This window comes from Palleronia pelagia (assembly GCF_900110115.1).
Lineage (GTDB): Bacteria > Pseudomonadota > Alphaproteobacteria > Rhodobacterales > Rhodobacteraceae > Palleronia > Palleronia pelagia.
Genome location: NZ_FOCM01000003.1, coordinates 383,658 through 476,309 on the forward strand (window position 1 = coordinate 383,658; position 92,652 = coordinate 476,309).

Annotated in this window: 94 protein-coding genes and 1 pseudogene (1 of these 95 cut by a window edge); 57 read left to right on the forward strand and 38 right to left on the reverse strand. The window is 67.8% G+C overall.

Annotation, left to right across the window (positions count from 1 at the left end; genetic code table 11):
• The 3 genes in view from trxA to BMX96_RS08935 are tightly spaced (at most 26 nt apart) and all read left to right on the forward strand, a layout consistent with a single transcriptional unit that may run on beyond the window.
• Window positions 1–284 carry the final stretch of a thioredoxin gene (gene trxA / locus BMX96_RS08925; RefSeq protein ID WP_091845260.1) on the forward strand. 643 nt of this gene lie to the left of the window's left edge, so only the last 284 of its 927 coding nucleotides appear in the window; the start codon falls outside the window, past its left edge; the stop codon is at window positions 282–284.
• Window positions 285–310: 26 nt separating this feature from the next.
• Entirely contained in the window at window positions 311–955 is a 645-nt protein-coding gene (locus tag BMX96_RS08930) for an LON peptidase substrate-binding domain-containing protein (protein ID WP_073127316.1), read from the forward strand.
• A complete protein-coding gene (locus BMX96_RS08935) occupies window positions 952–1,134 on the forward strand; it encodes a Trm112 family protein (RefSeq protein ID WP_091845167.1) in 183 nt (60 codons plus the stop codon). Before BMX96_RS08930 ends, BMX96_RS08935 begins: the two co-directional genes overlap by 4 nt.
• Before the next feature lie 10 nt (window positions 1,135–1,144).
• On the opposite strand, the gene BMX96_RS08940 is transcribed toward BMX96_RS08935, so the two are convergent.
• Window positions 1,145–2,401 (reverse strand): FAD-dependent monooxygenase, encoded by a 1,257-nt coding sequence (locus tag BMX96_RS08940; protein WP_091845168.1) that lies wholly within the window; start codon window positions 2,399–2,401, stop codon window positions 1,145–1,147.
• A 46-nt stretch (window positions 2,402–2,447) separates the two neighbouring features.
• Between BMX96_RS08940 and BMX96_RS08945 the strand changes: the two genes are divergently transcribed.
• From BMX96_RS08945 to BMX96_RS08955, 3 genes are all read left to right on the forward strand, one after another.
• Complete coding sequence (locus BMX96_RS08945) at window positions 2,448–3,773, forward strand: amidase (RefSeq protein ID WP_091845261.1); 1,326 nt, start codon at window positions 2,448–2,450, stop codon at window positions 3,771–3,773.
• Between the two features lie 117 nt (window positions 3,774–3,890).
• On the forward strand, window positions 3,891–5,075 hold the full coding sequence (locus BMX96_RS08950; RefSeq protein ID WP_091845169.1) for an aminotransferase class I/II-fold pyridoxal phosphate-dependent enzyme: 1,185 nt from the start codon (window positions 3,891–3,893) through the stop codon (window positions 5,073–5,075).
• A 20-nt stretch (window positions 5,076–5,095) separates the two neighbouring features.
• Window positions 5,096–7,975 carry a DNA translocase FtsK gene (locus tag BMX96_RS08955; RefSeq protein ID WP_091845170.1) on the forward strand — a complete coding sequence of 960 codons (2,880 nt, stop codon included), beginning with the start codon at window positions 5,096–5,098 and terminating at the stop codon, window positions 7,973–7,975.
• A gap of 335 nt (window positions 7,976–8,310) precedes the next feature.
• Here the strand turns inward: BMX96_RS08955 and dps are convergent, their stop codons facing one another.
• A complete protein-coding gene (gene dps / locus BMX96_RS08960) occupies window positions 8,311–8,790 on the reverse strand; it encodes a DNA starvation/stationary phase protection protein Dps (RefSeq protein WP_091845171.1) in 480 nt (159 codons plus the stop codon).
• 190 nt (window positions 8,791–8,980) lie between these two features.
• Here dps and BMX96_RS08965 point away from each other — a divergent pair, with 190 nt between their 5' ends.
• From BMX96_RS08965 to BMX96_RS08975, 3 genes are all read left to right on the forward strand, one after another.
• A complete protein-coding gene (locus BMX96_RS08965; protein ID WP_091845172.1) occupies window positions 8,981–9,583 on the forward strand; it encodes a LolA family protein in 603 nt (200 codons plus the stop codon).
• A gap of 45 nt (window positions 9,584–9,628) precedes the next feature.
• Entirely contained in the window at window positions 9,629–10,546 is a 918-nt protein-coding gene (locus BMX96_RS08970) for a DMT family transporter (protein ID WP_073127329.1), read from the forward strand.
• A 113-nt stretch (window positions 10,547–10,659) separates the two neighbouring features.
• Window positions 10,660–10,854: a hypothetical protein gene (locus BMX96_RS08975; RefSeq protein ID WP_073127331.1), complete on the forward strand. Its 195-nt coding sequence runs from the start codon at window positions 10,660–10,662 to the stop codon at window positions 10,852–10,854.
• 6 nt (window positions 10,855–10,860) lie between these two features.
• Here BMX96_RS08975 and BMX96_RS08980 read toward each other — a convergent pair whose 3' ends face one another.
• Window positions 10,861–11,730 (reverse strand): branched-chain amino acid aminotransferase, encoded by an 870-nt coding sequence (locus BMX96_RS08980; RefSeq protein WP_091845173.1) that lies wholly within the window; start codon window positions 11,728–11,730, stop codon window positions 10,861–10,863.
• 153 nt (window positions 11,731–11,883) lie between these two features.
• On the opposite strand from BMX96_RS08980, the gene BMX96_RS08985 reads away from it, so the two are divergent.
• The 7 genes from BMX96_RS08985 (at window position 11,884) to BMX96_RS09015 (ending at window position 18,048) form a co-directional block, all read left to right on the forward strand.
• Window positions 11,884–12,387 carry a MarR family winged helix-turn-helix transcriptional regulator gene (locus BMX96_RS08985; protein ID WP_091845174.1) on the forward strand — a complete coding sequence of 168 codons (504 nt, stop codon included), beginning with the start codon at window positions 11,884–11,886 and terminating at the stop codon, window positions 12,385–12,387.
• Window positions 12,384–13,094, forward strand: a complete 711-nt coding sequence (locus tag BMX96_RS08990; protein ID WP_073127337.1) for a response regulator — start codon at window positions 12,384–12,386, stop codon at window positions 13,092–13,094. Before BMX96_RS08985 ends, BMX96_RS08990 begins: the two co-directional genes overlap by 4 nt.
• A 41-nt stretch (window positions 13,095–13,135) precedes the next feature.
• Window positions 13,136–14,062, forward strand: a complete 927-nt coding sequence (locus tag BMX96_RS08995; RefSeq protein ID WP_236737013.1) for a histone deacetylase family protein — start codon at window positions 13,136–13,138, stop codon at window positions 14,060–14,062.
• Window positions 14,059–14,301 carry an exodeoxyribonuclease VII small subunit gene (locus BMX96_RS09000; RefSeq protein WP_091845176.1) on the forward strand — a complete coding sequence of 81 codons (243 nt, stop codon included), beginning with the start codon at window positions 14,059–14,061 and terminating at the stop codon, window positions 14,299–14,301. The genes BMX96_RS08995 and BMX96_RS09000 overlap by 4 nt, the downstream gene beginning before the upstream one ends.
• On the forward strand, window positions 14,298–15,164 hold the full coding sequence (locus tag BMX96_RS09005) for a polyprenyl synthetase family protein (protein ID WP_091845177.1): 867 nt from the start codon (window positions 14,298–14,300) through the stop codon (window positions 15,162–15,164). Before BMX96_RS09000 ends, BMX96_RS09005 begins: the two co-directional genes overlap by 4 nt.
• Window positions 15,165–15,263: 99 nt before the next feature.
• Entirely contained in the window at window positions 15,264–17,189 is a 1,926-nt protein-coding gene (dxs, locus tag BMX96_RS09010) for a 1-deoxy-D-xylulose-5-phosphate synthase (protein ID WP_091845178.1), read from the forward strand.
• Window positions 17,190–17,316: 127 nt separating this feature from the next.
• Complete coding sequence (locus BMX96_RS09015) at window positions 17,317–18,048, forward strand: redoxin domain-containing protein (RefSeq protein ID WP_091845179.1); 732 nt, start codon at window positions 17,317–17,319, stop codon at window positions 18,046–18,048.
• Window position 18,049: 1 nt separating this feature from the next.
• On the opposite strand, the gene BMX96_RS09020 is transcribed toward BMX96_RS09015, so the two are convergent.
• The 5 genes and pseudogenes from BMX96_RS09020 to BMX96_RS20130 all read right to left on the reverse strand — a co-directional run.
• Complete coding sequence (locus BMX96_RS09020; RefSeq protein WP_091845180.1) at window positions 18,050–19,384, reverse strand: TrkH family potassium uptake protein; 1,335 nt, start codon at window positions 19,382–19,384, stop codon at window positions 18,050–18,052.
• Window positions 19,381–20,040, reverse strand: a complete 660-nt coding sequence (locus tag BMX96_RS09025) for a potassium channel family protein (RefSeq protein ID WP_073127346.1) — start codon at window positions 20,038–20,040, stop codon at window positions 19,381–19,383. Before BMX96_RS09025 ends, BMX96_RS09020 begins: the two co-directional genes overlap by 4 nt.
• 93 nt (window positions 20,041–20,133) lie before the next feature.
• The gene (locus tag BMX96_RS09030) at window positions 20,134–20,991 is read right to left on the reverse strand and encodes an SDR family oxidoreductase (protein ID WP_091845181.1); all 858 of its coding nucleotides are present in this window, start codon (window positions 20,989–20,991) and stop codon (window positions 20,134–20,136) included.
• Between the two features lie 167 nt (window positions 20,992–21,158).
• Window positions 21,159–21,956, reverse strand: a complete 798-nt coding sequence (locus tag BMX96_RS09035; RefSeq protein WP_330220636.1) for a DNA topoisomerase IB — start codon at window positions 21,954–21,956, stop codon at window positions 21,159–21,161.
• 7 nt (window positions 21,957–21,963) lie between these two features.
• Window positions 21,964–22,254: pseudogene (locus tag BMX96_RS20130) on the reverse strand (hypothetical protein); the annotation flags it as partial.
• On the opposite strand from BMX96_RS20130, the gene BMX96_RS09040 reads away from it, so the two are divergent.
• From BMX96_RS09040 to BMX96_RS09075, 8 genes are all read left to right on the forward strand, one after another.
• Window positions 22,229–23,710, forward strand: coding sequence for an AMP nucleosidase (locus BMX96_RS09040; protein WP_091845182.1), 1,482 nt, complete (start codon window positions 22,229–22,231; stop codon window positions 23,708–23,710). The pseudogene BMX96_RS20130 and the gene BMX96_RS09040 overlap by 26 nt on opposite strands.
• A complete protein-coding gene (locus BMX96_RS09045; RefSeq protein WP_091845183.1) occupies window positions 23,707–24,588 on the forward strand; it encodes a DMT family transporter in 882 nt (293 codons plus the stop codon). Before BMX96_RS09040 ends, BMX96_RS09045 begins: the two co-directional genes overlap by 4 nt.
• Before the next feature lie 136 nt (window positions 24,589–24,724).
• On the forward strand, window positions 24,725–25,015 hold the full coding sequence (locus tag BMX96_RS09050) for an HU family DNA-binding protein (RefSeq protein ID WP_073127354.1): 291 nt from the start codon (window positions 24,725–24,727) through the stop codon (window positions 25,013–25,015).
• 216 nt (window positions 25,016–25,231) lie between these two features.
• Entirely contained in the window at window positions 25,232–25,525 is a 294-nt protein-coding gene (locus BMX96_RS19620) for a DUF1330 domain-containing protein (protein ID WP_175481696.1), read from the forward strand.
• A 189-nt stretch (window positions 25,526–25,714) separates the two neighbouring features.
• Entirely contained in the window at window positions 25,715–26,470 is a 756-nt protein-coding gene (mtgA, locus tag BMX96_RS09060; protein WP_091845185.1) for a monofunctional biosynthetic peptidoglycan transglycosylase, read from the forward strand.
• A gap of 71 nt (window positions 26,471–26,541) precedes the next feature.
• Window positions 26,542–27,207: an FtsZ-binding protein FzlA gene (fzlA, locus tag BMX96_RS09065; RefSeq protein WP_091845186.1), complete on the forward strand. Its 666-nt coding sequence runs from the start codon at window positions 26,542–26,544 to the stop codon at window positions 27,205–27,207.
• Between the two features lie 50 nt (window positions 27,208–27,257).
• Complete coding sequence (gene queG / locus BMX96_RS09070) at window positions 27,258–28,289, forward strand: tRNA epoxyqueuosine(34) reductase QueG (protein ID WP_091845262.1); 1,032 nt, start codon at window positions 27,258–27,260, stop codon at window positions 28,287–28,289.
• Window positions 28,290–28,302: 13 nt separating this feature from the next.
• A complete protein-coding gene (locus BMX96_RS09075) occupies window positions 28,303–29,319 on the forward strand; it encodes an App1 family protein phosphatidate phosphatase (RefSeq protein ID WP_175481697.1) in 1,017 nt (338 codons plus the stop codon).
• 6 nt (window positions 29,320–29,325) lie between these two features.
• On the opposite strand, the gene BMX96_RS09080 is transcribed toward BMX96_RS09075, so the two are convergent.
• Entirely contained in the window at window positions 29,326–30,438 is a 1,113-nt protein-coding gene (locus BMX96_RS09080; RefSeq protein WP_214606838.1) for a zinc-ribbon domain-containing protein, read from the reverse strand.
• Between the two features lie 131 nt (window positions 30,439–30,569).
• On the opposite strand from BMX96_RS09080, the gene BMX96_RS09085 reads away from it, so the two are divergent.
• The 4 genes from BMX96_RS09085 (at window position 30,570) to BMX96_RS09100 (ending at window position 33,905) form a co-directional block, all read left to right on the forward strand.
• Complete coding sequence (locus BMX96_RS09085) at window positions 30,570–31,247, forward strand: cell division ATP-binding protein FtsE (RefSeq protein WP_091845188.1); 678 nt, start codon at window positions 30,570–30,572, stop codon at window positions 31,245–31,247.
• A 5-nt stretch (window positions 31,248–31,252) separates the two neighbouring features.
• Window positions 31,253–32,146, forward strand: coding sequence for a cell division protein FtsX (locus tag BMX96_RS09090; protein ID WP_091845189.1), 894 nt, complete (start codon window positions 31,253–31,255; stop codon window positions 32,144–32,146).
• Window positions 32,143–32,889 (forward strand): lysophospholipid acyltransferase family protein, encoded by a 747-nt coding sequence (locus BMX96_RS09095; RefSeq protein WP_236737014.1) that lies wholly within the window; start codon window positions 32,143–32,145, stop codon window positions 32,887–32,889. Before BMX96_RS09090 ends, BMX96_RS09095 begins: the two co-directional genes overlap by 4 nt.
• 74 nt (window positions 32,890–32,963) lie before the next feature.
• A complete protein-coding gene (locus BMX96_RS09100) occupies window positions 32,964–33,905 on the forward strand; it encodes a 2-hydroxyacid dehydrogenase (RefSeq protein ID WP_091845190.1) in 942 nt (313 codons plus the stop codon).
• Here BMX96_RS09100 and BMX96_RS09105 read toward each other — a convergent pair.
• From BMX96_RS09105 to BMX96_RS09135, 7 genes are all read right to left on the reverse strand, one after another.
• On the reverse strand, window positions 33,902–34,840 hold the full coding sequence (locus BMX96_RS09105) for a DMT family transporter (protein WP_091845265.1): 939 nt from the start codon (window positions 34,838–34,840) through the stop codon (window positions 33,902–33,904). The two genes, BMX96_RS09100 and BMX96_RS09105, sit on opposite strands and share 4 nt — an antisense overlap.
• Window positions 34,840–35,565: an SDR family oxidoreductase gene (locus BMX96_RS09110; protein ID WP_091845191.1), complete on the reverse strand. Its 726-nt coding sequence runs from the start codon at window positions 35,563–35,565 to the stop codon at window positions 34,840–34,842. The genes BMX96_RS09105 and BMX96_RS09110 overlap by 1 nt, the downstream gene beginning before the upstream one ends.
• Window position 35,566: 1 nt before the next feature.
• Window positions 35,567–36,454: an NAD(P)-dependent oxidoreductase gene (locus BMX96_RS09115; protein WP_091845192.1), complete on the reverse strand. Its 888-nt coding sequence runs from the start codon at window positions 36,452–36,454 to the stop codon at window positions 35,567–35,569.
• Window positions 36,455–36,475: 21 nt separating this feature from the next.
• A complete protein-coding gene (locus tag BMX96_RS09120; protein WP_091845193.1) occupies window positions 36,476–37,426 on the reverse strand; it encodes a phytanoyl-CoA dioxygenase family protein in 951 nt (316 codons plus the stop codon).
• A 70-nt stretch (window positions 37,427–37,496) separates the two neighbouring features.
• Window positions 37,497–39,092: a TRAP transporter large permease gene (locus BMX96_RS09125; RefSeq protein ID WP_091845194.1), complete on the reverse strand. Its 1,596-nt coding sequence runs from the start codon at window positions 39,090–39,092 to the stop codon at window positions 37,497–37,499.
• A 7-nt stretch (window positions 39,093–39,099) separates the two neighbouring features.
• Window positions 39,100–39,903, reverse strand: a complete 804-nt coding sequence (locus tag BMX96_RS09130) for a TRAP transporter small permease subunit (RefSeq protein ID WP_091845195.1) — start codon at window positions 39,901–39,903, stop codon at window positions 39,100–39,102.
• A gap of 89 nt (window positions 39,904–39,992) precedes the next feature.
• Window positions 39,993–41,012, reverse strand: a complete 1,020-nt coding sequence (locus tag BMX96_RS09135) for a TRAP transporter substrate-binding protein (RefSeq protein ID WP_091845196.1) — start codon at window positions 41,010–41,012, stop codon at window positions 39,993–39,995.
• Window positions 41,013–41,237: 225 nt separating this feature from the next.
• Between BMX96_RS09135 and BMX96_RS09140 the strand changes: the two genes are divergently transcribed.
• Both BMX96_RS09140 and BMX96_RS09145 read left to right on the forward strand, forming a co-directional pair.
• Window positions 41,238–41,888, forward strand: a complete 651-nt coding sequence (locus BMX96_RS09140; RefSeq protein WP_091845197.1) for a GntR family transcriptional regulator — start codon at window positions 41,238–41,240, stop codon at window positions 41,886–41,888.
• A 69-nt stretch (window positions 41,889–41,957) separates the two neighbouring features.
• Complete coding sequence (locus tag BMX96_RS09145) at window positions 41,958–42,803, forward strand: fumarylacetoacetate hydrolase family protein (protein WP_091845198.1); 846 nt, start codon at window positions 41,958–41,960, stop codon at window positions 42,801–42,803.
• Between the two features lie 81 nt (window positions 42,804–42,884).
• Here BMX96_RS09145 and BMX96_RS09150 read toward each other — a convergent pair whose 3' ends face one another.
• The 12 genes from BMX96_RS09150 to BMX96_RS09205 form a co-directional block, all read right to left on the reverse strand.
• Complete coding sequence (locus BMX96_RS09150) at window positions 42,885–43,292, reverse strand: hypothetical protein (RefSeq protein WP_091845199.1); 408 nt, start codon at window positions 43,290–43,292, stop codon at window positions 42,885–42,887.
• A 179-nt stretch (window positions 43,293–43,471) separates the two neighbouring features.
• Window positions 43,472–44,059, reverse strand: a complete 588-nt coding sequence (locus tag BMX96_RS09155) for a flavodoxin domain-containing protein (protein WP_091845200.1) — start codon at window positions 44,057–44,059, stop codon at window positions 43,472–43,474.
• A 106-nt stretch (window positions 44,060–44,165) separates the two neighbouring features.
• A complete protein-coding gene (locus tag BMX96_RS09160; RefSeq protein WP_091845201.1) occupies window positions 44,166–45,203 on the reverse strand; it encodes a transketolase family protein in 1,038 nt (345 codons plus the stop codon).
• Window positions 45,200–46,045 (reverse strand): transketolase, encoded by an 846-nt coding sequence (locus tag BMX96_RS09165; RefSeq protein ID WP_091845202.1) that lies wholly within the window; start codon window positions 46,043–46,045, stop codon window positions 45,200–45,202. The genes BMX96_RS09160 and BMX96_RS09165 overlap by 4 nt, the downstream gene beginning before the upstream one ends.
• Window positions 46,042–46,809, reverse strand: coding sequence for a hydroxypyruvate isomerase family protein (locus BMX96_RS09170; RefSeq protein ID WP_091845203.1), 768 nt, complete (start codon window positions 46,807–46,809; stop codon window positions 46,042–46,044). The genes BMX96_RS09165 and BMX96_RS09170 overlap by 4 nt, the downstream gene beginning before the upstream one ends.
• Window positions 46,810–46,855: 46 nt before the next feature.
• On the reverse strand, window positions 46,856–48,346 hold the full coding sequence (locus tag BMX96_RS09175) for a UxaA family hydrolase (RefSeq protein ID WP_091845204.1): 1,491 nt from the start codon (window positions 48,344–48,346) through the stop codon (window positions 46,856–46,858).
• A gap of 4 nt (window positions 48,347–48,350) precedes the next feature.
• The gene (otnC, locus tag BMX96_RS09180; RefSeq protein ID WP_091845205.1) at window positions 48,351–48,998 is read right to left on the reverse strand and encodes a 3-oxo-tetronate 4-phosphate decarboxylase; all 648 of its coding nucleotides are present in this window, start codon (window positions 48,996–48,998) and stop codon (window positions 48,351–48,353) included.
• Window positions 48,995–50,236 (reverse strand): 3-oxo-tetronate kinase, encoded by a 1,242-nt coding sequence (gene otnK, locus BMX96_RS09185; protein WP_091845206.1) that lies wholly within the window; start codon window positions 50,234–50,236, stop codon window positions 48,995–48,997. The genes otnC and otnK overlap by 4 nt, the downstream gene beginning before the upstream one ends.
• Complete coding sequence (gene ltnD, locus BMX96_RS09190; RefSeq protein WP_091845207.1) at window positions 50,230–51,129, reverse strand: L-threonate dehydrogenase; 900 nt, start codon at window positions 51,127–51,129, stop codon at window positions 50,230–50,232. The genes otnK and ltnD overlap by 7 nt, the downstream gene beginning before the upstream one ends.
• A gap of 12 nt (window positions 51,130–51,141) precedes the next feature.
• Window positions 51,142–52,110 carry a D-erythronate dehydrogenase gene (denD, locus tag BMX96_RS09195; RefSeq protein ID WP_091845208.1) on the reverse strand — a complete coding sequence of 323 codons (969 nt, stop codon included), beginning with the start codon at window positions 52,108–52,110 and terminating at the stop codon, window positions 51,142–51,144.
• The gene (locus tag BMX96_RS09200) at window positions 52,107–53,024 is read right to left on the reverse strand and encodes a sugar kinase (RefSeq protein ID WP_091845209.1); all 918 of its coding nucleotides are present in this window, start codon (window positions 53,022–53,024) and stop codon (window positions 52,107–52,109) included. Before BMX96_RS09200 ends, denD begins: the two co-directional genes overlap by 4 nt.
• Window positions 53,021–53,620 carry a LysE family translocator gene (locus BMX96_RS09205; protein WP_091845210.1) on the reverse strand — a complete coding sequence of 200 codons (600 nt, stop codon included), beginning with the start codon at window positions 53,618–53,620 and terminating at the stop codon, window positions 53,021–53,023. The genes BMX96_RS09200 and BMX96_RS09205 overlap by 4 nt, the downstream gene beginning before the upstream one ends.
• Before the next feature lie 149 nt (window positions 53,621–53,769).
• On the opposite strand from BMX96_RS09205, the gene BMX96_RS09210 reads away from it, so the two are divergent.
• The 3 genes from BMX96_RS09210 (at window position 53,770) to BMX96_RS09220 (ending at window position 57,450) form a co-directional block, all read left to right on the forward strand.
• The gene (locus BMX96_RS09210; protein WP_091845211.1) at window positions 53,770–54,660 is read left to right on the forward strand and encodes a phytanoyl-CoA dioxygenase family protein; all 891 of its coding nucleotides are present in this window, start codon (window positions 53,770–53,772) and stop codon (window positions 54,658–54,660) included.
• Between the two features lie 257 nt (window positions 54,661–54,917).
• On the forward strand, window positions 54,918–56,699 hold the full coding sequence (locus BMX96_RS09215) for an IlvD/Edd family dehydratase (RefSeq protein WP_091845212.1): 1,782 nt from the start codon (window positions 54,918–54,920) through the stop codon (window positions 56,697–56,699).
• A 10-nt stretch (window positions 56,700–56,709) separates the two neighbouring features.
• Window positions 56,710–57,450: an SDR family oxidoreductase gene (locus BMX96_RS09220; RefSeq protein ID WP_073127418.1), complete on the forward strand. Its 741-nt coding sequence runs from the start codon at window positions 56,710–56,712 to the stop codon at window positions 57,448–57,450.
• Between the two features lie 214 nt (window positions 57,451–57,664).
• Here BMX96_RS09220 and pheT read toward each other — a convergent pair whose 3' ends face one another.
• From pheT to pheS, 4 genes are all read right to left on the reverse strand, one after another.
• Window positions 57,665–60,061 (reverse strand): phenylalanine--tRNA ligase subunit beta, encoded by a 2,397-nt coding sequence (pheT, locus tag BMX96_RS09225; protein ID WP_091845213.1) that lies wholly within the window; start codon window positions 60,059–60,061, stop codon window positions 57,665–57,667.
• Window positions 60,062–60,366: 305 nt separating this feature from the next.
• Window positions 60,367–60,612 carry a hypothetical protein gene (locus BMX96_RS09235; protein ID WP_091845215.1) on the reverse strand — a complete coding sequence of 82 codons (246 nt, stop codon included), beginning with the start codon at window positions 60,610–60,612 and terminating at the stop codon, window positions 60,367–60,369.
• A 67-nt stretch (window positions 60,613–60,679) separates the two neighbouring features.
• Complete coding sequence (locus BMX96_RS09240; RefSeq protein WP_091845216.1) at window positions 60,680–60,976, reverse strand: YrhK family protein; 297 nt, start codon at window positions 60,974–60,976, stop codon at window positions 60,680–60,682.
• Window positions 60,976–62,052, reverse strand: coding sequence for a phenylalanine--tRNA ligase subunit alpha (pheS, locus tag BMX96_RS09245; RefSeq protein ID WP_091845217.1), 1,077 nt, complete (start codon window positions 62,050–62,052; stop codon window positions 60,976–60,978). Before pheS ends, BMX96_RS09240 begins: the two co-directional genes overlap by 1 nt.
• Before the next feature lie 124 nt (window positions 62,053–62,176).
• On the opposite strand from pheS, the gene BMX96_RS09250 reads away from it, so the two are divergent.
• Complete coding sequence (locus tag BMX96_RS09250; protein ID WP_236737015.1) at window positions 62,177–62,911, forward strand: dienelactone hydrolase family protein; 735 nt, start codon at window positions 62,177–62,179, stop codon at window positions 62,909–62,911.
• A 355-nt stretch (window positions 62,912–63,266) separates the two neighbouring features.
• Window positions 63,267–64,205, forward strand: a complete 939-nt coding sequence (locus tag BMX96_RS09255) for a pirin family protein (RefSeq protein WP_091845218.1) — start codon at window positions 63,267–63,269, stop codon at window positions 64,203–64,205.
• Window positions 64,206–64,309: 104 nt separating this feature from the next.
• Here BMX96_RS09255 and rplT read toward each other — a convergent pair whose 3' ends face one another.
• The 4 genes from rplT to pyk all read right to left on the reverse strand — a co-directional run bounded on the left by rplT (window position 64,310) and on the right by pyk (window position 66,717).
• Window positions 64,310–64,675, reverse strand: a complete 366-nt coding sequence (rplT, locus tag BMX96_RS09260; RefSeq protein WP_073127434.1) for a 50S ribosomal protein L20 — start codon at window positions 64,673–64,675, stop codon at window positions 64,310–64,312.
• 16 nt (window positions 64,676–64,691) lie between these two features.
• On the reverse strand, window positions 64,692–64,892 hold the full coding sequence (gene rpmI / locus BMX96_RS09265; protein WP_073127436.1) for a 50S ribosomal protein L35: 201 nt from the start codon (window positions 64,890–64,892) through the stop codon (window positions 64,692–64,694).
• Window positions 64,893–65,009: 117 nt separating this feature from the next.
• A complete protein-coding gene (locus BMX96_RS09270; protein ID WP_073127438.1) occupies window positions 65,010–65,252 on the reverse strand; it encodes a hypothetical protein in 243 nt (80 codons plus the stop codon).
• Between the two features lie 16 nt (window positions 65,253–65,268).
• The gene (gene pyk / locus BMX96_RS09275) at window positions 65,269–66,717 is read right to left on the reverse strand and encodes a pyruvate kinase (protein WP_073127440.1); all 1,449 of its coding nucleotides are present in this window, start codon (window positions 66,715–66,717) and stop codon (window positions 65,269–65,271) included.
• Between the two features lie 148 nt (window positions 66,718–66,865).
• On the opposite strand from pyk, the gene BMX96_RS09280 reads away from it, so the two are divergent.
• The 3 genes from BMX96_RS09280 to BMX96_RS09290 are packed head-to-tail and all read left to right on the forward strand — an operon-like array spanning window position 66,866 to window position 68,027.
• Window positions 66,866–67,162 carry a DUF1244 domain-containing protein gene (locus tag BMX96_RS09280; RefSeq protein WP_073127442.1) on the forward strand — a complete coding sequence of 99 codons (297 nt, stop codon included), beginning with the start codon at window positions 66,866–66,868 and terminating at the stop codon, window positions 67,160–67,162.
• On the forward strand, window positions 67,162–67,773 hold the full coding sequence (locus BMX96_RS09285) for a DUF5671 domain-containing protein (RefSeq protein ID WP_091845219.1): 612 nt from the start codon (window positions 67,162–67,164) through the stop codon (window positions 67,771–67,773). The genes BMX96_RS09280 and BMX96_RS09285 overlap by 1 nt, the downstream gene beginning before the upstream one ends.
• Window positions 67,770–68,027: a hypothetical protein gene (locus BMX96_RS09290; protein ID WP_139210029.1), complete on the forward strand. Its 258-nt coding sequence runs from the start codon at window positions 67,770–67,772 to the stop codon at window positions 68,025–68,027. Before BMX96_RS09285 ends, BMX96_RS09290 begins: the two co-directional genes overlap by 4 nt.
• Window positions 68,028–68,051: 24 nt before the next feature.
• Here BMX96_RS09290 and BMX96_RS09295 read toward each other — a convergent pair whose 3' ends face one another.
• On the reverse strand, window positions 68,052–68,909 hold the full coding sequence (locus tag BMX96_RS09295) for a D-amino-acid transaminase (RefSeq protein ID WP_091845221.1): 858 nt from the start codon (window positions 68,907–68,909) through the stop codon (window positions 68,052–68,054).
• 143 nt (window positions 68,910–69,052) lie between these two features.
• Here BMX96_RS09295 and BMX96_RS09300 point away from each other — a divergent pair, with 143 nt between their 5' ends.
• The 5 genes from BMX96_RS09300 (at window position 69,053) to BMX96_RS09320 (ending at window position 72,492) form a co-directional block, all read left to right on the forward strand.
• On the forward strand, window positions 69,053–70,009 hold the full coding sequence (locus BMX96_RS09300; protein ID WP_091845222.1) for an L-malyl-CoA/beta-methylmalyl-CoA lyase: 957 nt from the start codon (window positions 69,053–69,055) through the stop codon (window positions 70,007–70,009).
• Window positions 70,006–70,383, forward strand: a complete 378-nt coding sequence (locus BMX96_RS09305; protein ID WP_407944661.1) for a VOC family protein — start codon at window positions 70,006–70,008, stop codon at window positions 70,381–70,383. Before BMX96_RS09300 ends, BMX96_RS09305 begins: the two co-directional genes overlap by 4 nt.
• A gap of 74 nt (window positions 70,384–70,457) precedes the next feature.
• Complete coding sequence (locus tag BMX96_RS09310; protein ID WP_091845223.1) at window positions 70,458–71,420, forward strand: acetyl-CoA carboxylase carboxyltransferase subunit alpha; 963 nt, start codon at window positions 70,458–70,460, stop codon at window positions 71,418–71,420.
• Window positions 71,417–71,860: a YtoQ family protein gene (locus tag BMX96_RS09315; protein WP_091845224.1), complete on the forward strand. Its 444-nt coding sequence runs from the start codon at window positions 71,417–71,419 to the stop codon at window positions 71,858–71,860. Before BMX96_RS09310 ends, BMX96_RS09315 begins: the two co-directional genes overlap by 4 nt.
• A 197-nt stretch (window positions 71,861–72,057) precedes the next feature.
• Window positions 72,058–72,492, forward strand: a complete 435-nt coding sequence (locus tag BMX96_RS09320; RefSeq protein ID WP_091845225.1) for a hypothetical protein — start codon at window positions 72,058–72,060, stop codon at window positions 72,490–72,492.
• Here the strand turns inward: BMX96_RS09320 and BMX96_RS09325 are convergent.
• On the reverse strand, window positions 72,489–72,848 hold the full coding sequence (locus BMX96_RS09325; protein ID WP_091845226.1) for a nuclear transport factor 2 family protein: 360 nt from the start codon (window positions 72,846–72,848) through the stop codon (window positions 72,489–72,491). The genes BMX96_RS09320 and BMX96_RS09325 overlap by 4 nt on opposite strands.
• Window positions 72,849–72,982: 134 nt before the next feature.
• On the opposite strand from BMX96_RS09325, the gene secE reads away from it, so the two are divergent.
• From secE to BMX96_RS09395, 14 genes are all read left to right on the forward strand, one after another.
• Window positions 72,983–73,183 carry a preprotein translocase subunit SecE gene (secE, locus tag BMX96_RS09330; RefSeq protein ID WP_073127461.1) on the forward strand — a complete coding sequence of 67 codons (201 nt, stop codon included), beginning with the start codon at window positions 72,983–72,985 and terminating at the stop codon, window positions 73,181–73,183.
• A gap of 169 nt (window positions 73,184–73,352) precedes the next feature.
• Complete coding sequence (nusG, locus tag BMX96_RS09335; RefSeq protein WP_073127462.1) at window positions 73,353–73,886, forward strand: transcription termination/antitermination protein NusG; 534 nt, start codon at window positions 73,353–73,355, stop codon at window positions 73,884–73,886.
• A gap of 137 nt (window positions 73,887–74,023) precedes the next feature.
• On the forward strand, window positions 74,024–74,449 hold the full coding sequence (rplK, locus tag BMX96_RS09340) for a 50S ribosomal protein L11 (RefSeq protein WP_073127465.1): 426 nt from the start codon (window positions 74,024–74,026) through the stop codon (window positions 74,447–74,449).
• On the forward strand, window positions 74,449–75,150 hold the full coding sequence (gene rplA, locus BMX96_RS09345) for a 50S ribosomal protein L1 (protein ID WP_091845227.1): 702 nt from the start codon (window positions 74,449–74,451) through the stop codon (window positions 75,148–75,150). The genes rplK and rplA overlap by 1 nt, the downstream gene beginning before the upstream one ends.
• A 204-nt stretch (window positions 75,151–75,354) precedes the next feature.
• Entirely contained in the window at window positions 75,355–76,881 is a 1,527-nt protein-coding gene (locus BMX96_RS09350; protein WP_175481699.1) for an FAD-dependent oxidoreductase, read from the forward strand.
• A 291-nt stretch (window positions 76,882–77,172) separates the two neighbouring features.
• Complete coding sequence (rplJ, locus tag BMX96_RS09355; protein WP_073127473.1) at window positions 77,173–77,691, forward strand: 50S ribosomal protein L10; 519 nt, start codon at window positions 77,173–77,175, stop codon at window positions 77,689–77,691.
• Between the two features lie 60 nt (window positions 77,692–77,751).
• Window positions 77,752–78,132 (forward strand): 50S ribosomal protein L7/L12, encoded by a 381-nt coding sequence (gene rplL, locus BMX96_RS09360; RefSeq protein WP_073127475.1) that lies wholly within the window; start codon window positions 77,752–77,754, stop codon window positions 78,130–78,132.
• A 330-nt stretch (window positions 78,133–78,462) separates the two neighbouring features.
• Window positions 78,463–82,614, forward strand: a complete 4,152-nt coding sequence (gene rpoB / locus BMX96_RS09365; RefSeq protein ID WP_091845229.1) for a DNA-directed RNA polymerase subunit beta — start codon at window positions 78,463–78,465, stop codon at window positions 82,612–82,614.
• A gap of 79 nt (window positions 82,615–82,693) precedes the next feature.
• Window positions 82,694–86,938: a DNA-directed RNA polymerase subunit beta' gene (rpoC, locus tag BMX96_RS09370; RefSeq protein WP_091845230.1), complete on the forward strand. Its 4,245-nt coding sequence runs from the start codon at window positions 82,694–82,696 to the stop codon at window positions 86,936–86,938.
• Window positions 86,939–87,157: 219 nt separating this feature from the next.
• Window positions 87,158–88,627 carry a Na+/H+ antiporter NhaC gene (gene nhaC, locus BMX96_RS09375; RefSeq protein ID WP_091845231.1) on the forward strand — a complete coding sequence of 490 codons (1,470 nt, stop codon included), beginning with the start codon at window positions 87,158–87,160 and terminating at the stop codon, window positions 88,625–88,627.
• 334 nt (window positions 88,628–88,961) lie between these two features.
• Complete coding sequence (gene rpsL, locus BMX96_RS09380) at window positions 88,962–89,333, forward strand: 30S ribosomal protein S12 (protein WP_036175706.1); 372 nt, start codon at window positions 88,962–88,964, stop codon at window positions 89,331–89,333.
• A 12-nt stretch (window positions 89,334–89,345) separates the two neighbouring features.
• Window positions 89,346–89,816: a 30S ribosomal protein S7 gene (gene rpsG / locus BMX96_RS09385; RefSeq protein ID WP_073127484.1), complete on the forward strand. Its 471-nt coding sequence runs from the start codon at window positions 89,346–89,348 to the stop codon at window positions 89,814–89,816.
• A 60-nt stretch (window positions 89,817–89,876) separates the two neighbouring features.
• Entirely contained in the window at window positions 89,877–92,018 is a 2,142-nt protein-coding gene (fusA, locus tag BMX96_RS09390) for an elongation factor G (protein ID WP_091845232.1), read from the forward strand.
• Between the two features lie 92 nt (window positions 92,019–92,110).
• A partial coding sequence (locus BMX96_RS09395) for a GTP-binding protein (protein WP_139209967.1) occupies window positions 92,111–92,652 on the forward strand: 542 nt, incomplete at its 3' end.

The following is a 92,652-nucleotide window of genomic DNA, read 5'->3' on the forward strand; positions in this document are numbered from 1 at the left end:
TGGCGCGCCAGGCCGCCGATGCCGGCCCCGTGGATGACTTGCGTGCCCGGGTCGAGGCCGACCCCGACGACCACCAGGCCCGGATCGATCTGGCCAAGGCCCTGCACGCCACGGGCAACACCGAGGAGGCGGTCGATCAGTTGCTCGAATCCTTCCGCCGCGACCGCGAGTGGAATGACGGTGCGGCCCGCGCGCAGCTCTTCACCCTGTTCGAAGCCTTGCCGCCGCAGGACCCGGTCGCGTTGAAGGGTCGCCGAAGATTGTCGTCGATGATCTTTGCTTGAGGGTCTGCCAGCCTAGGTAGAGGGGCATGGCAAAGAAGTTCGATCTTCCGCAAACGATCCCCGTCTTTCCGCTGCCCGGCGCGCTGCTTCTGCCGCGCGGGAAATTGCCGCTGCATATCTTCGAGCCGCGCTACCTTGCGATGATCGAGGACACCATGCGCACCGATCACCGCCTGATCGGCATGGTGCAGCCGCGCGAGGTGCCCGGCGGCGCCGAAAAACGGCTGCACAGCATCGGCTGCGCGGGGCGCCTGACCCAGTGGTCCGAGACCGACGACGGGCGCTACATGATCACTCTCACGGGCGTGTCGCGCTACCGTATCACCAGCGAACAGGAAGGGTTCGAGCCCTATCGCCGCTGCGACGTGACCTGGGACGCGTTTACCCGCGACCTGGGCCAGCCGGAAAAGGATCCGGGCTTCGACCGCGACGCGTTCCTGGATCTGCTCAGCCGCTATTTCGAGGCGCAGGAGCTGAAGACCGATTGGGAGTCGCTGTCGGGGGCCGAGGACGAGCTTCTGATCAACGCCCTCTCGATGCTGTGCCCCTTCGACCCCGAGGACAAGCAAGCCCTGCTCGAGGCACCTGACCTGACCACCCGCCGCGAAACGCTGGTCACCCTGATCGAGTTCGCCCTGCGCGGCGGCGACGACGAAGGCGTGCTGCAATGAGCGAGCAGACCTACGACCGCAAGATGCTCGAGGCGCTGGTCTGCCCGCAGACGCAGGCGCCGCTGCATTACGACGCCGACCGGCAGGAGCTGGTCTCGAAGGCGGCACACTTGGCCTACCCGATCCGCGGCGGGATCCCGATCATGCTGATCGACGAAGCGCGCAAGATCGACGACTAGAGCTAGCCGACTAGATCGGGCGGCCCTGTAGAAGGCGCGGCCGGTCCCCGGTGAGGCCGGCCGCCTCGCGGATGGCGCTGCGGCGCAGGCCGGGCAAATGCCCGACCAACCCAAGCCCCGCGTCACGGACCGCCCGCAGGATCGGGTTGTCGTTCGAGAACAGGCGATTGAACCCGTCGGTCGCCAGGGCCAGGGCCGAGACGTCGAAACGCCGCCATTGCTCGTAGCGGCGCAGCACGTCGATGCGGCCGATATCCTCGCCCCGACGATGCGCGTCCACCACGACCTCGGCCAGGCTGCCCACGTCCTTCAGCCCCGCGTTCAGGCCCTGACCGGCGATCGGGTGCACCGCGTGGGCCGCGTCGCCCACCAGCGCCACGCGCGGCGCGGCAAAGCTGTTGGCGATGCTCAGCGCAAGCGGGTAGGTATAGCGCCGCCCGGCCAGCGAAATCTCCCCCAGGAAATTGCCGAACCGGGGCCGCAACACGTTGAGGTAGGCGTCGTCCGGCAGGTCGGTGAGGGCGCGCGCCCGCTCGCGTCGCTCGGTCCAGACGATCGAGCAGCGGTTGCCCTTCAGCGGCAGGATGGCCAGGGGCCCCTCGGGCATGAAGAACTGGTGCGCGACGCCGTCATGGGGTCGCTCGTGGCCGATGGCGGCGACCAGCGCGTTCTGCGGATACTCCCACCCGGTGCGGCGGATGCCCGCGCGCTGCGCGGTGGCCGAGCGGCGCCCGTCGCAGCCCACCAGCAGACGCCCGTCGATCTCGCGCCCGTCGGACAAGGTGGCGGTGACACCGGATGCGTGGGGCGCCTGCCCGGTCACCGAGACGCCCGTGATCGCGGTGATCCGCGCGTCCTTGTCGATGGCGTCCAGCAGCGCTGGTCTCAGGTGCCGGTCCTCGACCATGAAGCCCATCGGGCCTTCCTCGATCTGGGCGTGGTCGAATTCCAGCGTCAGGGGCGACGGGCCGGTGCCCGCAGTCCCGTCGCTGATGCGGATGTCCAGGATGGGCTGCGCGCCATCGGCCAGCCCCGGCCAAAGGCCGAGCGCGCCGAGCAGCGCCCTGGAGGCCGCCGAAAGGGCATAGCTGCGCCCGTCGAACTCGGCCCCGCCGCGTGTGTCCACCGGCACCGGGTCGATAAGCGCCACGTCCAGCCCGCCGCTGGCCAGCGCCAGCGCAAGGGTGCAGCCGTTCAGCCCGCCACCCGCAATGATAACGTCATGATCCATGGCGCTGACTATGGTCTTGCGGCGGGCATTGTCCATGCGCCGCCGCGCCGCTACCGTCGCGGCGAACCGGGCGGGGGACACCATGGACGATCTGACACGGGCGACGGCATGTGACCTGGGGCGCGCCATCGGGCAGGGTGCGCTGGACCCCGTTGAGCTGGCGCAAACCTTCCTGGACGCCGCCAACGACCACGACCTCGCCCCCCGCATCTTCGCGCGCATGACCCCGGACCGCGCGTTGTCCGAGGCACAGGCGGCGCGGCAGCGAGCCCGGCACGGTGTGCGGCGGGGGCTGCTGGACGGCGTGCCCATCGGCTGGAAGGACCTCTATGACTGCGCGGGTGTGCCCTGCGAAGGGGGCAGCGCGTTGCTGGAAGGCCGTGTGCCCGACCGGGATGCCGCGTTGCTGCGGCAGGCGGCGCTGGCGGGACTGGTGTGTCTGGGCAAGACGCATCTGAGCGAGCTCGCGTTCTCGGGCCTGGGTCTGAACCCGTCGACGGCGACGCCGCCCTGCGTGAACGATCCCGACGCGGTGTCGGGCGGGTCGTCCTCGGGCGCGGCGGCGTCGGTGGCGTTCGGCCTGGCGCCGGCGGGAATCGGGTCCGACACCGGGGGGTCCATCCGGCTCCCCGCGGCCTGGAACGACCTCGTGGGCTTCAAGCCCGGCCACGGATCGCTGTCGCTTGAGGGCGCTCTGCCGCTCTGCCCCAGCTTCGACACGGCCGGTCCGCTGGCGCGCAACGTCGAGGACGCGGCCGAGATCTGGGCGGTGCTGGCGGGTCGGCGTGCGCCCGACCTTGCCTACACGTCGCTGGCCGGGCGCCGCCTGATGGTGCTGGAGAACGCGTTGGCGGATTGCGACAAGACCGTCGTGGAGGGCTTCGAACGCGCGGTGGCCATGCTTGAACGGGCCGGGGCGGTGGTCGAGCGCCGTGCGCTGCCCTGCGTCGATACCGCGCTGGCGCAAAGCCCGCTGGTTTTCGCGCCCGAGGGCTATGCCATCTGGCGCGAGACGATCGAATCCGCGCCCGACAGGATGTATCACCAGGTGCGGACCCGGTTCCGGGCGGGCGCCGATGTCAGCGCCTGCGACTTCGTGGCCGCGTGGCGCACGCTCGACCGAATGCGCGCCGAATACGCCGCGGCGACCGCCGGATACGACGCCGTGATCCAGCCGACCTGCCCGATCCTGCCGCCCAAGCGCGCCCGGCTCGAGACCGACGACGACTACTACGTCAGCGCGAACCTGATGACCCTGCGCAACACCCGGATCGGCAACCTGCTGGGTCTGGCGGGGCTGAGCCTGCCCACCGGCACGCCCTCGGTCGGCCTGCTTTTGCAGGGGCTTGCGGGGCACGAGGGGCGTCTTCTGCGGCTCGGCCAGGCGGCTGAACGGGCGCTGGCCTAAAAGCCACAGGCCCCCCGCCAAGCCCCGTGCCGCCCGCCAGCCGGCTGGACCGCCCGGCTGGCTTCACGTTATCGTTCGTCCCAAATGGGGCGACAGACCCCTGTATCGAGGCACCTAATGCAGCACCCCGCGCGGTTCCAAACCCTGCCGGCCTATGCGTTTCCGCGTCTGCGGAGCCTTCTTGACGTGCACGCGCCCGGCGGCGACGTGATCCACATGACCATCGGTGACCCGCGCCACGCGCCCCCGGATTTCGTCCTGGACGAGATTGCGGCGCATGTGGGGGCCTTCGCGAACTATCCGCCCAATGACGGCACGCCCGTGCTGCGCCAGTCGATAACCGCCTGGCTCAAGCGGCGCTACGGCGTCGAGGTCTGCGCCGAAACGCAGGTTCTGCCGTTGAACGGCACGCGCGAGGGGCTGTTCAACGCCGCCGTCGCCCTGTGCCCCGAGGAAAAGAGCGGCAAGGTGCCGGTCGTTTTGACCCCGAACCCGTTCTACCAGGTCTACGCGGTCGCGGCGCTGGCCATGGCGGCCCAGCCGCATTACGTGCCCGCGACGGCCGCGACCGGGTTTCTGCCCGACTACACGGCGCTGCCGCCCGAAGTGCTGGACCGGGTCGCCGTCGCCTATATCTGCTCGCCCTCCAACCCGCAGGGCGCCGTCGCGGACGCCGAATACTGGCGCAGCCTGCTGGAGCTGGCCGAGCGGCACGATTTCCGGGTCTTCGCGGATGAATGCTATTCCGAGGTCTATCGCGGCACGCCGCCGCCGGGCGCCATGGAAGTGGCGCAGAAGATGGGCGCCGACCCCGAGCGGCTGCTGATCTTTCACTCGCTGTCCAAGCGTTCGAACCTCGCCGGTCTGCGCTCGGGCTTCGTCGCGGGTGGCAAGCAGACGATCGCGGCGCTGAAGCAGCTGCGCAATTACGCGGGTGCGCCCCTTCCGGTGCCGTTGCAGGCGGTGGCCGCCCGCGCTTGGGCCGATGAGGCCCACGTGGACGCCAGCCGCGCGCGCTATGTCCGCAAATACGAGATGGCCGACCGCATCTTCGCGAACATTCCGGGCTGCGGGGCGCCCCAAGCGGGGTTCTTTCTGTGGCTGCCGGTCGAGGATGGCGAGGCTGCCGCGCTGAAGCTGTGGCAGACAACGGGGGTCCGGGTGCTGCCGGGCGCTTACCTGTCGCGCGATACCGACGCGGGAAATCCGGGGAAGAAGTTCATCAGGGTGGCGATGGTCGCCGACGAGGACGAGGTGGCCGAGGGTCTGACACAGATCCGCGACTGCCTGTTCAAAGAATAAAAAAGAGCAACGAGGCAACGATGGCGTATCAGACACGCGGGCGGGACCCGCTGTTCGACAGCAACACCCAAGCGGCGCTGGAACGGCGCGGGCGCGAACTGCTGGGCCTGCTGCTGATTGGTTTGGGCGTCGCCGTCGCGCTGATGCTGGCCAGCTACCGTCCCGACGATCCCAGCTGGCTTTCGGTCACCTCCGAGCCGGCGCGCAACCTGCTGGGGCGCATGGGCGCCTCGATCGCATCGCCGCTGAACATCATCGTGGGCTGGGGCGCCTGGGGCATCGCGCTGACCTTCCTGGTCTGGGGCGGGCGGTTCCTGATGCACCGGGGCGAAGAGCGGGCCCTGTCGCGCGCCGTGTTCGCACCGATCGCCATCGCGCTGGGCTCGGTCTATGCCTCGACCCACGTGCCGGGTGCCGACTGGGGCCATTCCTTCGGTCTGGGCGGGCTGTTCGGGGATACCGCGCTGGGCACGCTGCTGGGCGTGCTGGGCGTGTCGGGGGCTTTCGGGCTCAAGGCCACGGCGTTCCTTCTGATGGTGGCGACCTTGGTGATGGGCGGCTTCGTGCTCGGCGTGACTCGGGCCGAGTTGCGCCAGATCACGGGCTGGCTGCTGCGGGGTGTTGTGATGACCTACGCCTCGCTGATGACCGCGCTGGCCGCCGGGTCGCGGACCGTGGGCGCCGGCATGGGCGCGGGGGCCGCCGCCGCCGCGCAGGCGCGTGCCCGCCGGGCCGAGCGCGCCGCCGAACGCGAAGCCGCGCGCCAGGCCGCGCTGCTGGAACCCGAAACGGAAGCCTCGGCGCAGCCGCGCCCCGTTCTGCGCGCCGCCCCGCCGCGCCCCGTCGCGAACGAGGACGAAGAGGTCTTCGAAGACAGCGATGACGATTATGCCGATCAGCCCCGCGCCGGCATCCTGGGGCGGCTGACCGGCGCCCTGCGCACGTCTGACGCGGCCGCTGCGCCGATGCCGCCCCTATCCGGCGAGGATCGCATCAAGTCCAAGATCTCCGATGTCATCAAGGCCCGGGCGCGCAGCCAGCCTGTGCTGACGGCGGGGCACGCCCGCGGTGCCGAGCCCTTGCTGGCGCGCCGCCATCCGCGCGGCCCGCAACCATTGCGCATCGACCAGACGCCGCCGCTGACGGCGACGGATGCCCCGCAGGCGGAGCCGGTCGAGGATGACCTGAGCGCAAGGGAATTGCCCGAGCCCGAGCTGGTCGCGCCCACCCCTCACCGCCCCGAGCCGCAGCCGGCCCCCCGCGCCGCGCCGCCGGCCCCGCAGACCAAGCCCGTGGTTCAGCACATGAACCGCAAGGCCCCCGCGCCGTCGACCAAGGCCAAGGACGAGGCGCAGCCCAAGCTGGCCTTCGACGACCAGAGCGCGGCCTACGAGCACCCGCCGCTGTCGCTGCTGACCAGCCCCGACACGGTGACGCGGCATGTTCTGAGCGATGAGGCGCTGGAAGAGAACGCGCGGATGCTCGAGAACGTGCTGGACGACTACGGCGTGAAGGGCGAGATCGTCAGCGTCCGCCCCGGCCCCGTCGTCACCATGTACGAGCTGGAGCCGGCGCCGGGCCTGAAGGCCAGCCGCGTGATCGGTCTGGCCGACGACATCGCGCGGTCCATGTCGGCGTTGTCGGCGCGGGTTTCGACCGTTCCGGGGCGCAGCGTCATCGGCATCGAACTGCCCAACGAAAACCGCGAGATGTGCGTGCTGCGCGAGATCCTGGCCACCCGCGATTTCGGCGACGGCAACCACCGCCTGCCGCTGGCGCTGGGCAAGGATATCGGCGGTGATCCGGTGGTCGCGAACCTTGCCAAGATGCCCCACCTCCTGATCGCGGGGACGACCGGCTCGGGCAAGTCGGTGGCGATCAACACCATGATCCTGTCGCTGCTCTACAAGCTGACACCGGACGAGTGCCGGATGATCATGATCGATCCGAAGATGCTGGAACTGTCTGTTTATGATGGGATTCCGCATCTTCTGAGCCCCGTCGTCACCGACCCCAAGAAGGCGGTCGTCGCCCTGAAATGGGTCGTTGGCGAGATGGAGGACCGGTACCGCAAGATGTCCAAGATGGGCGTGCGCAACATCGAGGGCTACAATGGCCGCGTGCGCGAGGCGCTGGCCAAGGACGAGATGTTCGAGCGGACGGTCCAGACCGGGTTCGACGACGACACGGGCGAGCCGATCTACGAGACCGAGGAAATCCAGCCCGAGATCCTGCCGTTCATCGTCGTCATCGTGGACGAGATGGCCGACCTGATGATGGTCGCGGGCAAGGAAATCGAAGCCTGTATTCAACGGCTTGCGCAGATGGCCCGGGCAAGCGGCATCCACCTGATCATGGCCACGCAGCGCCCGTCGGTGGACGTCATCACCGGCACGATCAAGGCGAACTTCCCGACGCGGATCAGCTTCAGCGTGACCTCGAAGATCGACAGCCGCACCATCCTGGGCGAGCAGGGGGCCGAGCAGCTTCTGGGCATGGGGGACATGCTATATATGGCGGGCGGATCCAAGATTACCCGCGTGCACGGGCCGTTCTGCTCGGACGAGGAAGTCGAGGAAATCGTCAACTATCTCAAGAGCTTCGGTCCGCCCGAATACATGTCGGGCGTGGTCGACGGCCCCGCCGAGGACAAGGGCAGCGACATCGACGCGGTGCTGGGTCTTGGTGGCGGCGACGGCAATTCCGAGGACGAGCTGTACGACAAGGCGGTCGCCATCGTCATCAAGGACCGCAAGTGCTCGACCTCTTATATCCAGCGCAAGCTGGCCATCGGCTACAACAAGGCCGCACGGCTGGTGGAGCAGATGGAGGAAGAGGGCGTCGTCAGCAGCGCCAACCACGTGGGCAAGCGCGAGATCCTGGTGCCGGAACCGACCTGAGGGGGCGCGCAACCGCGGGGCAGGCCGTCCTGTCCACGAAATGTGCACTGGCGGTGCCGCGGTCGTGCCCCGGGCGTGCGCCCAGCGTGCCGCTTCCGTGCGGCGGGGGTGCACCGAAAGGGCCACGACGTCGGACCGGCGGCCTAGATCGTGCACGGGGCGTGCACCGGACGTGCCGACGCGGAGACGACAGCGTCGGACAGGGCCATTCGCATTGATGAGTGAGGACACGCGCCCCGGAGAGCATTTCACCGGGCGCGGGATCTGCGGGCGGGAGGCGCAAATGAAAACGGCCCGCCGAGGGCGGGCCGTTTCGTCTGAATCGATCGTGACGCTTACTGCTTGCCGTTGGCGCCGATGAACCAGCAGTCCTTGTCCATCGTGCGGCTGATCTCGACGAACAGGTCTTCGCTGTCGGGGTCGCCGGCCTCGTCGGCGGTCTCGGCGGCCTTGCGGATCATCTCGCCGCATTTCAGGAACCGGTCCTTCAGCGCTTTGATGTGATCCTCGATTTGCTCCATGTCGGTCGGATACGGCTCGATGTTCGACTCGGCCGCGACGACCTCGACGGTGCCCTTCGCCTGGCCGCCCAGGATGGTGCAGCGTTCGGCGATGGTGTCCTGCGCCTCGCGCAGGTTGTCGGCCACGTCGTCCAGCAGCTCGTGGACGCCGATGAAGCCGGGGCCCTTCAGGTTCCAGTGGGCCTGCTTCACGGCGAGGGCCAGTGCCGACACGTCGGCGAGGCGGGCGTTGAGCAGGTCGATGACCTTGTGGCGGGCCTGATCGTCGATTCCTTGAACAAATGCTTCGGGCATTGCGGATTCCTTCTATCAGTCGTGCATGGGTGCGAGCGGCCTTGCCGCCGCGCTTGTCCCAGTAATCCGCGCGGGGCCTGCCGGGTTCCATCGCCGTTGTCGCAGGGCGACACGGGCGTGTTATTGCCTGACGATGGCGGGGTGCGGCATGCGGTCCTATATGCGGTGCAAGGAACGGAAGGACGCAACCATGCTTACCAAACGACATTTTCTGATGGGCACCGCCGCCGTGCTGGCCGCCAGGCCGGCGATGGCCGCGCCGATCTCGCTGAACGCGTTGTCGCAATACCTGAACGCCATGCGCACCGCCGAGGCCGAGTTCACCCAGATCAATGCCGACGGCACGATCTCGACCGGGCAGATCTACATCCAGCGGCCCGGGCGCGTGCGCTTCGACTACAACCCGCCGGAGGAAACGCTGGTCATGGCCGGCGGCGGACAGGTCGCCGTGTTCGACGGCAAGTCCAACACCGGCCGCCCCGAGCAATACCCGCTGAGCCGCACGCCGCTGAGCATCATCCTCGAGGCGAACGTGAACCTGGCGCAGCGCAACATGGTGGTCGGCCACCGCGAGGACGGCGCCAAGACCATCGTCACCGCGCAGGACCCCGAGAACCCGCAATACGGCCGGATCGAGCTGGTCTTCACCGCCACCCCGATCCAGCTGCGCCAGTGGGTGATTATCGACGGGCAGGGCAGCCGGACCACGGTCGTGCTTGGCGATCTGCAGACCGGGGGCAGCTTCCCGGCACGGTATTTCTCGATCCCGACCGAGATTTCGCGCCGCGGCTAGGGGCGGCCACTGGCCGCCGCCGCCGCCCGGGTGTAAGGCCGCTCCATGGCCCCCACCCGCGGCATCCTGATGATCCTCGTCGCCATGGCGCTCTTCACCCTGATGTCGAGCTTCGTGAAGGCGGCCTCGGTGCGCGTGCCCACAGGCGAGGTCGTTTTCTTCCGCGCCGGCCTGTCGATCCCGATCATCGCGGCGTGGCTGTGGATGCGGGGCGACCTGGCGGCGGGGCTGCGCACGGCGAACTGGCACCGCCACGCCGTGCGGGGGCTGGCGGGGACGATGGCCATGGGTATGGGGTTCGCCGGGCTGGCGCACCTTCCGTTGGCCGAGGTGACGGCGATCCGCTTCGTCACGCCGGTGATGCTGGTGATTTTCGCCGCGCTGATCCTGGGCGAACGGGTGCGGCTGGTGCGGATCACCGCCGTGGCCATGGGACTGGTCGGCGTGGGCATCATCGTCTGGCCGCAGCTGGGGCAGGAGGGGCTGGGCCCCACCGCCACGCTGGGCGTGGCGCTGACGCTGGGCTCGGCCACGCTGGCCGCGCTGGCGCAGACCTTCATCAAGGCGATGTCCGGCTCCGAGCGGGTCGAGGCCATCGTCTTCTACTTCTCCTGCACCGCCGCCACCCTGTCGCTGCTGACGCTGCCCTTCGGCTGGGTCTGGCCCACGCCCTATGAGTGGGCGCTGCTGCTGGGCGCGGGCAGTATCGGCGTGGTGGGGCAGTTGCTGATGACCGCCAGCTATCGCCACGCCGACGCGGGCGCGCTGGCGCCGTTCACCTATACCTCGATGCTGTGGGCGATCGGGCTGGGCTATGTCTGGTTCGGGGACGTGCCGGGGCTTTATACGCTGGCGGGCGCCGCTCTGGTCATCGCGGCGGGCATCGTCATCGTCTGGCGCGAACGGCAGCTGGCCCGCGGCGGCACCGCGCGCCGCAAGCTGCGCGCCAAGGGGATGATGTAGCCGGTCCTTTCTAGCCGGTCCTGGCATTCCCGGCGCGGGCCGAGGTCGGGGCATGAAATCGGCGCGGTGTTATGGTATGTTCGGCGAACTCATTGGCACTGGGAGGAGCCGACATGACACGCCACATCATCGACAAGAGCGCGCCGAGCCCGTCGCGCCGCGCGATCCGCACGTTCCTGCGGATGGAGCGGGCCGAGGCCAGCGGCGGCATCAGCCGGCTGGTCGCCCGGCTGGACCGGCAGCCCGGCCGGCGCACCGGGGCGCGCCTGCCTGCGTTTCTGCGGATCGACCGCGGCCGCGAGGCCTGAACGGCCCTAGCTGCGGACCAGCTTTTCGTAGCTTTCGGCCACGTCGCGGGTCAGCGCGCCGACCTCGAACGTGTAGTCGCCGATCTGGCCCACCGGCGTGACCTCGGCCGCGGTGCCGGTCAGCCAGCACTGCTCGAAGCCCTCGAGCTCTTCGGGCATGATGTGGCGTTCGTGCACCGTCACGCCCTTGTCGCGCAGCATGGCCAGCACCGTCTGCCGGGTGATGCCGTTCAGGAAGCAGTCGGGCAGGGGGGTGTGCACCTCGCCGTCCTTGACGAAGAAGATGTTGGCGCCGGTCGCTTCGGCCACGTAGCCGCGATAGTCCAGCATCATGGCGTCCGAGCATCCCTTTGCCTCGGCCGCGTGCTTGGACATGGTGCAGATCATATAGAGACCGGCCGCCTTCGCCTCGCAGGGGATGGTTTCGGGCGACGGGCGCTTCCACTTGGACAGGTCGAGCTTGGCGCCCTTCATCTTGGCGTCGCCGTAGTAGTTGCCCCATTCCCAGGCCGCGACGGCCATTCGCACCGGGTTGCGCGCCGAGGCGACCCCCATGTCGGGCCCCGCCCCGCGCCACGCCACCGCGCGGACATAGGCGTTCTCCAGCCCGTTGGCCTTCAGCACCGCTTCTTTCGCGGCGTCGATCTCGGCCACGGTATAGGGAATCTCGAAGTCGATGAGGTTGGCGGATTTCTTCAGGCGCTCCGAATGCTCGGTGCCCTTGAAGATCTTGCCGTTGTAGCAGCGCTCGCCCTCGAAGACCGAGCTTGCGTAGTGCAGCGCGTGGGTCAGGATGTGCACCTTCGCGTCACGCCATTCCACCATCTGGCCGTCCATCCAGATCTTGCCGTCACGATCGTCATAGCCGCCAGACATGGCCGTATTCCTTACCTAATTTTCCGTTTGTTACCCGAATGCGTCCGCTTCGGACATTTTGTTGCGATAATTGCGAGAATCCGCTAACAGTCGGTGCTTGGAATGTCAATAAGGCTGACGTAAACTCCGGGCAATTCGGCGATGAGGGGCGCGATGAACAAGCCACATTCTCCGGGCGGCGAGGGATTGCTGTTCCTGACCGACGCCCAGCTGCGCAAGGGGATCGAGGCGATGTTCTTCGCCTATCGCGGCTTCACCGCCGATCCCGACCGGATCCTGGCGCAATACGGTTATGGCCGGGCGCATCACCGGGCGGTGCATTTCATCAACCGGACGCCGGGCACGAACGTGAACAACCTGCTGCAGATCCTGGGCGTGACGAAGCAGTCGCTGAACCGCGTGCTGCGGACGCTGATCGCCGACGGGTTGGTCGACAGCCGCGTGGGCGCGCGCGACAAGCGCGAGCGGCACCTGTTTCTGACCGACAAGGGCGCCGCGCTGGAGGCCGCGCTGAGCGAGGCGCAGCGCGTGCGCATGCGCGCCGCCTACCGCGATGCCGGCCCGCAGGCGGTGGCGGGCTTTCGCGCCGTGCTCGAGGCGATGATGGACCCCGAACAGCGCCGCCAGTTCAACGAAGACATCGAGGCCGGATCATGAGCGGGCCCGACGCGCACCTGATGATCGTCGACGACGACGAGCGGATCCGGTCGCTTCTGTGCAAGTTCCTGGCGCGCAGCGGGTTCTTCGTGACCGGCGCGCGCGACGCCGCCCACGCGCGGCGCCTGCTGGAGGGGCTGGATTTCGACCTGATCGTGCTGGACGTGATGATGCCGGGCGAGGACGGCGTGTCGCTGACCCGCCACCTGCGCGAGACGCGCGCGATCCCGGTCCTGCTGCTGACGGCGAAGGGCGAGACCGCCGACCGCATCGCGGGGCTCGAGGCGGGGGCGGACGATTACCTGGCCAAGCCGTTCGAGCCGAAGGAGCTGCTGCTGCGCATCAACGCCATCCTTCGCCGGGTGCCCCAGGAGGTCGAGACCGACGCCGCGCCCAAGGTGCTGAACCTGGGGGACGTGCGCTACGACATCGCGCGGGGCGAGATGTGGCGCGGCCCCGACATGGTGCGCCTGACCGCCACCGAGGCGCAGCTGATGCGCATCTTCGCGGGACAGGTGGGCGAGCCGGTGTCGCGCGCCAAGCTGATCGAGGACCTGGGCCGCACCGGGCCGGACGGCGAAATCGCGCAGGACCGCGCGGTGGACGTCCAGATCACGCGCCTGCGCCGCAAGATCGAGGCCGACTCGAAACAGCCCCGCTATTTGCAGACGGTCCGCGGCGCGGGCTATGTCCTGATGACCGACTGACGTCGGACAAAGGTATTTTTGGAAAGATGAAGGGGGCAGCGATGCTCTACTACGCCACCGACGCGGGGTATGCCCATGTCACGCCCGATGGCCACCCCGAGCAGGTGGCCCGGCTGACGGCCATCGCCGACGCTCTGGAGGGCGTGGAGGGGCTGGACCGGCGCGAGGCGCCCGTGGCCGACGACGACGCCCTGCTGCTGTGCCATCCGCAGGCCCATATCGACCGCATCCGCCGCGCCGCGCCCGAGCGGGGCCGCCGCCGCCAGCTGGACGGGGACACGTATATGAGCCACGGCTCGCTCCAGGCCGCGCTTTGCGGCGTGGGTGGCTGCGTGGCGGCGGTGGACGCCGTCCTGGACGGCGAGGCGCGCGCCGCCTTCGTCGGCTGCCGCCCGCCCGGCCACCACGCCGAGCGTCAGACCCCCATGGGGTTCTGCCTGTTCGGCAACGTGGCCATCGCCGCGCGCCACGCGCTGGAGCGCCACGGCCTGAGCCGGGTCGCCGTGGTGGATTTCGACGTGCATCACGGCAACGGCACGCAGGACCTGCTGTGGGACGAGGGCCGCGCGCTGTTCGTCAGTTCGCACCAGATGCCGCTGTTTCCCGGGACGGGCGCGCCGGACGAGCGGGGCGCGCACGGGCAGGTGGTGAACCTGCCGCTGGCGCCCGACACCGACGGCCAGCACATGCGCGACGTCTACGAAAGCCACGTCTTCCCGAAACTGCTTGAGTGGCAGCCCGAGCTGCTGCTGATCTCGGCCGGGTTCGACGCGCATTTCGACGACCCGCTGGCGCAGCTGCAGTGGGAGACCGAGGATTTCGCCTGGCTGACCGGACGGCTGTGCGACGTGGCGGACCGGACCTGCGACGGGCGCGTCGTCTCGACTTTGGAGGGCGGATATGATCTGGACGCCCTGGGCGCGTCCGTCGCCGCCCATGTCACGACCCTGAGGGACCGCAGCCGATGACCGAGACCCCCGTCGAAAACCTCAGCTTCGAGGATGCCATGGCCGAGCTGGAACGCGTTGTGGCCAAGCTCGACTCAGGCGACGTGCCGTTGGAGGAGTCCATCGCGCTCTACAAGCGCGGCGCCGCGCTGAAGGAGCATTGCGCCCAGAAGCTGAAGGATGCCGAGGAGAAGGTCGCGATGATCACCCTCGACGGGCAGGGCCAGCCCAAGGGCACCGAGCCTCTCGACCCGCAGTGAGCTTTGCCGAGCGACTGACCGCCTGCGCCGCGCGCATCGGGGCGCGGCTGGGCGCGGCCGTGACCGGCGACGACCCGGTGCACCACGCCATGCGCCACGCGGTCTCGGGCGGCAAGCGGTTGCGCGGGTTCCTGGTGATGGAGGGCGCGCGGTTGAACGGCCTGGACGACGCCGACGCGGTGACCGCCGCCGCCGCGATCGAGGCACTGCACGCCTACAGCCTGGTGCATGACGACCTGCCCGCCATGGACGACGACGATCTGCGGCGCGGCCAGCCCACGGTGCACGTGAAATGGGACGACGCCACCGCGATCCTGGCCGGGGACGCGTTGCAGACCCTGGCGTTCGAGCTGCTGTCGCGCGCCGATTGCCACCCCGACCCGGCGGTGCGCGTGGCGCTGGTGGCCGGGCTGGCGCGCGCGGCGGGGGCACAGGGCATGGTGCTGGGACAGGCGCGCGACATCGCCGCCGAGGCCGCGCGCGCGCCGCTGGACCTGGCGGCGATCACCGACCTGCAGGCCGGCAAGACCGGCGCGCTGATCGAGTGGTCGGGCGGCGCAGGGGCGACGCTGGCGGGCGCCGACCCCGCGCCGCTGACCGCCTATGCCCGCGCGCTGGGGCTGGCCTTCCAGATCGCCGACGACCTGCTGGACGTGGAGGGCGACGCGGCTGCCACCGGCAAGGCGGTGGGCAAGGACGCGGCGGCGGGCAAGGCCACCTTCGTGTCGCTTCTGGGCGTGGACGGCGCGCGGGCGCGGGCGGGCGCGCTGGTGGCGCAGGCCTGCGACGCGCTGGCGCCCTACGGGTCCAGGGCCGAGATCCTGCGCGACTGCGCCCGCTTCGTCATTGACCGCAAGGCGTGAGAGCTATCTGCGCCGAAGGTCGGGCCGATCCGGATGACGACTCCTTTGCCTGTGGCGCCAAAGCGCGCTACGTTGACATGACTGTAAACCGAGGTTGACATGACCGACCGCCCGAAAACCCCGCATCTCGACCGGATCTCCAGCCCCGCCGACCTGCGGCGGATGGATGATAACAGCCTGTCGCAGGTGGCCGACGAGCTCAGGGCCGAGACGATTTCGGCGGTGAGCGAGACCGGCGGTCACCTGGGCGCCGGGCTGGGCGTGGTGGAGCTGACCGTGGCGCTGCACGCGGTGTTCGACACCCCGCGCGACCGGCTGATCTGGGACGTGAGCCACCAGTGCTATCCCCACAAGATCCTGACCGGGCGGCGGGATCGCATCCGCACCCTGCGCAAGAAGGACGGGCTGAGCGGTTTCACCAAGCGCAGCGAGTCGCCCTACGACCCGTTCGGCGCGGCCCACAGCTCGACCTCGATCAGCGCGGCGCTGGGCTTTACCGTGGCGCGGGACCTGGGCGGCGCGCCTGATCCGGCGCTGGGCGACGCCATCGCGGTGATCGGCGACGGCGCCATGTCCGCCGGCATGGCCTACGAGGCGATGAACAACGCGGGCCACCTGGGCAAGCGGATGTTCGTGATCCTCAACGACAACGAGATGTCCATCGCCCCGCCCGTGGGCGCCATGTCGTCCTACCTGTCGCGCCTTTACGCGGGCGCGCCGTTCCAGGAGCTGAAGGCCGCCGCCAAGGGCGCCGTGTCGATGCTGCCCACGCCGTTCCAGCAGGGGGCGCGGCGGGCGCGCGACCTGCTGAAGCACTCGGTCATCGGCGGCACGCTGTTCGAGGAACTGGGCTTCAGCTATCTCGGGCCCATCGACGGGCACGACATGGAGCAGCTTCTGCCGGTGCTGCGCACCGTGCGCGCGCGGGCGACCGGGCCGGTCCTGATCCATGTCATCACCAAGAAGGGCAAGGGCTATTCCCCCGCCGAGAACGCGGCGGATCGCGGCCACGCGACCGCCAAGTTCGACGTGCTGAGCGGCAAGCAGTCCAAGGCCAAGTCCAACGCGCCGTCCTATACCTCGGTCTTCGCCAAGTCGCTGGTCGAGGAGGCCGCGCGCGACGACCGGGTCTGCGCGGTGACCGCCGCCATGCCCGACGGCACCGGGCTGAACCTGTTCGCCGAACGCTACCCGTCGCGCTGTTTCGACGTGGGGATCGCCGAACAGCACGGCGTGACCTTCAGCGCGGGGCTGGCCGCCGGCGGGATGAAGCCGTTCTGCGCGATCTACTCGACCTTCCTGCAGCGCGGCTATGACCAGGTGGTGCATGACGTGGCGCTGCAACGGCTGCCCGTGCGCTTTGCCATCGACCGGGCCGGGCTGGTGGGCGCCGACGGCGCGACCCACGCGGGCGCGTTCGACACCGCCTACCTGTCGAACCTGCCGGGTTTCGTCGTCATGGCCGCCGCGGACGAGGCCGAGCTGAAGCACATGGTCGCCACCGCCGCGGCGCATGACAGCGGGCCGATCGCGTTCCGATTCCCCCGGGGCGAGGGCACGGGCGTCGAGATGCCCGAGCGGGGCGAGGTGCTGGAGATCGGCAAGGGCCGCATGATCCGCGAGGGCAAGGGCGTTGCCCTGCTGAACTTCGGCGCGCGGCTGAAAGAGGTCGAGGAGGCGGTCGAGGCGCTGGACGCGCGCGGCATCAATCCCACCGTGGCCGACGCGCGGTTCGCCAAGCCGCTGGACCGCGAGCTGATCCTGGACCTGGCACGCGACCACGACGCGCTGATCACCATCGAGGAGGGCAGCATCGGCGGATTCGGGAGCCACGTGGCCCAGCTTCTGGCCGAAGAGGGCGTCTTCGACACCGGGCTGAAGTTCCGGTCGATGGTGCTGCCCGACATCTTCATCGACCAGGCCAGCCCGCGCGACATGTACGCGGTCGCCGGCCTGAACGCCGAGGATATCGAGGCCAAGGTGCTGTCGGTCATCGGGGTCGAGCAGATCGGGAAGCGCGCCTGAGCAACATTCTTTGACGCAGCACATCTTCCAGTTGACTGCGCGGCGAAACGGCCGACTATTCTTAACGAATAGTTAATCCGGCAACGCGGGCAAAGACCCGCTACCCGGTTCATGGCGAGCAGGTCACATGTTCTTTCGCAAATCGAGCAGTTTTTTCGACGGCACCGGCGGTGGCGCCACCGAGGCGCGCGTGCCGGCGGCCTATGCCCGGCAGGTCCTCTGGCTGCCCGGAATCGGGGATATCTTCGCCGATTTCTCGGCCGACAGCACCTTCGGCCGGTTCGAATTCCACGATTGGGCGAAGGGCCAGTGGACCGTTGTCTTCGGCCACCCGCAGGCAAACTCGGCTGTCTGCGCGACCGAAATCGCCGAGTTCGCCGCCGCCCAGGATGACTTTGACCGACGCAACGTCAGGTTGCTTGGCGTCACCCAGAGCGACATCCAGACCGAGTCGGCCTGGATCGCCGATATCGAGGGCACCTTCGACGTCTCGGTGGTCTTTCCCGTGGTCGCCGACGAGGGCGGCAAGCTGGCGCGGCTGATGGGGATGTTCCACCCCAACTCGGTGCGCCCCTTGCCGGTGCGCAAGACCTTCATCCTGGACGAGACCATGCGCATCCGGGCGATTTTCGAGTATCCCAACGCCATCGGCCGCAGCACGCACGAGATTCTGCGCGTCATCGACGGGATGCAGATCGTGGACCGCGACGGCCTCTATGCGCCCGCCAACTGGGAGCCGGGCAACACCATGGTCGTCCCGCCCACGATGAGCGACGAAGAGGCCGAGACGGGCTTCGCCGGTCGTTGGCTACGCGTGAACGCCTACCTGCGGACGGCCGTGCCCGGACGCCGCCGCTAGGTCATCCCAGGTAGATCTGCCCCGAGGGGTAGCGGACGCGCGGCGTGACGCGCGTGGCCAGGAAGAAGCCAAGCGCCAGCGGACCGACCCGGCCCGCGAACATCAAGACCATGATGACCGCGCGGCCCCAGCCGTCGAGCTCGCCCGTGGCGCCGAGCGACAGGCCCACGGTGCCGAAGGCCGATGCGATCTCGAACAGGGCCAGCTTGAAATCGATTTCGGTGCTGAGCGTCAGCGCGAAGAAGCTGGTGAAGATCAGCAGCGTACTGATGGTGGTCAGCGCCATGACCTTCTGAACTTCGTCCGTGCCGATGGACCGGCCGAACGCGGTCAGTTGCGTGCTGCGGCGGAAGAAGGCGATCACGCCCATCAGCAACACGAGCACGGTGGTCACCTTGATCCCGCCCGCGGTCGAGGCCGAGCCGCCCCCCACGATCATCAGCCCGATGGTCAGCAGCGTCGTGCTGTCGCGCATGGCGGCGGTGTCGACGCTGTTGAACCCGGCGGTGCGTGGCGTGACGGCCTGGAACCAGCCGGCCAGCACCCGGTCGCCCAAGGAGTCCAGTCCGCCCAGCGTGTCGGGGTTCGTCCATTCGAGCATCGTGAACAGCAGGAAGGACGCGGCGATCAGGATCGCGCTGCCCGCGAGCATCAGCTTGGAATGCAGAGACAGCGCGCGCCAGGACCTCCTGCGCCAGACTTCCGACAGGACGACGAAGCCCAGCCCCGAGACCACGAACATCAGCGAGATCACGAGGGTCACCACCGGGTCGCCGACGTAGTCGATCAGCGAGTTCGAGAAGGTCGAGAAGCCCGCGTTGTTGAAGGCCGAGACCGAGTGGAAAACGGCGTCCCACAGGCCGGGGCCCCAGCCCTCCTGCGGGACGAAGCGCGTGGCGAGCAGGGCCGCCCCGACCAGCTCGGCCCCCAGCGCGACGCCGAAGATCGTGCGGACCAGCGGGCCAAGGTCGGACACCGAGGTCTGGTTCACCTCCTCGCGCAGGATCATCTGCGAGGGCAGGCCGATGGGAACGCCCAGCGCCGAGAGCAGAAGCACGGTGAACGCCATGAGGCCCAGGCCGCCCAGCTGGATCAGGATGGCGATGACGATCTGCCCGAACAGCGTGAAGTCGGACCCGGTATCGACCACCACCAGGCCCGTCACGGTGACGGCCGACACGGCGGTGAAAAGCGCATCGCCGAAACCCACGGCATCGTGGTGCGAGATCGGCAGCCACAGCACCAAGGCGCCGAGCGAGATGAAGACGGCGTAGATCGCGGTCAGGATACCCGGCGGCGGCGTCGCGCGGAGCCAGGCCTGGAGCGTCCGCGTCATAGGCTGGAGGTGAACGCGCGCAGATCGGCCCGGAGGCCCAGGAGCAGCAGCCGGTCATCGCATTCCAGCGTGGTGTTGTCCCCCTCGGTTCCGAGATAGTCGGTCCCGCGCATGACACCGAGACAGCGCAGGTCGAACTTGGACAGGTTCAGATCGCCCAGCGATTCGCCGTTCAGCGCGTCCGGGATGATCAGGTTGACCACGTAGAACCCGTTGCCCAGCGTCACGAAATCCCGCACCAGCGGGTTGTTCATCATCTGCGCGACCTGGTTGCCCACGTCGACCTCGGGGTGGATCACGCGCTCGACCCCCAGGCGCGACAGGATGCGGTGATGGGTCTTGGACGTGGCCTTGGCCCAGATCGTTTCGACCCCGATCACCTTGAGGTTCATGGTGGCCAGCACGCTGGCCTCGAGGTCGTGGCCCATGGAAACAAGCGCCGCGTCGCATTCGCCGACGCCCGCCTCGCGCAGGGCCGCCTCGTCGCGCACGTCGAGGATCAGAGCTTGGTCCAGCTTGTCGGCCATGGCGTTGACGACCTTGTCGTCGCCGTCGATGCCGATGACGTAGTTCTCGAAGCGGGCAAGTTCGGTCGCGACCGTCGCGCCGAAATTTCCCAGCCCGAGCACGGCGAAACTGCCTTTCTTCTCGGCCATGGTTCCCAGCCCTTCATTCGGTTGGGAAGAAGGGTATCGCGGGCGCGGGGGAAGTCGAGGCCGCGCCGCATCAAGATTTGCGCCGGGACCGCGCTAGTCGCCGCCCTTCAGCAGCGCGGCGAGCCCGTCGCGGTAGGTCGGGTGGATTAGCTTCACCCCCAGTTCCGACTTGATGCGGTCGTTCCGCACGCGCTTGCTTTCGGCGTAGAAGCTGCGCGCCATGGGGGTCATGTCGGCGTCGTCGAAGGCGATCGCCGGGGGGCGCGGCACGCCCAGCAAGTCGGCGGCGTGGGCGATCACGTCCTCGGGCGGGGCCGGGTCGTCGTCGCAGAGATTGTAGACCGCGCCGGGATTGGGGCGGTCGATCGAGGCCGCGAGCACCTGCGCGATGTCGTCCACGTGGATGCGGCTGAACACCTGTCCGGGCTTGACGATCCGCCGCGCGGTGCCCGCGCGCACCTTGGCGAAGGGGCCGCGGCCGGGGCCGTAGATCCCCGCAAGCCGGAAGATTTGCAGCGGCAGGCCGGTGTCCCGGGCGAGGTCCTGCCACGCCGTTTCGGCCGCGACGCGGGCCACGCCGCGCCGGGTCGAGGGCGTCAGCGCCGTGTCCTCGTCCACCCAGCCGCCGCCGTGGTCGCCGTATACCCCCGTGGTCGACAGGTAGCCCACCCACAGCAGGTGCGGCGCGGCCTGCGCGATGGCGTCGCGGGCGACGGCCAGCGTGGGGTCGGTGCCATCGTCCGGCCCGGCCGAGATCAGCAGATGCGTGGCGCGCGCCAGCGCGGGCCCCGGGTCGTCGCCGGGAAAGATCATCGGCGTGACGCCGGTGGCCGCGATTGCGCCGGCCTTGTCGGCGCTGCGCGTGGTGCCGGTGATGCGCCAGCCACGCTTCAGCAGGATCGGCGCGAGCGCGCGGGCGGAAAAGCCGTGACCGAAGGACAGGAGGTTCATGGGAACGGCGTAGACGGGCGGTGGGCCCTGATCAAGCCCGGGCCGTGGCGCGGGGGGTGAGATGCGTGGGGGCTGCCTGCCCCCACACCCCCGGAGGTATTTGGGGAAAGATGAAGGGCGGGGGCGAGACCGTCTGGCGAGGCCCGGCCGGGCGGCCCGTTCGCGGATCAGTCGGTGAGCAGATGCAGCACGGCGCGCTCGGCGATGCGCAGGCCGCGCCGATCGGGCGCGGCGTCGGCCAGCGCGGCTCGGTCGTCCGGATCACAGTCGGTGAGGGCGATCGCGTCGGGGTGGATGTAGCTGTTGCGCGCGATGGTCGGCGTGTTGCCGAGCCGGTTGGCGGCGGCCTCGGCCATGGCCTTGATCGTCAGGCGGTCCTCTTTCAACGCGATCTCCATCGCGGCGGTGGTGCCGTTCCAGGTCCGGAAGGTCTTGGCGGTGAATCCGTCCTGCCCGGTGATGTCGTGCAGAAGCTCGTTCACCTGGGTCGACGTGACCTCGTGCGCCGCGCCCGCGTCGTCGAGCCAGGTGACCAGCGTCGCGCCGGGCAGGTCGTCAAGCTGGTGGAGCACCTGCGCCAGGCGCTTGTCGCGCAGGCTGCGCTTTATGGTGGCGCCGCCCTTGCCGGGATAGCGGAGCTTCAGCGCGTCGGGGCCGAGCTGGACGTGCCGGGGCCGCAGCGTGGTGGCGCCGTAGGTGCCGTTCTCCTCGGCGTAGTCGCGGTTGCCCACGCGCAAGGACAGCCGGTCGATCATCGCCAGCACCGCCGCCGTGGCCACCGCGCGGTCGCCCGCCGCGCCTTGCAGGTCGCGCCGGATGCGCTGCCGGATCGCCGGCAGGGCCGCGCCGAACCCGGCGAGCGCGGAAGGCGGTCCATGCCGTGTGGTAGCGGTACTGCTTGCGGTCGCGGTCGTCGCGCCCGGTGGCCTGCAGGTGGCCGTCGGCGCGGGGGCAGATCCAGACATCGCCATAGGCGGGCGGCACGGCCAGCGCGTCCAGGCGCCGCCGCTCGGCCCGGTCGTCGATGCGGGTGCCGTCGGGCGCGGTGTAGGACCAGCCGCGCCCGGCCCGCCGCCGGGTGATGCCGGGCCGGGTGTCGGGGTAGTAGACCAGGTCGGGTACATCCTTCATCGTGCCCGTCAACACCCGCCCGGAACGCGCGGTTCCGCGCCGGCCTTGCTTGTGGGGAAGGGGCCTTTTCGCTAAGCCTCGCGCAACCCCCGAGGAGCCGCGATCCATGACAGAACCCCGCAGCCTGCCCATCGAAAGCCCCGAGGCGCCGCAGCCCCAGGCGTTCACCGATCCCGACGCGGCGGTCGCGCGCCTGAAGGAGCTGTACGACCAGGCGTCGCAGTTCCTGTGCGACCGGTTCACCGCCGCCATCGGGGGCGAAACGCCGCAGGCCCGCTACCGCGCGTTCTATCCCGAGATCCGGATGACGACGACGACCTACGGCACCACCGACAGCCGCCTGAGCTTCGGCCACGTGGCGGTGCCGGGGCGGTACTCCACCACGATCACCCGGCCGGACCTGTTCGCCAACTACCTGCGCCAGCAGCTGCGGTTCCTGCTGACGAACCAGGACGTGCCGGTCATCATCGGCGCGTCCGAGACGCCGATGCCGGTGCATTTCGCCGTGGCCAACAGCCCCGGCCTGACCGTGCCGCAGGAAGGCGCGGCGGATTTCGTGCTGCGCGACGTGTTCGACGTGCCCGATCTCAGCACCACCCACGACGCCATCGTGAGCGGTGAGGGCTTCACCTACGAGGACGGATCGGGGCCGCTGGCGCCCTTCACCGCGCAGCGCATCGACTATTCGCTGGCGCGCCTGTCCCATTACACCGCGACCGACGCCGAGCATTTCCAGAACCACGTGCTGTTCACGAACTACCAGTTCTACATCGAGGAGTTCGAGGCCTACGCCCGCCAGGCGCTGGCCGATCCCGACAGCGGCTATACCGCCTTCGTGGGGCCGGGCAACGTGGTGATCACCGACCCCGAGGCGCCGCTGCCCGCGCCCGCCAAGATGCCGCAGATGCCGACCTATCACCTCGTGCGCGACAAGGGGCAGGGCATCACCATGGTCAATATCGGCATCGGCCCGTCGAACGCGAAGACCGCGACCGACCACATCGCCGTGCTGCGCCCCCATGCCTGGCTGATGGTCGGCCACTGCGCGGGGCTGCGCAATTCGCAGCGGCTGGGCGATTTCGTGCTGGCCCACGGGTATCTGCGCGAGGATCACGTTCTGGACGACGACCTGCCGGTCTGGGTGCCGATCCCGGCGCTGGCCGAGATCCAGATCGCGCTGGAGGACGCTGTCGAGGCGGTGGCCGAGCTGGAAGGCTACGAGCTGAAGCGCATCATGCGGACGGGCACCGTGGCCACCATCGACAACCGCAACTGGGAGCTGCGCGACCAGTCCGGCCCGGTGCAGCGGCTGAGCCAGTCGCGCGCCATCGCCCTGGACATGGAGAGCGCCACCATCGCCGCCAACGGGTTCCGCTTCCGCGTGCCTTACGGCACGCTTCTGTGCGTCAGCGACAAGCCGCTGCACGGCGAGCTGAAGCTGCCCGGCATGGCGAGCGACTTCTACCGCACCCAGGTGGCGCGTCACCTGCTGATCGGCGTGCGCGCCATGGAGAACATCCGCGAGATGCCGCTGGAGCGGATCCATTCCCGCAAGCTGCGGTCCTTCGAGGAGACGGCGTTCCTGTGAGCGACGCGCCGGCGCCCGCCAAGGATGCGGCGCCGCGCCCGCTGGTGGCCGTGGCGATCATGGTGGTCGCCATGTCGCTGATCCCGGTGGGCGATGCCTTCAACAAGGCGGCCGCGAATGCGTCGGACCACGCGCCGGTCACGCTGGCCTGGTGGCGGTTCGCCGTGGGCACGGTGCTGGTGCTGCCCGTCGCGCTGGGACTGGCGCGGGACCGGCGGCCGCGGCGGGCGTTCCTGGCGGCGGCCGCGCTGCGCGGCGCGCTGATCGGGGGCGGCATCGTCTGCATCACCACCGCGCTGACGCAGGTGCCGCTGGCCGACGCCTTCGGCGCGTTCTTCATCGGCCCCTTCGTCGCCATGGCGCTGGCCCGCGTCGTGTTGGGCGAGCCGGTCGCACGCCGCGACTGGGCGGCGGCGGCCCTGGGATTTGCCGGGGTGCTGCTGGTGGTGCGACCGGGCGCGGACATGCAGCCGGGCGTCCTGTGGGCCGTGGGGGCGGGTTGCTTCTATGGCACCTACATCACCGTCACCCGGGCGACGGCGCATATCGGACGGCCGCTATCGCAGCTGGCGGGGCAGCTGGTGGCGGGGCTGATCCTGCTGTTGCCGCTGGCACTGGCCGATCCGGTGCCGCTCTGGCCGCAGGTGCCGGGATTGCTCCTGGGCTCGGGCGTGGCGTCGGGCACCGGCAACCTGCTGGCCATCGTGGCGCTGTCGCTGGGGGCCACGGGGCTGCTCGCACCGCTGATCTACACGCAATTGCTGGTGGCCGCGGCGCTGAGCGTGCTGATTTTCGGGGATCCGATCTCGGGCGTCGCGGCCCTGGGAATGGGTCTGATCGTACTTGCGGGGCTCAGCCGTGTGGTTTCGAGGGCCTGATTGCGCGTAATTTTCGTGTTATAGACGATTGTACCCCTTGTTTTCCTTGACCTGACAGCCCCTAGGCGTTGTGTTGATGCCATAGATGGCGGTTTATCCGCTGGACGACAGGCAAGAATGCACGAGGAGAGCACTGATGGCCACGAAACCGATGACGAAGACCCAGCTGGTGGCGGCCCTGGCCGAGAAGATGGGCAGCGACAAGAAATCCGCCAACGAGGCGCTGGAGGCGATGACCACCGTCATCACCGAGGAAGTGTCGAACGGCGGCGCCGTGACCCTGCCCGGCGTCGGCAAGATCTACTGCCGCGAGCGCCCCGAGCGCATGGTGCGCAACCCCGCCACCGGCGAGCAGATCAAGAAGGACGCCGACAAGGTGGTCAAGATGACCATCGCCAAGGCGCTGAAGGACAGCGTGAACGGCTGATGCCCCGCGGGGACCCGTGGGGGCCAGCCCCCACACCCCCGAGGTATTTCGGGAAAGATGAAGGGGGCGGGGCCGGTGGCCGCGCCCCTTTCCAGTTGCGGGGCGCGAGGCGATGGACAGCGGAGAAGGCGCCCGTCCGGACGACCGGCGTTGCCCGGCCGGGTGGGGCGCCATACGCTGCGGGGACCGGGAGCCGTCCGGGAGAGAGAGGTTCGCATGACAGCCTTCATCGTCGGCCGGATGATGATTCACAGCCGGGACTGGATGGACGAATACTTTTCCAGAATTCCCGACCTCGTGGCGCGGCACGGGGGCGCGTTCCGGGTGCGGGGTGGAGACCCGGTGGCCCTGGAGGGGGACGGCCCCCTGCCGGACGCCGCCTTCATCATCGAGTTTCCCGACCGCGCGCAGGCCCAGGCCTTCTGGGCGTCGGATGAATTTCAGGCGCTCGCTGTCCTGCGGCGGTCCGGGTCCACGCTGGAGGCCATTCTCGTCGACGGGGTGGCGTGACCCAGCTGGCTGCCGCTCCGGTCCGCCGACGGTCCGGGCGCGGCCCCGGCAGAATCCGGGTGCGCCGTTTCCCTGTTGCGCCCGCCGCCGAAGTGGAGACGGGCCGTGGCACGCGACTTGGACACCGGGCGGGGCCGCGTGCCGCTTTTTTTGGCTTGCAGGGCCGGCGGTCGGCGGTGAAAGGAAGGCATGGCGAAATCCACCCGCAAGAAGACCGCACGCCGGAGCGAGCCGAAGCTGAGCGCGGAGAAGGGCGGCGCGACGCGGCGCCGGCCGCGCGCGGTGCGCTGGCTGCTGCGTTGGGTCGTGCGGCTGGGGCTGGTGGCGGTGACGCTGCTCCTGCTGGCCGTGTCCCTGTTCGCCGTCTTCAACCCGCCCACCACCTGGTACATGGCGTCCGAGACGCGGCGGCTGGGCGCCGTCGACCATGAATGGGTGCCGCTGTCGGGCGTCGCGCCGGTCATGGCGCGCGCGGTCGTGGCGGCGGAGGACGCGAATTTCTGCACCCACTGGGGGTTCGATATCGCGGCCATCCGCAAGGCCATCGCCGAGGGCGGCGAGCGCGGCGCCTCGACCATCAGCCAGCAGGTGGTGAAGAACGTGTATCTCTGGCACGGGCGGTCGTGGCTGCGAAAGGCGCTGGAGGCCGCGATCACCCCGGTGATGGAGCTGGTCTGGCCCAAGGCGCGCATCGTCGAGGTCTACCTCAACGTGGCCGAGTTCGGCGAGGGCGTGTTCGGCATCGACGCCGCAGCCTACCGCTATTTCCGGGTGACGCCGGCCCAGCTTACCGCCGAGCAGGCGTCGCGGCTGGCCGCCATCCTGCCCGACCCCAAGGGGCGGTCGGCCTCGACCCCGTCGGATTTCGTGCTGCGGCGGGCGCGATCGATCCGCGACGGGGCGGCGACGATCGATGCCGACGGGCGGGCCGCCTGTTTCCAGTAGTGCCCCCACTGGACGCGGCGCCGCGATCAAGGCATTCATCCCCTACTCCCCCATTCGAACCCGAGGCTGCCATGTACCGCCTGTTCCACGTCCCGCTATCGCCGTTCTGCCGCAAGGTGCGGCTGGCCCTGGCCGAGAAGCGCATCGAGGTCGAGCTGGTCGAGGAGCGCTATTGGGAGCGGGATGCCGACTTCATGCGCCGCAACCCGGCGGGCAAGGTGCCGGTGCTGCGGGTGGACGGCGCGCACCTGTCGGAATCCATGGCGATCTGCGAGTTCCTGGAGGAAACCCACCCCGAGCCGGCGCTGCTGCCCGCCACCACCGAAGGCCGCTATGAGACGCGGCGTCTGGTGTCGTGGTTCGACGACAAGTTCTTCAACGAGGTGACGTCGAAGCTGCTGTACGAACGGGTGAACAAGAAGGTGATGAAGCAGGGCTACCCCGACAGCGCGGCAGTGAAGGCGGGGGCCAAAGCGATCAAGTTCCACCTGGATTACATGGCGTGGCTGCTGGACCAGCGGCGCTGGCTGGCGGGCGACCAGATGACCCTGGCCGATTTCGCCGCCGCCGCGCACCTGTCGTCGCTGGACTATATCTCGGACGTAGACTGGCGCCGATCCGAGACGGTCAAGGACTGGTACGCCAAGATCAAATCGCGCCCGGCCTTCCGCAGCATCCTGGCCGACCAGGTGCCGGGCTTTCCGCCGCCCGCGCATTATACCGACCTGGATTTCTGATGGCGGGCCGGACGCCCGAGTATTTGCAGACCAGTGATGAAGATGCCGCGATGAAGGCCGAACTGGCGGCGTTCGCGGCCGAGGCGGGCTTCGTGAAGATGGGCGTGTGCCGTCCCGACGCCATCCCTGAGGCGGCTGGCCGGCTGCGCGCGTTCCTGGACGACGGCCACCACGGGCAGATGGGCTGGATGGCCGAGCGCACCGGCTGGCGCGGCGACCCGGCCGCGCTGTGGCCCGCGGCGCGGTCGGTGGTGATGCTGGCCGAAAGCTATACCCCCGGGCACGACCCGCTGGAGGACCTGGAGGACGGCACCCGCGGGGCGGTCAGCGTCTATGCCCAGGGGCGCGATTACCACGACGTGGTGAAGAAGCGGCTGAAGCGGGTGGGCCGCTGGCTGCTGGACCGGGCGGGGGCGGGGGCCGAGATCAAGGTCTTCGTCGACACCGCGCCGGTGATGGAGAAGCCGCTGGCCCAGGCGGCGGGGCTGGGCTGGCAGGGCAAGCACACCAACCTGCTGGGCCGCGACCTGGGCAACTGGGTGTTTCTCGGCGCGATCTTCACCACCGTGGCGCTGCCGCCCGACCCGCCCGAGGCCGAGCATTGCGGCAGCTGCACCCGGTGCCTCGACATCTGCCCCACGGACGCCTTTCCCGCGCCCTTCCGGCTGGATGCGCGGCGCTGCATTTCCTACCTGACTATCGAGCATCGCGGTCCGGTGGACGAGGCGCTGCGCCCCGGGCTGGGCAACCGGATCTACGGGTGCGACGATTGCCTTGCGGTGTGCCCTTGGAACAAGTTCGCCACCGCCGCGCGCGACATGCGCCTGGCGCCGCAGCCGGGACGGCGCGCGCCGGATCTGGCGACGCTCGCCCGGCTGGACGACGCGGGGTTCCGGGCGATGTTCGCCGGATCGCCGATCAAGCGGATCGGGCGCGACCGCATGGTGCGCAACGTGTGCTACGCCATCGGCAACTCGGGCGCGCCGCACCTGTCGCAATCTGTGGCGCCGCTGACACAGGACCCCGATCCCGCCGTTGCCGATGCGGCCCGCTGGGCTAGGATGCGGCTGGCGCAGAACTGACCGGAGGACACCCGTGGCCCAACGCGGCTTGCTGCACAGGATCGCGATCAGGGCCGAGGCGTGGGTGGACCGGGTGCGACCGCGGCGGCGGCCCGAGGCCCCGGTGCTGGACGCCTATCGCGGATACGCCGTGCCGGGGGGCGTGGTCCTGCGCGGCCGCGTGCTGGGCAGCTTGCGCCGCACGACCCCCGACCCGGAGCAGAGCCGCTGGCAGAACGCGCGCGAGATGATCTCGCTGTTCCTGAGCAACGAGGTGGCCGGCGTCACCGTCCTGGCGCCCGACCACGGTGTCGCCGTTCAGAGCGACGAGGAAGGCTACGTCACGCTGGAGGTGCCGGTGAGCGGCGCGCCGCCCGGATGGTACGACGTGCCCCTGGAGATCGAGGGCCAGCCCGACAGCCGCAAGATGTTCCGCGCCATGATCCCGTCGCCGCAGGCGCGGCTGGGCGTGATTTCGGACATCGACGACACGATGATGCAGACCGGGGCCTATTCGCTCCTGCGCAACCTGTGGACCACCTTCACCGGATCGGCCGAGACGCGGCGGATCTTTCCGGATGCCATCGTCCTGATGGACTGGCTGACCAACCACGGGCGGAACCCGGTGTTCTACGTCAGCTCGAGCCCCTGGAACCTGCATGCCTTCCTCGAACGGGTGTTCGACCGGGCGGGGCTGGCCACCGGTCCGATGTTCCTGCGCGACCTGGGGATCAGCGAGACGCAGTTCATCTCGGGCACCCATGGCGACCACAAAGGCAGCGCTATCGACCGGATCATGGCGGCGAACCCGGGGCTGGATTTCGTGCTGCTGGGCGATACCGGCCAGCACGACGCCGAGGTCTACCTGGAGGCCGCGCATCGCCACGGCGGGCGCGTGCGCGCCGTGGCCCTGCGCGAGCCGGGGCCAGGACCCGACGATGCCAGCCGCGCGGCGATCGCGGCGCTGAAGCGGCAGGGGGTTAAGGTGGTCCATGACCGCGACTTCAGCGCGGCGGCGGATCGGCTGTCGGCGGCCGGCCTGGCGCCCTGAGCGGAATCAGTCGCTGCCGGCGCCGACGATCATCTCGGCGGCGCTGATCAGCAGGTTGTCCAGAGCGGCGCGGAATTCGTTCACCGACTGTACGTAGGCCGCGAGAAACAGTTCTGTTCGGGGCAGGGCCTGCACGATCTGTGGCGCGAGGTAATAGAGCAGCATGGCCAGCGCCGTCAGGAACAGCACGATCCCGAAGCCCAGCCGAAAGGCCGAGCCGGACCGTGCGGTCTGGCGGTCATTCTCGTCGTCGAAATCGTCGTCGAAGCTGTCGGACTGCTGCCGCGAGGTCGCGGTCAGGGTCGAATTGATCTGGTCGATGTCCGGCAGCAGGTCGCCGCGCGACGCCGCGGCCGTCCGGGCGCGGTCGTGCGTGTCGGGCGCCTCCTGGCGTCGGGTCGGGGCGGGATCATCCATCTCGTCGATGCTGTCGTTCCGGGTCGCGCGGTCGTCTTCGAGCGTGGCGGCGATGTCGGCGGCGACGGGGTCGTGGGGCTGCGTTTCCTCGCGATCGGGCCCCGTGTCCCAATCCTCGAGATAGGCGTCGTCGTCGTCCTTGTCGTCCGCGTCAGGCGCGCCGGCGTCGGCCTGTCCCGCCGGATCGCGGTCGTCCGGGCCCCAGGCGGTATCCCCGTCCGCCGGGGCCGTCTCGTCGGGCAGATCCACGGGCGCCGTCGCGGCCGGTTCACCCCAGTCCGCCTCGTCGTCGTAGTCTTCGGTCTCGACCGGGTCCGGCGCGGGCGGCGGCGCGGCCGCACCGCCGCGGCGTGCGGGCTCGGGCAAGCCCATCTCGGTCTGTTCCTCGACGGGCTGAGCGGCCGCGCGGCGGCGCTGTGCGGCCTCACGCTCGGCTTCTTCCCGCAGGATGGCGCGGGTTCGTTCGTCAAGCTCGCGCCGGCGGCGGCGCTGCTCGGTCCCGTCCTCGGGCGGCATGGCGTCGTCGGAGGGCGTGGCTGCGTCTGCGGGATCACGCGCGACCCCGTCAGGGCCGGCGAACCAGGTGTTCCCGCAATTCGAGCATTGCACGTCGCGGCCCTCGGAAGGGATGAGACCCGGGTCGATTTCGTACTGCGCCTCGCAATTCGGGCAGATCAGCCGCATCACGTTTACCTTTGTCACGGCGCCATTTTCGACTTCCGCTTGCCTGTGCTGAATTGTTAGCTGTGCCGCGAAGCAATTCAAACCCCTCGCGCAGTGTCCGGGGGTTTCACGCCGCACTGTGTGGCACCGCTGCCGGGATGAGGGACGTTTTGATCGAGCTTTCGGGCGTGAGCTATGGCTATGACGGGCGGCCATTGATCCAGGACCTGGACCTGGCCCTGGCACCGGGATCGTTTCATTTCCTCACCGGGCCGTCCGGGGCCGGAAAGACCACGTTGCTGAAGCTCTGCTATCTCGAGCTGACGCCGGACAAGGGCCAGATCTCGGCCTTCGGCAAGCCGGCGAAGCAGCTGGGCCGGGACGGGATCGCGCAGCTGCGCCGCCGCGTGGGCGTCGTGCACCAAGATTGCCGTTTCCTGGACCACCTTCCGCTGCTCGACAACATCGCGCTGCCGCTGGCGGCGTCGGGCCAGCCGATCGAGGCGCACGCCGCCGATATCTCGGCCCTGCTGGAATGGGTTGGGCTGGACGGCCGGGCCGATGCCCTGCCGCCACAATTGTCGGGGGGCGAGCGGCAGCGCGCTGCTCTGGCCCGCGCGCTGATCCTGTCGCCCGACGTGATCCTGGCAGACGAACCCACCGGCAATGTCGACTGGGAGATGTCGCTGCGCCTGCTGTCGTTGCTGGTTGAGCTGAACCGCATGGGAAAGGCGGTGCTGATCGCCACCCATGACCTGAACCTGATCCGGCAGGCCAAGTCGCAGGTGCAGGCCCGTGTGCTGCGCCTGCGGGCCGGGCGGCTGGACGTGGCGGGGGCGGACCTGTGAGCCGGATGGTGCCGATCCTCGGATTGCTGCGCGGCGACACCTCGGCCGACCGGGTGGTGCCGCCCACGGGCTTCACCGCGCGGCTGACCGTGTTCACGGCGGCGGCCATGGCCTTCCTCGCGGTCTTCGCGCTGGCGCTGTCGCTGGCCACCGCCCGGCTGGCCGACCGCTGGGGCACCGCGCTGGCGCAGGGGGCGACGATCCGCATCTCGGCCCCCGCCGAGCAGCGGGCGGCGCAGACCGAGGCGGTGCTGCGGATCCTGCGCGAGACCCCGGGCGTCGCGTCGGCCCGCGCGCTGGGCGAGGACGAGCAGCGCGCGCTGCTGGCGCCGTGGTTCGGCCCCGACCTGCCAGTCGAGACCCTGCCGATCCCGCAACTGGTCGAGGTGGTCGAGGACGGCCGCGGCTTCGACGCGCAGGGGGTGCGCCTGCGGCTGAGGGCCGAGGCGCCCGGCGCCGTGCTGGACGACCACAGCAGGTGGCGGCGTCCGCTGGTGCGCGCGGCGGATCGGCTGAACCTGCTGGGGCTGGGCGCACTGACGCTGATCGTGCTGACCATGGCCGCGATGATCACGCTGGCCGCCGGTGCCGCGCTGGCCGCCAATCGTCAAGTGATGGCGGTGCTGCGGCTGGTGGGCGCGCGCGACACCTACATCGCGCGGGCCTTCGTGCGGCGGTTCACCCTCCGCGCGGGGCTTGGCGCCGCGGTGGGCACGGCCCTGTCCATGGGTGCGGTGGCCGCGCTGCCGCGGATGGACGCCGCCGGCAGCTTCCTGACCGGGCTGGGCTTCTCCGGAGCGGGCTGGCTGCTGCCCTTGCTGATCCCGCCGCTTGCTGCTTTGATCGCGTTCTGGGCCACGCGATACGCCGCGATGAAAGCGTTGAAGGAGATTCCATGAACGCGCTCCAGTTCCTGCGCTCGCTGGCGTTCAACATCTACATGTACGCCTTCATGGCGGTTTTGGGGATCGTGTTCTTCCCGTGGGCCGCGTTCTCGTCGCGGGGCGCACGCACGGCCTGCACCATCTACGCCAACCACATCGTGCGGATGGCGGCGATCATGGTGGGCCTGAAATCCGAGGTGCGCGGTCCCGTTCCGCAGGGCGAGGTCATGGTCGCGGCCAAGCACCAGTCGTTCCTGGACATCCTGATCATCTTCGCCGCGCTGCCCCGGCCCAAGTTCATCATGAAGGCCGAGCTGATGTATGCCCCCGTGCTGGGCCAGTACGCTTATAGGCTCGGCTGTGTGCCGGTGAACCGGGGCAAGCGGGGCAAAGCCGTCGCCAAGATGCTGGAGGACGTGCAGCGCGGGCGGCGCGAGCCGGGGCAGCTTTGCATCTATCCGCAGGGCACGCGCGTGGCGCCGGGCGTCCCGGCCCCCTACAAGATCGGGACCCATGTCCTTTACGAACAGCTGGGGCAGGATTGCGTGCCCGTGGCGACCAACGTGGGCGTGTTCTGGCCCAAGCGCGGCGTCATGCGCCGCCCGGGCACCTGCGTGGTCGAGTTCCTCGAGCCGATCCAGCCGGGGCTGGGCCGCCGCGAGTTCATGAAGCAGCTCGAGGACTCGATCGAAGGGGCCTCGAACCGCCTGAACGACGAGGCGGGGTTCCTACCGCCGGCGGCCCGCACGGCGGACTGAGCCCCGGCGGGATTTGGTATACCAAGGCGGCGCGTTCGCTGTTAGCGTCCCGGCAATCGCATCAGGAGGACGCCATGACCGCCAAGACGCTTGCCATCGGCAACTACAACGACACCGACGCCGCCGCGCTGGAGCATGACCTGGACGCCAAGCGTGTCTCCAGCCTGGACGAGGCCCTGGCGCTGGACGACGCCGCGCGCGAGGCCGTGACCGCCATCGCCTACATGGGCCACGCGGCGTTCGGCGGCGACGCCATGGACGCGTTTCCGAACCTTGGCCTGATCGCGAATTTCGGCGTGGGCTACGACGCCATCGACGTGGACGCGGCGAGCGCCCGGGACATCGCGCTGACCAACACGCCGGACGTGCTGAACGACGACGTGGCCGACCTGGCCGTGGCCATGCTGCTGATGCAGGGGCGGCGGATGCGGCAGGGCGACGAGCTGGTCCGCTCGGGCCGCTGGGCCGACGGCGAAAGCTTTCCGCTGAACCGCAAGATGAGCGGCGCGAAGGTGGGTATCCTCGGGCTGGGCCGGATCGGGCACGACATCGCCAACCGATTGGCCGCGTTCAAGATGGACCTGCATTACTGGTCGCGCTCGGAAAAGGACACGCCCGGCTGGACCTACCACGCCGATCCCATGGATCTGGCCCGCGCGGTGGACGTGCTGGTCATCGCGCTGGTGGGCGGCCCCGAGACCGAGAACATGGTGAATGCCGCCATGCTGGACGCGCTGGGCAAGGACGGCGTGGTCATCAACATCTCGCGCGGGACGACCGTGGACGAGGGCGCGCTGCTGGACGCGCTTGAGGCCGGACGCATCGCCGGGGCCGGGCTGGACGTGTTCGTGGGCGAGCCGAAGGTCGATCCGCGCTTCTACAAGCTGGACCAGGTGGTCCTGCAGCCGCACCAGGGGTCCGGCACCGTCGAGACACGGGCCGCCATGGGTCAGCTGCAGCGTGACAACGTGGCCGCCTTCCACGAGGGCAAGCCGCTGCTGACCCGCGTGAACTAGCGCGTGGCGGGCGAGGGCGGCGGGGGGCCTCGCCGTTCCCGTTCACGGTGCCAGATATAGACGCCGGCCGCGATGATGATCAGGCCGCCCAGCAGCGTCCAGACGGTGGGCCAGGTGCCGAACACCAGGATCGAGGCGATGGCCGCCAGCACGATCTGGATGTAGATCATCGGCGCGAGGATCGACGCGTCCGCCAGCCGGTGCGCGTAGGTCGCGAAGATGTGGCTGGTGCCGCCGAAGATCCCGACGAGGCACAGCACCACGTAGCCGCCGACGCTGTCGGGCCACACCCAGACCGACCAGGCGAAGGGCAGCAGGACCAGCGTGGCGAGCCCCGAGGCCCAGACCTGCGAGGTCGCGTTGCTTTCGATCCCGGCCAGCATCCGCGTCATGATGAAGTAGAGCGAGGCCAGCGTCATCGCGAGCAGGTTCAGCAGCATCGCCGGGTGGAACTCGGCCCCCCAGGGCTGCATCACGACCAGCACGCCCAGGAAGCCCACGCAGACGGCCACCAGCCTGTGGATGCCCACCCGTTCGCCCAGGATCGGGATGGCGAGCAGCGTCACCGCGATGGGGCCCGAGAACATGATCGTCGTCGTCACCGTCAGCGGCAGGTATTGCAGCGCGGTGAAGTTGCACACGGTGCTGCCCATCAGGAACAGCGACCGCAGCGCCTGCCGTTTCGGCGCGTTGGACCGGATCGCGTCGCCCCCCTCGCGCGGGAGGAACATCACCAGCGCCTGCAGGAAATGCACCGCGTAACGCGCGAACACGACCTGGATCGCCGGTAGTCCCGCCAGCACCAGCCACTTGGCCGAGGTATCGATGCAGGTGAAGCCCAGCACGGCCAGGGCCATCATCCCGATGCCCAGGCCCAGCCGGTCTTCTCGGGCCGCCACCTCGTGATGAAGTGGCGGCTGATGAACGCTTGGCATCAGCCCACCGACCACCCGCCGTCGATGACATGGGCGTGCCCGGTGGTGAAGGCGCTCTCGTCCGAGCCCAGGTAGATCGCCAGCTTGGCGATTTCCTCGGGCGTGCCGACGCGGCCCATGGGCTGGCGGGCGATGAACTGCTTCTTCGCGGCCTCGTAGTCGCCGCTGTCCTCCCACCGCTGGTGCAGCGACGGGCTGTCCACGGTGCCGGGGCAGATGCAGTTGCAGCGCACGCCGGTGGTCACGTAGTCCAGCGCGACCGACTTGGTCATGGCGATGACCGCCGCCTTGGTCGCCGCATAGACGAAGCGGTTCGGCGCCGCGATGATCGAGCTGGCCACGGACGAGACGTTGATGATCGAGCCGCCGCCGCGTTCCACCATGCCCGGCAGCGCGGCCTGCATCCCGTGGAACTGCGTGCGGCAGTTCAGGTCGAACGCGAAGCCCCACTGTTCGTCCGTGCAGTCGGCGATGGTGCCGTTATGCACGAAGCCTGCGCAGTTCACCAGAATGTCGGGCTTGGCGACGGTGATCGCCTTTTGCAGCGCGTCCTTGTCGGTGGCGTCCAGCGCGAAGCTTTCGGCTGCCTTGATGTCCGACAGCAGGTCCCCCTTCAGGTCGGTGGCCACCACGTGCGCACCCTCGGCGGTCATCGCCTCGGCCACGGCGCGGCCGATGCCTTGCCCGGCCGCCGTGATGAAGGCGCGTTTTCCGTTCAGTCTCATGTTACTTGCTTTCCAGGTTCTTGGTCATCCAGTCCACCATCTCGGGGACGTTCAAATCGCCCGAGCCGCCATCGCGCGCCGCCCGAAGGGTGGCATCGGCGCAGCCGGCCATGCGGCTGTCGACGCCGAAGTTCTCGGCCATCTGCTTGTAGTAGCCCACGTCCTTGGCCGCGTTCGCGACCGAGAAGGCCAGGTCGATCTGCCCGTCGGTGGCATAGTTCTTGATGAAGTCCATCATGCCCGAGTGGTTCGGCCCCGCGGCCATCACGTCGTAGACCATCTGGCGCGGCACGCCGACCTTGTCCGAAACGGCGAAAACCTCGGACATGGCCATGGCGGTGGTCATGGCGAAGAAGTTGTTCATCAGCTTGATCTTGTGGCCGTTGCCCAGGTCGCCCAGGTGGAAGACGTTCTCGCCCAGGTCGTCGAGCACCGGCTTCACCTTGTCGTACGCGTCCTTGTCGCCCGCGCACATGATGTTCAGCTTACCGTCCACCGCGTGGGCGGGCGTGCGGCCCAGCGGCGCGTCCAGGTAGGCGGCGCCCTTCTCGGCCAGGTCGGCGCCGATCTTGGTGGTCGAGCTCGGCAGCGAGGTGCCGAAGTCGATGACCGTCTGCCCGGATTTCGTTCCGGCCAAGACGCCGTCGTCGCCGTAGATGCGCGATTCGACATGGTCAGACGTGCCCATGCACAGCATCACGATGTCCGAGCCTTCGGCCAGTTCGCGGGCCGACGCGGCCTCGGTCGCGCCGCGCGAAATGGCTTCCTCGATCCCGCTGCGGTCGCGGTTGCCCAGTGCGATGACGGGATAGCCGGCCTTCTGCAGGCATTCGACCATGGCGCGGCCCATCAGCCCCAGCCCGATGAATCCGATAGTTGGCTTGCTCATGCTTTCTTCCTTTCGTGATCGTCAGGCGCAGGCCGGGCTGTCGCCCGTCCAGCGATGAATCGGGATGTGCGGTTGCGGCGCGAGCCGGGCGCGCGTGTCCAGCCACATCTGCCGCCACGTGGACCAATCCCCCAGGACCGCGTTCGGGTCCCTGGCCGAGCGGGCGACGAATTCGGGGAAATGCGACCGCCCCGTGGGCTGGCCGGTGACGTTGTAGCGGATGTCGAAGCTCCACCGGAACCGGTCCGAGCGGTTGTCGAGCGATGCGTGCGGCGTCAGCGGGTGGAAGATCACCGCGCCGCCGGCCTTCACCGGCAGGGGGATCGCCCTGGATTCGTCCAGGAAGCCGTCCGCGATGGCGGTCTGGCGCTTGGGGCAGTGCGGGTACATCTGCGGCCGGCCCGGCACGACCTGCAGGCAGCCGTTCTCGACGGTAGCATCTTCGACCGCGATCCAGACGGTGACCATCCGCGTGTCGTCGCCGTCCTCGTGCGCGACGGCGCGGTCCTGGTGCCAGTCGGTCTGCATCAGGTGGGCGCGCGTCTCGGTCTCGCGGATATTCGGCGCGGGCGGCTTCAGGCGGACGTGCTGGATCGGGTTCGACGTGATCTCGGGGCCGATCAGGTCCTCGACCAGGTCCAGAAGCCGCGGGTCGGTCACCATGTCGAAGACCGCCGGACCGTTATGGAAGGGCGTGTCGGCGTGGATCTTGTCGCCGGGCAGCGAGATGTCCATCGGCTGAAACCAGTCGCAGCCGGCGTGGTACGAGGTCAGCAGCTTCTGCCAGAAATCGGCGCCGTTGGCGGGCGGCACCAGCCCCTGCGCGTGCCAGTCATCGTAAAGACGGTCGAGCAGGTCGACATATTCGCGGCGCACGGCCTCGAGGGCGGCCGGCGACACCGCGTTCTCGACGACCAGGTAGCCGTCGGATTCGAATTTCGCGATCTGGGTGTCCGTGAGGTGGAGGGGCATGGCCTCGCTCCTTGAAATGCAGAAATGGAAGCGTGCGCCGCCCCGGGGACCGGGACGGCGCGCGGTCACGTCAGAGGAATAGCGTGACGATGGGCGGATACATCAACAGGACCGACAGCGCGCAGAGTTGCAGCGCGATGAAGGGCAGGAACCCCTTGAAGATGTCGGTCAGCTCGATCCCCGGAGGCGCCACCGATTTCAGGTAGAACGCGGCCGGCCCGAAGGGCGGCGACAGGAAACTGACCTGCATGTTCATACAGAAAACCACGCCGAACCAGATCGGGATGTAGCGCGCGTCGATGCTCGCGAAGAAGCCGATCTCTTCGGCGGGCAGTTTCGTCACGATGGGCAGGAACACCGGCATGATCAGCAGCACGATCCCGATCCAGTCCATGAACATCCCCATGATGAGGAAGATGAACATCATGATCAGGATGATCCCCATGGTGGGCAGGTCCGCCCCGGTGATCAGGTTCGCCACGTAGGTCGGTCCGCCGGCCAGCGTGTAGGCGGCCGCCAGAGCCGCGGCGCCGATGGTGACCCAGATGATCGTGCCCGTGGACTTCAGCGTGCGCATCAGGCTGTCCCACACGATGATGAACGTCATCTCGCGCCGGAAGAGGCCGATCACGAAGACGGCGATCACGCCCATGCCCGCGGCCTCGGTGATGCCGGTGATGCCGCCGTAGATGCTGCCCAGAACCACGCCGATGACGACGATGGGCGCGACAAGGCCCTTGCCCATGTTCCACCCGCGCAATGTGCGTTCGCGGCCCACCACGAAGAAGATGGTGGCCAGCGCGATCGCGAAGGCGCCGATCAGGTAGGGAAAGTCGCTGACCATGCCCAGCAGGATCGGATCCTCGCCCTCGCGCGGGACGTTCGCCCCGGTGAGCGTGAAGAACAGCGCCCGGATGATCAGCACGCCCACGACCCAGCACGCCATCCGCGCGAGGAAGCCCAGGAACATCAGGGCCTTTTCGCTGCCCTCGGGGGCGTCGGGCTCGGGCTCGGGCAAGGGCGCCATCGACGGGCTTATGCGGGTGCGCACAACGATGTAGATGATGAAGAACGACGCCAGCATGAAGCCCGGCAGGAAGGAGGCGGTGAACAGCGCCTTGATCGAGGTTTCCGTCACCAGCCCGTAGAAGATCAGAACGATCGAGGGCGGGATCATGGTGCCGAGGCTCCCGCTCGCGCAGATGGTGCCGATGGCGAGGTTCTGGTTGTAGCCCAGCCGCAGCATCTGCGGCAGCGCGATCAGGCCCAGCAGCACGACCTCTCCGCCGATGATGCCCGACATGGCGGCCATGATGACGGCCATGATCGAGGTCACGATGGCGATGCCGCCCCGGGTCCGCGCCAGCCACACGTTCAGGGACGAATACATGTCGCGCGCGATGCCGCATCGCTCCAGGAGGGCCGCCATGAAGATGAAGAGCGGGATCGAGATGAGGACGTAGTTCGTCATCTGCCGGTACACGGCCTGCGCCAGCACCGACAGGGGCCCGCGGCCGAAGGTGTTGAACAGCAGGTCCACGTCGAACTTGAGGATCAGCGTGACCACCGCCAGGAAGGCCGAGGCGAAGCCCAGGGGCATCCCGATGGCCAGCAGCGCGAACATGGCCAGCAGGATGATCAGGCTGAGGGTTCCGATATCTACCATTTTGGACTCAATCGTTCAGGGTGCTGCGGATGTTCTCGATCTCGGTCTCGTCCACCGCATCGGGATTGGCGTAGGCGTCTTCCTTCGACCAGTCGGCGATCAGGTTCGACACGGCCTGCAGGGCCACCAGAACCATCGACAGCAGGAGAAAGGGCTTGATGATGCCGGGAATGGGCGGATCCCAGGCGGTGCCGAAGGTCTCCATCCGCATGAAACGGGTCTCGGCGTCGTTGTAGCCGCCCCAGACCAGCGCGAAGACGAAGAAGCAGATCAGCAGGACCGACATGCTGTCGGACAGCTTGCGCATCCACCGCGGCATCCGGTCGTAGATCACGGGGATGCGGATGTGACAGCGCTGCTGCATGGCGTACTGACCCGACAGCAGGAACACGAAGGCCGCGATCCAGAGCGACAGCTCGTTCGCCCAGAGCGTCGGCGCCGAGAAGACGTAGCGCGACACCACCTCGTAGAACATCACCACGACGATCAGCGCGATCGAGATCATGGCGGCGCGGGACAGGATCAGCGACACGATGTCGAAGATGCCGTCGCTGGGCGGTTCGATGTCGCCCTTGAAATCGGACAGGTAGACCGACGCGAACAGGATCGCCCCGAAGATGCAGCCCAGCATCAGCTGGACCATCGGGCGTTCGGCCGGGCGGATCATCTCGTACATCGCGATGGCATCTGGATCGAGGATGCGCATGGCGACGAAGTAGACATAGAGCAGCAGCGACACGGCGATGAACGCGATCATGATGAGTTTGACCGGCCTGCGCAGGCTGCCGAGCCAGACGGATTTGCCTTCCATGGGGGCCCCCAGTCGGATCGTAGGTTAAAAAAGGCGGGCCCCTTGCGCGAAGGGGCCCGCCGCGGACCTTTGCGGCCTTCGGCCGGGCCTTATTCGCCCGAGATCAGGCCGAGGTCGGACAGGTAGGACTTGTGGCTTTCCAGAAGCGCGGCGGCCTCGGGCGAGCGGGTGCCCCAGTCGTCCCACGCAACCTGTGCGGCGCGGCGGAACTCGGCACGGTCTTCGGCCGACCAGTCATGCAGCGTGACGCCCTTTTCCTGCAGATCGGCGGCCGCTTCGGCGTTGGCCTTCTCGTTCGCCAGGGCGACCTGGAAGGACAGCTTCTGCCACGCGGTGTCGATGATGCGGCGGTGCTGTTCGCTCAGACCTTCCCAGACGGCCTGGTTGCAGGCGAGGTGGTCCGACGGCATCGAGTGGAAGCCGGGATAGGTCGCGTGGCTGACGATGTCGTAGAGACCGAGGCCCACGTTGTTGGCCAGGCCCGACGCGTCGGCGCCGTCGATGATGCCGGTTTCCAGCGCGGTGAAGATCTCGGTGAAGTCCATCACGATGGGCGAGGCGCCCAGTTCTTCGAAGATCTCGGTTTCCATGCCCGGGGGCGACCGGAACTTCCAGCCTTCCAGGTCCGCGAAGCCGGCGATCGGCGTCGACGAGGACAGCGATTCCTGGCCGTAGATCGACCAGCCGATCAGCTGCATGCCCTGCGCGTTGTAAAGCTCCTGCGCGGCTTCGTAGCCGTCACCGTAATACAGCCAGCTGTACTGCTGCCACGGGGTGTCGTAGCCGCCCATGATGTCGCCGACGAACTGGAACGCCGGGTTCTTGCCGGTCTGGTAGGCGCCGCCGGTGGCGTCGCAGTCCAGGATGCCGTTGATCGCCGCGTCGAAGGTTTCGACGGTGGCGACGACCGAGGACGAGTAGAACATCTCGATGGAGATGTCGCCGCCCGACATGGTTTCGACGTCGTCGATCCACTGGGCCAGAAGCTGGCCGGTGGGGTGTTCGGTCGCGTAGTGGGTCTGGATCCGCAGGGTCACTTCCTGCGCCATGGCCTGGCTGGCAAGCAGAGCGCCAGCGGCAGCCGTGACCATCAAGGTCTTGGTCTTCATTGATTTTCCCTCCCGAGCGGCTGTTGCGCCGCCTTTTTAGTATGAAACGTGGCTGACGCCGCGTCGCACGAAGATGGTATACCATCGCTGGAAACGCTAGCGAATGGTCTGTCGACAATCAATGGTTTTTGGTATACCAAATCTCGAAACCGTTATCGCTCCTTGTTCCGATGCGCGACAGCCCCTGTCGCCGCGTTGCGCAGCGGGGGCTTAGCAGGAAGCCGAATGTCCGAGCCGTCTTTGCCCGAACAGATCGCCAACGAGTTGAGGCGCGACATCCTGCGCGGCACGCTGGTACCGGGCGCGCCGCTGAAGGAACGCGACCGGGCGCTGGAAATGGGTGTCAGCCGCACCCCCATGCGCGAGGCGATCCGAATCCTCAGCCAGGAGGGGCTGGTGGTCCTGCGTCCCGCGCGCAGCCCGCTGGTCGCCGACCCGCCCCTGTCGGACATCATGGACCACGTGATCGTGCTGCGCGCGCTGGAAGAGCTGTCGGGCGAGCTGGCCTGCACCAACGCCACCGAAGAGGACCTGGACAAGCTGCGCGCGATCAACGCCAAGTTCGAGTCCGAATTCTATACCGCCGACCGTCTCGTGTCGTTCGAGACCGACATGTCGTTCCACATGGCCATCGCCCGCGCGTCGCATAACCACGCCCTGGCCGACACGCACAGGTCGTTCCTGGCGCGGCTGTGGCGGGCGCGGTTCCTGACCTCGACCCGCCGGCGCAACCGCCAGACGGTTCTGGAACAGCACGCCGCGCTTCTGGATGCGCTCTGCCGCCGGGACCGCGCGGCGCTGAAGACCGCGTTCGACGCGCACCTGGGACACCTGGCCGACGATATCCGCAAGGTCTTCGAAAAAGAGCAGACCTAGGCGCGACGGCCCCAACACCCGATCAACCGATTCAACAGGAAAGCCCCGAAAGGGCGGAAAGGACACGCGATGAAGCTGCTGAGATTTGGACCCAAGGGCGCCGAGAAGCCCGGACTGCTGGACGACGACGGCCAGGTGCGCGACCTGTCGGGCAAGGTGGACGAGCTTGCCGGCGACGGCGTGTCGCTGGACGCGCTGGAGAAGATCCGCGGCATCGACCCGTCCAGCCTGCCCGTGGTGTCCGACCCCGGCCGCATCGGCAGCCCGCTGGCCTGGGTGCCGAACTTCTTCTGCATCGGCCTGAACTATTCCAAGCACGCGGCCGAGACCGGCGCTGACGAGCCGAAAGAGCCGATCCTGTTCAACAAGACGAGCTCGGCCCTGTCGGGCCCGAACGACCCGGTGATCCAGCCGCGCAACTCGACCAAGCTGGACTGGGAAGTCGAGCTGGGCATCGTGATCGGCAAGCCCTGTCTCTACGTCTCGGAGGACGACGCGCTGGATTACGTGGCCGGTTACGCGACCATCAACGACGTGAGCGAGCGCGCCTTCCAGATCGAGCGTGGCGGCCAGTGGACCAAGGGCAAGTCCGCCCCGACCTTCGGCCCCGTCGGCCCCTACCTGGTCACCGCCGACGAGGTGGGCGACCCGCAGAAGCTGGCCGTGTCGCTCAGCGTCAACGGCAAGGTCATGCAGGATTCGAACACCTCGGACATGATCTTCACCGTCCGCCAGATCGTCAGCTACATGAGCCAGTTCATGGAACTGCGCCCCGGTGACATCATCGCCACCGGCACGCCCGAGGGCGTGGGCATGGGCCTGAACCCGCAGGTGTTCCTGAAGCCCGGCGACGTGATGGAAGTCACGATCGAGAAGCTGGGCGGCCAGCGCCAGGAAGTGGTCGCCGCCGACTGAAGGCTTCCCCCGGCCACTGTGCCGGGATGCGCGGAACACTGGATCGGCCCCCTTGCGGGGCCGATCTGCATTTCGGGGTGATCAACCAGGCACTTCGAACGTGATCCGGCTGATCGTGTCGCCCTGACCGAATACCGAGATCACCGTGTAGGTGCCGGAAATGCTCTCGTCGGTCAGGATGTTGCGGACATACTGCGCATAGTAGTCGGGGATCTGGACCGTTTGCGCACCGATCTGGGCCCGCATGGCGCGATCCGAGAAAATCGGGTCGCCCTCATCATTGCCGTGGCGGATGCCGAACCTGTGGTAGTTCGCACGGTCCTGAGCGATCAGCCCCGCGAAGCTCATGTGCCGCGCGCCGGTCGAAGTATAGCGGTCCTCGGGGCCGAGGTCGGCCACGTAGCGTGCGAGCAGCCTGTCCTGTGCCTGGGCTTGGAAGGAAAGCGCCAGCAGGGACGCCGCTACGGCTGGGAATAGTCGGACCGTCATCGAAAACACCTTGGTTATTGAATTCCGTGTTCCGACAGTCTGGCTTCGGGACGAAGGGCTTGGCAACCGTTCCTGAAAATGCGGGACACGTCGAAGTGGCCCAATCGCGCGAGGCACGGGGCCGACCCGACGGATAACCCGCCCATACGCATCAGGCTCGATGGCCCGCGCAGTGTCGGTCAGGTCCGCTCGACGCGGCCCCGGGCTGACGTTTCGAGATCGACCACGCTGCCGCCGCCGGACGCTTCGGCCAGGAAGCCGTCAACGGCGTCGCGCAGCGCCAGCCAGTCGGTGAACTCGCGCGGGCCGTCGCTCACGTCCACGTCCACGTTGTGCAACAGGACGTGCTGCACGATCTGGCGCTGGTAGTAGTCGTAGTTGTCGGACCGGATCGCCCCCGCGACCAGAAGCTCGCGATCCGGGGTGAAGCCCGTCCGCATCTTCATCTCGTCCAGGAAATCCTGCGCCTCGTCGCGCCCTTCCGGAAAGGCGGCCTTCAGGCTGACCGACAGCATCAGCGTCGGCACCGCTGCCAGATCCTCGAGGCTGGTGGCGACCAGCAACTCGAAATTCTTGGGGTGGCGGCGTTCGTGGACCGGTGCGGCCAGGATCACCCGGTCGGTGGTATTCAGGCGAAGCGGCGCGGTCTGCTGGCTGGCGTCGAACAGGCCGACGCTGCCCCCGGCGGCATGGACGCGCTCGGCCACCCGCTCGACGATGCGGCGGGTCTGCCCCTCGTAGCTTTCGAAGATGATGATGGTGCGCATTCTGCCCTCCGCGACGCGTGCCGGGGGCATCCGCCGCCCCGGTCGTCCGTGTCTCTAGGACGGTGCCGGGGCGGCTTCCTTGCGCCAGATCAATTCAGGCGCGATGTCACAGCAGGCCTTTGACCCGCTTCACGACGGCATCGACCGACAGGCCGTACTGGTCGTGCAGGGTGGGCAGGGCGCCGGCATCGAGCCATTCGTCGGGCAGTGCGACCTGCGCGAAGGCGGGGCGCAGGCCGCGCCGCATGAGCGTGCCGGCCACCGCCTCGCCCAGCCCGCCGTTGATCGAGTGGTTCTCGGCCGTGACGACCAGGCGCCCGGTCTTGCCGCAGGCCTCGGCGATGGTGTCCTCGTCCAGCGGCTTGATCGTCGGCACGTGCAGCACGCCGGCCTCGACCCCGTCCTTCTGCAGCCGCGCGGCGGCATCCAGGGCGCGCATGGTCATCAGCCCGGTCGACACGAACAGCACGTCGCCCCCGTCGCGGATCATCTGTGCCTTGCCCAGCTTGAACTGGTAGCCGTATTCGCCCAGCACGTCCGGCACCTGCCCGCGCAGAAGGCGCATGTAGACGGGGCCGGGGTGATCGGCGATGGCGCGGGTGGCCTGGTCGATCTCGGTCGCGTCGCAGGGATCCAGGACCGTGAGGCCCGGCATCCCGCGCATGATGGCGATGTCCTCGGTCGACTGGTGCGACGGCCCATAGCCCGTGGTCAGACCCGGCAGCGCGCAGCAGATCTTCACCGGCAGGTTGTCCTCGGCGATGGCCATGGCGATGAAATCGTAGGCCCGCCGCGCGGCGAACACGGCATAGGTGGTGGCGAAGGGGGTGAAGCCCTCCTTGGCCAGCCCTGCGGCGGCCGAGATCAGCACCTGTTCGGCCATGCCCATCTGGTAGAACTTGTCCGGGTGCGCCTTGGCGAAGACGTGCAGGTCGGTGTATTTCGACAGGTCCGCCGACAGCCCGACGATGTCGTCGCGGGTCTGGGCAAGCTCGGCGAGGGCGTGACCGAACGGCGCGGGCTTGGTCGCCCGGCCCTCGGCATCCAGCGACGCGATCATGGCCGAGGTGCGCGCGCCCCCCATGGGCGGGGCGCTGCGGGCGACGTTCTTGGGCGTGCGGCGGGAATTGGGACCGAGGCTCATGCGGGTTTTCCTTCGTCCAGAATGGCCAGGGCGCGGTCCCATTCATCCTCTTCCACGCGGACGAAATGGGTGATCTCGCGTTCCTCGAGGAACGGCACGCCCTTGCACATGGTCGTGCGGCAGATGACGACGCGGGGCTGCGGGCCGGGGTGGTGGCGCGCGGCGTCCAGCGCCGCGACAACGGCGTCGATGTCGTTGCCGTCGACCTCTTGCGCGAACCAGCCGAACGCCTCCCAGCGGGGCGCTTCGGGCATCTGCATCAGCGCGTCCGACGGTTTGCCGTCGGCCTGCTGGTCGTTCACGTCGACGATGGCGATCAGGTTGTCGAGCTTCCACTGCGTGGCGCTTTGGACCGCTTCCCAGGTCGAGCCCTCGCCCAGTTCACCGTCGCTGAGCAGGTTGTAGACGAAGGCCGGGTTGTCCTTGCGCTTGAGCCCCATCGCCATGCCGACGGCGATGCCGAGCCCGTGGCCCAGCGAGCCGCCCGTGATCTCCATGCCGGGGGTGTAGGACGCCATGCCCGACATGGGCAGGCGGCTGTCGTCGGTGCCGTAGGTCTCGAGCTCCTGCTCGGGCAGGATGCCGGCCTCGATCATCGCGGCATAAAGCGCGATGGCGTAGTGGCCGATGGACAGCAGGAAGCGGTCGCGCCCCTCCCATTCGGGGTCGTCGGGGCGATAGCTGAGCGCGTGGAAATAGCTGGCGGCCAGCACGTCGGCCACGCCGAGCGCCTGGCCGATATAGCCCTGGCCCTGCACCTGCCCCATGCGCACCGCGTTGCGGCGGATGGCCCAGGCGCGGCGCGCAAGGCTCACGTTGGATCTGTGATGATCGGGTGTCATGTCCGGCCCTCCCGTGCCGTTTTCAACCAGTCGAGCGTTTCGTCCGTGGGGCGCGGATCCTTGTATTCCGCGCCCAGAGGGGTCTGCCATCCGAGCTGGTCCAGCAGCCCGAAGATGTAGGGGTAATGCACTTCGCCATGGTCGGGCGTGCCGCGGTCGGGCACCGCGGCGAACTGCACATGGCCGATGATGGGCATGAGGTCCTGCAACTGGTGGGTCAGATCGCCGCCCATCATCTGCAGGTGATAGCAGTCGAACATCAGCTTCACCGTGTCGTCGCCCACCGCGTTGATGATGCGGGCGGCCTCGGTCGCGGTCTTCAGGAAATAGCCCGGCGCGTCGTAGCGGTTCAGCGGCTCGATCAGGATGCCGCGCCCGCCCGCGCGCGCGCAGGCGAATTGCAAGTTGTTGATGAAGGTCGCCTCGGCCTCCAGCCCCTCGGCGAAACCCGCCATGACGTGGACGTTCGCCGCGTCGATGGCCACGGCGTAGTCCAGCGCCTGCTCGATGGCCGCGCGCGCGTCGCCCTCGCGGCCGGGCAGGGCCGACAGGCCGTTCTCGCCCGCGTCGACATCCCCGCGCGAGGTGTTGAGCCCCAGGCAGGGCAGGCCCGTCTCGTCCAGCGCGGCCTTCACGTCGGCCGGGTCGTCATCGTAGGGCCAGTGCAGCTCGACCGCGTCGAAGCCCGCCGCCCCGGCCGCGCGGATGCGGTCGGGATAGGGGCGGTCCGCCCAGAGAAACCCGAGATTGGCCGAGAATTTCATCGCGCTGTCCTTTCGGTTGCGTTCCGTCGCTGGCCGCGTGGCCGCCTCACATCACCGCGCCGATCTGCCAGGGCACGAATTCGTGGTCGCCCAGGCCCTGCACCTCGGATTTCGTGCGCTCGCCCGAGGCGACCCGCAGCCACATCTCGTAGATCTCGCGGCCGACATCCTCGACCGAGCGCTCGCCCGACAGGATCGTGCCCGCGTTCACGTCCATGTCCTCGGTCATGCGGTTGAACATCTCGGAATTGGTGGCGACCTTCATGCTAGGCGAGGGCTTCGCGCCGAATGCCGATCCGCGCCCGGTGGTGAAGCACACGAGGTTGCAGCCCGACGCGATCTGGCCGGTCACGCTGGCCGGGTCGTAGCCGGGGCTGTCCATGAAGGTGAAGCCCTTGGCGGTCACCGGCTCGGCGTACTTGTAGACGCCGGTCAGCGGCGTGGTGCCGCCCTTGGCCGCCGCGCCCAACGACTTTTCCAGGATCGTGGTCAGACCGCCGCGCTTGTTGCCGGGGCTGGGGTTGTTGTCCATCGAGCCGTTGTTGCGGGCGGTGTAGTCCTCCCACCACTTGATGCGCTCGATCAGCTTCTCGCCCACGGTGCGGTCCACCGCACGGGCCGTCAGCAGGTGTTCGGCGCCGTAGATCTCGGGCGTCTCGGCCAGCACGCCGGTGCCGCCCTGCGCCACCAGCAGGTCGCAGGCATGGCCCACCGCGGGGTTGGCGGTGATGCCCGACCACGCGTCCGAGCCGCCGCATTGCAGCGCGACCATCAGATCCGAGACCGGGCATTCCTCGCGCTCGGCCGCGTTCACCACGGGCAGCATCGCCTCGATCTTCTTGATACCCAGCTCGACCGATTTGCGCAGTCCGCCCACGTCCTGGATGTTCATGTGCTGGAACAGCGGCCCGGGCGTCAGGCCATAGGCCTCCACCAGCCAGTCGATCTGCATCATCTCGCAGCCGAGACCGGCCATCAGCACGGCGCCCACGTTAGGGTTGCGGGCATAGCCCCACATCACGCGCTGCAACGCCTCGAACCCGTCGCCCGAGCCGGCCATGCCGCAGCCGGTCCCGTGGGCGAAGGCCACCACGCCGTCCACGTTGGGATAATCCGCGAGCCGTTCTTCGGTGAAGTGCTCGGCGATCTTGTGCGCCGCCGTCGCGGAACAGTTCACCGAGGTGATGACGGCGATGAAGTTGCGCGTGCCGACGCGGCCCGTGTCGCGGCGGTAGCCCATGAAGGTGTCCTGCCGCTCGGCGGGGGTGACCGGTTTCAGGTTGGTCGCGAACTCGTATTCGTGGTCGACCGACCGGAATTCCAGGTTGTGGCTGTGCACGTGGGCGCCGGCCGGGATGTCGTCCGAGGCATAGCCGATGATCTGCGCGTACTTGCGGACGGGGGCGCCCTTGGCGATGGGCTCGACCGCCATCTTGTGGCCGCGCGGGACCAGCGTGGTCGCGCCCTCCTGTCCGATTTCCAGCGGTTTGACGGCGGTGATGACATTGTCCTCGGGGGACAGACGGACGGTCAGCATGGATCTAATCCCATTTCACATCGAATTTGGTGACGACGGCCTGGACCTGATCGTCGGTCAGGGGGCGGGCATTCATCCCGCGCGTGAGCAGCGCGAGCTTCGCGGTCTCTTCCAGTTCCTCGATCGCGTTGCAGGCGGCCTGCGGGTCCTTGCCCGCGACCACCGGGCCGTGATGGGCCAGCATGACCGCGCTGCGCTTGCCCGCGAGACCGCGCACCGCGTCGCCCATGGCCGTGTCGCCGGGCAGGAACACCGGCAGCAGCTTGACCTTGCCCAGTTGCATGATCGCGTAGGGTGTCAGCGGCGGCAGGAAGTTGTCCTCGTCCGCGCCATCGAGCAGCGACAGCGCGACCGAGTGGGTGGAATGCAGGTGCACCACGGCGCCCGTGGTGCCGCGCGTATCGTAGAACGCGGTATGAAGCGGCATTTCCTTCGTGGGCCTGTCGCCCGCGACGTGATTGCCCTGATCGTCGAATTTCGACAGGCGCGCGGGGTCGAGCCGCCCGAAGCTGGATCCGGTGGGCGATACCAGCAGCCCGCCATCGGGCGTGCGGGCCGAGATGTTGCCGGTCGAGCCATGGGTCAGCCCCCGGTCGAACAGGGACTTGGCCAGAAGGCACAGGTCTTCGCGCAGGCGGGTCTCGTCGCTCATAGCTTCTCCAGCGCCTCGGAGAAGAAGCCTTCGCTGCCGAAATTGCCGGATTTTAGCGTGATGGCGATGTCGTGCCCGTCCGAGGTGGCGAAACACCACGGCACGCCCGGGGCGATCTCGGGGCCGATCTCCAGCCGCGCGACGCCGAGCGCCTGCGTCACGGCGCCCGAGGTCTCGCCGCCGGCCACGACGAAGCGGCGGGCGCCGCTTTCGCGGGCCGCGCGGGCGCATCGGGCCAGCGCCTGTTCCACGATCTCGCCCGCTTGCGCCGTGCCCAGCTTGTCCTGCGCGGCGCGGACCTCGTCCGGCTCGGCCGTGGCGTAGATCAGCGGCGCGTCGGCCAGGTCCTGCGCCACCAGCCAGTCGAGCGCGGCTTGCGGTCCGTCACTGTCCAGCGTCAGCGGGTCGAGCTTGAATTTCGGCCCGTCATAGGCCGCCACCTGCTTGCGCGTCATGGCCGAGCACGAGCCCGACAGGATCACCGCGCCCGCGTCCGGGGCGGTCGGCGCGGGTGCCTCGGCCTCATCGCCGATCAGGTCCGCCGCGCGGTAGAGGTCGGGCAGGGGCGCGGCCACGGCGCTACCGCCGGTCATCAGCCCGAAGTCGCGGCAGGCGGTTGCGATGGTGGTCAGGTCCTCGTCGGCGACGGCATCCACGATCACGTGGGGCGGCGCGTCGGCCAGTGCCGCGCGCAGCGCGTCGGCGCCGCGCGCCACGGTCAGACGGTCGACGAGGCCCACGTCCTGTTTCACCTGCGGCGCGAGCAGCCGCACCAGGTTGCTGTCGCGCATGGGCGTCAGCGGATGGTCCTTCATCGGGCTTTCGGCCAGCGGTTGTTGCCCGACGAAAAGATTGCCCATGAAGATCGACCGCCCGTTTTCGGGGAAGGCGGGGCAATAGACGGTCTGCGTGGCGCCGACCCGGTCCATCAGCGCCTCGGCCACGGGGCCAATATTGCCCTTGTCGGTGGAATCGAAGGTCGAGCAGTATTTCCAGAAGAACCGCTCGGCCCCCGCCTCTCGCAACCAGTCCAGCGCCGCGAGCGCCTGGGACACCGCGTCCTCTACCGGCGCGGTGCGGATCTTCAGCGCGATGACCTCGAACGCTGCCGCATCCTCGGGCGGGCCGTCCGGCACGCCGATGCGCAGGCTCACGCGCACGCCGGACCGGGCCAACAGCCCGGCCAGGTCGGTCGCGCCGGTGAAGTCGTCGGCGATGCAGCCGAGGACGGTCATGATTTCCCCGGCAGATCGAGCCCCGCGTTGCGGGCGTAGACCTTGACCAGTGCGGCGTCATCCTCGCGCCCCAGCCCGGAACCTTGGGCGGCCAGCCATTGCTGCAGGGCCGCCGCCGTCACCGGCGCGCCGAACTTGGCCGAATGCGCCACGTCCAGGCAGATGCCCAGGTCCTTGGGCCAGATGTCCACGGCCGAAAGCGGGGTGTAATCGCCCGCGACCACGTGGGGCACGCGGTTTTCCAGCACCCACGAGGTGCCCGCGCATTGCGGGATGATCTCGGCGAATTTCTCGGGGCTGACACCTTGCGTCATGCCGAAGGTCAGCGCCTCGGCCATGCCCGCCAGGTTGATGCCCACCAGCATCTGGTTGATCGCCTTCATGGCCGAGCCGGGGCCGGCCTCGTCGCCTAGCTCGTAGACCTGGCTTGCCATGGCGTCGAGGCAGGGGCGCGCTTTGTCGAACGCGTCGGGCGTGCCCGAGGCCAGCACCGACAGCTCGCCCTTGGCGCTGCGCTGCGGCCCGCCCGAGATCGGCGCGTCGAGGTAGAGGCAGCCGGCCTCGTGGCACTTCGCCTCCATCTCGCGGGCGAAGTCGGGGGCGACGGTGGCGCAGGACATGACGACCGTGCCGGGCTTCAGATGCGGCACGATCCCGTCGTCGCCGAACAGCACCGTCTCGGTCTGCGCGGCGTTGATGACGACGCTGATGACGACGTCGCAGTTGCCCGCGACATCGGCCATGGCGCCCTCGGCCCCGCCCTCCGAGACGAAGCGCGCCATGCTGTCGGGGTTGATGTCGAAGCCATGGACCGTGTGGCCCGCCCGCAGAAGCGACGAGGCCACGCCGTATCCCATGGAGCCCAGGCCGATGACGGCGGCGGTTTGGGTGGTCATATCGTGTCCTCCTCAGGCGGCGGGCTTGTCGTCTTCCAGGTAGTAGCGGACGTTGTCCTCGAAGCTGTCGTCGGCCTCGAGCCCCAGCGCCAGCGCCTTGTCGGCGTGGATGTCGAAGCGCCAGCCGGTGACGATGGACTGGATCGCCGGGTCGTCCTCGAACTTGATGAGCTTTGCGGGTTCCGGTCCCGCGACGGCGGTCATCGCGTCGATCATCTGGCGGATCGACCAGGTGCGGCCCGGCATCTGCATGACGTGGTTCTTGCCCATGTCGGCGCGTTCGACCTCGGCGATCTTCACCAGATTCTCAACGCATTGCCGCAGGCTGAGATAGTAGTGCAGGAAGTCGTCGCCCACGGGGCAGACGGCCTCGACCCCGTTCAGCGGTTCGCGGATGATCGACGACATGAAGGACGACGCCGCGCGGTTGGGCTTGCCGGGCCGGACCGAGATCGTGGGCAGCCGCACGCCGCGCCCGTCGATATAGCCCTTGCGCGAGAAGTCGTTCAGCAGCAGCTCGCCCGCCGCCTTCTGCGCGCCGTAGCTGGTCTGCGGGTTCAGGAAGGTCTGGCCGGTGATCGGGTCGTCGACCTCGCCGCCGTAGACGGCGATGGACGAGGTGAAGACGACGACCGGGTTGGTGCCCAGCTTGCGGCAGCGTTCGAACACATTCCAGACGCCGAAGAGGTTGATGTCGTAGCCGGCCTCGAACTCTTCCTCGGCATGGGCCGACACGACCGCGGCCAGCAGGTAGACCACGTCGGTGTCTTCGGTCAGGCAGGCCGCGATGCTGTCGGGGTCGGTGATGTTGCAGCTGGCATAATCGACCGCGACCTTGCCCGCGTCGATCTGGGGCGGATCGTTCACGTCGGCCAGGGTGATCTTGTCGATGCCCTTGCCGCGCATGGTGCCGCGCTGGGCGAGCTTGGCGCCGAGCCGGTTGCCGACAACGCCGCCGCCGCCGATGATCAGGATGTTCATGTGTCTCCTCCCTCGAAAATCTGGGGCACCAGGGCGCCCGTGTGTTGGATGACGCCGCCCGCCAGCCCCATGGCCGAGGCCGCAGCCGTTTCCAGGTCGGCGCCCGTGGCCAGCCCGGCCAGCAGCCCGGCGGCGAAGCTGTCGCCCGCCGCCGTGGTGTCGACGGGCGTGACGGGTTGCGGCGACAGCGTGCGCTCGCCCGTGGCCTTGGACCACAACGTGATGGGACCTTCGCCGTCCTTGACCACCACCATGGCCGAGCCGCCTTCGCGATAGCGGGCGATGGTGTCGGACGGGGTCGCGTCGCCGAAGAGCGACGTCTCCTCGTCGAAGGACGGCAGCACCAGGTCGGCCGCCGCAGCGCCGCGGGTCAGGCCCGCGCGCATGGCGTCCTCGCCCTCCCAAAGCCGGGGGCGCAGGTTGGTGTCGAAGCTGACCCGCGTGCCGGTCTCGCGCGCGCGATCCAGCGCCTGGCACAGGGCAGTGCGCCCGGTGGGCGGCAGGATCGCCAGGGTGATGCCCGACAGGTGGATCCAGTCACGGCCCGACAGAAGCGTTTCGATCCAGCCCATATCCTCGGTCATGCGCCGCGCGGCGGACTGGTCGCGCCAGTAGGAAAAGCTGCGCTCGCCGTTCTCGACCGAGATCATGTAAAGCCCGACGCTGCGCCCCTCGACCCGCCGGATGGCCCGGATATCGATGCCCGCGTCGCGCATGAAGGCCAGCATCTCGTCCGACACGGCGTCGTGGCCCACGCAGGTGCCGTAGGAGACGTTCCACTCCGGCGGCAGCAGGCGGCGCGCGTACCACGCGGTGTTGAACGTGTCGCCGGCAAAGCCGCGCCGATAGGTGTCGGGCCCGGTCTGGGCCAGTTCCACCATGCATTCCCCGATGCTGAGAACCGATCCGCTCATCGCGCGCTTGCCCCCGAAATCAGCGCCAGCGCCACCACCGCCAGCATGGACGCCGCCATGGCGTAGTTGATGCGGCGCTGGGCGCGCTCGCTCAGGTCCAGCCGGTGCAGCGTCGCCCCGGCGAAAAGCCACGCCAGGTGCAGCGGGATCCAGATCGCGTTGGTGATGATCAGCTTGGTCACGATCTCGAACCCATAGCTGTTGGGCGCGTAGGGAAACCCGGCAAACAGCGTCGTGTTCACGGCATAGGCCTTGGGATTGATGGTTTGCAGCAGGATCCCCGCGCCGATGCCGGGGGCCGTCGCCTTCTCGATGAAGGCGATGCGGCTGCCCGCTGTGGCGATGCGGAAGGCCAGGTAGCACAGGTAGGCGACCGAGGCGGCCATCAACACCGTCCGCACCACCGGCACCGACAGCACGATGGCCGCGACCCCGGTGATGACCGCCAGCGCCACCAGGTTCGTCCCGATGAACAGCCCCGTGACATAGCGAAACCCGGCGCGAAAGCCGTAGCCCGACCCGACGCCCGCGGTGGACAGCACGCCCGGTCCCGGCGTCACGATCAGGAAGAACACCGCCGCGGCGAATGTCAGCATGGGGCTGTCCCTGCGGCCTTGGTCGTCATCACGCGCCCTCGCCGCCCTTGTCTAGGCGGACCTACGGTTTTGGTATACCATTTACCAAATCGCAGCCGCCGGGCAGAGTCAACCAACTGCGCCGTGCGCAGGAGAGGGGGAGAAAAAAGATGCTGAGCGCCGAGCAGAAACGCTTCTACGACGAGAACGGCTACCTGATGGTCGAGGACGTGGTCACCGGCGATGCGCTGCGCCGGTTGCAGGCCGTCACGCACGACCTGATCGACGCCTCGCGCGGGGTGTCCGAGAGCGATGCAATCTACGACCTGGACCACGGCCATTCCGCCGAGATGCCCCGGCTGACCCGGATCAAGCTGCCGCACAAGGTCGATCCCTGTTACGACGAGATCCTGAAATCGTCCGCCGTGACCGAGGTGCTGCGCGACCTGCTGGGGCCGGACGTGACCCTGCTGACGGCCAAGCTGAACGCCAAGGCGCCGGGCGGCGGCGCGGCGGTGGAGTGGCACCAGGATTGGGCCTTCTATCCGCACACCAACGACACCCTGCTGGCCGTGGGGCTGATGCTGGACGACGTGGACATGGCCAACGGTCCGCTGCAGGTCATCCCCGGCAGCCACCGCGGACCGGTGCTGAGCCATCACGCCAACGGCTTCTTCTGCGGGGCGGTCGACCCCGAGGACCCGGATTTCCACCGTGACCGGGCGGTGACGCTGACCGGGCGGGCGGGCAGCATGACGGTGCATCACTGCCGCACCCTGCACGGCTCGGCGCCGAACCGGTCCGACCGGCCGCGGCTGGTGCTGTTCTACGAATGCGCCGCCGCCGATGCCTGGCCGATCCTGGGGGCCGCGTCCTATATCCACGAGCTGGGTCAACGGCGGTTCTGGGACGATCTGCAGGACCGCGTGGTCTGCGGTGCGCCCTGCCTCGAGCCGCGCCTGGCCGACGTCCCGGTGCGGATGCCGCTGCCGCCGGCGCGCGACAACACGTCGATCTTCAAGACCCAGGCGGCGGGCGGCGTGAAATCGGCCTTCGGCTGAGCGGGAATCTCGCCCCGCCAGATCCAGCCCGACCTTGGGCGCGGGTGGAGGGGGTGGCAAGTCGGGGATCCCTGCCGCGCCGATCGGGCCGACACATGTCCGCCGAGCATCCGCCGGGGCAGTGCTCGCGCGCGGTCTCGAACGTCTCGCACGACATTCGTGCGCCAATGGTGGCGTGCCCCGGAATTTTGGTATACCAAAAAATCAGATGCCGGGTCCGGTCCTGTCGCCGTGCCCGTCCGCAAGGGAGATTTCACATGGCCAATACCCGCGCCAACAAGCGGTTTCGTTCGCAGGAATGGTTCGACAACCCCAACAACCCGGGAATGACCGCGCTCTATCTCGAGCGCTACCAGAACCAGACCCACACCCGGGCCGAGCTGCAATCGGGCAAGCCGATCATCGGCATCGCCCAGACCGGCAGCGACCTGGCGCCGTGCAACAAGATCCACGTGTTCCTGATGGACCGGATCAAGGCAGGCATCCGTGACGCTGGCGGAATCCCGATGGAATTTCCCGTCCACCCCATCCAGGAAACCGGCAAGCGGCCCACCGCCGCACTGGACCGCAACCTGACCTACCTGGGGCTGGTCGAGGTGATGCACGGCTACCCGCTGGACGCCGTGGTGCTGACCACCGGCTGCGACAAGACCACGCCCGCCATGCTGATGGGCGCGGCGACCATGGACCTGCCCGCGATCACGCTGAACGGCGGCCCGATGCTGGATGGCTGGTTCAAGGGCAAGCGCGTCGGCTCGGGCGGGGTGATCTGGGAAGGCCGTCGCCTGCTGGCCGAGGGCAAGATCGACTACGACGAATTCATCGACCGGGCCTGCGCGTCGGCCCCGTCGCTGGGCCACTGCAACACCATGGGCACGGCCAGCACCATGAACGCCATGGCCGAGGCGCTGGGCATGTCGCTGACCGGCTGCTCGGCCATTCCCGCGCCCTTCCGCGAGCGGATGGAGATGGCCTACGAGACCGGCAAGCGCATCGTCGCCATGGCCTACGAGGACCTGAAGCCGTCGGATATCATGACCCGCGAGGCCTTCGAGAACGCGATCGTCGTGAACTCGGCCATCGGCGGGTCCACCAACGCGCCGCCGCACCTGCAGGCCGTCGCCCGTCACATGGGGGTCGAGCTGAACGTGAAGGACTGGCAGACGGTGGGCTACGACGTGCCGCTGATGGTCAACATGCAGCCCGCGGGCGCTTACCTGGGCGAATCGTTCCACCGCGCGGGCGGGGTCCCGGCGGTGATGGCCGAGCTGGCCAAGGCCGGCCGCATCCACGGCGGCTGCATGACCGTGACCGGCCGGACCATGGCCGAGAACATCGCCGACCGCGAAAGCTTCGATCACGAGGTCATCACCACCTTCGACGCGCCCATGCGCAAGAACGCGGGCTTCGTGGTGCTGTCGGGCAACCTGTTCGACTCGGCGCTGATGAAGACCAGCGTGATCTCGGACGATTTCCGCCGCCGCTATCTCGACACGCCGGGCAGCGAAGGGATCTACGAGGCGCGGGCGGTCGTGTTCGAGGGCCCCGAGGATTACCACGACCGGATCAACGACCCGTCGCTGGAGATCGACGACCTGACCATCCTTTTCATCCGCAACGTGGGCTGCGTGGGCTATCCCGGCTCGGCCGAGGTGGTGAACATGCAGCCGCCCGATCACATCCTGCGCGGCGGCAACACCCACCTGCCCACCGTGGGCGACGGGCGGCAATCGGGCACGTCCGAATCGCCCTCGATCCTCAACGCCTCGCCCGAGGCGGTGGTGGGTGGGGGCCTTGCCTTCCTGCGCACCGGCGACCGGGTGCGTCTGGACCTGAACGAGGCCACGCTGAACGCGCTGGTCACCGAGGAGGAGTGGAAAGAACGCCAGTCCGAATGGACGGCGCCCGATATGAAGCACCAGACCCCGTGGCAGGAGATCTACCGCACCCATGTGGGCCAGCTGGGCGACGGCGGCTGCCTGGAACTGGCCACCGCCTACCAGCGCATCGCGCGCGACCTGCCCCGCGACAACCATTGAAGGACACGACATGAGCCAGACCATCCTCATCACCGGCGCGTCCAGCGGCATCGGCCGCGTCACCGCGCGCCTGTTCCTCGACCAGGGCTGGAAAGTCGCCCTGGTCGGCCGCCGCAAATCCGCGCTGGAGGAAACCGCCGAGGGGCACGAGGACAGCGCGCTGATCCTGCCCACCGACGTGACCAGCGAGGACGCGGTCACGCAGAGCTTCGTCAAGGTGGCCGAGGAATGGGGCCGGCTGGACGTGCTGTTCAACAACGCGGGCATGAACGTGAAGGGCGGCACGCTGGACGAGATCAGCGTCGAGGATTTCCGCGCCCTGTCCGAGACCAACATCACCGGCATGTTCATCTGCGCCCGCGCGGCCTTCGGGCTGATGCGGCGGCAGGATCCCATGGGCGGGCGCATCATCAACAACGGGTCGATCTCGGCCCATGTCCCGCGCCCGGGCAGCGCGCCCTACACCATGTCGAAACACGCGGTGACGGGGCTGACGCGCACCGTGTCGCTGGACGGGCGGCCCTTCAACATCGCCTGCGGGCAGATCGATATCGGCAACGCGCTGACCGACATGGCCGAGGCGATGACCAAGGGCGTGCCGCAGGCCGACGGGTCCAACAAGGTCGAGGCGGTGATGGACGCGTCGAACGTGGCGTCGTCGGTCCTGCACATGGCGTCGCTGCCGGCCGAGGCCAACGTGCAGTTCATGACCGTGATGGCGACGACCATGCCCTATATCGGCCGCGGCTAGTCTTTCGGCACCGGGATCGGGCGCGCCTTGCGTTCGACCCGGTGCCTCCGGACCGGCAACCGCGACCAGGTATTTTTGGAAAGATGAAGCCGGGGACGGCGCGGGCCCGACGCGCGGCACGGGGCGGGCGCGTTCCGGACGATGACGCTCTGAAGCAAAGCGCGCCGTGGGAGGTCCACGGCGCGCTTTGTCGTCCGTGCCGACCGCCGCTCGATCAGCCGCGCAGCGTGCCGCCGGTGGCCTTTTCGACCTTCTGCACGATGGCCTTCGAGATCGCGTCGATCTGCGCGTCCTTCAGCGTCTCGCCCTGGGGCTGCAGCCGGACGGTGATGGCCAGCGATTTCTTGCCCTCGCCCAGCGCGCCGCCGATGAACTGGTCGAAGACGCGCACGTCCTCGATCAGCGCCTTCTCGGCGGACTGCGCCGCGTTGACCAGCGTCGCGGCCTCGACCCGTTCGTCCACCACGAAGGCGAAGTCGCGTTCCACCGCCTGCAGGTCCGACAGCGCCAGCGCGGGGCGGGCGGCATCCTGGTTGCGCGGCTGCGGGATCTCGTCGGGGAAGACCGTGAAGGCCACGGCGGGTGTCTTGATCCCCAGGGCCTTGAGCACGCGGGGGTGCAGCGCGCCGAAGACGGCCAGCGTCTTTTTCGGTCCGAGGCAGATGCGGCCGTGCTGGCCGGGATGCCACCAGCCGTCGGCCTCGCGCAGGATCTGGGTCTTGGCGGGCGCACCGAGCGCCGCGAGCACCGCCTCGACATCGGCCTTGGCGTCGAAGGGATCCACGGGGCGCGCGGCGCCGTGCACGTCCTTCGGCCCGGTGCGTCCGGTCAGAAGGCCCGCGACCTGCAACGCCTGCTCGCCCGGCTCGCCGCCGTGGAAGGCGGCGCCGACCTCGAACAGGGCCATGTCGGTCTGGCCGCGCTTGTGGTTGCGCGCGGCGGCCTGCAGCAGCCCGGGCAGGAGCGACGGGCGCAGGTGGCTCATCTCGGACGAGATCGGGTTCTCGAGCATGGTCGCGTCATCGCCGCCGCCGAACAGCGTCGCCGCCTCGCGGTCGATGAAGGAATAGCTGACCACCTCGTTAAAGCCCAGCGCGGCGCAGGTCCGGCGGGCGGCCTGTTCGCGTTTCTGCGCCGGGGTCAGGATCGGCGCGGGGACGCCGGGCCTGGCGCGGGGCATGGGCTGCGGACGGAGCGCGGTGAGCGAGGCCACGCGCGCGACCTCTTCCACCAGGTCGGCGGGGCCGCGGACGTCGCTGCGCCAGCTGGGCACATGCGCCTCGTCGCCGTCGAGCGTGAAGCCCAGCGCCGTCAACGTCTCGCGCTGGGTGTCCGGCGCGATCTCCATGCCCACGAGCGACTGCACGCGCGTCGTGTCCAGCGTGTAGCTGCGCGGCTCGAGCGGGGCGGCGCCGGCTTCGACGACCTCGGACGCCTCGCCGCCGCAAAGATCGAGGATCATCCGCGTGGCCAGTTCCAGCCCGGGGCGGGTGAAGGCGGGGTCGACGCCGCGCTCGAACCGGTAGCGGGCGTCGGAATTGATCTTCAGCGCGCGGCCCGTGCGGGCGATGGTGACGGGGTTCCAGAACGCGGATTCGAGGAACACGTCCGTGGTTTCGTCGGACACGCCCGAGGGCGCACCGCCCATGATGCCGGCGATGGATTCGACGCCCGTGTCGTCGGAGATCGCGATCATGCCGGGCTGGAAGGTGTAGTCCCGCTCGTCCAGCGCCTCGAGCGTCTCGCCGCCCTCGGCCAGGTGCACGCGCAGGTCGCCCGTGACCTTGGCCGCGTCGAAGACGTGCAGCGGGCGGTTCTGGTCGAAGGTGAAGAAGTTGGTGATGTCGACGAGCGCCGAGATCGGGCGCAGGCCGATCGCCTTCAGCCGGGCCTGCAGCCAGGCGGGGGAGGGGCCGTTCTTCACGCCGCGGATCAGGCGGCCGGTGAAATGCGGTGCGTGCTCGAGCGCGGCGTCGTCGATGGTGACGCCGACGGGGCAGGGGAAGCTGCCGGCGACGGTTTCCTCGGGCGCGGGCTTCAGCGTGCCGAGGCCGCGCGCGGCGAGGTCCCGGGCGATGCCGCGCACGCCCAGAGCGTCCTGCCGGTTGGGGGTGATCGCGATCTCGATCACCGGGTCGACCTTCTGCGGATCGTTGGCCGCCAGCCAGTCGGTGAAGCGCTGGCCGACCTCGCCCGACGGCAGCTCGATGATGCCGTCATGGGCGTCGCTGAGTTCCATCTCGCGCTCGGACGCCATCATGCCGTGGGATTCGACACCGCGGATCTTGCCGACCTGGATCGTGGTGTCGATGCCGGGGACGTAGGTGCCGGGCTTGGCCACGACCACGGTGATGCCAGCGCGCGCGTTCGGGGCGCCGCAGATGATCTGCTGCAGGCCCTCGTCGGTCCGCACCTGGCAGACCTGGAGGCGGTCCGCGTCGGGGTGCTTTTCGGCGGTCTCGACATAGCCCAGCGTGAAATCGGCAAGCCGCGCGGTCGGGTCGGTGACCTCTTCCACCTCGAGGCCGAGATCGGTCAGCGTCTCGGCGATCCGGTCCACCGTGGCGTCGGTGTTCAGGTGATCCTTGAGCCAGGAAAGCGTGAATTTCATCTTACGTCCCGCGTGCTGTCTGCTTGCCGCGCGGGATTAGCGTCTCTGCTCGGGAAAGAAAAGCGGCGCAGAGTGACGTTGCGTCGCCCGAAGATCGACACATTTATCCGGAATGACGACGACAGGGTGACCGGGGGCCTTGTCCACGCAGAAGCGTGTTGAGGAGGATGACATGAGTCTGAGAGGCCCAATCCTGATCGTATTCGCGGCGAGTCTCATCATGTCGCCGCTCGTCATCGGGAAATCGTCCAACCACAAGATCCGCCTCTCCACCGGGAAGGTGACCGACTGTTCCGCCTTCGGCGTCAACTCGGTCGGTGGTCGGTCCGGTTGTCCCGCGACGAGCTGGAACCGCTAGGCCCCCTGTGCTGCGCCGCCCAGCGCGACACGGCCAGGGCGGGCAACAGGATCACGGCCCAGCCGATCGCGTTCAGGATCGTCAGTTTCAGCTTCAGGTCGTCCGGGTAGCGGTCGCTGAGCCACAGGCCCGCGTGCCCCCCGATGACCAGGGCGGCGGTGACGACGACGAATAGGATCTTTGCCAGTTTCATCCACCGGATGTGGGGTGGCGACGTCGGCCCTGCCATGCGACCGGATTTCGCAAGGCCCCCGGGGGGCTCAGGGCTCGTTGTCTTCCCGGTCGGCCAGGTCCGACATGTCGCCAACCCGCAGCATCCGCACCTCGCGGATCACCTTCAGCGTGGGCTTGACCCCGAACAGGACCGAGCCGACCACGAACAGCCAGATCGCGAGCGTCTCGGTGGCCGTCCAGAAGAACAGGATCGAGCCTACGAGGAAAAACATCGCGGCGAGGAAATCGACGAAGGTATGCGCCAGCTCGAACCAGGCGTAGATGCGTTTCGTCCGCTCGCTTTGCTGGCGGGTCTCGTGTCGGAACAGGTCCGTGGGCCGCATCAAGCCCCGCCGCGCAGGGTGGGCACCTGCAACGCCGAGAAGCCGTAGTGGCGCAGCCAGCGCAGGTCGCTGTCGAAGAACGCGCGCAGGTCGGGGATGCCGTATTTCAGCATCGCCATGCGGTCGATCCCCATGCCGAAGGCGAAGCCCTGCCACTGGTCGGGGTCGACGCCGCCGGCCTGTAACACCTTGGGATGCACCATGCCCGAGCCCAGGACCTCGAGCCAGCCGTCGCCTTCGCCCACCTTCACGGTGCCGCCTTCGAAGCTGCACTGGATGTCGACCTCGGCCGACGGTTCGGTGAACGGGAAGTGCGACGCGCGGAAGCGGGTCTTCACGGTGCGGCCGAAATAGGCGGTGAAGAATTCCTCGAGCACCCATTTCAGGTTCGCCATGCTCAGGTCGCGGTCGATGGCGAGGCCTTCGATCTGGTGGAACATGGGGGTGTGCGTCTGGTCGTAGTCGGCGCGGTAGACGCGGCCGGGGCAGATGACGCGCAGGGGCGCGCCGTGCTTTTCCATGGACCGGATCTGCACCGGGCTGGTCTGGGTGCGCAGCACGTGGGCCGGGCGGTCGTCGCCTTCGGCCCGGTGCATGTAGAACGTGTCCTGCTCTTCCCGGGCCGGGTGATAGTCGGGGATGTTCAGCGCACCGAAGTTGTACCAGTCCGATTCCACCTGCGGGCCCTCGGCCATGGTGAAGCCCATGTCGCCGAAGATGGTGGTGCATTCCTCCCAGACTTGGCTGATCGGGTGGATCGAACCGCGGGCCGGTCCGCCGGCGCCGCCGCGGGCGGGCAGGGTGACGTCCAGCCATTCGCGCCTCAGCCGTTCCTCGAGCGCCGCGTCTTCCAGCGCGGCCTTCTTGGCGGCGATGGCCGACGTGATCTCGTCCTTCAGGGCGTTGAGGCGCGGGCCTTCGACCTGGCGTTCCTCGGGCGTCATCTTGCCCAGGGACCGCATGGCGAGGCTCACCTCGCCCTTCTTGCCGATGGCGTCCAGCCGCACCTGTTCCAGCGCGGCCTCTTCCGAGGCGTCGTTGATGCGGGCGAGGTATTTGTCGCGCAGGTCGGTCATGGGGGCATCCCGGGGCGTTTCAGGGTCGGTCCGGGTGCTACAGGCTGTCGCGGATGCGCGCAAGTCGTGGGCGCCGCAGGGGCCGGTCCTATGTTCCGCCCCACAGCAATCATGGAGGATACCGATGATGATGACCCGTCTGGCGCTTGGATGCGCCCTGCTTGCCAGCCCCGCGCTGGCCGAGGACGTGACCTACGAGGTCGATGGCGAAAGCTTCACCGGGTACATGGCCAAGGCCGAGAACCCGCAGGGCACGGTGCTGATCGTGCACGACTGGGACGGCATGACCGATTACGAACGGCAGCGCGCCGACATGCTGGCCGGCATGGGGTACGACGCCTTCGCGCTGGACATGTTCGGCGACGAGACCCCGACCGAGACGGTGGATCACCGCCGCGCGGCCACCGGTGCGCTGTACGAGGACCGCGAGCGGATGCGGACGCTGATCGAGGCGGGGCTGGAGCAGGCCCGCGCGAACGGCTCGGACACGCCGCTGGTCGTGATCGGCTACTGCTTCGGCGGCGCCGTGACGCTGGAAATGGCGCGGTCCGACATGGCCGACGAAGCGGTGGGCTATGCCACCTTCCACGGCGGGCTGGGCACGCCCGAAGGGCAGAGCTGGGACGGGGACGAGCCGCCGATCCTCGTGGCGCACGGCGCGGCCGACACCTCGATCACCATGGACGACGTGGCAGAGTTCACCAACACGCTGAACGAGGCAGGCAACACCTTCACGGTCGAGGTCTATTCCGGCGCGCCCCACGCCTTCACCGTCATCGGCTCGGACCGCTACCAGGAACGCGCGGACACCGAGAGCTGGGAAGCCTTCAGCGACTTCCTGGGCGACGTGGCGAGCTGACCGGCAGCCCACGTGTTGCGAGGGGCCGCTGTGCAGGTGGCCCCTCGATCCTTTTTCGCGGAACGACCCCCGCGCCTGCATGTGACAAGCGGATCCCGAGCGGCTAGGCTTCGGTATCCGGCGGCGACGTCGCGCAGTGGCGCGACCTGGCCGCCGAGACGGATCGGTGCCGCATCCCATTCAGTTTCTTTGCCGGGATGCCGCCTCGGACCGCAGTGCCGGCTAGTCACGCTCGGACGTCGATGCGGGCGGGTCACGCAGTGTGCGTTTTTGCGGGTCTGATGCGCCGAAATCCGACTTACTGCGCGTTTGGTAACGGTTAAGTATCCCTCATCACAGAACGTGGAGAGAGCCGATGAGCTGGAACCCTGCCCTTGATCCCCACTGCCCCACCGGAGACGAGGTGGACGCCATCGAGACCGTCATCGTGCCGCGCGCGCGGGATCTGGGCGGTTTCGAGGTGCGGCGCGCCTTGCCCGCCCCACGCCGCCAGATGGTCGGGCCCTTCATCTTCTTCGACCAGATGGGCCCCGCCGAGTTTCTGCCCACGCGCGGCATGGATGTCCGCCCGCACCCCCATATCGGCCTGGCGACGATCTCGTACCTGTTCCGCGGGCGCATGCATCACCGCGACAGCCTGGGCACCGATGCCTGGATCGAGCCGGGGGCGGTCAACTGGATGGTCGCGGGGCAGGGCATCACCCATTCCGAGCGCACCGACGACACCACGCAGGTCGACCCGATGCCCTTTTTCGGCATCCAGACCTGGGTCGCCCTGCCGAAGGACCACGAGGACAGGGCGCCCGAGTTCGAGCACGCCGCCGCCGACGCGCTGCCCGTGCTGGAGGGCGAGGGGAAATCGGTTCGGCTGATCCTGGGCGATGCCTGGGGCGAACGGGCCCCCGTGAAGACGGCGTCCGAGATGTTCTATGCCGATGCCGTTCTTGCGGCCGGTGCGGCCATTCCCTTGCCCGACAATCACGAAGACCGCGGCATCTACGTCGTCGAGGGTGAGGTCATCGTCGCGGGAGAGACATTCGAAGCAGGCCGCATGATGGTCTTCCGGCCCGGCGACCGCGTGTCGGTCAAGGCCGGGCCCGGCGGCGCGCGGGTGATGCTGCTCGGCGGCGAGACCCTGGAAGGGCCGCGGTATATCTGGTGGAACTTCGTGGCCTCGTCGAAGGAGCGGATCGAGGAGGCCAAGGAAGCCTGGCGTGCCGGGGATTGGCAGAACGGCCGTTTCCACCTGCCCCCGGGCGACGATGCGGAGTTCATCCCGTTGCCGGAGCGTTAAGCCCGCTTCCGGGCGGGGAAGCCCCCGGTGGCCGGGAATAAAAAACGCCCCCGCAGCAACCTGCGGGGGCGTTTCGAATTCTCACGCCGTGACGCGATCGTGGCTCAGGCGGCCAGGGCGCCCTTGGCCTGGTCGACGATGGCCGAGAACGCCTCGGGCTCGTGAACGGCCAGGTCGGCCAGAACCTTGCGGTCCACCTCGATGCCGGCCAGCGACAGGCCGTTGATGAAGCGCGAGTAGGTCATCGTCTCGTCGTTCAGGCGCACCGCGGCGTTGATCCGCTGGATCCACAGGGCGCGGAAGTTGCGCTTGCGGTTCTTGCGGTCGCGGGTGGCGTACTGGTTGGCCTTGTCGACGGCCTGGGTCGCCGTCTTGAAGACGTTCTTGCGACGGCCGTAGTAGCCTTTGGCGGCCTTGGTGATTTTCTTGTGACGGGCGTGGGTCGTGGTCCCACCTTTAACGCGTGCCATGGGTCAGACCTCCTGATTAGCGGGCGTAGGGCATGTAGGATTTGATCAGCTTCTGATCGGGCTCGCTCAGGACCTGGGTCCCGCGCGCATCGCGGATGAATTTCTTCGACCGCTTGATCATGCCGTGCCGCTTGCCGGCCTGGCCACCGACGACCTTGCCGGTCGCGGTCACCTTGAAGCGCTTCTTGGCGCTCGACTTCGTTTTCATCTTCGGCATTTCCGTCTCCTGTCCGTTAGGGCGGTGACGACGCGACTCGGCATGCCTTTCGGCCGGTCGCGCCGGTTGGAGCGCGCCGTATAGGCAAGCGCCGGCAGCTTGGCAAGGGGGCGGGGGTCAGTTCAGCAGCCGCCCGATCACCCGGAACAGCATGTCGGGCAGTTCGGCGGGTTGGAGCCCGCCGGGCAGACGGCCCGCGCCCCACCAGGCCAGCCCGCCGCCCGCCAGCGCCAGGGTCAGCGCAAGGACCGGCCGGCGCGCGTCCACCCGCGCCGACAGCCACGAAGGCAGCGCCAGCAGCGCCACGAACAGCCCGACGATCACGGCCGTTTCGGGATGCATGTCGATCAGCCCGTCCACGACGCGGCCCGCCCGGTCAGTCGTTCTGGTCCTGCGGGTAGATGAGGCGGTCGTCGCACGGCGCGACGCGCAGGATGTTGGTGGTGCCCGCCTGGCCGAAGGGCACACCGGCGGTGACGACTATCTGGTCCTTCTCGGTGGCGAAGCCTTCCGACTTGGCGGCGGCGACGGCGTTCAGCACGGCTTCCTTGAAGCGGCCGACCTCGCCCGTGGGGACGCAGTGGATGCCCCAGGTCAGGCACAGCCGGCGGGCGGTGCGCATGACCGGCGTGAGGCCGAGAATCGGAACCTGCGGGCGTTCCCGTGCGACGAGCGATGCCGTGGTGCCCGATTGCGAGAAGCAGCAGATCGCCTGGATGTCCGTGGTTTCCGCGATCTCGCGCGCGGCCGAGACGATGGCGTCGGCCACGGTCTGCTTGTCGCCGCCGCGGCTGGCGTTGATGACATCGCGGTAGGTGGGGTCGCTTTCGACCTCGACCGCGACGTTGTTCATCGTGCTCACGGCCTCGATCGGGTAGCTGCCGGCGGCGGATTCGGCCGACAGCATGACGGCATCCGCGCCCTCGTAGATGGCGGCGGCCACGTCCGAGACCTCGGCCCGGGTGGGCATGGGCGAATCGATCATCGACTCGAGCATCTGCGTGGCCACGATCACCGGCTTGGCGGCGGCGCGGCACTTGCGCACGAGGCGCTTCTGGATCGGCGGGACGTTCTGCACCGGCAGTTCCACGCCCAGGTCGCCGCGCGCCACCATGATCCCGTCCGACGCCTCGAGGATCGCGTCGAAGTTCTTCACCGCCGAGGGCTTTTCGATCTTGGAAAGAACGGCGGCGCGGCCCCGGGCCAGCGTGCGGGCCTCTTCCACGTCGGCGGGCCGCTGCACGAAGCTCAGCGCCAGCCAGTCGACGCCGAGATCGGCCACGAAATCCAGGTCCTTGCGGTCCTTTTCCGACAGCGCGGCCAGCGGCAGCTCGACATCGGGGACGTTCACGCCCTTGCGGTTCGAGATCGTGCCGCCGACGGTCACCACGCAATTGGCGTAGTCCTTGCCGAAATCCTTGACCTTCAGGCGGATCTTGCCGTCGTTGACCAGCAGGGTCGCGCCGTCTTCGAGCGCCTCGAAGATCTCGGTATGGGGCAGTTGCACGCGGGTGGCGTCGCCGGGCGTATCGTCCAGGTCCAGCCGGAAGTCCTGGCCCTCGCTCAGTTCCTCCTGGCCGTTGGCGAAGACGCCCACGCGCAGCTTGGGACCCTGGAGGTCGGCGAGGATGGCGATCGGCCGGCCGGTGTCCTTCTCGATCTGGCGGATGATGCTGTGCCGCTCGGCGATGTCTGAATGTTCGCCGTGGCTCATGTTCAGGCGGAACACGTCGGCGCCGGCTTCGAAGAGCGCGCGGATCGTGTCGTAGTCGCTCGAAGCGGGGCCCAGCGTCGCGACGATCTTGATCTTGCGCAGGCGTCTCATGGCGGAAGTCTCCGTTAGCGTCGGACAGGTTGACCCGGTTATGGCGGCTTTCCCGCAGGCCCGCAACCGGCGGCGCGGGGTTGACGGGTCCCGGGAGGCTCCCCAGCTTAAAAGCCAAGCATCCAATCAAGAAGAAAAGGGGACAATCTTGGATCAATCGACCAGAACCGAACTTGAAGCCGCCGCGTTCCGCCGCCTGCGCCAGCACCTGAGCGAACGGACCGACGTGCAGAACATCGACCTGATGAACATGGCGGGCTTCTGCCGCAACTGCCTGGCCCGCTGGTACCAGGAAGAGGCCGAAAAGCGCGATATCGCCATGACCAAGGACGCCGCGCGCGAGGCCTTCTACGGCATGCCCTACGACGTGTGGCGCGACATGTACCAGACCGAGGCGACCGACGCGCAGAAGGCCGACTTCGAAAAGGCCGGCGCCGGCCACTGATGGGTCGCCGGGCCGAGCTGGACCGGTTCGTGAACGCGGCCCTGTCGGCCGGGCGCGACCGGGCCGACATCGCATCGGCCCTGCAGGCGGCGGGCTGGCCCGGACGCGATATCGACCGGGCGCTCGGGGCCTATCACCGGGGCGATTTCCTGCCCCCCGTCCCGCGCCCGCAGCCTTTCGTATCGGGGCGCGACGCGTTTCTTTACGGCCTGACCTTCGTGGCGCTGGTGGTCGTGGTGGTGAACGCCGTGTCGCTGGCGTTCGAGGCGATCGAGTGGGCGTTGCGCGACACCGGGCGGATGCGCGCCGAATGGCGGATCGCCGCGTTGGCGGTGTTCGCACCGGTCTTCGTGGCGCTGGACCGGCGGGCGCGCGGGTCCGAACGCGACAGCCCCATGCGCAAGATCTTTGCCTACGCGGCGCTGTTCTGCGCGTCGATCGTGATCCTAGCCGACCTGGTGGCGGTCCTGGCGCTGCTGCTTGGCGGCGGGCTGGGGGCCGAGGTGGCGCTGAAGGCGCTGGCGGTGGGCATCGCGGCGGTGGCGGTCGGGTTTTACTACCGCGCGGATCTGGCCGAGGACGCCCCGGCGCAGACGGAGGAAGGGGCATGAGGCGATCATTTGCAACTGGCGCGGTTCTGGCGGTGGCATTGACCCTGTCGGCACCGCTGTCGGCGGATCCGTCGCCGCAGCTGGCACGGTCGGTCGCCGATCGCCTGTCGCGCTACGGCATCGACGTCGCGCCCGGCGCTTTGACCACGGCGCAGGCCGCGGCGCTGCATATCCTGATGGTGGACGGCACGCCCTACCTGCAGGTGCGGCGCAAGGCGCGCACCATCCTGGCCAGCCCCGAATTCCGGGACTGACCGATATTCGCTGAAGGACCGGGGTTAGACGGCGGCCTTGCGCGACTCGTCCAGGTAGATCTCGCGCAGGCGCGCGGCCACCGGGCCGGGCGTGCCATCGCCGATGGGCGCGCCATCAAGCTCGACCACCGGCATGACGAAAGTCGAGGCCGAGGTGATGAACGCCTCGTCGGCCGCGGCCGCCTCCTCCAGCGTGAAGGACCGTTCCTCGACGCGCATCTGCGCCTCGCGGGCGAAGCGCAGCACCGCGGCGCGGGTGATCCCGTGCAGGATCTCGTTGCCCAGGTGCCGCGTGATGATGGTGCCGTCCTTGACGATGTAGGCGTTGTTCGACGTGCCCTCGGTCACGTGCCCGTCCTCGACCATCCAGGCGTCATGGGCGCCCGCGGCCTTGGCCATCATCTTGCCCATGGACGGGTAGAGCAGCTGCACCGTCTTGATGTCGCGGCGGCCCCAGCGTTCGTCCGGGATCGAGATGATCTTCATGCCCTGCCTCGCCATGGGCGCGTCGGCCAGGCCCGGCTTTTCCTGCGTGAACAGAACGACCGTCTGGGGCGTGTCGGCATCGGGATACGCGAAATCGCGATCCGCCGCGCCGCGCGTGATCTGCAGATAGATCAGCCCGTCATCCAGCCCGTTGTCGGCCACCAGCTTGCGATGGATATCGAGCAGTTCGTCCGCGCCCATGGGCATCGGCATGTCCAGCTCGGCCAGCGACCGTTCCAGCCGCGCGGCGTGGCCGGCGAAATCCAGGATCTTGCCGCCCAGCACGCTGGTCACCTCGTAGACACCGTCGGCGAACAGGAAGCCGCGATCGAAAACGGACACCTTGGCGTCCGCTTCGGGGACGAATTCGCCGTTGACGTAGACGGTGCGCGACATGGGCTGGCTCCTTGGGCTGTTGATCGTCCCATCGGGCAGGGCGGGCGTGCTGTCAAGCGGCACCCTATTCGCGGTTGCAGCATTGAGCGCAATAATCTAACCGGTCGAGCAACGTATCAGACACAATATTGCGAGACCGCGCCATGTCCTTCCGTATCCAGCCCCAGCCGCCCGCCCGACCCAACCGTTGCCAGCTGTTCGGCCCCGGCTCGCGCCCGGCGATCTTCGAGAAGATGGCCCGGTCCGACGCCGACGTCATCAACCTGGACCTCGAGGACAGCGTCAGTCCCGACGACAAGGCCGAGGCGCGGAAGAACATCATCCAGGCCATCGGCGATATCGACTGGGGCACCAAGCATCTGTGCGTGCGGATCAACGGGCTGGACACGCCCTACTGGTACCGCGACATCGTCGACATCCTGGAGCAGGCCGGAGACCGGATCGACCAGTTCATGATCCCCAAGGTCGGCAACGCCGCCGACATCTACGCGGTGGACGCGCTGGTCACGGCGGTCGAGGCCGCTAAGGGCCGCACCAAACCCGTCGCGCTTGAGGTCATCATCGAGACCGCGGCCGGCATCGCCCATGTCGAGGAGATCGCCGCCGCCAGCCCGCGCCTCCAGGCCATGAGCCTCGGCGCGGCGGATTTCGCGGCCTCCATGGGGATGGCGACCACCGGGATCGGCGGCACGCAGGAAAACTACTACATGCACCGCGAGGGGCAGAAATACTGGTCCGATCCGTGGCACTGGGCGCAGGCGGCGATCGTCGCGGCCTGCCGCACCCACGGGGTGCTGCCGGTGGACGGGCCCTTCGGCGATTTCAGCGATGACGAGGGGTTCCGGGCGCAGGCATTGCGGTCCGCCACGCTGGGCATGGTCGGCAAATGGGCGATCCACCCCAAGCAGGTGGCTCTGGCCAACGAGGTCTTCACCCCTTCGGACGACGCGGTGCGCGAGGCGCGCGAGATCCTCGAGGCCATGGAAGAGGCCAAGCGCACCGGGCAGGGTGCCGCCGTCTACAAGGGGCGCCTGGTCGACCTGGCGTCGATCCGGCAGGCCGAGGTCATCGTGCGCCAGTCCGAGATGATCGCGGGGTGAGCCTGTCCCTGCCGCTGGTGGCGCTGCTGGTGCCCGACTACGACGCGGGCATCGCGTTCTTCACCGCCATCGGCTTCGACCTGGTGACGGACGAGGACCAGGGCCGCAAGCGCTGGGTGGTCGTCGCTCCGCCCGGCGGCGGGGCCAGCCTGCTGCTGGCGCGCGCCGAGGGCCCGCAGACCGGGGCCATCGGCCAGCAGGCGGGCGGCCGCGTCGGCTTCTTCCTGCACAGCCGCGATTTCGACGCCGACCGCGCCGCCATCACCGCCGCCGGCGGCACCTTCGAGGAGGATCCGCGCAATGAGCCCTATGGCCGCGTCGCCGTGTTCCGCGACCCGTGGGGCAACCGGTGGGACCTGATCGCGCCGGCCTGAACGCGCCCCTCACCCGGCACCCTGCTTGACCATTCGCGCTTTGCGTTCCAATTGAAGGTCCAAGGAGAGCGCCGATGACCCATTACCTGGACTTCGAGAAATCCCTGGCCGAGATCGAGGGCAAGGCAGAAGAGCTGCGCAACATGTCCCGGCAGGAGGACAGCGCGGACATGGAGGAGCAGGCCCAGGCGCTGGACCAGAAGGCGGCCAAGCTGCTGGACGACCTCTACAAGAACCTGACGCCCTGGCGGAAATGCCAGGTGGCGCGGCACCCGGCCCGGCCGCACTGCATCGACTATATCCGCACCCTGTTCACCGAGTTCACGCCGCTGGCGGGCGACCGAAACTTCGCCGACGACCACGCCGTGATGGGCGGGCTTGCGCGACTGGACGGAAGGCCGGTGATGGTGATCGGCCACGAGAAGGGCAACGACACCAAGTCGCGGCTCGAGCGGAATTTCGGCATGGCGCGGCCCGAGGGCTATCGCAAGGCGATCCGCCTGATGGAGATGGCCGACCGCTTCGGCCTGCCGGTGGTCACCCTGATCGACACGCCCGGCGCCTATCCCGGCAAGGGCGCCGAGGAACGCGGCCAGTCCGAAGCCATCGCCCGCTCGACCCAGGCCTGCCTGGGGCTGGGCGTGCCGCTGGTCAGCGTCATCATCGGCGAGGGTGGATCGGGCGGCGCGGTCGCCTTCGCCACCGCCAACCGGATCGCGATGCTGGAACACTCGGTCTACTCGGTGATCTCGCCCGAGGGCTGCGCGTCGATCCTGTGGAAGGACGCCGACAAGATGCGCGAGGCCGCCGAAGCGCTGCGCCTGACCGCGCAGGACCTGAAGAAGCTGGGCGTCATCGACCGCATCATCTCTGAGCCACAGGGCGGCGCGCAGCGTGACCTGCGGGCGGCCGTCGAATCGGTCGGGCAGGCCATCGGCCAGATGCTGGACGAGCTGAGCGGGCTGGACCGCGACGGGCTGCGCGCCGAGCGGCGGCAGAAATACGTGAACATGGGCGACAAGGGGCTGGCGGCATGAAGGTTTACCTGAGCGGCGAAATCCACACCGACTGGCGCGAGCGGATCGAAAGCGGGGCGGACGGCCTCGGGGTCACGTTCTCGGCGCCCGTCACCGATCACGCGGCCAGCGACGATTGCGGCGTGGCCATCATGGGACCCGAGGACAAGAAGTTCTGGCACGACCGCAAGGGCGCGTCGCTGAACGCCATCCGCACCCGCATGGGGATCGAGGCGGCCGACGTGGTCGTCGTGCGGTTCGGCGACCAGTACAAGCAGTGGAACGCCGCCTTCGACGCGGGCTATGCCGCGGCGCTGGGCAAGTCGCTGATCATCCTGCACGGCCCGGACCACGCCCACGCGTTGAAAGAGGTCGACGCCGCCGCCAACGCGGTCTGCGAGACCCCCGAGCAGGTGGTCGACTGCCTGCGCTACGTTCTGACGGGCAAGCTGCCGGGCTAGGCGCGGCGGGGCGTCGTCGGGCCCCTGGCGGATCGTCGGATCGAGTATTTGAAGACCAGTGGTGCAGGGTGCGACGCGCGGCTCGGTCATCGGTGCGCCCGATTTCGACGGTCGCGGGGGCGGTCAGCCCGAATGCCTTGACCGGTGGTCGCCGGGCGCAGCACCATCGGGCGGTTCATTCTGTCCGGAGCATTTCAATGAAACGCATTCTGATCGCCGTCATGGCGTTGGCCGCCATGGCGCAGACGGTCGCCGCCCAGACCTCCAACGCCGCCCGCTACCTGGTGCGCGAACGGATCACCGAAGCCTGCGCCAGCGGGGCCGGATCCTTCGACCCGGCGGGCATCATCGAGCGGGACCTGACCGGCGACGGCCGCGCCGACCTGATCCTTTTCGACCACCATCTGTCCTGCCAGGGCGGGATCGGCCGGTCGCAATTCTGCGGCGCGGCGGCCTGTACCTACACGATCTTCGTGCGCGAAGGCGACCTGCTGCAACCGAAGCATCAGGGCCTTTCGGTCGAGAATGTGTGGGTCGATCCCGGTACGCCGCCGGTCATCAGCGCCACGGGCGCCGCCGCCAGCGGCTATGCGACATTGCAGCTCCGGTGGGACGGGTCGGGCTTCCGCTAGGGCCTGTCGCGCGGGCAGGAGAGCATCGCCGTGATCTGCCAGCCCTCCGAACCGTCGCGCAGGTGCAGGAACGTGTCCCAGGTGGCGCCGAAAAGTTCGCGCTGCTCGAGCCGGGCACCGGCGCAGCCGGGGGCGGCCGAAAGCGCCACGATCCGCGCGGCGTAGGTCGAGAAGACCTCGTTCTGGGCCAGGTGATCGAAAAACGGATAGATGCTGCCCACGACCTCGCGCTGGCCCAGCCGGCCGGAGAACGCGGCATCGGCGTGGAACAAGGATCGCATCAGGGACAGGTCCCGGCGCGCCGTGGCGTCGATGAACTGTTCGAGTGTCGCGCGCACGGCGTCTTCTGCGCCCATCCTGCCCCCGTCGGTCTGCTCGGGGTCCAGTCTTCGCCGCGCGACGGCCGCTTGGCAAGACCGGGGCGCGGCGGTGCTTGATCTGCGCGGCCCGAGCCCGTATCTGGTGCCCGACACCCGAGAGGAGCCGCCCAATGGCCGCCAAGACCAACCCGTTCCAGTTCATCCAGCAGACCCGCGCCGAGATCGCCAAGGTCGTCTGGCCGACCCGGCGCGAGGTGCTTCTGACCACCGTGATGGTGTTCATCATGGCGTCGCTGACGGCCGTGTTCTTCTTTTTCGTGGATTTCCTGATCCGCTCGGGCCTGCAGCTGCTGCTGAACAGCGTGGGCTGAGCCGCCCGCCGCGGCGGGCTTGCGTTCCGCGCCCGAGGCGGTTAGACGACCGAAAATCCCGGAATTGCTGGCGTGCACCTGATTCGAGTTGCACGCCGCTTTTTTATCCGGGCGCCCGCGCCGACACGCGGGATCAAGTGCAACGATAGATGCGAAGGCAAGGTCTCAGATGGCGAAACGCTGGTATTCCGTGAGCGTCCTGTCGAACTTCGAGAAGAAGATCGCCGAGCAGATCCGGTCGGAAGTCGCCGACAAGGGGCTCGAGGACGAGATCGACGAGGTGCTGGTGCCCACCGAAGAGGTGATCGAGATCCGGCGCGGCAAGAAGGTGACCACCGAGCGGCGGTTCATGCCCGGCTACGTGCTGGTGCACATGGAACTGGCCGACCACACCTATCACCTGATCAACTCGATCAACCGCGTGACCGGCTTCCTCGGCCCCCAGGGCCGCCCGATGCCCATGCGCGACGCCGAGGTCGAGGCGATCCTGGGCCGCGTGCAGGAAGGCGAGGACGCCCCGCGCATCGAGATCAGCTTCGAGACCGGCGAGAAGGTGAAAGTAACCGACGGCCCGTTCGAGGGCTTCGACGGCATGGTCGAGGACGTGGACGACGCCAACCAGCGCCTGAAGGTCAGCGTCTCGATCTTCGGCCGCGCCACGCCGGTCGAGCTGGAGTACACTCAGGTCTCGAAAGAGGTCTGAACAGGCCGGGTCACCCCGGCCGCGTCGACGTGGGAGCTTGCGGGCCTTGGGCGCGCGGCGAACCACGGCAAGATGCCCCGTCTGAGGGGCGATTGTAGGGTGGGGAGCATCCCCGCCGCGATTGAAAGGAGGCCACCATGGCCAAGAAGAAGGTCGGCAGCATGAAGCTGCAAGTGCCTGCGGGCAAAGCGAACCCCTCGCCCCCCGTCGGCCCCGCGTTGGGTCAGCGCGGCATCAACATCATGGAATTCTGCAAGGCGTTCAACGCCAAGACGCAGGACATGGAGCCCGGCGCGCCGTGCCCCACCGTGATCACCTACTACCAGGACAAGTCCTTCACGATGGACATCAAGACGCCGCCGGCGTCGTACTACCTGAAGAAGGCCGCCAAGATCCAGTCGGGCGCCAAGACCCCGTCGCGCGAGACTGTGGGCACCGTGACCGTCAAGCAGGTCCGCGAGATCGCCGAAGCGAAGATGAAGGATCTGAACGCGACCTCGGTCGAGGGCGCGATGAAGATCATCCTGGGCTCCGCGTCCTCCATGGGCATCGAGGTGAAGTAATGGCCAAGATCAGCAAGAAGCGCCAAGCGCAGAAGGAAGCTTTCGCCGGCAAGGAAAATCTGTCGGTGGACGAGGCCGTCAAGCTGGTGAAGGCGCACGCCACCGCCAAGTTCGACGAGACCATCGAGATCGCCATGAACCTGGGCGTCGACCCGCGCCACGCCGACCAGATGGTCCGCGGCACGGTCACCCTGCCCGCGGGCACCGGCAAGGACGTGCGCGTCGCCGTCTTCGCCCGTGGTCCCAAGGCCGAGGAAGCCCAGGCCGCTGGGGCCGACGTGGTCGGCGCCGAGGATCTGATGGAGCAGGTGCAGAACGGTCAGATCAACTTCGACCGCTGCATCGCCACCCCCGACATGATGCCCATCGTGGGCCGCCTGGGTAAGATCCTGGGCCCGCGCAACCTGATGCCGAATCCCAAGGTCGGCACGGTGACCATGGACGTCAAGGAGGCCGTCGAGGCCGCCAAGGGCGGACAGGTCCAGTTCAAGGCCGAGAAGGCCGGCGTCGTGCACGCGGGCATCGGCAAGGCGTCGTTCGACGAGTCGGCCCTGGCCGCCAACCTGCGCGCCTTCGTCGATGCCGTGGGCAAGGCCAAGCCGGCCGGCGCCAAGGGCACCTACATGAAGCAGGTCGCCCTGAGCTCGAGCATGGGTCCCGGCGTGACCGTGGACGTCGTGTCGGCCACCGGCAACGACTGATACCGATCCGACCGCTTCGCGGCGGTCGAGGAAATCAAGGGGCGCGTCCGGCACCGGGCGCGCCCCTTCTTCGTTGGCGCGCGGGGCTTGCGACATTGCGGCCCGGCGGCGGCGGGGATCAATCCGGCGGGTCGGGTGTTGGTGGGCCAAGATCCAATGAACCCGCCCGCGGGAAGCCGCGGGGCTGCCCAGAAGGAGTGCCCCATGACCGAACATCGCGCCGCCACCCTGTCCGACCTGCCCGAGAACGATCCGACCGAGGTCACGGCCGGCGACCGCAAGGTCGTGCTGGTCCGTCAGGCCAGCAGCGTCTTCGCCGTTGCCGCGACCTGCCCCCACAAGGGCGTGCCGCTGAAGATGGGCGCGGTGAAGGACGGCAAGCTGATCTGCCCCGCCCACCGCGCGATGTTCGACCTGGAAAGCGGCGACCTGCTGGCGCCCCCGGCCTGCGAGTCCATCGCCAGCTATCCGGTGCGGGTGGACGGCGAGGACGTGTATGTCACCGTCGAGCCCGATCAGCCGGAACACCCGCTGCCCGCCCATGCGGGCCGCGGCGACGACCCGCGCCGCTTCGTCATCCTGGGCTCCGGCGCCGCCGGCTGGCGCGCCGCCGAGACCCTGCGCCGCGAGGGGTTCGAGGGCACCATCAACGTGGTGACCGACGAGGGGCCCGTGCCGCTGGACCGCACGGGGTTCTCCAAGGGATACCTCAACAGCGGCGAGACGCCTGCCCTGCGCGACGAAAGCACCGTCGCCAAGCTGGGTATCGAGGTGGTGAAGGGCCGCGCGACCGGCATCACGCCGGCGCTGAAGACCGTGAACCTCGACGGGGGCGTGTCGCTGGATTATGACGCGCTGCTGATCGCCACGGGCTGCGACCCGCGCAAGCTGGACGTGCCGGGGGCCGATCTGGAAGGCATCCACATGATCCGGGGCATGGCCGATGCCGACGCGCTGCGCGAGGATATCGAGAGCCGCGCCAAGGCGGGGCCGGTGCGGGTGGCCATCGTCGGGGCGGGTTTCATCGGGCTCGAAGCCGCGACCAACCTGAACAAGCGCGACGGTGTCGAGGTCACTGTGGTCACGCCCGAGGCGCGCCCGCTGGCCAAGCTGTTCGGCGAAGCCTTCGGCGACCGGCTGCTGGCCGAGCACCGCGAGGCGGGCATCGAGATGCGGACCGGGACCAAGGTCACTGGCTTTGCCGGGTCGCGCCGGGTCGAGGCGCTCGAGACCGAGGGGGGCGACAGCATCCCGTGCGACATCGCGATCGTGGCCATCGGGGCCAAGCCGCGGACCGAGTGGCTGCCGTTCGAGACGCTCCAGGACGGCGGCATCGGCGTGGATGACAAGCTGGCCGTGGCGGGGGTCGAGGACATCTATGCCGCGGGCGACATCGCGCAGCTGCCCACGCCCTGGGGCGACGTGCGGATCGAGCACTGGCGCTTCGCGCAGGAACTGGGCGAGCTGGCGGCGCGCAACATGCTGGGGCAGGGCGCGCGCTATGAGGGCACGCCGTTCTTCTGGTCGATGCAGCAGCCGAACGGATCCTACAGCTATACCGGCCATGCCGAATCCTGGGACGACGCGCGCGGCGCGCCCGATGGCGACAGTTTCCAGGTCGAATACGTGACGGGCGGGCGCAAGGCGGCGGTGCTGGCGCTGGGCTTCGACGACGACCTGACGAAGCTGACGCTGGAGATGGCGGGCACCGGGCCGGTTGCGGACGCCTGAGCGGCGAAAACTGGCTGGGTCGGGTTGGCAATCCGGCGCGAACGGCCTAATAGGCTCCTGTCGTTCCCCCGTGCGATTCGCGCGGGGGTTCGCATTCGTCCGAGACGGTGGGTGCGCCGGGCCAGCCCGGCACGTAATTCCTGCCCGAGACGGGAAGAGACATTTTTTTATCGGCCCCGCGATCGGTGCCGGTTTGGGGATGTGACGACCCGTTCGGACCGCATGGTCGGGCTGAACAACAGTCCGGCTGAACGAGCCGGAGGGGTTGCCCTCCAAACTTGGAGTGAAACTGTGGATAGAGCCCAGAAAGAGAAAGTGGTCGAGGAACTCGGCCAGATCTTCGAAAGCTCTGGCGTCGTAGTGGTTGCCCACTACACGGGCCTCACGGTTGCCGAGATGCAGGACCTGCGCGCGCGTATGCGTGAAGCGGGCGGGTCCGTCCGCGTTGCCAAGAACAAGCTCGCCAAGATCGCCCTTGAGGGAAAGCCGAACGCTTCGTTGGCTGACCTTCTGACGGGCATGACCGTTCTGTCCTATTCCGAGGACCCCGTGGCTGCGGCCAAGGTGGCCGAGGACTACGCCAAGGATAACTCGAAATTCGAGATCCTGGGCGGTGCCATGGGCGAGAACGCGTTGGACCGCGCCGGTGTGGCGGCGGTTGCGAAGATGCCCAGCCGCGAGGAGCTTATCGCTTCCATCGTGGGCTGCATCGGCGCGCCCGCATCCAACATCGCGGGGGCCATTGGCGCGCCTGCTTCGAACATCGCAAGCATCCTGTCGACCATCGAGGAGCGGGCCGAGGCGGCCTGATCCCGTCCGGGTCTTGAACCCGGATTGCTGGAACACATCTAAACGAACGGAACCAATCAAATGGCTGATCTGAAGAAACTTGCCGAAGAGATCGTGGGTCTGACCCTTCTCGAGGCCCAGGAACTGAAAACCATCCTGAAGGATGAATACGGCATCGAGCCCGCCGCTGGCGGCGCTGTGATGATGGCCGGCCCTGCTGGCGACGCCGGTGGCGCCGCCGAAGAAGAGCAGACCGAATTCGACGTGATCCTGAAGAGCGCCGGCGCTCAGAAGATCAACGTGATCAAGGAAGTCCGCGCCATCACCGGCCTGGGCCTGAAAGAGGCCAAGGAACTGGTCGAAGCCGGCGGCAAGCCCGTCAAGGAAGGCGTCGACAAAGCCGAAGCCGAAGAGATCAAGGGCAAGCTGGAAGCAGCTGGCGCCGAGATCGAGCTCAAGTAATCGACGCGCCCGCGGCGCGGCGCAGGCCCCGGACCTGATCCGGGGCGCGTTGCCCGGGGCGCGCGCGGCCAGGGTGGCATCGGAACCTTCAGGGCTGCGATGTCGCGCAAGGGCCCGCGAAACAAACCGGCTGGTCCCGTTTTCGGGGCCAGCCTTCCGCGTCTCAGAGAGGGCCATGGTGGCCCATGACCCTCTCTCAGGTGCGGCAAGGGATCGGGCGGCGACCGGTGGGACGGTCGCCAGGTATGGATCCACTGCCCCCGTTTCGTCAGGACGCGCGGCCCCGCCCCAAGGGTCGTGCCGCCCACGAAAAGCAAAGGTGATACCCCCATGGCGTCCAGCTACCTTGGCCAGAAGCGGCTTCGTAAATATTACGGCAAGATCCGGGAAGTCCTGGAAATGCCGAACCTCATCGAGGTTCAGAAATCCAGCTATGATCTCTTCCTGAAGTCGGGCGACCAGCTCGAGCCGATGGACGGCGAAGGCATCAAGGGCGTGTTCCAGTCGGTCTTTCCGATCAAGGACTTCAACGAGACCGCCGTCCTGGAATTCGTCAAGTACGAGCTGGAAAAGCCGAAATACGACGTCGAGGAATGTCAGCAGCGCGACATGACCTACAGCGCGCCGCTGAAGGTGACCCTGCGCCTGATCGTGTTCGATGTGGACGAGGATACCGGCGCCAAGTCCGTCAAGGACATCAAGGAGCAGGACGTGTTCATGGGCGACATGCCCCTGATGACGCCGAACGGTACCTTCGTGGTGAACGGGACCGAGCGCGTCATCGTGTCGCAGATGCACCGCTCGCCCGGCGTCTTCTTCGACCACGACAAGGGCAAGACACACAGCTCGGGCAAGCTGCTGTTCGCCTGCCGCATCATTCCCTATCGCGGCTCGTGGCTGGACTTCGAGTTCGACGCCAAGGATCTTGTCTATGCGCGCATCGACCGTCGCCGCAAACTGCCGGTGACGACGCTTCTTTATGCCCTGGGGCTCGACCAGGAAGCGATCATGGACGCGTATTACGATACCGTCGACTTCAAGCTCGAGAAGAACAAGGGCTGGGTGACCAAGTTCTTCCCCGAGCGCGTGCGCGGCACGCGTCCCGCTTATGACCTGGTCGACGCCAAGTCGGGCGAAGTGATCGCCGAGGCGGGCAAGAAGGTGACCCCGCGCGCCGTGAAGAAGCTGATCGACGAAGGCGAAGTGACCCAGCTTCTGCTGCCGTTCGACCAGATCGTCGGCCGCTTCGTCGCCCGCGACATCATCAACGAGGAAACCGGCGCGATCTACGTCGAGGCGGGTGACGAGCTCACCTGGGAAACCGACAAGGACGGCGCCGTCACCGGTGGCACCCTGCACGAGCTGATCGAGGCCGGCATCACCGACATCCCGGTGCTGGACATCGACAACGTCACGGTCGGCCCGTACATGCGCAACACCATGGCACAGGACAAGAACCTGAACCGTGACACGGCGCTGATGGACATCTACCGCGTCATGCGCCCGGGCGAGCCGCCCACCGTCGAGGCCGCCAGCACCCTGTTCGACACCCTGTTCTTCGACGCCGAGCGCTATGACCTCAGCGCCGTGGGCCGGGTGAAGATGAACATGCGCCTGAACCTCGACGCCGAGGACACGCAGCGCACCCTGCGCCGCGAAGACATCGTCGCCTGCATCAAGGCTCTGGTGGACCTGCGCGACGGCCGCGGCGACATCGACGACATCGACCACCTGGGCAACCGCCGGGTGCGCTCGGTCGGCGAGCTGATGGAGAACCAGTACCGCGTCGGCCTGCTGCGCATGGAACGCGCCATCAAGGAGCGCATGTCGTCGGTCGAGATCGATACGGTCATGCCGCAGGACCTGATCAACGCGAAGCCCGCGGCCGCCGCCGTGCGCGAGTTCTTCGGCTCGTCGCAGCTGTCGCAGTTCATGGACCAGACCAACCCGCTGTCGGAAGTCACCCACAAGCGCCGCCTGTCGGCCCTTGGACCGGGCGGCCTGACCCGCGAGCGTGCCGGCTTCGAGGTGCGCGACGTGCACCCGACCCACTATGGCCGGATGTGCCCGATCGAGACGCCGGAAGGCCCGAACATCGGCCTGATCAACTCGCTGGCGACCTTCGCCCGGGTGAACAAGTACGGCTTCATCGAGACGCCCTATCGCGTGGTGAAGGACGGGCAGGTGACCGACGAGGTTCACTACATGTCCGCCACCGAGGAAATGCGTCACACCGTGGCGCAGGCTAACGCGACGCTGGATGACGCCGGCAAGTTCGTGAACGAGATGGTGAACACCCGCCAGTCGGGCGACTACACGCTGGCCCCGGTCGAGAATGTCGACCTGATCGACGTGTCGCCCAAGCAGCTGGTCTCGGTCGCCGCCTCGCTGATCCCGTTCCTTGAAAACGACGACGCCAACCGCGCCCTGATGGGGTCGAACATGCAGCGCCAGGCGGTTCCGCTTCTGCGGGCCGAGGCGCCGCTGGTCGGCACCGGGATCGAGGAAATCGTCGCCCGCGACTCGGGTGCCGCGATCATGGCGCGGCGCGGCGGGGTCATCGACCAGGTCGATGCCCAGCGTATCGTGATTCGGGCCACCGAGGACCTGGAACTGGGCGACGCCGGTGTGGATATCTACCGCCTGCGCAAGTTCCAGCGGTCGAACCAGAACACCTGCATCAACCAGCGTCCGCTGGTGAAGGTGGGCGACAGCGTCGGCAAGGGCGAAGTTATCGCCGACGGTCCGTCGACCGACCTGGGCGAGCTGGCCCTGGGCAAGAACGTGGTCGTCGCGTTTATGCCGTGGAACGGCTATAACTATGAGGATTCCATCCTGATTTCCGAGCGGATCACCCGCGACGACGTCTTCACCTCGATCCATATCGAGGAGTTCGAGGTCGCCGCCCGTGACACCAAGCTGGGACCGGAAGAGATCACCCGCGACATCCCGAACGTGGGCGAAGAGGCGCTGCGCAACCTCGACGAGGCTGGCATCGTCTATATCGGCGCCGAGGTCGGGCCTGCGGATATCCTTGTGGGTAAGATCACGCCCAAGGGCGAAAGCCCGATGACGCCCGAGGAGAAACTCCTGCGCGCCATCTTCGGCGAAAAGGCCAGCGACGTGCGCGATACCTCGCTGCGTCTGCCGCCGGGTGACTACGGCACGGTCGTGGAAGTGCGCGTCTTCAACCGCCACGGCGTGGAGAAGGACGAGCGGGCCCTGCAGATCGAGCGGGAAGAGATCGATCGCCTGTCGCGCGACCGCGACGACGAACTGGCGATTCTCGACCGCAACATCTATGCCCGCCTGCGCGAGCTGATCCTGGGCAAGACCGCCGTGAAGGGCCCCAAGGGCGTCAAGGCGAACACCAAGATCGACGAGGCGCTTCTGGATGACCAGCTGAGCCGCGGCCAGTGGTGGCAGCTCGCCCTCGAGGACGAGGACGACGCCAAGATCATGGAAGCCCTGAACGAGCAGTACGAGGCGCAGAAGCGCGCGCTCGACGCGCGTTTCGAGGACAAGGTCGAGAAGGTGCGTCGTGGCGACGACCTGCCGCCGGGCGTGATGAAGATGGTCAAGGTCTTCGTCGCGGTGAAGCGCAAGCTTCAGCCGGGCGACAAGATGGCCGGCCGTCATGGCAACAAGGGCGTGATCTCGAAGGTGGTGCCGATGGAGGACATGCCGTTCCTCGCCGATGGCACGCCGGTCGACTTCGTCCTGAACCCGCTGGGCGTGCCGTCGCGCATGAACGTCGGTCAGATCCTCGAAACCCACATGGGCTGGGCCGCGCGCGGTCTGGGTCTGAAGGTGGACGAGGCGCTGGACGATTATCGCCGCAACGGTGACATGACCCCGGTGCGCGACGCGATGAAGATCGCCTATGGCGACGACGTCTTCGCCGAGGGCATCGAGGGCGCCGAAGATGACGCGCTGCTGGAAATGGCCGGCAACGTCACCCGCGGTGTTCCGATCGCCACGCCGGTCTTCGACGGCGCGAAAGAGGCCGATGTGAACGACAGCCTGGCGCGTGCCGGCTTCGACACCTCGGGCCAGTCGCTGCTGTTCGACGGCCGCACGGGCGAGGCGTTCAGCCGGAAGGTGACGGTGGGGATCAAGTACCTGCTGAAGCTGCACCACCTGGTGGACGACAAGATCCACGCGCGGTCGACCGGACCCTACAGTCTGGTCACCCAACAGCCGCTGGGCGGCAAGGCCCAGTTCGGCGGTCAGCGCTTCGGCGAGATGGAGGTCTGGGCGCTGGAAGCCTACGGCGCGGCCTACACCCTGCAGGAGATGCTGACGGTGAAATCCGACGACGTGGCGGGCCGGACCAAGGTCTACGAGAGCATCGTCAAGGGCGAGGACAACTTCGAGGCGGGCGTCCCCGAGAGCTTCAACGTTCTCGTGAAGGAAGTCCGCGGCCTCGGCCTGAACATGGAACTCCTGGATGCCGAGGACGAGGAGGAAGACGCGGAGTGATCCGCGGCGGGGGCGATCCTTTCCCCAAGGATCGTCCCTCACTCCCCTCTCTGACGCACCCTAACTCTTAGGACAGAATATGAACCAGGAACTGACCACCAACCCGTTCTCGCCCATGGCGGCGCCGAAAAGCTTCGACGAAATCAAGGTATCGCTGGCGAGCCCCGAGCGGATCCTCAGCTGGTCCTTCGGCGAGATCAAGAAGCCCGAGACGATCAACTACCGCACGTTCAAGCCCGAGCGTGACGGCCTGTTCTGCGCGCGCATCTTCGGACCGATCAAGGATTACGAGTGCCTGTGCGGCAAGTACAAGCGCATGAAGTATCGCGGCGTCGTCTGCGAAAAATGCGGCGTCGAGGTGACGCTGCAGAAGGTCCGTCGCGAGCGCATGGGCCACATCGAGCTGGCCGCGCCCTGCGCCCACATCTGGTTCCTCAAGTCGCTGCCTTCGCGTATCGGCCTGATGCTGGACATGACCCTGCGCGACCTCGAGCGGGTTCTCTACTTCGAGAACTACGTGGTGATCGAGCCGGGCCTGACGGATCTCACCTACGGTCAGATGCTGACCGAGGAAGAGTTCATGGACGCCCAGGACCAGTACGGCATGGACGCCTTCACCGCCAATATCGGCGCCGAGGCCATCCGCGAGATGCTGGCGATGATCGACCTCGAGGCCGAGGCCGAGCGCCTGCGCGAGGAGCTGAAGGAAGCCACCGGCGAACTGAAGCCCAAGAAAATCATCAAGCGCCTGAAGATCGTCGAGAACTTCATCGAATCCGGCAACCGCCCGGAATGGATGGTGCTGACCGTCGTTCCCGTCATCCCGCCCGAGCTGCGCCCGCTGGTTCCGCTGGACGGTGGCCGCTTCGCGACCTCGGACCTGAACGACCTGTATCGCCGCGTCATCAACCGCAACAACCGCCTGAAGCGCCTGATCGAGCTGCGCGCGCCTGACATCATCATCCGCAACGAAAAGCGGATGCTGCAGGAATCCGTCGACGCCCTGTTCGACAACGGCCGCCGCGGCCGCGTCATCACCGGCGCCAACAAGCGCCCGCTGAAGTCGCTGTCGGACATGCTGAAGGGCAAGCAGGGCCGGTTCCGCCAGAACCTGCTGGGCAAGCGCGTCGACTTCTCGGGCCGTTCGGTCATCGTGACCGGCCCCGAGCTGAAGCTGCACCAGTGCGGGCTGCCGAAGAAGATGGCGCTCGAACTGTTCAAGCCGTTCATCTACTCGCGGCTCGAGGCGAAGGGCCTGTCGTCGACCGTGAAGCAGGCGAAGAAGCTGGTCGAGAAAGAGCGCCCCGAGGTCTGGGACATCCTCGACGAGGTCATCCGCGAGCACCCGGTCATGCTGAACCGGGCACCGACCCTGCACCGCCTGGGCATCCAGGCGTTCGAGCCGGTGCTGATCGAAGGCAAGGCGATCCAGCTTCACCCGCTGGTCTGCTCGGCCTTCAACGCCGACTTCGACGGCGACCAGATGGCCGTGCACGTCCCGCTGTCGCTGGAAGCCCAGCTGGAAGCGCGCGTCCTGATGATGTCGACCAACAACGTGCTGTCGCCCGCCAACGGCGCGCCCATCATCGTGCCGTCGCAGGACATGATCCTGGGCCTGTACTACATCACGATGCAGCGCGAGGGCATGAAGGGCGAGGGCATGATCTTCTCGAACGTGGACGAGGTGCAGCACGCCCTCGACGCGGGCGAGGTGCACCTGCACGCCAAGATCCAGGCGCGGCTGCCGCAGATCGACGACGAGGGCAACGAGGTGATGGTGCGGTTCGAAACCACGCCGGGCCGCGTGCGCCTGGGCGCGCTTCTGCCGCTGAACGCCAAGGCGCCCTTCGACCTGGTCAACCGTCTGCTGCGCAAGAAGGAAGTGCAGCAGGTCATCGACACCGTCTACCGCTACTGCGGCCAGAAGGAGTCGGTCATCTTCTGCGACCAGATCATGACCATGGGCTTCCGCGAGGCGTTCAAGGCCGGCATCAGCTTCGGCAAGGACGACATGGTCATTCCTGAAACGAAGTGGCCGATCGTGGAAGAAACCCGCGAGCAGGTGAAGGACTTCGAACAGCAGTACATGGACGGCCTGATCACCCAGGGTGAGAAGTACAACAAGGTCGTCGATGCGTGGTCGAAGTGTAACGACAAGGTCACCGAGGCGATGATGTCGACCATCTCGACTCCCGGCACCGACGAGAACGGCGCCGAGAACGAGCCGAACTCGGTCTACATGATGGCCCACTCGGGCGCCCGTGGCTCGGTCACCCAGATGAAGCAGCTGGGCGGCATGCGTGGCCTCATGGCCAAGCCGTCGGGCGAGATCATCGAGACGCCGATCATCTCGAACTTCAAGGAAGGCCTGACCGTGCTCGAGTACTTCAACTCGACCCACGGTGCGCGGAAGGGTCTGTCGGACACCGCCCTGAAGACGGCGAACTCGGGTTACCTGACCCGTCGTCTGGTGGACGTGGCGCAGGACTGCATCGTTCGCATGCATGATTGCGGCACCGACCGGGCCGTGACCGCGCGGGCCGCCGTCAACGACGGCGAGATCGTCGCGTCGCTGGGCGAGCGTGTGCTGGGCCGTGTCGCGGCCGAGGACCTGGTCAGGCCGGCCACCGACGAGGTGATCGTCGCCGAGGGCGAGCTGATCGACGAGCGCAAGGCCGACATGGTCGAGGCCAGCGGCCTGGCCGAGGCGCGCATCCGCTCGCCGCTGACCTGCGAGGCCGAGGAAGGCGTCTGCGCCATGTGCTACGGTCGTGACCTGGCGCGCGGTACGATGGTGAACCAGGGCGAAGCCGTGGGCATCATCGCGGCGCAGTCCATCGGCGAGCCGGGCACCCAGCTGACCATGCGGACGTTCCACATCGGCGGCGTGGCACAGGGTGGCCAGCAATCCTTCCAGGAAGCTGGCCAGGAGGGCGTGGCCGAGTACCGCAACGCCCAGACCCTGAAGAACGACGCCGGGCAGGTGATCGTCATGGGCCGCAACATGACCCTTGCGATCATCGACGAGAACGGCGTCGAGCGTGCGACCTACAAGCTGGGCTACGGCACAACGATGCATGTCGAGGACGGCGCCAAGATCAGCCGTGGCGACAGGCTGTTCGAGTGGGACCCCTACACCCTGCCGATCATCGCCGAGAAGGCGGGCACCGCGCGCTTCGTCGACCTTGTCACCGGCATCTCGGTGCGGGACGAGACCGACGACGCCACCGGCATGACCCAGAAGATCGTCAGCGACTGGCGGTCGGTGCCGAAAGGCGGTGACCTGAAGCCCGAGATCCTGATCGTGGGCGAAGACGGCGAGCCGGTGCGCAACGACCAGGGCAACCCGGTCACGTACCCGATGTCGGTGGACGCCATCCTGTCCGTCGAGGAAGGGTCCGAGATCAAGGCCGGTGACGTGGTCGCGCGTATTCCGCGTGAAGGCGCCAAGACCAAGGACATCACCGGTGGTCTGCCGCGTGTGGCCGAACTGTTCGAAGCGCGTCGTCCGAAGGATCACGCCATCATCGCCGAGGCGGATGGCTACGTGAAATTCGGCCGCGACTACAAGAACAAGCGCCGTATCGCCATCGTCCCGGCCGAGGACGACGCCGAGCCGATCGAGTACATGGTGCCCAAGGGCAAGCACATCCCGGTGCAGGAAGGCGACTTCGTGCAGAAGGGCGACTACATCATGGATGGCAACCCCGCCCCCCATGACATCCTGTCGATCCTGGGTGTGGAAGCTCTGGCCGATTACATGATCGACGAGGTGCAGGACGTCTATCGACTGCAGGGTGTGAAGATCAACGACAAGCACATCGAGGTGATCGTTCGCCAGATGCTGCAGAAGTGGGAGATCCAGGACTCGGGCGAGACGACGCTTCTGAAGGGCGAGCACGTGGACAAGGCCGAGTTCGACGAGGCCAACGAGAAGGCTCTCAAGAAGGGCGGCCGTCCGGCACAGGGCGAACCGATCCTGCTGGGCATCACCAAGGCGTCGCTGCAGACCCGCAGCTTCATCTCGGCGGCGTCCTTCCAGGAAACCACCCGCGTGCTGACCGAAGCCTCGGTGCAGGGCAAGCGCGACAAGCTGGTGGGCCTGAAAGAGAACGTCATCGTCGGTCGCCTGATCCCGGCCGGCACCGGCGGGGCCACCCAGCGCGTGCGCCGCATCGCGGCCGAGCGCGACCTGAAGGTGCTGAAAGCCGCCCGGGCCGAGGCCGAAGCGGCCGCCGCCCTGGCTGCGCCCGAGGAAGAGGTGATGGGCGAGCAGCCCATGGACGTGGGCCTGATGGACACGCCCGAGAGCCGCGACGAATAAGCGCGCGGCCCTTCACAGGACGGATCAAGGCGCCCCCTCGCGGGGCGCCTTTTTCTTTGCGGAAACCGACGGATAGCGCGCCGGTCAGGCCAAATTCCCGGCGAATTCCCGATTCCGGTCGGAACGCCCGTTGAAATCGGGTTTGCCCAACCGCCGATCTGCCGCACTTTTATCTAATTGTGAGGAAAAACCGTACCGACCCAAAAAGGGGATAAGGCCATGTCGAACAAGGAATATCGCAAACCGGGATTGGGGCTCGCGCTTCTGCCCATTGTCCTGACGCTCGCCATCCTGATGCTTCAGCTGTTCTACTTCGGCAATTTCGTGCCGCATATTCCGCTGGCCATCGGCATCGCCATCACCGGCCTCGTGGCGCTGTATCTCGGGCATGACTGGGACAGCATCGAGGACGGGCTGTTCCACGTGGTCAAGATTTCCCTGCCTTCGGTATCGGTACTGATCGTTGTCGGGATGATCATCGGGGTCTGGATCGCCTCGGGTACCGTGCCCACGCTGATCTACTACGGCCTGCTGGTGCTGAACCCGTCGATATTCCTCGCCGCCGCGATGATCCTGTGCGCGATCGTTTCGGTCAGCCTCGGCACGTCGTGGGGTACGGTCGGAACCGTGGGCCTGGCACTCATGGGCATCGGCGCCGGTTTCGAGGTGCCCGCCTACTGGACTGCCGGCGCAGTGGTTTCGGGCGCGTTCTTCGGCGACAAGATCTCGCCCCTGTCTGACACGACGAACCTGGCCCCTGCGGTCACCGGGACGAACGTCTTCGACCACATCCGCAACATGATGCCCACGACTGTCCCCGCGATGCTGATCGCGCTGGGGGTCTACATCTTCGCCGGCTACACGCTGATCGACCCGGCCGGTGGATCGTTCGAGCAGATCAACGCCATCACCAGCGGCCTGGACGAGGCCTTCTGGATCTCGCCCTGGCTTCTGGTGCCCGCGCTTCTGGTCATCGCCCTTGCCGTGACCAAGAACCCGCCGATCCCGTCGCTGTTCGCAGGTGTCCTGGCGGGTGGCCTCATGGCGATCATGTTTCAGGGCGAGGGGCTGAAGTCGGTGTTTGCCTATGCCAACTCGGGCTTCTCGATCGAAACGGGCGTGAGCGAGATCGACAACCTGTTGAACCGGGGAGGGGTCCAGTCGATGATGTGGACCATCTCGCTGATCCTGCTGGCGCTCGGCTTCGGCGGAGCGCTGGAGCGGACCCGCTGCCTGGAAGCCGTGATCGACAAGATCATCGCCAGCGTGAAGTCCTTTGCCGGCATCCAGACCTCGGCGACTTTGACCGCGGCGGCCACCAATGTTGTGGCGGGCGACCCCTACCTGTCGATCGCGCTGCCGGGGCGGATGTACTGCCCGGTCTATCGCGGGATGGGGTATTCCACGCTGAACCTGTCGCGCGGCATCGAGGAGGGCGGTACGCTGATCTCGCCGCTGATCCCGTGGAACGCGGGCGGCGCCTTCGTGATCTCGGCCCTGGGGCTCGGGATCATGGGCGGCGATCTTGAGAACCTGCTCTATATCCCGCTGGCCATCGCCTGCTGGGCCTCGCCGGTGATCGGCATCTTCTACGCCTGGACCGGTCTCTTCTCGCCCAAGGCATCTGACGAAGAGAAGCAGAAGTGGAAATCGGACGGCGAGGACATCGCCGACCTCCAGACGGCCTGACCGTTTCGACCGGGGCGGCCCCTTGCGCGCCGCCCCGGTCCCGCTGTCCGGCGGCCTTTTACCCTCCGGTAAGGGGCGCTGTTGACACCCGACGACTCGGGTTCTATACGGCCCCGAACTGAGCGTCCGGGCGATGCCCTGCCAGTTGTGAAATCGAAGGACGTGGTCACGATCCGGGCCCTGGCGCCCCGATCCTCTGAGACCCAACCGCAAGGGCCCGCGCCCGTTGCGGTGATTGCGTTTTGCGGACGCGCAAGGCGTAGCGAAGAAGATGAACCGGGGTGCGCGCGCCCCATGAGAATTAGATGTTGCAACACCGAGGAAAGTCACCGGAATGCCAACGATCCAACAGCTGATCCGCAAGCCGCGGCAGCCGAAAGTCAAACGCTCCAAGTCGCTGCACCTGGAAGGCTGCCCCCAGAAGCGCGGCGTCTGCACCCGCGTTTACACCACCACGCCGAAGAAGCCGAACTCGGCCATGCGGAAGGTCGCCAAGGTGCGCCTGACCAATGGTTACGAGGTCATCAGCTACATCCCCGGCGAATCGCACAACCTGCAAGAGCACTCGGTGGTGCTGATCCGTGGCGGTCGTGTGAAGGACCTTCCCGGTGTTCGCTACCACATCCTGCGCGGCGTGCTGGACACGCAAGGTGTCAAAGACCGCAAGCAGCGCCGCTCGAAATACGGCGCGAAGCGTCCGAAGTAAGAGGATTAACAGATGTCCCGTCGTCACGCCGCCGAGAAGCGCGAGATCCTGCCCGACGCCAAGTTCGGCGATAAGGTGATCACCAAGTTCATGAACAACCTGATGGTTGACGGTAAGAAGTCCGTCGCCGAACGCATCGTCTACAACGCGTTCGATCGGGTCGAAGGCAAGCTCAAGAAGTCGCCCGTCGAGGTCTTCCACGAGAGCCTGGACAACATCAAACCGTCGGTCGAGGTCCGCTCGCGCCGCGTGGGTGGTGCGACCTACCAGGTGCCCGTCGAAGTGCGCCCCGAGCGCCGCGAAGCCCTGGCGATCCGCTGGCTGATCAACGCCTGCCGCGCCCGCAACGAGAACACCATGGAAGAGCGTCTGGCCGGTGAGCTGGTCGATGCCGTCAACGGTCGTGGCTCGGCGGTGAAGAAGCGCGAAGACACCCACAAGATGGCCGACGCCAACAAGGCGTTCAGCCACTACCGCTGGTAAGACCGGCGGGTTTTCCCGCCGTCGCCGGCGGACCACCGTACCAAAGCAAGGACTGCTCCTATGCCCCGCGATTATTCGCTCGCCCGTTACCGCAACTTCGGCATCATGGCCCACATCGATGCCGGCAAGACCACCTGCACCGAGCGCATCCTGTTCTACACCGGCAAGTCCCACAAGATCGGCGAAGTCCATGACGGCGCCGCCACGATGGACTGGATGGAGCAGGAGCAGGAACGCGGGATCACCATCACCTCGGCCGCGACGACCACTTTCTGGTTCCGCACCGAGGACGGCAAGACCACGACCGGCATCTACGGCGACACGCCCGAGGAAGCCGGCTTCCGCTTCAACATCATCGACACCCCCGGCCACGTGGACTTCACCATCGAGGTCGAGCGTTCGCTGGCCGTGCTGGACGGCGCCGTCGCCGTGCTGGACGCCAACGCCGGCGTCGAGCCGCAGACCGAGACCGTGTGGCGCCAGGCCGACCGCTACAAGGTGCCGCGCATCGTGTTCGTCAACAAGATGGACAAGATCGGCGCCGACTTCTTCAACTGCGTCCAGATGATCAAGGACCGCACCGGTGCCACCCCCGCGCCGATCCAGATGCCCATCGGGGCCGAGGATCAGCTGGAAGGCATCGTCGACCTGGTCACCATGAAGGAGTGGGTCTGGAAGGGTGAAGACCTGGGCGCCAGCTGGGTCGTGCAGGACGTGCGCGACGAGCTGAAGGATCGTGCCGAGGAGATGCGCCAGGAGCTCATCGAGATCGCCGTCGAAATGGACGACGACGCGATGGAGAAGTACCTGGAAGGCGAAGAGCCCGATCTGCCGACCCTGCGGTCGCTGATCCGCAAGGGCACGCTGTCCATGTCCTTCGTGCCCGTGCTGGCCGGCTCGGCGTTCAAGAACAAGGGCGTGCAGCCCCTGCTGAACGCGGTGATCGACTACCTGCCCGGTCCGCTCGACGTGCCCGCCTACATGGGCTTCTCGCCCGATGACGAGACCGAGACCCGCAACATCGCCCGGCACGCCGACGATGATGAGCCGTTCTCGGCGCTGGCGTTCAAGATCATGAACGACCCGTTCGTGGGCTCGCTGACCTTCACCCGCATCTACTCGGGTCACCTGTCCAAGGGCGACTCGGTCATGAACTCGACCAAGGGCAAGAAAGAGCGCATCGGTCGTATGATGATGATGCACTCGAACAACCGCGAGGAAATCGAGAACGCCTATGCGGGCGACATCATCGCGCTGGCCGGCCTGAAGGAAACGACCACCGGCGACACGCTGTGCGACAGCCAGAAGCAGGTGGTTCTGGAAACCATGACCTTCCCCGATCCGGTCATCGAGATCGCGGTCGAGCCCAAGACCAAGGCTGACCAGGAGAAGATGTCCGCGGGCCTGCAGCGTCTGGCGGCCGAGGATCCGTCCTTCCGCGTCGAGACCGACCTGGAGTCGGGCCAGACCATCATGAAAGGCATGGGCGAACTTCACCTGGACATCCTGGTCGACCGCCTGAAGCGCGAGTTCAAGGTCGAGGCCAACATCGGTGCGCCGCAGGTGGCCTATCGTGAAACCGTGTCGAAGGAAGCCGAGCACACCTACACCCACAAGAAGCAGTCGGGTGGTTCGGGGCAGTTCGCCGAGGTGAAGATGATCATCACCCCGACCGAGCCGGGCGAAGGCTTCTCGTTCGAAAGCCGCATCGTCGGCGGCGCGGTGCCGAAGGAATACATCCCCGGCGTCGAGAAGGGCGTGAAGTCGGTCATGGACTCCGGTCCGCTGGCGGGCTTCCCGGTCATCGACTTCAAGGTCGCGCTGATCGACGGCAAGTTCCACGACGTGGACTCGTCGGTCCTGGCCTTCGAGATCGCATCGCGTCAGTGGATGCGCGAGGCCATGAAGAAGGCCGGCGCCAAGCTGCTCGAGCCGATCATGAAGGTCGAGGTCGTGACCCCTGAGGAATATACCGGCAACATCATCGGTGACCTGACCTCGCGTCGGGGTCAGGTGCAGGGCCAGGAGACGCGCGGCAACGCGATCGTCATCAACGCCTTCGTGCCGCTGGCCAACATGTTCGGCTACATCAACAACCTGCGTTCGATGTCGTCGGGCCGCGCCCAGTTCACCATGCTCTTCGATCACTACGAGCCCGTTCCGCAGAACATCTCGGAAGAGATCCAGAGCAAGTACGCATAAGCGGGGCGGCGGGGTGAACCCCGCCCTACCCAACCACCGTAGGGCGGGGGACGACCCCGCCACCCACCAGACGAAAAGAAGGAGCCCACGCAATGGCGAAGGCAAAGTTCGAACGCAACAAACCGCACGTGAACATCGGGACCATCGGTCACGTGGACCACGGCAAGACGACGCTGACCGCGGCGATCACCAAGTATTTCGGCGACTTCCGCGCCTACGACCAGATCGACGGCGCGCCCGAGGAGAAGGCCCGCGGCATCACGATCTCGACCGCGCACGTGGAGTACGAGACCGAGGCCCGCCACTATGCCCACGTGGACTGCCCCGGCCACGCCGACTACGTGAAGAACATGATCACCGGCGCCGCGCAGATGGACGGCGCGATCCTGGTGGTGAACGCCGCCGACGGCCCCATGCCGCAGACGCGCGAGCACATCCTGCTGGGCCGCCAGGTCGGCATCCCCGCGATCGTGGTCTACATGAACAAGGTCGACCAGGTGGATGACGAGGAGCTGCTGGAGCTCGTCGAGATGGAAATCCGCGAGCTGCTGTCCTCCTACGAGTATCCCGGCGACGACATCCCGGTCATCCCGGGCTCGGCCCTGGCCGCGATGAACGGCGAGAACCCCGAGAT

Coding starts and splice junctions, on each gene's coding strand:
- BMX96_RS08930 (WP_073127316.1), top strand. CDS start 311: ATGGCAAAGAAGTTCGATCTTCCGCAAACGATCCCCGTCTTTCCGCTG.
- BMX96_RS08935 (WP_091845167.1), top strand. CDS start 952: ATGAGCGAGCAGACCTACGACCGCAAGATGCTCGAGGCGCTGGTCTGC.
- BMX96_RS08940 (WP_091845168.1), bottom strand. CDS start 2,401: ATGGACAATGCCCGCCGCAAGACCATAGTCAGCGCCATGGATCATGAC.
- BMX96_RS08945 (WP_091845261.1), top strand. CDS start 2,448: ATGGACGATCTGACACGGGCGACGGCATGTGACCTGGGGCGCGCCATC.
- BMX96_RS08950 (WP_091845169.1), top strand. CDS start 3,891: ATGCAGCACCCCGCGCGGTTCCAAACCCTGCCGGCCTATGCGTTTCCG.
- BMX96_RS08955 (WP_091845170.1), top strand. CDS start 5,096: ATGGCGTATCAGACACGCGGGCGGGACCCGCTGTTCGACAGCAACACC.
- dps (WP_091845171.1), bottom strand. CDS start 8,790: ATGCCCGAAGCATTTGTTCAAGGAATCGACGATCAGGCCCGCCACAAG.
- BMX96_RS08965 (WP_091845172.1), top strand. CDS start 8,981: ATGCTTACCAAACGACATTTTCTGATGGGCACCGCCGCCGTGCTGGCC.
- BMX96_RS08970 (WP_073127329.1), top strand. CDS start 9,629: ATGGCCCCCACCCGCGGCATCCTGATGATCCTCGTCGCCATGGCGCTC.
- BMX96_RS08975 (WP_073127331.1), top strand. CDS start 10,660: ATGACACGCCACATCATCGACAAGAGCGCGCCGAGCCCGTCGCGCCGC.
- BMX96_RS08980 (WP_091845173.1), bottom strand. CDS start 11,730: ATGTCTGGCGGCTATGACGATCGTGACGGCAAGATCTGGATGGACGGC.
- BMX96_RS08985 (WP_091845174.1), top strand. CDS start 11,884: ATGAACAAGCCACATTCTCCGGGCGGCGAGGGATTGCTGTTCCTGACC.
- BMX96_RS08990 (WP_073127337.1), top strand. CDS start 12,384: ATGAGCGGGCCCGACGCGCACCTGATGATCGTCGACGACGACGAGCGG.
- BMX96_RS08995 (WP_236737013.1), top strand. CDS start 13,136: ATGCTCTACTACGCCACCGACGCGGGGTATGCCCATGTCACGCCCGAT.
- BMX96_RS09000 (WP_091845176.1), top strand. CDS start 14,059: ATGACCGAGACCCCCGTCGAAAACCTCAGCTTCGAGGATGCCATGGCC.
- dxs (WP_091845178.1), top strand. CDS start 15,264: ATGACCGACCGCCCGAAAACCCCGCATCTCGACCGGATCTCCAGCCCC.
- BMX96_RS09015 (WP_091845179.1), top strand. CDS start 17,317: ATGTTCTTTCGCAAATCGAGCAGTTTTTTCGACGGCACCGGCGGTGGC.
- BMX96_RS09020 (WP_091845180.1), bottom strand. CDS start 19,384: ATGACGCGGACGCTCCAGGCCTGGCTCCGCGCGACGCCGCCGCCGGGT.
- BMX96_RS09025 (WP_073127346.1), bottom strand. CDS start 20,040: ATGGCCGAGAAGAAAGGCAGTTTCGCCGTGCTCGGGCTGGGAAATTTC.
- BMX96_RS09030 (WP_091845181.1), bottom strand. CDS start 20,991: ATGAACCTCCTGTCCTTCGGTCACGGCTTTTCCGCCCGCGCGCTCGCG.
- BMX96_RS09035 (WP_330220636.1), bottom strand. CDS start 21,956: ATGTCTGGATCTGCCCCCGCGCCGACGGCCACCTGCAGGCCACCGGGC.
- BMX96_RS09040 (WP_091845182.1), top strand. CDS start 22,229: ATGACAGAACCCCGCAGCCTGCCCATCGAAAGCCCCGAGGCGCCGCAG.
- BMX96_RS09050 (WP_073127354.1), top strand. CDS start 24,725: ATGGCCACGAAACCGATGACGAAGACCCAGCTGGTGGCGGCCCTGGCC.
- BMX96_RS19620 (WP_175481696.1), top strand. CDS start 25,232: ATGACAGCCTTCATCGTCGGCCGGATGATGATTCACAGCCGGGACTGG.
- mtgA (WP_091845185.1), top strand. CDS start 25,715: ATGGCGAAATCCACCCGCAAGAAGACCGCACGCCGGAGCGAGCCGAAG.
- fzlA (WP_091845186.1), top strand. CDS start 26,542: ATGTACCGCCTGTTCCACGTCCCGCTATCGCCGTTCTGCCGCAAGGTG.
- queG (WP_091845262.1), top strand. CDS start 27,258: ATGAAGGCCGAACTGGCGGCGTTCGCGGCCGAGGCGGGCTTCGTGAAG.
- BMX96_RS09090 (WP_091845189.1), top strand. CDS start 31,253: ATGGTGCCGATCCTCGGATTGCTGCGCGGCGACACCTCGGCCGACCGG.
- BMX96_RS09095 (WP_236737014.1), top strand. CDS start 32,143: ATGAACGCGCTCCAGTTCCTGCGCTCGCTGGCGTTCAACATCTACATG.
- BMX96_RS09100 (WP_091845190.1), top strand. CDS start 32,964: ATGACCGCCAAGACGCTTGCCATCGGCAACTACAACGACACCGACGCC.
- BMX96_RS09105 (WP_091845265.1), bottom strand. CDS start 34,840: ATGCCAAGCGTTCATCAGCCGCCACTTCATCACGAGGTGGCGGCCCGA.
- BMX96_RS09110 (WP_091845191.1), bottom strand. CDS start 35,565: ATGAGACTGAACGGAAAACGCGCCTTCATCACGGCGGCCGGGCAAGGC.
- BMX96_RS09115 (WP_091845192.1), bottom strand. CDS start 36,454: ATGAGCAAGCCAACTATCGGATTCATCGGGCTGGGGCTGATGGGCCGC.
- BMX96_RS09120 (WP_091845193.1), bottom strand. CDS start 37,426: ATGCCCCTCCACCTCACGGACACCCAGATCGCGAAATTCGAATCCGAC.
- BMX96_RS09125 (WP_091845194.1), bottom strand. CDS start 39,092: ATGGTAGATATCGGAACCCTCAGCCTGATCATCCTGCTGGCCATGTTC.
- BMX96_RS09130 (WP_091845195.1), bottom strand. CDS start 39,903: ATGGAAGGCAAATCCGTCTGGCTCGGCAGCCTGCGCAGGCCGGTCAAA.
- BMX96_RS09135 (WP_091845196.1), bottom strand. CDS start 41,012: ATGAAGACCAAGACCTTGATGGTCACGGCTGCCGCTGGCGCTCTGCTT.
- BMX96_RS09140 (WP_091845197.1), top strand. CDS start 41,238: ATGTCCGAGCCGTCTTTGCCCGAACAGATCGCCAACGAGTTGAGGCGC.
- BMX96_RS09145 (WP_091845198.1), top strand. CDS start 41,958: ATGAAGCTGCTGAGATTTGGACCCAAGGGCGCCGAGAAGCCCGGACTG.
- BMX96_RS09150 (WP_091845199.1), bottom strand. CDS start 43,292: ATGACGGTCCGACTATTCCCAGCCGTAGCGGCGTCCCTGCTGGCGCTT.
- BMX96_RS09155 (WP_091845200.1), bottom strand. CDS start 44,059: ATGCGCACCATCATCATCTTCGAAAGCTACGAGGGGCAGACCCGCCGC.
- BMX96_RS09160 (WP_091845201.1), bottom strand. CDS start 45,203: ATGAGCCTCGGTCCCAATTCCCGCCGCACGCCCAAGAACGTCGCCCGC.
- BMX96_RS09165 (WP_091845202.1), bottom strand. CDS start 46,045: ATGACACCCGATCATCACAGATCCAACGTGAGCCTTGCGCGCCGCGCC.
- BMX96_RS09170 (WP_091845203.1), bottom strand. CDS start 46,809: ATGAAATTCTCGGCCAATCTCGGGTTTCTCTGGGCGGACCGCCCCTAT.
- BMX96_RS09175 (WP_091845204.1), bottom strand. CDS start 48,346: ATGCTGACCGTCCGTCTGTCCCCCGAGGACAATGTCATCACCGCCGTC.
- otnC (WP_091845205.1), bottom strand. CDS start 48,998: ATGAGCGACGAGACCCGCCTGCGCGAAGACCTGTGCCTTCTGGCCAAG.
- ltnD (WP_091845207.1), bottom strand. CDS start 51,129: ATGACCACCCAAACCGCCGCCGTCATCGGCCTGGGCTCCATGGGATAC.
- denD (WP_091845208.1), bottom strand. CDS start 52,110: ATGAACATCCTGATCATCGGCGGCGGCGGCGTTGTCGGCAACCGGCTC.
- BMX96_RS09200 (WP_091845209.1), bottom strand. CDS start 53,024: ATGAGCGGATCGGTTCTCAGCATCGGGGAATGCATGGTGGAACTGGCC.
- BMX96_RS09205 (WP_091845210.1), bottom strand. CDS start 53,620: ATGCTGACATTCGCCGCGGCGGTGTTCTTCCTGATCGTGACGCCGGGA.
- BMX96_RS09210 (WP_091845211.1), top strand. CDS start 53,770: ATGCTGAGCGCCGAGCAGAAACGCTTCTACGACGAGAACGGCTACCTG.
- BMX96_RS09215 (WP_091845212.1), top strand. CDS start 54,918: ATGGCCAATACCCGCGCCAACAAGCGGTTTCGTTCGCAGGAATGGTTC.
- BMX96_RS09220 (WP_073127418.1), top strand. CDS start 56,710: ATGAGCCAGACCATCCTCATCACCGGCGCGTCCAGCGGCATCGGCCGC.
- pheT (WP_091845213.1), bottom strand. CDS start 60,061: ATGAAATTCACGCTTTCCTGGCTCAAGGATCACCTGAACACCGACGCC.
- BMX96_RS09235 (WP_091845215.1), bottom strand. CDS start 60,612: ATGAAACTGGCAAAGATCCTATTCGTCGTCGTCACCGCCGCCCTGGTC.
- BMX96_RS09240 (WP_091845216.1), bottom strand. CDS start 60,976: ATGCGGCCCACGGACCTGTTCCGACACGAGACCCGCCAGCAAAGCGAG.
- pheS (WP_091845217.1), bottom strand. CDS start 62,052: ATGACCGACCTGCGCGACAAATACCTCGCCCGCATCAACGACGCCTCG.
- BMX96_RS09250 (WP_236737015.1), top strand. CDS start 62,177: ATGATGATGACCCGTCTGGCGCTTGGATGCGCCCTGCTTGCCAGCCCC.
- BMX96_RS09255 (WP_091845218.1), top strand. CDS start 63,267: ATGAGCTGGAACCCTGCCCTTGATCCCCACTGCCCCACCGGAGACGAG.
- rplT (WP_073127434.1), bottom strand. CDS start 64,675: ATGGCACGCGTTAAAGGTGGGACCACGACCCACGCCCGTCACAAGAAA.
- rpmI (WP_073127436.1), bottom strand. CDS start 64,892: ATGCCGAAGATGAAAACGAAGTCGAGCGCCAAGAAGCGCTTCAAGGTG.
- pyk (WP_073127440.1), bottom strand. CDS start 66,717: ATGAGACGCCTGCGCAAGATCAAGATCGTCGCGACGCTGGGCCCCGCT.
- BMX96_RS09285 (WP_091845219.1), top strand. CDS start 67,162: ATGGGTCGCCGGGCCGAGCTGGACCGGTTCGTGAACGCGGCCCTGTCG.
- BMX96_RS09290 (WP_139210029.1), top strand. CDS start 67,770: ATGAGGCGATCATTTGCAACTGGCGCGGTTCTGGCGGTGGCATTGACC.
- BMX96_RS09295 (WP_091845221.1), bottom strand. CDS start 68,909: ATGTCGCGCACCGTCTACGTCAACGGCGAATTCGTCCCCGAAGCGGAC.
- BMX96_RS09300 (WP_091845222.1), top strand. CDS start 69,053: ATGTCCTTCCGTATCCAGCCCCAGCCGCCCGCCCGACCCAACCGTTGC.
- BMX96_RS09310 (WP_091845223.1), top strand. CDS start 70,458: ATGACCCATTACCTGGACTTCGAGAAATCCCTGGCCGAGATCGAGGGC.
- BMX96_RS09315 (WP_091845224.1), top strand. CDS start 71,417: ATGAAGGTTTACCTGAGCGGCGAAATCCACACCGACTGGCGCGAGCGG.
- BMX96_RS09320 (WP_091845225.1), top strand. CDS start 72,058: ATGAAACGCATTCTGATCGCCGTCATGGCGTTGGCCGCCATGGCGCAG.
- BMX96_RS09325 (WP_091845226.1), bottom strand. CDS start 72,848: ATGGGCGCAGAAGACGCCGTGCGCGCGACACTCGAACAGTTCATCGAC.
- secE (WP_073127461.1), top strand. CDS start 72,983: ATGGCCGCCAAGACCAACCCGTTCCAGTTCATCCAGCAGACCCGCGCC.
- nusG (WP_073127462.1), top strand. CDS start 73,353: ATGGCGAAACGCTGGTATTCCGTGAGCGTCCTGTCGAACTTCGAGAAG.
- rplK (WP_073127465.1), top strand. CDS start 74,024: ATGGCCAAGAAGAAGGTCGGCAGCATGAAGCTGCAAGTGCCTGCGGGC.
- rplA (WP_091845227.1), top strand. CDS start 74,449: ATGGCCAAGATCAGCAAGAAGCGCCAAGCGCAGAAGGAAGCTTTCGCC.
- BMX96_RS09350 (WP_175481699.1), top strand. CDS start 75,355: ATGACCGAACATCGCGCCGCCACCCTGTCCGACCTGCCCGAGAACGAT.
- rplL (WP_073127475.1), top strand. CDS start 77,752: ATGGCTGATCTGAAGAAACTTGCCGAAGAGATCGTGGGTCTGACCCTT.
- rpoB (WP_091845229.1), top strand. CDS start 78,463: ATGGCGTCCAGCTACCTTGGCCAGAAGCGGCTTCGTAAATATTACGGC.
- rpoC (WP_091845230.1), top strand. CDS start 82,694: ATGAACCAGGAACTGACCACCAACCCGTTCTCGCCCATGGCGGCGCCG.
- nhaC (WP_091845231.1), top strand. CDS start 87,158: ATGTCGAACAAGGAATATCGCAAACCGGGATTGGGGCTCGCGCTTCTG.
- rpsL (WP_036175706.1), top strand. CDS start 88,962: ATGCCAACGATCCAACAGCTGATCCGCAAGCCGCGGCAGCCGAAAGTC.
- rpsG (WP_073127484.1), top strand. CDS start 89,346: ATGTCCCGTCGTCACGCCGCCGAGAAGCGCGAGATCCTGCCCGACGCC.
- fusA (WP_091845232.1), top strand. CDS start 89,877: ATGCCCCGCGATTATTCGCTCGCCCGTTACCGCAACTTCGGCATCATG.